Source organism: Roseateles sp., assembly GCF_965229315.1.
GTDB lineage: Bacteria > Pseudomonadota > Gammaproteobacteria > Burkholderiales > Burkholderiaceae_C > Pelomonas.
On sequence record NZ_CBDDJA010000002.1, the window covers coordinates 3,791,657 to 3,903,062 of the forward strand.

General features: G+C 70.8%; 102 protein-coding genes, 1 tRNA gene and 1 riboswitch (2 of these 104 cut by a window edge). Of the genes, 37 read left to right on the forward strand and 66 right to left on the reverse strand.

The genetic code is table 11. From position 1 onward, the window contains the following. The 10 genes from ACO07H_RS22305 to ACO07H_RS22350 all read right to left on the reverse strand — a co-directional run. Positions 1–299, reverse strand: partial view of a TolC family outer membrane protein gene (locus ACO07H_RS22305; RefSeq protein WP_422018276.1) — the beginning only. It extends 982 nt beyond the left edge of the window; only the first 299 of its 1,281 coding nucleotides appear in the window; it begins with the start codon at positions 297–299; its stop codon lies beyond the left edge, outside the window. Then, the gene (locus ACO07H_RS22310) at positions 296–979 is read right to left on the reverse strand and encodes an ABC transporter ATP-binding protein (RefSeq protein ID WP_422018278.1); all 684 of its coding nucleotides are present in this window, start codon (positions 977–979) and stop codon (positions 296–298) included. The genes ACO07H_RS22305 and ACO07H_RS22310 overlap by 4 nt, the downstream gene beginning before the upstream one ends. 15 nt (positions 980–994) lie before the next feature. Next, positions 995–2,272 carry an efflux RND transporter periplasmic adaptor subunit gene (locus tag ACO07H_RS22315; RefSeq protein ID WP_422018280.1) on the reverse strand — a complete coding sequence of 426 codons (1,278 nt, stop codon included), beginning with the start codon at positions 2,270–2,272 and terminating at the stop codon, positions 995–997. A gap of 161 nt (positions 2,273–2,433) precedes the next feature. Continuing rightward, positions 2,434–2,796 carry a tautomerase family protein gene (locus tag ACO07H_RS22320; RefSeq protein WP_422018282.1) on the reverse strand — a complete coding sequence of 121 codons (363 nt, stop codon included), beginning with the start codon at positions 2,794–2,796 and terminating at the stop codon, positions 2,434–2,436. Positions 2,797–2,982: 186 nt separating this feature from the next. Beyond that, positions 2,983–4,215: a DUF1501 domain-containing protein gene (locus tag ACO07H_RS22325; RefSeq protein WP_422018284.1), complete on the reverse strand. Its 1,233-nt coding sequence runs from the start codon at positions 4,213–4,215 to the stop codon at positions 2,983–2,985. Positions 4,216–4,225: 10 nt separating this feature from the next. Further along, on the reverse strand, positions 4,226–5,803 hold the full coding sequence (locus ACO07H_RS22330; protein ID WP_422018286.1) for a DUF1800 domain-containing protein: 1,578 nt from the start codon (positions 5,801–5,803) through the stop codon (positions 4,226–4,228). A 79-nt stretch (positions 5,804–5,882) separates the two neighbouring features. Next, positions 5,883–6,254 carry a response regulator gene (locus tag ACO07H_RS22335; protein WP_422018288.1) on the reverse strand — a complete coding sequence of 124 codons (372 nt, stop codon included), beginning with the start codon at positions 6,252–6,254 and terminating at the stop codon, positions 5,883–5,885. Between the two features lie 177 nt (positions 6,255–6,431). After that, complete coding sequence (locus ACO07H_RS22340) at positions 6,432–7,178, reverse strand: response regulator (protein ID WP_422018290.1); 747 nt, start codon at positions 7,176–7,178, stop codon at positions 6,432–6,434. A gap of 5 nt (positions 7,179–7,183) precedes the next feature. Then, entirely contained in the window at positions 7,184–7,807 is a 624-nt protein-coding gene (locus ACO07H_RS22345) for a helix-turn-helix domain-containing protein (RefSeq protein WP_422018292.1), read from the reverse strand. Positions 7,808–7,942: 135 nt separating this feature from the next. Beyond that, positions 7,943–9,484 carry a Do family serine endopeptidase gene (locus tag ACO07H_RS22350; protein WP_422018294.1) on the reverse strand — a complete coding sequence of 514 codons (1,542 nt, stop codon included), beginning with the start codon at positions 9,482–9,484 and terminating at the stop codon, positions 7,943–7,945. A 280-nt stretch (positions 9,485–9,764) separates the two neighbouring features. Between ACO07H_RS22350 and ACO07H_RS22355 the strand changes: the two genes are divergently transcribed. After that, entirely contained in the window at positions 9,765–11,135 is a 1,371-nt protein-coding gene (locus ACO07H_RS22355) for a cyanophycinase (RefSeq protein ID WP_422018296.1), read from the forward strand. Between the two features lie 94 nt (positions 11,136–11,229). Here ACO07H_RS22355 and ACO07H_RS22360 read toward each other — a convergent pair whose 3' ends face one another. From ACO07H_RS22360 to ACO07H_RS22385, 6 genes are read right to left on the reverse strand one after another with little or no spacing between them, the layout of a single operon-like run. Then, complete coding sequence (locus ACO07H_RS22360; protein ID WP_422018298.1) at positions 11,230–11,892, reverse strand: arginine N-succinyltransferase; 663 nt, start codon at positions 11,890–11,892, stop codon at positions 11,230–11,232. Then, positions 11,889–12,929, reverse strand: a complete 1,041-nt coding sequence (locus tag ACO07H_RS22365; RefSeq protein WP_422018300.1) for an arginine N-succinyltransferase — start codon at positions 12,927–12,929, stop codon at positions 11,889–11,891. Before ACO07H_RS22365 ends, ACO07H_RS22360 begins: the two co-directional genes overlap by 4 nt. Beyond that, positions 12,926–13,975, reverse strand: coding sequence for a GlxA family transcriptional regulator (locus ACO07H_RS22370; protein WP_422018302.1), 1,050 nt, complete (start codon positions 13,973–13,975; stop codon positions 12,926–12,928). Before ACO07H_RS22370 ends, ACO07H_RS22365 begins: the two co-directional genes overlap by 4 nt. Positions 13,976–14,002: 27 nt before the next feature. Then, positions 14,003–15,391: a YfcC family protein gene (locus ACO07H_RS22375; RefSeq protein WP_422018304.1), complete on the reverse strand. Its 1,389-nt coding sequence runs from the start codon at positions 15,389–15,391 to the stop codon at positions 14,003–14,005. Next, entirely contained in the window at positions 15,388–16,506 is a 1,119-nt protein-coding gene (locus ACO07H_RS22380) for a succinylglutamate desuccinylase/aspartoacylase family protein (RefSeq protein ID WP_422018306.1), read from the reverse strand. The genes ACO07H_RS22375 and ACO07H_RS22380 overlap by 4 nt, the downstream gene beginning before the upstream one ends. Position 16,507: 1 nt before the next feature. Next, complete coding sequence (locus tag ACO07H_RS22385; RefSeq protein ID WP_422018308.1) at positions 16,508–17,734, reverse strand: cyanophycinase; 1,227 nt, start codon at positions 17,732–17,734, stop codon at positions 16,508–16,510. Positions 17,735–17,985: 251 nt separating this feature from the next. On the opposite strand from ACO07H_RS22385, the gene ACO07H_RS22390 reads away from it, so the two are divergent. Beyond that, positions 17,986–20,670: a TonB-dependent receptor gene (locus ACO07H_RS22390; RefSeq protein WP_422018310.1), complete on the forward strand. Its 2,685-nt coding sequence runs from the start codon at positions 17,986–17,988 to the stop codon at positions 20,668–20,670. Positions 20,671–20,695: 25 nt separating this feature from the next. Here ACO07H_RS22390 and ACO07H_RS22395 read toward each other — a convergent pair whose 3' ends face one another. The 3 genes from ACO07H_RS22395 to ACO07H_RS22405 all read right to left on the reverse strand — a co-directional run bounded on the left by ACO07H_RS22395 (position 20,696) and on the right by ACO07H_RS22405 (position 25,744). Continuing rightward, positions 20,696–23,356 carry a sensor domain-containing protein gene (locus tag ACO07H_RS22395; RefSeq protein ID WP_422018312.1) on the reverse strand — a complete coding sequence of 887 codons (2,661 nt, stop codon included), beginning with the start codon at positions 23,354–23,356 and terminating at the stop codon, positions 20,696–20,698. A 340-nt stretch (positions 23,357–23,696) separates the two neighbouring features. Beyond that, on the reverse strand, positions 23,697–25,160 hold the full coding sequence (locus ACO07H_RS22400) for a PLP-dependent aminotransferase family protein (protein ID WP_422018314.1): 1,464 nt from the start codon (positions 25,158–25,160) through the stop codon (positions 23,697–23,699). After that, positions 25,160–25,744, reverse strand: coding sequence for a LysE family translocator (locus ACO07H_RS22405; RefSeq protein WP_422018316.1), 585 nt, complete (start codon positions 25,742–25,744; stop codon positions 25,160–25,162). The genes ACO07H_RS22400 and ACO07H_RS22405 overlap by 1 nt, the downstream gene beginning before the upstream one ends. 211 nt (positions 25,745–25,955) lie before the next feature. Between ACO07H_RS22405 and ACO07H_RS22410 the strand changes: the two genes are divergently transcribed. Beyond that, positions 25,956–26,138, forward strand: coding sequence for a hypothetical protein (locus ACO07H_RS22410; protein ID WP_422018318.1), 183 nt, complete (start codon positions 25,956–25,958; stop codon positions 26,136–26,138). 22 nt (positions 26,139–26,160) lie between these two features. Here the strand turns inward: ACO07H_RS22410 and ACO07H_RS22415 are convergent, their stop codons facing one another. From ACO07H_RS22415 to ACO07H_RS22440, 6 genes are all read right to left on the reverse strand, one after another. Beyond that, entirely contained in the window at positions 26,161–27,486 is a 1,326-nt protein-coding gene (locus ACO07H_RS22415; protein ID WP_422018320.1) for an ATP-binding protein, read from the reverse strand. Next, entirely contained in the window at positions 27,483–28,160 is a 678-nt protein-coding gene (locus ACO07H_RS22420) for a response regulator (RefSeq protein ID WP_422018322.1), read from the reverse strand. Before ACO07H_RS22420 ends, ACO07H_RS22415 begins: the two co-directional genes overlap by 4 nt. 57 nt (positions 28,161–28,217) lie before the next feature. After that, complete coding sequence (locus ACO07H_RS22425; RefSeq protein ID WP_422018324.1) at positions 28,218–30,431, reverse strand: putative bifunctional diguanylate cyclase/phosphodiesterase; 2,214 nt, start codon at positions 30,429–30,431, stop codon at positions 28,218–28,220. Positions 30,432–30,557: 126 nt separating this feature from the next. Beyond that, a complete protein-coding gene (locus ACO07H_RS22430) occupies positions 30,558–32,846 on the reverse strand; it encodes a YgiQ family radical SAM protein (RefSeq protein ID WP_422018326.1) in 2,289 nt (762 codons plus the stop codon). A gap of 84 nt (positions 32,847–32,930) precedes the next feature. Next, on the reverse strand, positions 32,931–33,137 hold the full coding sequence (locus ACO07H_RS22435) for a cold-shock protein (protein WP_056875433.1): 207 nt from the start codon (positions 33,135–33,137) through the stop codon (positions 32,931–32,933). 139 nt (positions 33,138–33,276) lie between these two features. Then, entirely contained in the window at positions 33,277–33,501 is a 225-nt protein-coding gene (locus ACO07H_RS22440) for a (2Fe-2S)-binding protein (RefSeq protein WP_422018328.1), read from the reverse strand. 112 nt (positions 33,502–33,613) lie between these two features. Here ACO07H_RS22440 and bfr point away from each other — a divergent pair, with 112 nt between their 5' ends. Further along, positions 33,614–34,090: a bacterioferritin gene (gene bfr / locus ACO07H_RS22445; RefSeq protein ID WP_422018330.1), complete on the forward strand. Its 477-nt coding sequence runs from the start codon at positions 33,614–33,616 to the stop codon at positions 34,088–34,090. A gap of 3 nt (positions 34,091–34,093) precedes the next feature. On the opposite strand, the gene ACO07H_RS22450 is transcribed toward bfr, so the two are convergent. From ACO07H_RS22450 to ACO07H_RS22460, 3 genes are read right to left on the reverse strand one after another with little or no spacing between them, the layout of a single operon-like run. Continuing rightward, the gene (locus ACO07H_RS22450) at positions 34,094–34,663 is read right to left on the reverse strand and encodes a flavin reductase family protein (protein WP_422018332.1); all 570 of its coding nucleotides are present in this window, start codon (positions 34,661–34,663) and stop codon (positions 34,094–34,096) included. Further along, entirely contained in the window at positions 34,663–35,136 is a 474-nt protein-coding gene (locus ACO07H_RS22455; protein ID WP_422018334.1) for a DUF1854 domain-containing protein, read from the reverse strand. The genes ACO07H_RS22450 and ACO07H_RS22455 overlap by 1 nt, the downstream gene beginning before the upstream one ends. Then, positions 35,133–37,397: an ABC transporter ATP-binding protein gene (locus ACO07H_RS22460; RefSeq protein ID WP_422018335.1), complete on the reverse strand. Its 2,265-nt coding sequence runs from the start codon at positions 37,395–37,397 to the stop codon at positions 35,133–35,135. Before ACO07H_RS22460 ends, ACO07H_RS22455 begins: the two co-directional genes overlap by 4 nt. Before the next feature lie 89 nt (positions 37,398–37,486). Here ACO07H_RS22460 and cphA (ACO07H_RS22465) point away from each other — a divergent pair, with 89 nt between their 5' ends. Together cphA (ACO07H_RS22465) and cphA (ACO07H_RS22470) are read left to right on the forward strand one after the other, a co-directional pair. Beyond that, positions 37,487–39,661 carry a cyanophycin synthetase gene (gene cphA, locus ACO07H_RS22465; protein WP_422018337.1) on the forward strand — a complete coding sequence of 725 codons (2,175 nt, stop codon included), beginning with the start codon at positions 37,487–37,489 and terminating at the stop codon, positions 39,659–39,661. Positions 39,662–39,683: 22 nt separating this feature from the next. Then, positions 39,684–42,266 carry a cyanophycin synthetase gene (cphA, locus tag ACO07H_RS22470; RefSeq protein WP_422018339.1) on the forward strand — a complete coding sequence of 861 codons (2,583 nt, stop codon included), beginning with the start codon at positions 39,684–39,686 and terminating at the stop codon, positions 42,264–42,266. Between the two features lie 2 nt (positions 42,267–42,268). Here cphA (ACO07H_RS22470) and ACO07H_RS22475 read toward each other — a convergent pair whose 3' ends face one another. Further along, entirely contained in the window at positions 42,269–42,997 is a 729-nt protein-coding gene (locus ACO07H_RS22475; protein WP_422018341.1) for a substrate-binding periplasmic protein, read from the reverse strand. Between the two features lie 220 nt (positions 42,998–43,217). Here ACO07H_RS22475 and ACO07H_RS22480 point away from each other — a divergent pair, with 220 nt between their 5' ends. From ACO07H_RS22480 to ACO07H_RS22490, 3 genes are all read left to right on the forward strand, one after another. Continuing rightward, the gene (locus ACO07H_RS22480; protein WP_422018343.1) at positions 43,218–43,694 is read left to right on the forward strand and encodes a group I truncated hemoglobin; all 477 of its coding nucleotides are present in this window, start codon (positions 43,218–43,220) and stop codon (positions 43,692–43,694) included. A 37-nt stretch (positions 43,695–43,731) separates the two neighbouring features. Beyond that, complete coding sequence (locus tag ACO07H_RS22485; protein WP_422018345.1) at positions 43,732–44,748, forward strand: MBL fold metallo-hydrolase; 1,017 nt, start codon at positions 43,732–43,734, stop codon at positions 44,746–44,748. Positions 44,749–44,829: 81 nt separating this feature from the next. Then, a complete protein-coding gene (locus ACO07H_RS22490) occupies positions 44,830–45,678 on the forward strand; it encodes an alpha/beta hydrolase (protein ID WP_422018347.1) in 849 nt (282 codons plus the stop codon). Here ACO07H_RS22490 and pyk read toward each other — a convergent pair. From pyk to def, 10 genes are all read right to left on the reverse strand, one after another. Continuing rightward, positions 45,633–47,063 (reverse strand): pyruvate kinase, encoded by a 1,431-nt coding sequence (pyk, locus tag ACO07H_RS22495; protein WP_422018349.1) that lies wholly within the window; start codon positions 47,061–47,063, stop codon positions 45,633–45,635. The genes ACO07H_RS22490 and pyk overlap by 46 nt on opposite strands. A gap of 86 nt (positions 47,064–47,149) precedes the next feature. Next, the gene (locus ACO07H_RS22500) at positions 47,150–49,492 is read right to left on the reverse strand and encodes an NADP-dependent malic enzyme (protein ID WP_422018351.1); all 2,343 of its coding nucleotides are present in this window, start codon (positions 49,490–49,492) and stop codon (positions 47,150–47,152) included. Between the two features lie 116 nt (positions 49,493–49,608). Continuing rightward, entirely contained in the window at positions 49,609–50,814 is a 1,206-nt protein-coding gene (locus tag ACO07H_RS22505; RefSeq protein ID WP_422018353.1) for a phosphoglycerate kinase, read from the reverse strand. 207 nt (positions 50,815–51,021) lie between these two features. After that, positions 51,022–51,339: an AzlD domain-containing protein gene (locus tag ACO07H_RS22510; protein WP_422018355.1), complete on the reverse strand. Its 318-nt coding sequence runs from the start codon at positions 51,337–51,339 to the stop codon at positions 51,022–51,024. Between the two features lie 8 nt (positions 51,340–51,347). Next, positions 51,348–52,064, reverse strand: coding sequence for an AzlC family ABC transporter permease (locus tag ACO07H_RS22515; RefSeq protein ID WP_422018357.1), 717 nt, complete (start codon positions 52,062–52,064; stop codon positions 51,348–51,350). A 24-nt stretch (positions 52,065–52,088) separates the two neighbouring features. After that, positions 52,089–52,847 carry a head GIN domain-containing protein gene (locus ACO07H_RS22520; RefSeq protein ID WP_422018359.1) on the reverse strand — a complete coding sequence of 253 codons (759 nt, stop codon included), beginning with the start codon at positions 52,845–52,847 and terminating at the stop codon, positions 52,089–52,091. Positions 52,848–52,975: 128 nt separating this feature from the next. After that, positions 52,976–53,356, reverse strand: a complete 381-nt coding sequence (locus ACO07H_RS22525) for a hypothetical protein (RefSeq protein WP_422018361.1) — start codon at positions 53,354–53,356, stop codon at positions 52,976–52,978. Positions 53,357–53,392: 36 nt separating this feature from the next. After that, positions 53,393–54,259, reverse strand: coding sequence for a zinc metalloprotease HtpX (htpX, locus tag ACO07H_RS22530; protein WP_422018363.1), 867 nt, complete (start codon positions 54,257–54,259; stop codon positions 53,393–53,395). 58 nt (positions 54,260–54,317) lie between these two features. Next, complete coding sequence (gene fmt / locus ACO07H_RS22535) at positions 54,318–55,253, reverse strand: methionyl-tRNA formyltransferase (protein WP_422018365.1); 936 nt, start codon at positions 55,251–55,253, stop codon at positions 54,318–54,320. 19 nt (positions 55,254–55,272) lie between these two features. Continuing rightward, positions 55,273–55,809, reverse strand: coding sequence for a peptide deformylase (def, locus tag ACO07H_RS22540; protein WP_422018367.1), 537 nt, complete (start codon positions 55,807–55,809; stop codon positions 55,273–55,275). A gap of 108 nt (positions 55,810–55,917) precedes the next feature. On the opposite strand from def, the gene ACO07H_RS22545 reads away from it, so the two are divergent. The 3 genes from ACO07H_RS22545 (at position 55,918) to ACO07H_RS22555 (ending at position 58,899) form a co-directional block, all read left to right on the forward strand. Continuing rightward, on the forward strand, positions 55,918–57,090 hold the full coding sequence (locus ACO07H_RS22545; RefSeq protein WP_422018369.1) for a LysM peptidoglycan-binding domain-containing protein: 1,173 nt from the start codon (positions 55,918–55,920) through the stop codon (positions 57,088–57,090). 169 nt (positions 57,091–57,259) lie between these two features. After that, positions 57,260–58,360, forward strand: a complete 1,101-nt coding sequence (gene dprA, locus ACO07H_RS22550; protein ID WP_422018371.1) for a DNA-processing protein DprA — start codon at positions 57,260–57,262, stop codon at positions 58,358–58,360. Positions 58,361–58,446: 86 nt separating this feature from the next. Next, positions 58,447–58,899 (forward strand): DUF494 family protein, encoded by a 453-nt coding sequence (locus tag ACO07H_RS22555; RefSeq protein WP_422018373.1) that lies wholly within the window; start codon positions 58,447–58,449, stop codon positions 58,897–58,899. A gap of 59 nt (positions 58,900–58,958) precedes the next feature. On the opposite strand, the gene ACO07H_RS22560 is transcribed toward ACO07H_RS22555, so the two are convergent. The 4 genes from ACO07H_RS22560 to yajC all read right to left on the reverse strand — a co-directional run bounded on the left by ACO07H_RS22560 (position 58,959) and on the right by yajC (position 64,759). Then, on the reverse strand, positions 58,959–61,406 hold the full coding sequence (locus tag ACO07H_RS22560; RefSeq protein WP_422018375.1) for a DUF1631 family protein: 2,448 nt from the start codon (positions 61,404–61,406) through the stop codon (positions 58,959–58,961). Between the two features lie 45 nt (positions 61,407–61,451). Then, a complete protein-coding gene (gene secF, locus ACO07H_RS22565; RefSeq protein ID WP_422018377.1) occupies positions 61,452–62,489 on the reverse strand; it encodes a protein translocase subunit SecF in 1,038 nt (345 codons plus the stop codon). 12 nt (positions 62,490–62,501) lie between these two features. Further along, entirely contained in the window at positions 62,502–64,373 is a 1,872-nt protein-coding gene (gene secD / locus ACO07H_RS22570; protein WP_422018379.1) for a protein translocase subunit SecD, read from the reverse strand. 65 nt (positions 64,374–64,438) lie between these two features. Beyond that, a complete protein-coding gene (gene yajC, locus ACO07H_RS22575) occupies positions 64,439–64,759 on the reverse strand; it encodes a preprotein translocase subunit YajC (protein WP_422018380.1) in 321 nt (106 codons plus the stop codon). A gap of 159 nt (positions 64,760–64,918) precedes the next feature. On the opposite strand from yajC, the gene ACO07H_RS22580 reads away from it, so the two are divergent. Both ACO07H_RS22580 and ACO07H_RS22585 read left to right on the forward strand, forming a co-directional pair. Continuing rightward, positions 64,919–66,679: a sensor domain-containing diguanylate cyclase gene (locus tag ACO07H_RS22580; protein ID WP_422018381.1), complete on the forward strand. Its 1,761-nt coding sequence runs from the start codon at positions 64,919–64,921 to the stop codon at positions 66,677–66,679. After that, entirely contained in the window at positions 66,654–67,766 is a 1,113-nt protein-coding gene (locus ACO07H_RS22585; protein ID WP_422018385.1) for a DNA glycosylase AlkZ-like family protein, read from the forward strand. Before ACO07H_RS22580 ends, ACO07H_RS22585 begins: the two co-directional genes overlap by 26 nt. A 102-nt stretch (positions 67,767–67,868) precedes the next feature. Here the strand turns inward: ACO07H_RS22585 and ACO07H_RS22590 are convergent, their stop codons facing one another. Further along, positions 67,869–68,489, reverse strand: coding sequence for a PEP-CTERM sorting domain-containing protein (locus tag ACO07H_RS22590; RefSeq protein WP_422018387.1), 621 nt, complete (start codon positions 68,487–68,489; stop codon positions 67,869–67,871). A 189-nt stretch (positions 68,490–68,678) separates the two neighbouring features. Between ACO07H_RS22590 and ACO07H_RS22595 the strand changes: the two genes are divergently transcribed. After that, positions 68,679–68,846: a hypothetical protein gene (locus ACO07H_RS22595; RefSeq protein WP_422018389.1), complete on the forward strand. Its 168-nt coding sequence runs from the start codon at positions 68,679–68,681 to the stop codon at positions 68,844–68,846. 149 nt (positions 68,847–68,995) lie between these two features. Here the strand turns inward: ACO07H_RS22595 and ACO07H_RS22600 are convergent, their stop codons facing one another. Next, positions 68,996–69,895 carry a hypothetical protein gene (locus ACO07H_RS22600; protein ID WP_422018391.1) on the reverse strand — a complete coding sequence of 300 codons (900 nt, stop codon included), beginning with the start codon at positions 69,893–69,895 and terminating at the stop codon, positions 68,996–68,998. A gap of 119 nt (positions 69,896–70,014) precedes the next feature. Next, the gene (locus tag ACO07H_RS22605; protein ID WP_422018393.1) at positions 70,015–71,025 is read right to left on the reverse strand and encodes an aldo/keto reductase; all 1,011 of its coding nucleotides are present in this window, start codon (positions 71,023–71,025) and stop codon (positions 70,015–70,017) included. A gap of 67 nt (positions 71,026–71,092) precedes the next feature. Continuing rightward, positions 71,093–71,168: riboswitch (S-adenosyl-L-homocysteine riboswitch) on the forward strand. A 78-nt stretch (positions 71,169–71,246) separates the two neighbouring features. On the opposite strand from ACO07H_RS22605, the gene ahcY reads away from it, so the two are divergent. The 5 genes from ahcY to ACO07H_RS22630 all read left to right on the forward strand — a co-directional run bounded on the left by ahcY (position 71,247) and on the right by ACO07H_RS22630 (position 75,541). Beyond that, the gene (ahcY, locus tag ACO07H_RS22610) at positions 71,247–72,659 is read left to right on the forward strand and encodes an adenosylhomocysteinase (protein ID WP_422018395.1); all 1,413 of its coding nucleotides are present in this window, start codon (positions 71,247–71,249) and stop codon (positions 72,657–72,659) included. Between the two features lie 17 nt (positions 72,660–72,676). Continuing rightward, positions 72,677–73,423, forward strand: a complete 747-nt coding sequence (locus ACO07H_RS22615) for a TlyA family RNA methyltransferase (protein WP_422018397.1) — start codon at positions 72,677–72,679, stop codon at positions 73,421–73,423. Next, positions 73,420–74,259: a methylenetetrahydrofolate reductase [NAD(P)H] gene (metF, locus tag ACO07H_RS22620; protein WP_422018399.1), complete on the forward strand. Its 840-nt coding sequence runs from the start codon at positions 73,420–73,422 to the stop codon at positions 74,257–74,259. The genes ACO07H_RS22615 and metF overlap by 4 nt, the downstream gene beginning before the upstream one ends. Before the next feature lie 127 nt (positions 74,260–74,386). After that, positions 74,387–74,998 (forward strand): OmpW/AlkL family protein, encoded by a 612-nt coding sequence (locus ACO07H_RS22625; protein ID WP_422018401.1) that lies wholly within the window; start codon positions 74,387–74,389, stop codon positions 74,996–74,998. A 72-nt stretch (positions 74,999–75,070) separates the two neighbouring features. Continuing rightward, on the forward strand, positions 75,071–75,541 hold the full coding sequence (locus ACO07H_RS22630) for a low molecular weight protein-tyrosine-phosphatase (RefSeq protein ID WP_422018403.1): 471 nt from the start codon (positions 75,071–75,073) through the stop codon (positions 75,539–75,541). Here the strand turns inward: ACO07H_RS22630 and ACO07H_RS22635 are convergent. The 4 genes from ACO07H_RS22635 to ACO07H_RS22650 form a co-directional block, all read right to left on the reverse strand. Then, positions 75,535–76,590, reverse strand: a complete 1,056-nt coding sequence (locus ACO07H_RS22635; protein WP_422018405.1) for a hypothetical protein — start codon at positions 76,588–76,590, stop codon at positions 75,535–75,537. The genes ACO07H_RS22630 and ACO07H_RS22635 overlap by 7 nt on opposite strands. Beyond that, positions 76,590–77,909: a Xaa-Pro dipeptidase gene (gene pepQ / locus ACO07H_RS22640; RefSeq protein ID WP_422018407.1), complete on the reverse strand. Its 1,320-nt coding sequence runs from the start codon at positions 77,907–77,909 to the stop codon at positions 76,590–76,592. Before pepQ ends, ACO07H_RS22635 begins: the two co-directional genes overlap by 1 nt. A 10-nt stretch (positions 77,910–77,919) precedes the next feature. After that, positions 77,920–78,144: a DUF1161 domain-containing protein gene (locus ACO07H_RS22645; protein ID WP_422018409.1), complete on the reverse strand. Its 225-nt coding sequence runs from the start codon at positions 78,142–78,144 to the stop codon at positions 77,920–77,922. A gap of 74 nt (positions 78,145–78,218) precedes the next feature. After that, a complete protein-coding gene (locus ACO07H_RS22650; RefSeq protein ID WP_422018410.1) occupies positions 78,219–78,797 on the reverse strand; it encodes a 5-formyltetrahydrofolate cyclo-ligase in 579 nt (192 codons plus the stop codon). 103 nt (positions 78,798–78,900) lie between these two features. On the opposite strand from ACO07H_RS22650, the gene ACO07H_RS22655 reads away from it, so the two are divergent. Further along, complete coding sequence (locus ACO07H_RS22655) at positions 78,901–79,305, forward strand: TfoX/Sxy family protein (protein ID WP_422018411.1); 405 nt, start codon at positions 78,901–78,903, stop codon at positions 79,303–79,305. Here ACO07H_RS22655 and ACO07H_RS22660 read toward each other — a convergent pair. Beyond that, the gene (locus tag ACO07H_RS22660) at positions 79,255–79,551 is read right to left on the reverse strand and encodes a DUF2917 domain-containing protein (RefSeq protein ID WP_422018412.1); all 297 of its coding nucleotides are present in this window, start codon (positions 79,549–79,551) and stop codon (positions 79,255–79,257) included. The genes ACO07H_RS22655 and ACO07H_RS22660 overlap by 51 nt on opposite strands. A 91-nt stretch (positions 79,552–79,642) precedes the next feature. Here ACO07H_RS22660 and ACO07H_RS22665 point away from each other — a divergent pair, with 91 nt between their 5' ends. Beyond that, positions 79,643–80,599 (forward strand): LysR substrate-binding domain-containing protein, encoded by a 957-nt coding sequence (locus ACO07H_RS22665; RefSeq protein WP_422018413.1) that lies wholly within the window; start codon positions 79,643–79,645, stop codon positions 80,597–80,599. A gap of 69 nt (positions 80,600–80,668) precedes the next feature. Here ACO07H_RS22665 and ACO07H_RS22670 read toward each other — a convergent pair whose 3' ends face one another. Both ACO07H_RS22670 and ACO07H_RS22675 read right to left on the reverse strand, forming a co-directional pair. Next, positions 80,669–82,363, reverse strand: coding sequence for a cation:proton antiporter (locus tag ACO07H_RS22670; RefSeq protein ID WP_422018414.1), 1,695 nt, complete (start codon positions 82,361–82,363; stop codon positions 80,669–80,671). Positions 82,364–82,385: 22 nt separating this feature from the next. After that, positions 82,386–82,928, reverse strand: a complete 543-nt coding sequence (locus ACO07H_RS22675) for a 5-formyltetrahydrofolate cyclo-ligase (protein ID WP_422018415.1) — start codon at positions 82,926–82,928, stop codon at positions 82,386–82,388. A 9-nt stretch (positions 82,929–82,937) separates the two neighbouring features. On the opposite strand from ACO07H_RS22675, the gene ACO07H_RS22680 reads away from it, so the two are divergent. From ACO07H_RS22680 to ACO07H_RS22730, 11 genes are all read left to right on the forward strand, one after another. Further along, entirely contained in the window at positions 82,938–84,962 is a 2,025-nt protein-coding gene (locus tag ACO07H_RS22680) for a transglycosylase SLT domain-containing protein (protein WP_422018416.1), read from the forward strand. Beyond that, a complete protein-coding gene (locus ACO07H_RS22685; protein ID WP_422018417.1) occupies positions 84,959–85,900 on the forward strand; it encodes a complex I NDUFA9 subunit family protein in 942 nt (313 codons plus the stop codon). The genes ACO07H_RS22680 and ACO07H_RS22685 overlap by 4 nt, the downstream gene beginning before the upstream one ends. A gap of 73 nt (positions 85,901–85,973) precedes the next feature. Further along, a complete protein-coding gene (locus ACO07H_RS22690) occupies positions 85,974–86,660 on the forward strand; it encodes a glutathione S-transferase family protein (RefSeq protein ID WP_422018418.1) in 687 nt (228 codons plus the stop codon). After that, positions 86,653–86,961, forward strand: coding sequence for a DUF1272 domain-containing protein (locus tag ACO07H_RS22695; RefSeq protein ID WP_422018419.1), 309 nt, complete (start codon positions 86,653–86,655; stop codon positions 86,959–86,961). Before ACO07H_RS22690 ends, ACO07H_RS22695 begins: the two co-directional genes overlap by 8 nt. Before the next feature lie 36 nt (positions 86,962–86,997). Next, positions 86,998–88,239 carry a multifunctional CCA addition/repair protein gene (locus tag ACO07H_RS22700; RefSeq protein ID WP_422018420.1) on the forward strand — a complete coding sequence of 414 codons (1,242 nt, stop codon included), beginning with the start codon at positions 86,998–87,000 and terminating at the stop codon, positions 88,237–88,239. A gap of 200 nt (positions 88,240–88,439) precedes the next feature. After that, positions 88,440–89,609: an efflux RND transporter periplasmic adaptor subunit gene (locus tag ACO07H_RS22705; protein ID WP_422018421.1), complete on the forward strand. Its 1,170-nt coding sequence runs from the start codon at positions 88,440–88,442 to the stop codon at positions 89,607–89,609. 94 nt (positions 89,610–89,703) lie between these two features. Continuing rightward, complete coding sequence (locus ACO07H_RS22710) at positions 89,704–92,844, forward strand: efflux RND transporter permease subunit (protein WP_422018422.1); 3,141 nt, start codon at positions 89,704–89,706, stop codon at positions 92,842–92,844. A gap of 2 nt (positions 92,845–92,846) precedes the next feature. Then, complete coding sequence (locus ACO07H_RS22715; RefSeq protein ID WP_422018423.1) at positions 92,847–94,223, forward strand: efflux transporter outer membrane subunit; 1,377 nt, start codon at positions 92,847–92,849, stop codon at positions 94,221–94,223. A gap of 2 nt (positions 94,224–94,225) precedes the next feature. Further along, positions 94,226–95,203: an alpha/beta hydrolase family esterase gene (locus tag ACO07H_RS22720; RefSeq protein WP_422018424.1), complete on the forward strand. Its 978-nt coding sequence runs from the start codon at positions 94,226–94,228 to the stop codon at positions 95,201–95,203. Positions 95,204–95,208: 5 nt separating this feature from the next. Further along, positions 95,209–95,673 carry a thioredoxin family protein gene (locus ACO07H_RS22725; protein WP_422018425.1) on the forward strand — a complete coding sequence of 155 codons (465 nt, stop codon included), beginning with the start codon at positions 95,209–95,211 and terminating at the stop codon, positions 95,671–95,673. Beyond that, a complete protein-coding gene (locus tag ACO07H_RS22730) occupies positions 95,670–96,815 on the forward strand; it encodes an MFS transporter (RefSeq protein WP_422018426.1) in 1,146 nt (381 codons plus the stop codon). The genes ACO07H_RS22725 and ACO07H_RS22730 overlap by 4 nt, the downstream gene beginning before the upstream one ends. 57 nt (positions 96,816–96,872) lie before the next feature. Here ACO07H_RS22730 and ACO07H_RS22735 read toward each other — a convergent pair whose 3' ends face one another. Both ACO07H_RS22735 and ACO07H_RS22740 read right to left on the reverse strand, forming a co-directional pair. Further along, the gene (locus ACO07H_RS22735; RefSeq protein WP_422018427.1) at positions 96,873–97,277 is read right to left on the reverse strand and encodes a hypothetical protein; all 405 of its coding nucleotides are present in this window, start codon (positions 97,275–97,277) and stop codon (positions 96,873–96,875) included. 222 nt (positions 97,278–97,499) lie between these two features. After that, on the reverse strand, positions 97,500–97,850 hold the full coding sequence (locus ACO07H_RS22740; protein ID WP_422018428.1) for an RNA recognition motif domain-containing protein: 351 nt from the start codon (positions 97,848–97,850) through the stop codon (positions 97,500–97,502). A 510-nt stretch (positions 97,851–98,360) separates the two neighbouring features. On the opposite strand from ACO07H_RS22740, the gene ACO07H_RS22745 reads away from it, so the two are divergent. After that, entirely contained in the window at positions 98,361–98,972 is a 612-nt protein-coding gene (locus tag ACO07H_RS22745) for an OmpA family protein (RefSeq protein WP_422018429.1), read from the forward strand. 179 nt (positions 98,973–99,151) lie between these two features. Here ACO07H_RS22745 and ACO07H_RS22750 read toward each other — a convergent pair whose 3' ends face one another. From ACO07H_RS22750 to rsmB, 6 genes are all read right to left on the reverse strand, one after another. After that, a complete protein-coding gene (locus ACO07H_RS22750) occupies positions 99,152–99,769 on the reverse strand; it encodes a hypothetical protein (protein WP_422018430.1) in 618 nt (205 codons plus the stop codon). Positions 99,770–99,901: 132 nt separating this feature from the next. Next, a tRNA-Phe gene (locus ACO07H_RS22755) sits at positions 99,902–99,977 on the reverse strand. Between the two features lie 90 nt (positions 99,978–100,067). Continuing rightward, the gene (locus ACO07H_RS22760; RefSeq protein ID WP_422018431.1) at positions 100,068–100,766 is read right to left on the reverse strand and encodes a response regulator; all 699 of its coding nucleotides are present in this window, start codon (positions 100,764–100,766) and stop codon (positions 100,068–100,070) included. A 6-nt stretch (positions 100,767–100,772) separates the two neighbouring features. Continuing rightward, the gene (locus ACO07H_RS22765; RefSeq protein ID WP_422018432.1) at positions 100,773–103,064 is read right to left on the reverse strand and encodes an ATP-binding protein; all 2,292 of its coding nucleotides are present in this window, start codon (positions 103,062–103,064) and stop codon (positions 100,773–100,775) included. Then, positions 103,061–103,624 carry a DUF4390 domain-containing protein gene (locus tag ACO07H_RS22770; RefSeq protein ID WP_422018433.1) on the reverse strand — a complete coding sequence of 188 codons (564 nt, stop codon included), beginning with the start codon at positions 103,622–103,624 and terminating at the stop codon, positions 103,061–103,063. The genes ACO07H_RS22765 and ACO07H_RS22770 overlap by 4 nt, the downstream gene beginning before the upstream one ends. Continuing rightward, entirely contained in the window at positions 103,625–104,965 is a 1,341-nt protein-coding gene (gene rsmB / locus ACO07H_RS22775) for a 16S rRNA (cytosine(967)-C(5))-methyltransferase RsmB (protein ID WP_422018434.1), read from the reverse strand. Positions 104,966–105,007: 42 nt separating this feature from the next. On the opposite strand from rsmB, the gene folE reads away from it, so the two are divergent. Continuing rightward, positions 105,008–105,700 carry a GTP cyclohydrolase I gene (folE, locus tag ACO07H_RS22780; RefSeq protein ID WP_422018435.1) on the forward strand — a complete coding sequence of 231 codons (693 nt, stop codon included), beginning with the start codon at positions 105,008–105,010 and terminating at the stop codon, positions 105,698–105,700. Between the two features lie 2 nt (positions 105,701–105,702). Then, positions 105,703–106,125, forward strand: coding sequence for a BLUF domain-containing protein (locus tag ACO07H_RS22785; protein ID WP_422018436.1), 423 nt, complete (start codon positions 105,703–105,705; stop codon positions 106,123–106,125). A gap of 15 nt (positions 106,126–106,140) precedes the next feature. On the opposite strand, the gene ACO07H_RS22790 is transcribed toward ACO07H_RS22785, so the two are convergent. Both ACO07H_RS22790 and queC read right to left on the reverse strand, forming a co-directional pair. Further along, entirely contained in the window at positions 106,141–106,686 is a 546-nt protein-coding gene (locus tag ACO07H_RS22790) for a LemA family protein (protein ID WP_422018437.1), read from the reverse strand. Continuing rightward, positions 106,683–107,387, reverse strand: a complete 705-nt coding sequence (queC, locus tag ACO07H_RS22795; protein WP_422018438.1) for a 7-cyano-7-deazaguanine synthase QueC — start codon at positions 107,385–107,387, stop codon at positions 106,683–106,685. Before queC ends, ACO07H_RS22790 begins: the two co-directional genes overlap by 4 nt. A 55-nt stretch (positions 107,388–107,442) precedes the next feature. Between queC and ACO07H_RS22800 the strand changes: the two genes are divergently transcribed. Then, complete coding sequence (locus ACO07H_RS22800; RefSeq protein WP_422018439.1) at positions 107,443–109,026, forward strand: DUF4139 domain-containing protein; 1,584 nt, start codon at positions 107,443–107,445, stop codon at positions 109,024–109,026. A gap of 126 nt (positions 109,027–109,152) precedes the next feature. Here the strand turns inward: ACO07H_RS22800 and ACO07H_RS22805 are convergent, their stop codons facing one another. From ACO07H_RS22805 to ACO07H_RS22815, 3 genes are all read right to left on the reverse strand, one after another. Continuing rightward, positions 109,153–109,620 carry a YybH family protein gene (locus ACO07H_RS22805; protein ID WP_422018440.1) on the reverse strand — a complete coding sequence of 156 codons (468 nt, stop codon included), beginning with the start codon at positions 109,618–109,620 and terminating at the stop codon, positions 109,153–109,155. A 114-nt stretch (positions 109,621–109,734) separates the two neighbouring features. After that, a complete protein-coding gene (locus ACO07H_RS22810) occupies positions 109,735–110,997 on the reverse strand; it encodes a glutamate-5-semialdehyde dehydrogenase (protein WP_422018441.1) in 1,263 nt (420 codons plus the stop codon). 92 nt (positions 110,998–111,089) lie between these two features. Continuing rightward, positions 111,090–111,406: the 3' end of a DUF6279 family lipoprotein gene (locus ACO07H_RS22815; protein ID WP_422018442.1), read on the reverse strand. It continues 511 nt past the right edge of the window; 317 of the gene's 828 nt are visible here — the last part of the coding sequence; its start codon lies beyond the right edge, outside the window; it ends in the stop codon at positions 111,090–111,092.

The window sequence follows — 111,406 nt, forward strand, 5'->3', positions numbered from 1 at the left end:
GCGTCCCACTCGCGCAGCGCGGCCAGGTCCACCAGCGTCTGCGAGAGGCTGCTGGTGGTGGTGTTCGAGCGCGCACCGCCGTTCTCGCGCTGCTCGGCGCGTTGCAGCGTCCATTGCGGCAGCAGCGCGGCGCGGGCCTCGCGGGCCGAGGCGTCCTGCGCACCCGCCAGCGCCGCGGCCTGGCGCAGCACCGGGTCGGCCGCGCGGGCCTGGGCCCAGACCTGCAGCAGGTCGTCGGCGCGGGCAGCCATGCCGGTGGCGGCCAGAGCGGCCAGCAGCAGGAATGGCAAGGTCTTCAAGCGGTCAACTCCGCGGCGAGATCGACGACCTGGCCGTCGATGACGTGCACGTTGCGCTGCGCACGTGCGGCGAGCTGCGGGTCGTGCGTGACCATGACGATGGTGGCGCCGTCGCGGTGCAGCTCTTCCAGCAGCTCCATGACGCTGCGCGCCATCGCGCTGTCGAGGTTGCCGGTGGGCTCGTCCGCCAGCAGCAGGCGCGGCTCGCCGGCCAGCGCGCGGGCGATGGCGACGCGCTGCTGCTGGCCGCCGGACAGCTCCGCCGGGTAGTGCTTGCCGCGGGCCGACAGGCCCACGCGGCTCAAGGCATCGGCCGCGCGCTTCTTGCGCTCGGCACTGCCGTAGCCGCGGTAGCGCAGCGGCACCTCGATGTTGTCCAGCACGTTCAGGTCGGGGATCAGGTTGAACGCCTGGAAGATGAAGCCGATCTTCTGGTTGCGGATGCGCGAGCGCTCGCCGTCGCCCATGCGGCTGACATCGATGCCGTCGAGCTTGTACGTGCCGCCGCTGAAGGCTTCCAGCAGGCCGGCGATGGTCAGGAAGGTCGTCTTGCCCGAGCCCGATGGGCCGGTCACGGCGACGAACTCGCCCTCGTTCACCGTGAGATTGAAGTCACGCAGCGCATAGGTCTCGACCATTTCGGTGCGGTAGACCTTCTGGAGTTTTTCCATTTGGAGCATCGTTCTTCCCTTTGCTTAGTCAGCGATGAGCACGCGGTCCGCGCCCTTGAAGTTGTCAGACCCCGAGATGACGACGCGGTCGCCGGCCGCGAGGCCCGACAGCACCTCGACGCGGTCCAGCGAGCGCGCGCCCAGCTTGACCGCGACCTTCTCGGCATAGCCATTGCGCACGACGTAGGCGTAGCTGCCGCCGCTCTCGTCGACGAAGCTGCCGCGCGCCACGCCCAGCACCTGGTCGCGGCGGTCCAGCAGCACGCGAACCGACAGGCGCTGGTTCTGGCGCAGCTGCTCGGGCTGCTGGCCGGCAAAGCGCAGCCGCGCCGCGACCTCGCCGTTGACGACCTCGGGCGACACGGAGCTGACCTGGCCCGCCCACTGCTGGCCGTTGCCGCTGATCTCGCCCGGCATGCCGGGCTGCAGCTCGCGGGCGAAGCTCTCGGCCACCTGCATCTGCACCTCCAGCGCCGACAGGTCGATGACGGACAGCAGCTTGGCGTCGCGGGCGACGTTGGTGCGGTCGGCGATGAAGAGCTGGCCCACCTGGCCGTCCACCGGCGAACGCACGGCCAGCTCGGCAACCTGGCGCTCCAGGTCGGCGGCCAGCAGCTGCTGGCGGGCCAGCGCGCTTTTCTTGGCCTGCACGTCCAGCGCCAGGCTGTCGGTCTTCAGGCCGCGCAGCGATTGCGCCTGGTCCAGCGCCAGCTTGGACTTGGCGAGCGCGTCCTGCGCACGCTCGACCTGCATGCGCGCCGTGGCACCGGCCTCGAAGGCCTGGGTCTGGCGGGCCAGGTCGTTCTGCGCGGTCTGCTGGTCGATGCGGGCGTTCTCGTAGGCGCTCTGCAGCGCGGCGGCCTGTTGGCGCGCCTCGACCTCGGCACGGGCCAGGTCGGCGCGCAGCGCATCGACGTTGCTGCGCTCCTGCGCCAGGCGGTTGGTCAGCTCGGGCGAGTCCACGCGGGCCAGCACCTGGCCGCGCTTGACCGGGTCGCCCGCCTGCACGGCCAGCGTGACGGTGCCGGCGCCTTGCGCATACAGCGTGGGGCTCTGCGCGGCGACGACGCGGCCCTCGCCGGCCACGTCGCGGATCAGCGGTGCCACGCCGACGGTCGCGACCGACAGCCGGGCCAGGCTCACGGCCGAGCCGGCCGACAGCATCTGCCGCATGCGCCCGCCGCCGGCCAGCGCCAGCACGGCCAGCAGGATGACGACGCCGCCGATCAGCAGCGGCCAGCGTCGGGGCTTGGTGGCGAGCAGCTTGTCCTGCTCGGAGGTGTCGCGAAAGCCAGTGTTCATGCCCTGGCTTGACGCAAGCGTTGTGCCAGCCCACCGCCCCTGAAGAATCAAGGACTTGGCACGGCCCGGCGTGTCCGCGGACAGTGGTCGGACAGTCCGGGCGGTCACTGCGAAGGCGTCTCCCTGCGCTCCACCGAGTGGACAGGAGGGCCTCAGCGGGGCTATTCGACCAACCGCCCGCCAAACACCATACGCCCAGCCCCCGCTGTCGCGTATTCAAGATGCACGCGGTCAACTGGCCGCCTGCTGGCCTGGGCCAACGCGGCGGTCAGCGCAGCGATTTCAGCCCGCAGTGCGGCGCCGGTCGGCGGGTGGGCATGCAGGATGCGCACGAACAGCGGTAGCGCGCCGACGACCGGACCGCCGTTCTCAGCGTAGTGATCGGCTGGCAATGAATGCAGTCGCATCCAGACCCGGCCGGGAGCGGCGTTGAGGGCGTCACCCGCGGCGTTGGCCAGACTCTGCACAAGCGCGTCAGCATCGGCCGGCAAGTCGCCGACCCAGTACACGTCAAGGATGGGCATGCGGATTCCTCCTCAGTCCGCACAGCTTAGGCCGAACGTACGCGCGACGCTCGGCGGTGGTCGTTCAAGCGCCGTTAGCGACCAGGAAACAGTAGGCCAGCACGGCCAGCGACAGGCACAGGCTGAACAGCGAGTTGGTACGCATCATGTCGTTCTCCCATCCGTTCGAACGTGGCGGCAGGCGCCTCAGGCGCGCAGCAGCCGGTTGGCATAACGCCAAGTTTGCGGGCTCTCGGGAAACACTGTCGCCAGCGCGGTCTCCGACAGGCCCAGGTGGCGCTGCAGCAGCGGCGCGAGCACCTGGCGGAAGTCGGTGCGCACGGCCAGGTCGCGGCCGTCGGCGAGCGCGCTGGCATCCAGCCCCGGCCATTCGCCCAGCACCTGCCCGCCGGCCACGGGGCCGCCCAGCAGCCAGATGACGTTGCCGCGGCCATGGTCGGTGCCGCCGTTGCCGTTCTGGCGCAGCGTGCGGCCGAACTCGCTGGCGACGACGATGACGGTGTCCTTGAAGGTGTCGCCCAGGCCCGCGGACAGCGCGTCCAGGCCCTCGCCCAGGCTGGCCAGCCGGTTGGCGAGCTGGCCGCGCGCGGCACCCTGGTTGACGTGCGTGTCCCAGCCGCCGACGGACGTGAACGCGAGCTGGGTGTGCGGGTCCTTGCGGATCAGCGTGCCCAGCCGGCGCGCATCGGCGGCGAAGCTGCGTGCGGACGGCGCGCCGGCGTCGGCGCTCGGGTCCATGGACCTGGGCTCGCCGGCGGCCATGCTGCGCGCCATCTCGCCACGGCCCTCGGTCGCGTCGCGCAGCGTGCCGCTGAGCTGGGCATCGTTCGCGTAGAGCTTGGCCAGGCCGGCCTGCATCTGCGGGTTGTCGATGGCGCGGCGCTGCATCGCGCCGGGCCCCAGGCCCAGGCTGGCGACGCTGGCCGTGCCGGCAAAGATGCGCGGCGGCGTTTGCCCCTGGCTGATGGCCCGCGTCGGGCTGGGTTCGCCGGGCAGCGCCGTCAGCAGCCGGTTCATCCAGCCGTCGGGCGTGGACTTGCGGCCCGGCGTGCCGGATTCGAAGTAGTCCTGCGCGTCGAAGTGCGAGCGCGTCGGGTCGGGCGAGCCGCTGGCGTGCACGAAGGCGAGCTGGCCGCCGTCCCAGTGGCGCTTCAGTGGCGACAGCGCAGGGTGCAGGCCGAACAGCGCGTCGAGCTTGAGCAAGCCGTCGTCGGTGCCGGGCGGCGGCAGCGCGATCTGCGGGCGGCTGGCGGCGTACTCGCGCTCGCCGTAGGGCGCAACGACCGAGAGGCCGTCCACCGCGCCGCGCAGCATGACGACGACGAGCTTCTTCTGCCCGCCGTTCTGGGCGTGCACCAGCGACACGGGCAGGCCGCCCAGCGTGAAGGCACCGAAGTGCAGCAGTTGGCGGCGCAGCATGGTCGGGTCCTCAGCGCTTCATGAAATCGGGGCTGGCCAGCAGCAGGGCGACCTGCTGGCCGACCGGCTCGTCGGCGAGCGTGCGGCGCGTGAGGTCGCTGAGCGAGGCGCCCAGCGTGACGCTCAGCCGCTCGGGGCTGATGCCGCTGGCCTGGCCCAGCGTCGTGGCGAGCTGCACGCGCTGCGTCAGCGCCTCGGGGTTGCGCCAGGCCGCGGCCGTGCTCTTGTAGCCGTCGGGGGTCTGGGCGCCGTACAGCGGCTGGCCGGCCTGGGCCAGCGCGGCGAGCAGCTTGCGCGGCTCGGCCAGCGGCAGGTCCAGCGCGCGCAGGCTGGACAGCAGGTACTGGTAGGGCGTCTTGAACTTGGCCTGGTAGGCGTCGCGCTGCCAGAACTCGTCGGCGCGGATCAGCGTGCGCGTGAACTCGCGCAGGTCGCCGCCGGTGGCCCTGAAGTTGTCGGCCAGCTTCTGCACCAGGCCGGGTGGCGGCTCGTCGGCCACGAAGGCCTGCGCGAACTTGTGCGCCAGATGCCGGGCCGTGGCCGGGTGGGCGGCCAGCACGTCCAGCGCGCGCTCACCCTCGGCGGGCCCTGCGCCGTTGATGTTCAGGCCCAGCCAGGTCTTGGCGCCGTTGTCGTGCTTGCGCGGGTCGAACACGAACAGGTCGCCCGTGCCACCGACCAGCGCCTTGCGCGAGTCCAGCCCCCAGCCCGTCAGCATGCGCGCCAGCTCGGTCACGTCGCGCTGCGAGTAGCCGCCGTCCACGCCCAGCGTGTGCAGCTCCATCAGCTCGCGGGCGTAGTTCTCGTTGAGGCCGGCGGGCACGCGGGCCTTCAGCGCGGGCCGCTCGGCCAGGAAGCGGCGCGCCCGCTGCGGCGGTTGGTAGCCGGCGACGACGCTCTGCGCGTTGTCCAGGTAGGTCAGCATCGCCGGGTGCCGTGCGGTGGCGCCCAGCATGTCGCGGAAGCGCCCCAGCACGTGCGGGCGGATGGCGCGCTGTTCGTAGTCGGCCACCAGCACGCCCACCGGGCCCTTGCCGGCGTAGACGTTGAAATGGTTGAACCAGAACTCCGTCAGCACCTCCTCCAGTTGCGCGGGGCTCTGCAGCGCACGGGCGAGCCGGGCGGTCGCGGCGTCGGCCACGAGCGGGCGGACCTGTTCGCGCACGGCGTTCAGCGCGTCGGCGCCGGGTGTCATGCCCCGGGACTGCTCGCGTTTGGCTTCGCGGGTCGCCTTGATGGCCTCGCGGTAGCGGCCCAGCAGCTCGGCCTGGCCGAGCCGGAGCACGTCCATGCCGGCCAGGCGCGCGGCCAGCGCCTCGGGTTGCGGCAGGCGGCGCGGTTCGAGCTGCTCGGTCAGGAAGCGCTCCAGCCAGGCATCAGCGCCCTGGGCCGCGATGGCCGTGGCATCGGCCGGCCGGGGGCCGTAGCCCAGCCGGTTCAGCGCATGCAGCGCACGCTCATCGGCGCTCAGCGGCGGGGTGGTCGTGGTGCTGGTGGCGAGACTGGCCGCCTGGCTGCGGCGCGCCGCCAGCATCACGCCACTGGCCAGGGCTGCGGCACTGCTGAGGATGAAGCGGCGGTTGCGCATCGGCGATCTCCGGGGTCGTCGTCACCCGAGCATCCCGCAGCGCGCGCAAGGCCATGTGGCCCATGCGCAAAGATTTGTGTCAGGCCAGCCAGCGCTCCAGGCTGCGCAGGGTGGCGGCCACGTCCAGCGGCTTGGTCCAGTGGCCGTCGAAGCCCCCGCTTTGCGACAGCTCCGCCGCGACGGCCTGGGACTCGGCCGTCACCAGCAGCGCCGGCACGTCGGCGGGCAGGCCGAGGGCACGCAGTTCGCCCAGCAACTCGTTGCCGGCGATGTCGGGCAGGCGCAGGTCGCACAACACCAGGTCGATGCCCCCCAGCGCGACCAGCCGCCTGGCTTCGGCACCGTTGCGTGCCACCACCACGCTGCAGCCCGGCCGCAACTCGACGATGCCCTGCATCAGCAGCGCGTTGACGGGGTCGTCCTCCACGTAGAGGATCTTGCGCGCCGTCATGCCTCCCCCCCGGGCAGGCAGTGGGCCGCGGCGGCGGCAGGGGGGCGAAGGCAGCAAGACATGACGGGGAAGATTCGCTGAGGGACGGCGATCATTATCAAATTTATCGATATGAATTCGCAATCCACACACCCCTGAACGGGTGGCGTCGGGCCCATTTGCCAAATTCTGCCGGGCTCAGTCCGCGCCCGGCGCACGCAAGGCCTGCAGCCCTTGGGCGAGGGCGTTCCAGCCCCCCGGCAGCGGCTGGCCCGGCGTCCAGTCGGCAGCGCCCTGCTCCAGCGCGCGGGCCTGTTCGGCGAGGTCGCCATGGCCGATCAGCACCAGCACCGCCTTCAGGCCGTGGGCCACGTGGCGAAGCGCGGCCACGTCGGCCGCCGCCCAGGCCGCATTGCCGGCATCGATGTCGGCGGCGAAGCGCTCGATGCAGCCGGCGCGGAAGCTGTCGAACAGCGCGCGGTCGCCGCCGAAATGCTGCTGCACCGGGTCCTGCACGACGACGGGCGCCGCAGGCACGGCGGCATCGGCCGCGCGGGCGGGGTCCAGCAGCTCGGCGATGGTGGTGAGCAACTGCGCCAGCGGCACCGGCTTGCGCAGCGTGCGCGCGACGCCGTGTGCGGCCAGCTCCCGCGCGCGGCCCTCGTGCAGGCCGGCGCTGAAGATGACCCACGGCGGCGCGCCGGTGCGCTGCGGCCAGCCCTCGGCGAGCAGCGCTTCGGCAGAGCCGTCGGGCAGCATGAAGTCGCTGATGACGAGCTGCCAGCCGCCGGCCGCGAGCGCGTCGCGCGCGAGGCTCAGCCGGCTCACGACGCTCAGCTCGACGGCGGGCGCCGCCGGTTCGAAGTCGGGCAGCTCCTCCAGCGCCAGCTGGACGTAGCGCGCAATCGAGGCGTCATCCTCGATCAGCAGCAGCCGTGCGCTCATGGGCGTCAGGCGGGCGCGACGGCGGCCTGGCTCAGCAGCGCCGGCAGCTCGGTGACGAGCGCCGTCTTGTGCACGACCGGCACGCCGTCCAGCGCGAAGGCGTAGGGCGCGCGCTGCGCCTCATCCAGCGCCGTGACGACGATGAGCCGGCTGCGCGCGAACTGCGGGTGCGAGCGCAGGCTGGTGATCAGCGCGGCCCCGTCGATGCCGGGCAGCAGCAGGTCGATGAGCAGCACGTCCGGCTCCAGCCGCCCGGCCATCGCGAGGCCGGCGATGCCGTCGGACGCGATGTGCAGCTCGGCCCCCGGCAGCTCGCGCTTCACGACCAGGCTGATGAGGTTCTGGAAATGCACCGAGTCCTCGATGAGCAGCAGCGTCATCGGCCGGCCCTCGGCCGCCTGCGGCGGCACGGCCGGCGCCGCCACGGGCACCGCACCGCCGCGCGACGCCAGCCAGGCGTCCAGCGACTCGCGCAGGATGCGGCGGTGGCCGCCCGGCGTCTTCCAGGCCTGCAACTCGCCGCGGTCCACCATCAACTGCACGGAACGCACGGCCATGCCCAGGCGCTGGGCGGCCTCGGTCGTCGAGCAGGAATCGGGGATGGAAGGGGTTGAGTTCACACGCGGCATTTTGCCGAATTCAACCGCCACGCCGGGGGCTTGACTTATTTGATAAAAGTGATTGCAAATCAAGCCCGGCGTAGCAGCCGGGCGGTCCGCCACGGCGGCTGCGGCGCGAGCGCGGGGCAGCCCGCGCCGCCCCCGTCAACCCAGGCGCACCGGCACGAAGATCTGCTGGCCGTCGCGCGCCACCAGCAGCGCCACCTGGCGCGGCTTGTCCTTCATGGCGGCGCGCACCTGCTCGACGCTCTGCACCGGCTGGCCGTTCATCGCCAGCAGCACGTCGCCGGGCTGCACGCCGGCCAGTTGCGCCGGGCCGGTGACGCGCTCGATCAGCAGGCCATGGTCCAGCCCCGAGCCGCGCAGCTCCTGGCGCTCCAGCGGGCGCAGCGCCAGGCCCAGCGAGCCGCGCTCGGGCGCCGCGCTGGCCTGCTGCGCATCGCGGTCCGCGCGGCCGAGGCTGACGGTTTCGCTGCGGCGGCCCTTGTCGCGCCAGATCTCCAGCTTGAGCTTGTCGCCCGGGCGCGCCAGGCCCACGCGGCTGGACACGTCGCCCGCCACGTGCACCGGCTCGCCGTCGACGGCGGTGATGACGTCGCCCGGCTTCAGCCCCGCCTGCGCTGCGGCGCTGTCGGGCGTGATGCTGGACACCAGCGCGCCGTCCGGCGATGGCAGGCCGAACGACGCGGCCAGCGGCGCCGACAGGTCCTGCAGCGTCACGCCCAGCCGCGCATGCTCGACCCTGCCGTGAGCGACGATCTGGTCCTTCACGCGCAGCGCCACGTCGATGGGGATGGAGAACGCCAGGCCCTGGAAGCCGCCGCTTTGCGAGTAGATCTGCGCGTTGACGCCGACGACGCGCCCGGCGGCGTCGAACAGCGGCCCGCCCGAATTGCCGGGGTTCACCGCGGCGTCGGTCTGGATGAAGGGCACGACGCTGTCGCCCGGCAGCGAGCGGCCCTTGGCGCTGACGATGCCCTGCGTGGCCGTCTGCTCGAAGCCGTAGGGCGCGCCGATGGCCAGCACGTAGTCGCCCACCTGCACCTGCCTGGGGTCGCCCAGCTGCACGGCCTGCAGCCCCTTGGCATCGACCTTGAGCACGGCGATGTCGGTGACGGGGTCGCTGCCCAGCACCTGCGCGGCGTACTCGCGGCGGTCGCTGAGCTTGACGGTGACCTGCTTGGCGTCGCGCACGACGTGGGCGTTGGTCAGCACCAGGCCGTCGGGGCTGATGACGAAGCCCGAACCCTGGCCGCGGAACGGCTGCGCGCCGGGGTTCATCTGCTGCGGCAGGCGCAGGCCCGGGATGCCGCGGAAGAAGCGGAAGAACGGGTCGTCGTCGCCACGCGCTGCGGCGCCCTCTTGCGCGTCTTCATTGCTGGCCTTGTGCAGGCCGGCCACCGTGATGCCGACGACGGCCGGGCCCTGCGTCTGCACGATGGCGCGGTAGTTGGGCACCTGGGCAGGTGGCAACGGCGCGGCGGGTGCCGCCACGAGGGCGGCGGCTGCTGCGGCGCCGGGCGTCAGTCGGGCCGGCGCGTCGCCGGTCGCGGGCGCCGTGCTGGCGGCCTTGTTCTGCAGCCAGGCCGGCAGCGTCCAGCCGGAGGCGCCGGCCGTGACGGTCACGCCGGCGGCCAGCAGGGCGGCGGCCGTGGCGGTCAGGGTGGTCTTGGCGTTGCGGGTCATCGCGTACTCCTCATGCAGGCTGCGGCGCAGCCGGTTGAGGGGACTCTAGGCATGCCGGGTGAAGGCACGGTGAGGCGAAGGTGAGGCCAGGATTAGGGCGGCTTCGCGACGGCCGCTCCGTGACAACCCGGCCGGGACATTCCCGAACGCGGCACTTCCACGCAAGTCCGCGTCGCAGCGCCGCAAGTCGCCGGCTATCGCGCGCAGGCCCGCGTCACTACCGTGCGCCCAGGGTTCAAGGCGGCCGCCCCGGCGCCACCCCCTCCTGGTTGGAGAGCACATGAAGAACGTCGTCGCCAAACTTCCCCTCTTTGCGCTGTGCATGACGCTGGCCGGCCTGGCGCCGCCCGCCGCGGCCGGCAAGCTGCTGCTGTCGGGCGGGGCCTATTCGGACACCAACACCGATCTCTTCGTCAACGGACTGCGCAAGGCCACCGGGCGCGACGCGAGCTTCACGCCCAACATCAACAGCACCAGCAACTGCGGCACCAACTGGGCCACGACGGCGTGCCCGCGCATCGCCGTCATCACCGCGGCCAAGGACAGCTACGCCACCGGGCTGGATGCGTTCAACAACGACATCCCGGCCAGCGGGTCGTCGCCCCTGAAGCGCGGCTACTACAACCTCTTCCAGACCCACGGCTTCGCGCCGAAGTTCATCACCGCCCACGTCGACAACTACGGCGTGCATTCGAGTGCCGGCACGACGCAGGGCCAGGCCAACATCGCCATCATCAACCAGGCCGACGCGGTCTGGTTCGTCGGCGGCGACCAGGCCAAGATCATCCGCACGCTGCTGACCGACAGCGGCGCCGACTCGGGCCTGGCCGCCGCGCTGCGCAGCCGCTGGAACAACGGCAGCGGCAGCCTCGTCATCGCCGGCGACTCGGCCGGCAACCATGCGCTGAACGTCAAGATGCATGCCGCGGGCGTGAGCTACGGCTATCTGTACTACGGCGCGGACCTGCCCGACACCGCCGTCACCGGCTATGCCACGCTGGGCGACACGCGCGACGGCACCAGCGCGCTGCGCTACCTGGAGAACGGCGCCACGATGACGGCCCTGGGCTTCCTGCCCGCCGGCATCCTCAGCGACACGCACTTCGACACCCGATCCGGGCGCCTGGGCCGCCTCGCCGCCGCGCTGCGCGACCTGGGCGTGGCCCAGGGCTTCGGCGTGGACGAGGACACCGGCGTGCTGGTGGACACCTCGGCGCAGACGGCCACGGTCTACGGCACGAACAAGCTGCTCATCGTGGACACCGCGTCCGCCAGCGTGCAGACCGGCACGTACTACAAGGTCAACGGCCTGCGCGTGAGCCTGCTGACCCCGGGCGACAAGTACAACTATTCGAGCAAGGTCGTCACCAGCAGCAAGAGCGCCATCGGCACGGCCTACTACTACAGCAGCGCCTACGACTCGGCGGACATCTTCGCCGCGCTGGAGACCTCCAAGTCGCTGACCCGCACGGTCGACCAGACGCCCACCGTCAACATCGGCACCGCGCCGGTGCCGGCCTACACCAGCGGCCCCACCTACCCCAGCGGCGCGCCCACCATCCGCCTGCGCTTCACGCGCGATGCGACGAGCAAGGGCTACTACGCCAGCGGCAAGTACACGGTGGACAAGGTGAAGGTGGACATCTATTGAGCCGAGCCGGCGGGCCGGTTTCAGCACAGGTCAACGAGCAGCCCGCGAACGGGCGGGGGCACGCAGTCATGGCGTGCCCCTAGCCTGCAAGCCGTCAGCGCGCGCTTGGCACCGGCCATGCCAGCACCGGCCCGCCGTCGTCGATGCGCGCATGCACCGGCGGCAGAAAACCCGCGGCCTGGAGCGCCGTCAATGCAGGCCGCGCCTGCTCGTTCACGTCCAGCACGCGGCGTTCGGCTTCTTCGCCGAGGAAGGACAGGTACAGCGTCTGCCGCGGCAGCAGCGCGGCGAGGTGGCTGCGCCAGTCGGCGCCGAAACGCCGCTCGGCTTCGGCCGGGTCTGCGGGGTAGAAGCGCGCGCCCAGCGCCTGCCAGAACGGCGAGCGCTGGGCGTCGTCCACCCAGCCGGGCAGCTCGGCCACCAGCCAGCTGCCGAAGTCCGCCGGCCGCTCGCTCAAGCGCGCCTGGGCGGCGACGATGAGCAGCGACAACGCCGCCCCCTGATCGGCCTCGCCCAGGCCCGCAGCGGTGCGCAGCTCGGCCAGCTCGGCGCTGCCGGTGTGGTCGTTGCCCAGCAGCAGCGTGGTCTGCACGCGGAACAGGTCCAGCTCGGCGGCCGCATGCACCACGCGGCCCAGGCGGAAGTGGTAGCGCGGCAGCGTCAGGCCCAGCCGCGGCACCAGCAGCAGCGAGGCGCGGCCGTCCGCCAGCGCCAGCCTCAGGCCGGCCGGCTCGGGGGTCGTGAGGACGCGGCTCATGCGGCCTCCTGCGTCTGCAACGGCGTCATGACCAGCCGCTCGCCCGGCTGCGCGCCCACCCGCGCGGCCGTCGCTGCGTCCACCGCCGGGCCCACCTCGGCCAGCACGGCGCGAAAGCGGGCGCGTTCGGTGCAGGCCAGCAGGGCGAGTTCCGAAGGACCGCGGACGAGCGCATCGGCCTCGCCCTGCACGACCACCTCGCGCGCCAGCCGCACGCTGCGCAGCGACGCCAGCGGCGCCTCCACCGTGGGCCCGCCGTCGAAGATGTCGACGTAGCTGTCGGCATCGAAGCCCTCGTCCTGCAGGATGGAAAACGGCAGCTCGCCCACCGGATGCAGCTGGCCCAGGGCCCACTGCGCGGCCTCCGGCAGCAGCGCCACATGGATGGGCGACGGCGGCATCAGGTCGGCGATGAAGGCCTTGCTGCGCCCGCCGACGATGACCTCGGCCTGCGGGTAGTCCATGCCGAAGAAGCGCCGCCCGACGGCGTCCCAGAAGGGGCTCTGGCCGGCGGCGTCGGTGATGCCGGGGCTCTCGGCGGCGATGCGCTCGGAGAAGCGCTCGGCATGGGCCCGGATGAACAGCAGCCGGGCGCGCGACAGCAACTGGGCGGCAGGGCCCTGCTCGTAGTCGGGGTCCAGGTAGAACGAGGTCAGCAGCGTCGCGCCGGTCAGGTCGTGGCACAGGTGCAGCGTGTGCATGCGCCGCGAGACGCCCAGCGCGGCGCTGGCGTGCACGACGAACTCGTTGCGGTAGCTGTAGAAGCGGTCGAAGAAGCCGGCGCTGGCGGCAATGCCGGAGCAGCCCACCACACGACCCGCGCGGCCGGCGGCCGTGTCTTCGAGCACGAACAGGTAGGTCTCCTCGCCGCTGGCGTCGTCCGGGCTGGCGAAGGACTGCAGCGACGCGCTGATGCGCGTGGCCAGCTTGGCCTCGTCGCTGGGCAGCGAGCTGATGCCATCGGCGCTCGCCGCGGCCATGCGCACGAGGGCGGGCAGGTCGGCCTCGGCCACGGGCCGCAGCAGCAGGTGATTCATGGGGTGTCTCCCGAGGTGGGGGTGCCGCGCCAGGCCAGCGCGCGCTGGCTGCGTTCGTCGCGCGGGGTGTGCCCGAAATGGCTCTTGTACGCGTTGGAGAAATGCGGGCCCGACGAGAAGCCGCTGGACAGGCCGATCTGCAGGATGGACTGCGAGCTCTGCTGCAGCAGGCGCTGCGCACGGCCCAGGCGCAGCGCCAGGTAGTGCCGCGACGGCAGCGTGTCCAGGTGCTGCTTGAACAGGCGCTCCAGCTGGCGGCGCGACACGCCCACCAGCTGCGCGACATCCTCCGTGGGCAGCGGCTCGGCGAGGTTGGCCTCCATCAGCGCCAGCGCCTCGGCCAGCTTGGGGCTGCCGGCGCCGCGGCGCTCGCTGTAGCCGGCGCGCTGGCGTTCGTCGCGCGGGCGCAGGCCCTTCAGGCCCAGCGCCTGCACCAGTTCCTGGCCGACGCGCTCGCCGTGCTGGGCCGCCAGCCAGGCGCAGCACAGGTCCACGCTGGCGGTGCTGCCGGCGCAGCTCAGCCGCTGGCCATCCGGCGCGATCTCCCACAGGCCGCTGGCCCAGGCGACCGCAGGGTAGGCCTCGGCCAGGCTGTCGAGTTGCGCCCAGTCCGCGCAGGCGCGCAGCGCGTCCAGCAGCCCGGCGGCGGCGAGGGCGGCGGCGCCGGCGTCCACACCGCCCAGCACCACCCCCTGCGCCGCCCAGGCGCTGAGCTGCGTGGACAGCAGCGCGTCCGTCGGCCCCGCCTCGGCGGCGAGGACGAAGACGGCGTGCCAGTCCGTCGCGAGCGTCCAGGCCTGCGTGAGCACCTGCAGGCCGGCGGACGAGGTGACCGGCCCGCCGGCCGCGCACAGACAGTCGCTGCGGTAGACGGCATCGTTCTGCAGCGCGTTGACGGCGGCCAGGCTGTCGAGCACGCCCGCCAGCGCGAGCGTGGAGAAGCCCGGCTGCAGCACCAGGCCGACGCGGCGCAGCGGCGCCGGTGTCATGGCGCCGCGGCCCCGCACGCCCGGCGGCCCGGCCGGCGTCGGGAAGGGCAGGAACACGGCGCGCCGCTCATGCCGGCATTGTGCTCACTGCCACTGCATCCAGGCCGGCACGGCGAGCAGCGCCAGGGCCATGACGAGGTAGACGGCCTGCAGGGGCAGCATCCACCGCACCCACTGCCCGAACGGCACGCCCGACAGCGCCAGCACGCCCACCGTGATGCCCGAGGTCGGGATGATGGGCGTCGTCAGCTCGCCGAGCTGGAAGGCCAGCACGGCCGTCTGGCGGGTCACGCCGACGAGATCGGCCAGCGGCGCCATGATGGGCATGGTCAGCGCCGCCTGGCCGGTGCCGGAGTGGATGAAGAAGTTGATGACCGACTGGATGGCGAACATCTTCTGCGCCGCCAGCACCGGCGTGCTGGACGCCACCAGCGGCGCCAGCGCATGGAGCAGCGTGTCGATGATCTGGCCCTCGCGCATCAGGATGACGGTGCCCTTGGCCAGCGCGATGACCAGCGCCGTGCCGACGAGGTCGCGCGCGCCCTGCAGGAAGGCGGCCATGAACTCGTCCGCCGCCAGCCGCGCCACCATGCCCACAGCGATCGCCATGACGAGGAACAGCGCCGCGATCTCCTCGATGTACCAGCCGAACCTGACGACGCCGCCGATCATGACGAGCAGCGTCGCGGCGAACAGCCACAGCACGGCGCGGTGCCGGCCGCTCATGCCGGCGAAGCGCTCGAAGCTGTCCATGTCCAGCGTCTTGCGGCGCTCCTGGTCCATCGCGAAGGTGGGGCTGAGCTCCGGCGTGCGGCGGATGCGCGCGGCCCACGCCATCAGGAAGGCGACGGTCACCGCCGTCGCGATGGCCCAGCAGACGGCGCGGTAGCCGATGCCGGAGAACAGCGGCACGCCCGCGATGCCCTGCGCCACGCCGACGTTGAACGGGTTCAGGAAGGCGGTGGCGAAGCCCACCTGCGAGCCGACGAAGGGGATGGCCACGCCGGTCAGCGTGTCCAGCCGCAGGGCCAGCGCCAGCGGGATGAAGATCAGCACGAAGGGGATGGCTTCCTCCGCCATGCCGAAGCTGGCGCCGCCCAGCGAGAACAGCGTGACGAACACCGGGATGACGGCCACGCGCACCAGCGCCGAACGGTGGTGCGCGCGGGCAACGGACTTGATCAGTGCGTCGATGGCCTCGGTGCGCTGCAGCACCGCGAACGCGCCGCCGACGATGAGCACGAAGCCGATGATCAGCGCCGCCTCGACGAAGCCCTTGATGGGCGCCGTCAGCAGCGCCGTGAGGCCTTGCGGCCTGGCGTCGATCAGGTGGAAGCTGCCGGCGACGATCAGCGTCTTGCCGTTGACGAGCGCCGTCTCGAACCTGCCGCCGGGCACGACCCAGGTGGCCGCCGCGATCAGCGCCAGCAGCGCGAACAGCAGCACGTAGGTGTTGGGCAGGCGCAGCGTCATGGCGACAGCAGGTTGCCGCTGCGGTAGGGCACGGCACCGGCGATCTTGGCCAGGCGCATGCCGCGGGTGGCGAAGCGGCGCGCGCTGCGGGCGAAGCAGCGGCCGCTGGTGCGGGCATGCAGCGGCGTGCGCTCGTCCGTCATCGGGTCGATGACCTCGGCCACCAGCTCGCCCGCCTCGACCCAGTCGCCCGGCGCCTTGGCGAACACGACGATGCCGCTGCAAGGTGCCGTCACCGGCTCCACGCCTTCCAGCGGCGTGGGCTCGCAGGCCGCGGGGGGCGCGGGCTGGCGGCCGCCAACATGGCCCAGGTGGCGCAGGAAAGCGACCAGCGCGTCGGCATCGCGCTCGGCGAGGTCATGCGTCACGTCGGTCTCGCCGCGCAGCTCGACGGTGGCGGCCAGGCAGGCGTCGGGCGCGATGGGAAAGCGGCCGTCGAAATGCGCGGCCAGCTCCCACCAGATGCGCGAGATGGACTCGTCGAAGGGGTCGTCGCCCGAGACCTCGCTGAACAGCAGCGCCTGGGCGCCGAGGTAGCCGGCCAGCGGACGCATCGCGTCGGTCTGCGGCGTGCCGGTGTAGACGTGCATGACGGCCTGGTTGTCGCAGTGCAGGTCCAGCACCAGGTCGGCGTCCATGGCCAGCGTCTGCAGCAGGCGCTTGAGGGCCTCGGCCTCGCTCGTCGGCTGCCAGGCCGCCAGCAGCTCGCGGCAGGCGGCGCGCACGGTGCGCGTGTTGGCCGTGGCATCGGCGCCGAGCCGGGGCTCGACGAGCGGGACCAGCGCGGCCGTCAGGTGCCTGAACTGGCGGTTGAAGTTGACGCCCGTGCCCAGGTCGAAGCGGCCGAAGGCCGAGCCCTGCACGTCCTGCGCGAGGCCGATGGGGTTGGCCATGGGCACCAGCACGATCTCGCCGGCGATCTGGCCCGCGGCGTCCAGCGCCGACAGCCGCTCGATGAGCGCCTGCGCGACCAGCAGCGGCGGCACCTCGTCGGCATGCAGGGCCGCCTGGAGGTAGGCCTTGCGGCCCGATTCGCCACGGCCGAAATGCAGGCTGCGCAGACGGCGCTGCGTGCCGGCGCTGGCGGCCGGCAGCTCATGCAGGAGGGTCCGCATGTCAGTGGGCAGCCAGGGGGGTGAAGAGCGGCTGCGCCACGCGCACGGGGATGACGTCCAGGCGCGCCTTCAGCACGGTGTAGTCCTCGCCACCCAGCGCGCCGCTGAACCAGCCGACCAGGCCCGGCCCCTTGTAGAGGCGGAACTCGAAACCCAGGTCGGGCTGCAGGTCACCGGGCCTGGGCTTGGCGCGGAAGGCCAGTCCGCGCACGTCCGGCGCGGGGCCGTCCAGCAGCTGGGCCATGGCGGTGACGATGGCGTTGTCGGCCAGGATGTCGAGGAAGTAGGGGTCGGTCTGCAGATAGGGCTTGTAGTCGCTCGCGGCCGGATCGATGCGGGGCTCGCGCAGCTTGTGGGCAGCGGGCGTCGTGACGCCGGTCTTGAGGTCGTGGCGGTCGCCGCGGTCCAGGTAGCTGAGCAGCGCGCCGCGCAGGTTGAAGGCGGGCAGCCTGGCGTCGCTGCCGGCCTGCGACAGGTCCACCAGCAGCGCGCCGCGCGCGCCGACGATCTCGACCTCGCTGCCCTTGATGACGGCCGCCGTGTTCTCTTCCACGCCCAGGCCCAGCGTGTAGCCGAAGGCGCGCATGGCGGGCAGCATGCGGCCGATGCGGCCGCGCTTGAGGAAGTGCTGGTCGACGAACAGGTACGGGCCGACGAACCCCAGGCCGCGGTCGTACTCGCGGCCTTCGCGCCACTGGCCCTTCAGGATCTGCAGGTTGTCCTGGGCGTCGCGGAACATCATGCGGCTCATGATGGCCGCGCCCGCGCTGGTGCCGGCGACGACGCCGCCGCCGTCGAACACCGCGCGGATGGCCTTGAGCATGGGCGTGACCTGGCCGCCGGGCAGCAGCGTGTCGACGATGTACTCCTGCGCGCCGCCCGAGAAGAACACGGCCTTGGACGCGGCGACCTTGTCGATCAGCGCCGGGTCGTTCAGGCTGGCCTGCAGGTCGACGTCCTTCAGGCGCGGCGCGACGGGAATGGCCTCGGCGCTGGCGCCGTGGCGGTTCAGCGCGGCGACGATGAGCCCGGCGCTGCGCTCGGGATTGGCGGCGGCCGTCGCGAACACGGCGATGCGCGCCCCGGCGCCGCCGGCCTCGTCGACGATGCGCTGCCAGACGGCGTCGTTGTCGTTCTTCAGCGCGCCGCCGATGACGATGGCCGTGCCGGCATGGGCCGTGGCGCTGCACCACAGGGCGAGCAGGGCAAGTCGGGTCAGGAATCTCATGCAGCCATCTTGGCAGCGCAGCGCGCGTGCGGCCACCGGGTTAGGCCTCAAGACGGTGCGCCATGCACCGCGGACGCAATTGCATGTCGCTTCTGGGCAAGCGCTGTTGCGGGCCCGCCGTGCGGGCTTGCCCAGAAGCGACGCGCAGTTGCGCGCAAGCGACCGGCGCGACCAAACCCCATAGGCAACTCACGGGCCGCCTCCCTAACCTGACCGGCATCCGTGAACCAACCGCCCAACCCGAGGCCTTCATGACTTCAGCCCGTTCCTTCGCCCTGCACACGCTGGCCCACGCCACGCTGCTCACCGTCACCGCGCTGTCTGCGCATGCCCAGGACCAGAAGCTCGAACGCGTCGAGATCACCGGCTCCAGCATCAAGCGCGTGGACGCCGAGACGGCGCTGCCGGTGCAGGTCATCAAGCGCGAGGACATCGCCAAGGCCGGCGTGACGACCGCGGCCGAGCTGCTGAAGAACATCAGCGCCGCCACCGCCAACCTGGGCGACGGCGCCTCCATCACCGACAACACCGGCGGCCAGCGCGGCTTCAACGGCGCCAACCTGCGCGGCATCGGCGTGTCCAGCACGCTGGTGCTGCTGAACGGCCGGCGGCTGGCCAACTTCGCCTCGCCCGGCGACGCGGCCGGCGTGGACCTGAACAGCATCCCGGCCGGTGCCATCCAGCGCGTGGAGGTGCTCAAGGACGGCGCCTCCGCCATCTACGGCACCGATGCCATCGGTGGCGTCATCAACTTCATCACGCGCCAGGACTACCAGGGGCTGGACGTGTCGGGCAGCTACTTCGGCACGCAGGAAGGCGGCGCCGGCAAGAAGACCTTCACCCTCAGCGGCGGCGTGGGCGAGGTGGCGCGCGACGGCTACAACGTCTTCGCGACGCTGGACGTGCAGCGCCTGGACGCGCTGCGCTCCACGCAGCGCAAGTTCATCCAGGAGCGCCCGCTGGCCCAGACGGTGCCCTACTACCTGTCCAGCCGCCCCTTCCCCGGCAACATCCGGCTGTCGGGCACGGCCGCCACCCGCACGGCGCAGCTCGCCGCCATCAACGCGGCCGGCTACACGATCAACGGCAAGGGCTACACGCAGCGCACGATCAACCTGTTCGCGCCGGGCTGCAACCCGCCCGCGTCCGTCTACGCGCCCACGCAGATCGGCGCCGAGGCCTGCGGCTACGACTACATGGCCGACACCGAGATCTACCCCGAAGCCGAGAAGACCTCGTTCCTGACCCGCGGCGTGCTCGACGTGGGCGGCGGCCACCAGCTGTTTGCCGAGGCGCTGCTGGCGCGCGCGCAGACCACCTACGTGCAGTCGCCCAACCCCACCACGCTCAGCGGCGTGACCTGGGCCGCGGTGAACCCCTTCCTGCCCAAGCCGGTCAACGACACGCGGACGTTCGAGGTGCGCTTTCGCGCCACCGAGCTGGGCAACCGCACGAACGAGGTGACCAGCGACGCCCGCCGCGTCGTCGTCGGCGCCAAGGGCACGCTGTTCGGTGACTGGGACTACACGGCCGGCGCCAGCTACGCGCAGAACCAGGTCAAGGACCGCTACACCGACGGCTACTTCAAGTTCAACGAACTGCTGCAGGCCGTGAAGGACGGCAAGGTCAACCCGTTCGGCGCGTCGCCCGCGGCCGGCCAGGCGCTGATCCAGTCGCTGCGCATCGACGACGTCGCGCGCAAGGGCGAGGGCGCCACCTCGGGCCTGGACTTCAAGATCACCGGCACGCTCGCCCAGCTCGACGGCGGCGACCTGGGCGTGGCGCTGGGCGCCGAGCTGCGGCGCGAGACGCAGAAGTTCACCCCGTCGGCGCTGCTGGTGGGCAACAACATCGGCGGCGACCGCGACAGCTCCGGCACCTCGCCGGCACTCGTGGCCACGAGCTACGGCCGCAACATCGCCTCCACCTACGCCGAGCTGAACGCGCCGGTGACCAAGACCCTGGAGATCCAGGCCGCGCTGCGCGCCGACCACTACGAGAAGGTCGGCAGCTCCGTGAACCCCAAGCTCGGCCTGCGCTACCAGCCCGCCAGGGACGTGGTGCTGCGCGCCTCCGCCGGCACGGGTTTCCGCGCGCCCAGCTTCAGCGAGCTGTACCGCCCGACCAGCTACGGCACCAGCCCCGCCTTCCTGTACGACAAGGTCTACGACGCGTTCGACCAGTACCCCACGCAGAAGGTCTCCAACCCCAACCTCAAGCCCGAGAAGAGCCGGCAGTTCTCGTCCGGCGTGGCGTTCGAGCCGGTGAAGGACAGCACGGTCAGCCTGGACTACTGGCGCATCAGCAAGACCAACGTCATCAGCGACCTGTCCGGCAAGATCATCCTGGAGAACGCGGCGCGCTACGCTGCCTACATCCAGCGCGACCCGGTGGACGGCTACCCGACGCTGATCCTGAAGAAGGAGAACCAGGGTGGCCTGAAGACCTCGGGCGTGGACGTGGACGCGCGCTGGCGCTCGGCGGCCAGCGAGGCCGGCCGCTTGGGCCTGAACTTCAGCGGCACCTACGTCATCGACTACAAGCGCCAGTTCGGCCCCGCCGAACCCTACCTGGAGACCGCCGGCCGCTTCCTGCAGGACCAGGTCATCCAGCGCTGGCGCCACCGCCTGTCGGCCGACTGGGACGTCGGCCCGCTGGCGCTGACGCTGGGCAACAGCTACTTCTCGCGGTACATCGATGACAGCTACCTGCCCGACACCGCGCCGCGCAAGGTCAAGGCCTATTCGCTGTGGGACACCAGCGGCAGCTACAAGTTCAGCAAGCAGTTCAGCGTGCGCGCCGGCGTGCAGAACCTGCTGAACACCGCCCCGCCGTTCTCCAACCAGTCCTACTACTTCCTGTCCACCTTCGACCCGACCTACACGGACCCGCGCGGCCGCAGCTACTACGTCAGCCTGAACTACCAGCTGCGCTGAGGCGGCTGCCGGCGGACGGCGGCGTTCAGCCGGCCAGCGCTTCGACCGCGACGGCGCGCTGGCCGCCGCCGCCTTCGCGATACCAGGCCTCGAAGGCGGCCGGCGCCATCGGGCGGGCGAAGAGATAGCCCTGCGCGACGTCGTAGCCCTGACGGGTCAGCACGGCGCGCTGCGCTTCGGTCTCGATGCCCTCGGCGACCACCGTCAGGCCCAACGCCGCGCCGATCTGCACGACCGAGCGGCTGAGCGCCTGCGCGCGGCGGTCGACTTCCAGGTCGTTGGTGAAGCTGCGGTCCAGCTTCAGCTCGGTGATGGGCAGGCGCCGCAGGTAGCTCAGCGAGGAATAGCCCGTGCCGAAGTCGTCCATCGAGAAGCGGATGCCGCGCTCGTGCAGCAGCGTGATGGACGCGGCGACGGCCGGGTGGTCGTTCATCAGCACGCCCTCGGTGATCTCCAGGATCAGGTCGGCCGGGCCCAGCGCATGGCGGGCCAGCGTGGCTTCGATGACGTCGGGCATGTTGAGGTCATGGAAGTTGGTGGCCGACAGGTTGACCGACACCGACGGCACCGCCATGCCGGCGGCGCGCCACTGCGCCAGTTGCCGGCACGCGCAGTCGAGCGCCCAGCGGCTGAGCTCGCGGATCAGGCCGCAATCCTCGGCCAGCGGCACGAAGCGCGCGGGCGACACGTGGCCCAGCTGCGGATGGTGCCAGCGAGCCAGCGCCTCGACGCCGTGCAGCGCGCCCGTCTTCAGCGACACCTGCGGCTGGAAGGCCATGGTGAGCTCGTCGCGCGCCAGCGACTCGCGCAGCGCGTCTTCGAGCGCCAGGCGTTCCTGCGCCTGCACGTTGAGGTCGTGGCTGAAGAAGGCGAAGCGGCCGCGCAGCTCGCTCTTGGCCTGGTACATGGCCATGTCGGCGCGTTGCAGCAGCGTTGCGATGTCCACGCCGTCGTGCGGGAACATCGCGATGCCCATGCTGGCGGAGGACTGCACCCGCGTGCCACCCAGCTCGAACGGCACGGCCAGCTGGGCCTGCAGCCGCTCCACGAGGTCGGTGGCATGCCGGGCATCGCAGTCCGGCAGCACCAGCACGAATTCATCGCCGGACAGGCGGCCCGCGATGTCGCTCTGGCGGCGCGTGCGGACGATGCGCTCCGAGACCTGGCGCAGCAGCTCGTCACCGGCGGCATGGCCGAGCGAGTCGTTGACGTGCTTGAAGCGGTCCAGGTCGATGAACACCACGGCCACCGGCGCCTGGCTGCGCCGGGCGGCAGCGAGCGCCTGGTCGGCGTTGGCGAGCAGCAGGCTGCGGTTGGGCAGCTTGGTCAGCGCGTCGTAGAAGGCCAGCTCACGGATCTGCTGCTTGGCGCGTTCGCGCGTGAGGGCCAGCGAACACAGGTGCACCGCCGCCTCCAGCAGCTGCCGCTGGAAGGAGTCCACGACATGCCCCTCGCGGCAATGCAGCACCATGCCGCCGATGAGCCGGCCCTCGGCGTCGCGCACCGGCAGGCCGATCACGCCGTCGTAGCCGAGACGGCGCAGGTCCGCGCGCAGCGGGCGCTCCGGCTCGGCGCTGAAGGTGAAGCGCGCCAGCGCATCGGGCGCCGCGTCGCCGGCCTCGGCGTGGGCGTCAGGCTCGGGCCAGCGGATCTTGCCGCTGTGGTGGCGCAAGGCCTGCGCGGGCAGGCGCGGCGCCACCAGCAGGTGCAGCGTGCCGTCGGGCGCCGCCTCGATGACGGCGCTGGCCAGGTCGGGCAGCATGCGGTCCACCTCCGCGCAGATGGTGGTCAGCACGTTCAGCAGCGGCTCTTCCTGGACGATGGCTTCGAGCACCGTGCGGTGCAGCACCTCATGGACCTTGGACTGCGTGATGTCCGTGATGACCGTGACGGTGTTGATCAACTGCCCGTTCTCGAACACGGGGCTGGTCGCCACGCTGCACCAGTAGCGCTCCTGCCCGCGGCCGCGCAGCACCTCCTCCCAGCGGATGTCGCGCCCGGCCTGCAGTTCCTGGCGCAGGCCCTGGGTGCGCGCCGCGCCCAGGTGAGGCGCCAGCATGTCCATGGCCCGCACGCCGGCCAGCTCGCCGCCGGTCCAGCGGAACTTGCGCTCGAACCCGGCATTGACGAACACCGTGTGCCAGCGCGCATCGGTGATGAACACCGCGTTGTCGGTGGCGTCCGCCACCAGCGACAGCCGCTTGACGCTCTGCCGGGCCAGCAGCTCACGCTGCACGCGCTCGGTGACGTCGCTGGCGATCTTGAGGATGCGTGCGACCCGGTCGTCCACGTAGACGGGCGCATAGGTGGCTTCGAGCCAGCACACGCTGCCGTCATGGCGCCGCCGCATGCACAGGTCGGTGTAGGCCTCGCCGGCGCGCAGGCGCTGCCAGAAGCGGTCGTAAGCCGGCGAGTCGACGAAGGCCGCATCGCAGAACCGCCGGTGGTGGGCGCCGAGCGCGTCGCTGCGCGCGTAGCCCAGCGTCGCCAGGAACTGGTGGTTGGCCGACAGCAGGATGCCGTCGAGCGAGAACTGGGCGATGGCCTTGGTGCTGTCCAGCGAGGCGACGAGGGCGCGCAGGCTCGACAGGTCGCCGCCGGCGTCATCGCCCACGAAAAGCGGCAGGAGGAAGGCGCTGTCGGACTCGGTCGGGTGCGAGAACTCACCGGGGGCATGCAGGGACATGCCGGAATTATTCAAGGTTGCGCCGTTTCTCACCTGTCCGCTCATATGTGAAAACGCCAACTGTCAATAAGCTCACACCCTTGGACGCGACAGCCCGCGCCGCAGGCCAATCACCCACCGCCATTGCCTGATTTCCCGGGGGCATGGATGCAACATCTCCCGCTTGCGCGTGCAGCCTTGGTCTGCTTGCACCGTGGCCGCCGCACTCAGCGGCTGTCAGGCCTCCCACGCGTGGCAGCCCGCTTCGAGGTGGCGCCCGTCGGGGCCGATGACGAACGCAGCGCGGTTGCCGAGACCGAACTTGACGGGTCGAACATGAAGTCTCCCGGCACGGCAGGCGTCAGCCCGTGGGTAGCCGCTGTGCGCTGGCCCGTGCCAGCGCCGCGCGCGTGCTGCTGGCCGCGCTCAGCTGCTCATGCAGGAACTGCGCGAGCCGCGGCTGCTGGCTGAAGGCGGCGTTGAAGCGGATGTGCGGGTCGGGCGCGCCGTCCGCCGCGAAGGTGGCGCCGCGCACCAGCAGGATGCCGCGGCGGAACGCCTCCTTGACGACGCCGTCCACATCGACGCCCGCCGGCAGCGCGCCCCACAGGAACAGCCCGCCTTCGCCGGGATGCTCCAGCAGCACGCCCGCCTCGCGCAGCTGCCGCGCGGCCGCCACGCGTGCCGCGCCCAGGCGCTGCTGCAGGCGGTCCAGGTGCTTGCGCCAGCGCCCGGCCGACAGCACCTCCAGCAGCACGAACTCGTTGAGCGCAGCGGTCGTCAGCACCGCGAGGATCTTCTCGCGCAGCAGCGCCTTGATGAGCGCCGGCTCGGCGGCCATGTAGCCCAGGCGCAGCGCGGGGCTCATGGCCTTGCAGAAGCTGGAGTAGTAGATGACGCCGTCCAGGCCCGACAGCTGCGCGAGCCGGGTCGCCGAGCCGGCGGTGCCGGGATGGAAGTGCCCCTGCACGTCGTCCTCGGCGATCAGCACGCCGTGGCGCTGCGCCAGCACCAGCACGCGGTGCAGGTTGGCGGCCGAGCTGCCCCAGCCGGTCGGGTTGTGCAGCACGCTCTGCATGAACAGCAGCCGCGGCCGGTGCCGCGTGCAGGCGGCGTCGAGCGCGTCGAGGTCGATGCCGTCGGGCCGGCGCGGCACGGGCACGATGTTGACGCCGGCCTGGCGCAAGCGGTCGAACAGCAGGAAGTAGCCCGGCGTCTCCACCGCCACCGCGTCACCGGGGCGCAGCAGCGCGCGGCAGATCAGGTCGATGGCCTGCGTGCCGCCGTAGGTCGTCAGCACGCGGCTGGCGTCGACCGCGATGCCCTGGCCGCGCAGCATCATGGCCAGGCGCTCGCGCAAGGCCGGCAACCCCTGCGGCGGGCAGCGCGTGGCCATGCCGGCGGTGGCGCGCGCCAGGCCGCGCTGCACGGCGGCGGCGGGCACGGCGTCTTCCAGCCAGGTGGCCGGCAGCGCCCCGCTGCTGGCCAGCAGCACGCCGGCACGCGGGTCGTTGGCCTGCTGGGCCAGCCAGACGGCCTCCTGCTCCTCGCCGGCCTCCACGCGCACCGCATCGGGCATCGCCTCGGCCGGGCCGTCGGCAATGAAGAAGCCCGCCGTGCCGCGCGACTCGACGAGGCCCGCGGCCACCAGCCGGTCGTAGGCCGTGACGACGGTGTTGGGGCTGACGCCGAGTTGCAGCGCCAGTTGGCGGATGGAGGTCAGCCGCGCGCCGGACGGCAGCTGCGCGCTGGCCATCAGCGCGCGCAGGCGCTGCTCGATCTGGTCGGCCAGCGGCGCGGGCGAGTCGCGGTCGAGTGAAAACATCAGCGCATCAACATCAAAGCCAGCACGGCCAGGGAGGCGGCCATGATGGCATTGAACACCCGCCGCCGCGTGGCGCTGGACAGGAAGCGGCCGATCCACGCGCCGAACAGCGCCCACATCGAGATGCACGGGAAGCCGACGGCTGCGCCGATGAGACTGACCCGCAGCGCGCCCTCCACCACGCCCAAGCCCGTGGGCATGAACACCGACGCGATGGTGATGGCCTTGACCCAGCTCTTGGGGTTCACGGCCTGGAACAGCGCGGCCTCCGCGAAGCCGACCTGCTCCGGCGGCCGGCCCTGCGCGGCCGGGCTGCCGGCCAGCCGCCATGCCAGCACCAGCATGTAGACCGTGCCGGCCAGCTTGAGCGCGGTGTGCAGCGCCGGCCAGGCGGTGAACAGCGCGCCCAGGCCCAGGCAGGTCACCCAGGTCTGCACCGCGCCGCCGACGTTGATGCCCAGGATGGCCGGCAGCGTGCGCCGGTAGCCGTGGTGGGCGCCGCTGGCCACCAGCATCATGTTGTTGGGCCCGGGTGTGCCGGACATCAGCGCGCAGTAGCTCAGCAGGGGCAGCAGTTCGTTCATGCGCCCATTGCAACGGCGGACGGCGGCGGCGTGAAGCCACAGCCGCGCGCGCACCGAAGCGTGCTGTATCAGTGCAGGGGCCCACACAGCCTGCGCGCCCGGACTCCCGAGTCTGGCGGCGGTCTCCGGTCAATTCATCCGGCGCGACGGCGTCGACCGGCTGTTCACGGTCTCATCGGCAGGTCTTTACTCCGTCGGTTCCGGCGCATACGTGGCGTTCAACTCCTACGGCACCGGGCCGACGATCAACGACCTGGAACCGACCCGCGTGGGCCTGGCCTTCATGGTCGGCACCAACCCGTTTGCCAGCACCGCTGACCGGGCCGATCTGATCCTGGCTTCATCCGTCGCGGGTTACCGCTTCGGCGCACAGCCCGCCGACAGCGGCGGCTGACACGACCTGACCGGCAGCGCCGTCAGGCCTGAGCCGACGGCTGAGCCCAGGCCAGTTCCGCACGCAGCCCGCCCAGCGGCGAGCCGGCGAGCCTGACGCCCGCGCCCTGCTGCCGCGCCGCCGCCTGCACGATGGCCAGGCCCAGACCGCTGCCCTCGGCGCCACCGCCTTCGCCGCGCTGGAAGCGGCCGAACACGCGCTCACGCTGCGCTGGCGGGATGCCCGGCCCGTCGTCATCCACGCGCAGCAGCGGCGCGCCGAACGCGTCCCGCAGCGCCTGCACCTGCACCTGCCGGGCGCCGTACTTCACCGCGTTGTCGACGAGGTTGCGCACGGCGCTGCGCAGCGCCTGCGGGTCGCCCGCCAGCGGCACGGGCTCGGGTGCCGTCAGCGCGAGCGAGACGCCGGCCTTGTCGGCCAGCGGCTGCACGTCGGCCAGGGCCTGGCGGGCGATCTCGACCAGGTCCAGCGCGACACGCGTGGTCGACGCCCCCGGCTCGGCGCGGGCCAGCGCCAGCAATTGCTCGACGAGGTGCACCGCGCGGTCGATGCCAGCGCGCAGGCGCTCGATGGCGGCATGCTGCTGCGCGCCCGGCGCCGAGTCGCGCAGCAGGCCCAGCTGCAGCTTCAACGCGGTCAGCGGCGTGCGCAGTTCGTGCGCGGCGTCGGCGACGAAATGGCGCTGCGCATCGAAGGCGGTGGCCAGCCGCGCGAGCAGGCCGTTGAAGGCGTCCACCAGCGGCGCCACCTCGCCGGGCAGGCCGGTGGTGGGCAGCGCGTCCAGCGCATTCGCACCGCGGTCCTGGGCGGCCTGCGCGGCACGCGCCAGGGGCACCAGCGACAGGCCGATCAGCCACCACACCGCCGCGGCCACCAGCGGCAGCGCCAGCCCCACCGGCGCGATGCTGCGCAGCGCGGCCAGCGCCGCCAGCCGCTGGCGCACGGCGAGCGGCTGGGCCACCTGCACCACGCGCTGCGGCGTGGCGGCGCTGAAGACGCGCCAGTCCTGCCCGCCCAGGCGCAGGTCCGAAAAGCCCAGCACGGCGCGCGCCGGCAGCGGCTCGGTCATGCCCTGCGGCCGGCTGGAGTAGATCTCCAGGCCTTGCACGGACCAGATCTGCACGAGGTAGTCCAGGCTGGGGTCGGCCAGCGCGTTGGCCTCGTCGCGGGCGATGCGGCCCTGGTCGCGCAGCGACAGTGCCGTCTGGCGCAACTGGTAGTCGAACAACGCATCGGCCTCGGCACGCACGCTGACGTAGGTGGCGCCGCCCACGGCCAGCGCCGTCACGGCACCGAGCGCGGCGAGCAGCACGAACAGCCGGCCGCGCAGCGTGTGCAGCAGCTTCACGGCGCGCCGCCCTTTTCCGGTCCTGCGTAGTACCCGACACCGCGCACCGTGTGCAGCAGGTCCGCGCCCAGCTTCTTGCGCAGCTGGTGCATGTAGACGCTGATCGCGTTGCTTTCCAGCTCCTCGCCCCAGCCGTAGAGCCGGTCTTCGAGCTGGGCGCGCGACACGATGGCGCCGGGCCGCTCCAGCAGCGCCTGCAGCAGCGCGAACTCGCGCGCCGACAGCAGCACGGGCCGGCCGGCGCGCGTGACCTCGCGCGTGGCCGGGTCCAGCCGCAGGTCGGCCACCTGCAGCCCCGTGTCCGCCCGCCCGCCCTGGCGGCGCGTGATGGCGCGCAGCCGCGCCAGCAGCTCGTCCAGCTCGAAGGGCTTGACGAGGTAGTCGTCTGCACCGGCATCCAGGCCCGCGACCTTGTCGGGCAGCGCGTCGCGCGCGGTCAGCACGATGACCGGCGTCGCGTCGCCGCGGGCACGCAGGCTCTTGAGAACGTCGAGGCCGCTGCGTCGGGGCAGGCCCAGGTCCAGCAGCACGGCATCGAAACGCTCGCCGCTGGCGAGCACCACATCGGCGGCGTCGCCGTCGCGCACCCAGTCGGCCGCGAAGCCCTGGCGGCGCAGCGCCTCGCGCAGGCTCTCACCGATCATGGCGTCGTCTTCAACGAGCAGCAGGCGCATCGGATGTCGTCAGGGGCATGGCGCCCCGATTCTGGCAGCGCGCGGGCGCGCGTCGGGTCAGCGGTTCATCCAGGCTTCGAGCTGGTCCGCCGGCATCGGCTTGGCGAACAGCCAGCCCTGGCCCTCGTGGCATCCCAGGCCGATGAGGTATTGCCGCTGCTCCTCGGTCTCGATGCCTTCGGCGATGACGGTCAGTCCCAGGCCACGGCCGAGGTTGATGACCATCTGCGCGATGGTGGAGCCGGCGGACGAGGCCTGCGCCTCCTGCACGAAGGCACGGTCGATCTTGAGACGGTCCACCTGCAGCTGGCGCAGCTGGCTCAGCGACGAGAAGCCGGTGCCGAAGTCGTCGATGGCGACGCTGAAGCCGAGCTGCTTGATGTCGGCCAGCACACGCAGCACGAGGTCCGAGTCCTCCATGGCCATGGACTCGGTGATCTCCAGCTCGATGTTGTGGCCCACGACGTGGCAGTCGTGCAGCGAGCGGGCCAGCATGTCGATGAAGCCGGGGTGGCGGAACTGCGCCATCGACACGTTGACGGCCATGCGGAAGTCGGCGTGGCCCAGCGCCTGCATGCGCTTGAGCTGCCCGCAGGCCGTGCGCATGACGAACTCGCCGATGGGAATGATGAGGCCGCTCTGCTCGGCCAGCGGGATGAACTGGTCGGGCGGGATGAAGCGGCCGTCGGGCGTGCGCCAGCGCAGCAGCGCCTCGGCGCCGATGACCCGGTTGGCCCCCAGGTCCATCTGCGGCTGGTAGACGACGAAGAGCTGGCTTTCCTCGAAACCGGTGCGCAGGCCCTTGAGCAGCTTGAAGCGCTCTCGTGCGTCGCTGCCCATGGCGGCCGAGAAGTACTGGGACGAGCCGCGCTGCTGCTGCTTGGCGCGCTTGAGCGCGATCTGGGCATCCAGCAGCAGCTCGGAGCCCACCGCCTTGGACTCGCCCAGGCGCACGAGGCCGGTGGTGGCCGACAGCTGCAGCCGCTCGCCGGCCACGACGAAGGGGTCGGCGAACACGCCGCTGACCGTCTCGGGGCAGACCTTGGCATGCTCGCCCAGCACGCCGAAGGTGTCGGCGCCGACGCGGGCCATCGCGGTGTTCAGGCCCAGCATCTCGCTGAGGCGGTGCACGACGGCCTGCAGCACCTGGTCGCCGAAATGGTGGCCGAAGGCGTCGTTGATGTCCGAGAAGTCGTCGATGTCGATCAGCGCGAGCGTGACGCCTTGCGGGTCCTTCAGGTTCTTGTCCAGCAGCTCGACGAAGCGGTTGCGGTTGGGCAGGCGCAGCAGCGGGTCGTTGTAGGCCTGGTCCAGCAACTGGCTGTACAGCACGACGTTCTCGAAGCCGACGGCGATGTTGGAGCAGAAGGCGCGCAGCAACTGCTGGTCCAGCTCGTCCAGCTCGCGGCCCACGTCCACCAGCGCCGCCATCGCGCGGCCGGAGCCCATGCCGAAGTAGAGGACCGTGCCGTCGTCGTAGATGTTGCGCTGCTCCTTCAGGCAGCGCTCCAGGCGCTCGCGGACGGCGGCAATCTTGACCTGCGCCAGCGGGCGGTCGATGAGGCCGCTGTACTGGCCGGCGGCCGCGACGATGCGCACCTCGTCGCCCGCCGCACCGTTGACCTGGGCGCAGACCAGCCCCTCGGGCAGGATGCCCAGCAGCGCGCACAGCTGTGTGACCACGCCTTCGGCGAAGCGCGACAGGCCGCGCATGCGCGACAGCGACGTGCTGCTCTCGACGATCATCTCCAGCCCGCGGCGGTTGGCCTCCAGCGCGCAGATCTGGCGGTAGGAGCGCACCGCGGCGGTCAGCACCGTGTACAACCGCGTGCGGGTCAGCTCGGACTTGGTCTTGTAGTCGTTGATGTCATAGGCCTGCACCGTCTCGATCTCGGGTGCATAGCCCGGCTGGCCCGTGCGCAGCACGATGCGCACGGCGTTCAGGCGGAGTTCGTCGCGGATGTGGCGCACGAGTTGCAGGCCGGCGTCCTCGCTCTCCATGACGACGTCCAGCAGCACGACGGCGAGGTCGTCCTCGCTGGCGAGCAACTGGCGGGCCTGGGCGGCGGAACTGGCGTGCAGGAAGACGAGCGGCTGGCCTTCGACCGTCAGCCCCTGCATGGCCAGCTCGGTGGCCTTGTGGACGTCGCCATCGTCATCGACGATGAGGATGCGCCAGGGCCGGTCGTTGTGGAGATGCTCGCCGTCCGCCTGCTCGGGCTCGTCGAGCAACTCGAGCAGGTCGTCGTCTGCAGCTGTGGCTTCTTGCATGGGGCGAGGGCTTGGGGGCTGGTAGGGCCGCGTGAGCACCGGCCTCTTCTCGTCAAGAGCCGCAAGGGTAGTGCATCCCGAAGCGGCGTGTCACGAAAAGCGGGGCAATACTGCGCGCTTGGCGCGTTATCGCTTTGCGGGTTTGCCCGGGCGGCCAGCGGGAGTGCGGGCCGAGCCGGTCACGCGCGGCGGCAGGCCGGTGTGCTGGGTCTGGATCTGGCCCCGGCGCGGTGCGGCAGGCTGCATCGGTGTCCGAACCGTCGGCTTGACTGCGGGCTTGACGGCCGTGGAGTTCTTGCGGCGCGCGCTCTCGTAGCTGCCGTCGGTGATCGGCTGGTAGCTGGGGATCAGGTGGTGCTTGCCGTTGCCGATCAGGTCGGCGCGGCCCATGGCCTTGAGCGCCTCGCGCAGCAGCGGCCAGTTGTTGGCGTCGTGGTAGCGCAGGAAGGCCTTGTGCAGCCGGCGGCGGCGCTCGCCGCGCACGATGTCCACCGTCTCGCCACGATCGGGGTCGCGGCTGATGCCCTTCAGCGGGTTCTTGCCCGAGTGGTACATCGCGGTCGCCGTGGCCATGGGGCTGGGGTAGAAGGTCTGCACCTGGTCGGCGCGGAAGCCGTTCTTCTTCAGCCAGATGGCGAGGTTCATCATGTCTTCGTCGCTGGTGCCCGGATGGGCGGCGATGAAGTAGGGAATCAGGTATTGCTTCTTGCCGGCGGCGGCGCTGGCCGCTTCGAACATCTGCTTGAAGCGGTCGTAGGTGCCGATGCCCGGCTTCATCATCTTGGACAGCGGGCCGCCCTCGGTGTGCTCGGGCGCGATCTTGAGATAGCCGCCGACGTGGTGCGTGACCAGCTCCTTCACGTACTCGGGCGACTGCACGGCCAGGTCGTAGCGCAGCCCGGAGCCGATGAGGATCTTCTTGACGCCCGGCAGCGCACGCGCACGGCGGTACATCTTGATGAGCGGGTCGTGGCTGGTGTTCAGGTTGGGGCAGATGCCCGGGTAGACGCAGCTGGGCTTGCGGCAGGCGGCCTCGATCTCGGGGCTCTTGCAGCCGATGCGGTACATGTTGGCCGTGGGGCCGCCCAGGTCCGAGACGATGCCGGTGAAGCCCTTGACCTTGTCGCGCATCTCCTCGATCTCGCGGATCACGGAGTCTTCCGAGCGGCTCTGGATGATGCGGCCCTCGTGCTCGGTGATGGAGCAGAAGGTGCACCCGCCGAAGCAGCCGCGCATGATGTTGACGCTGAAGCGGATCATTTCCCACGCGGGGATCTTGGTCGCGCCGTCATGGCTGCCGGCTTCGTCCGCATAGCTCGGGTGCGGGCTGCGCGCGTAGGGCAGATCGAACACGTGATCCATCTCCGCCGTCGTCAGCGGGATGGGCGGCGGGTTGATCCACAGGTCGCGCTCGCCGTGGCGCTGCACCAGCGCGCGGGCGTTGCCAGGGTTGGTCTCCAGGTGCAACACGCGGTTGGCGTGGGCGTACAGCACCGGGTCGCTCTTGACCGTCTCATAGGCGGGCAGGCGCACGACGGTGCGCTCGCGCGGCGGCATGGCGATGCGACCGGTCTTGTGGATCTTGATCGGCTTGGGCGCGTCCGGTTCGTCGTTGGACGCGCAGGTCGTGTTCTCTTCGATGATCTGGTACGGGCTGATCAGCTCGTCGATGCGGCCCGGGCGGTCCACCTCGGTCGAGTCCAGCTCGAACCAGCCGTCGGCCGTCGGATCGCCGTCGCGGCGCATGAAGGCGGTGCCGCGCACGTCGGTCAGCGTCTCGATGGGCTCGCGGCGCGCCAGGCGATGCGCGATCTCGATGATGGCGCGCTCGGCGTTGCCGTACACCAGCAGGTCGGCCTTGCTGTCCACCAGCACCGAGCGGCGGACCTTGTCCTGCCAGTAGTCGTAGTGGGCGATGCGGCGCAGCGAGGCCTCGATGCCGCCGATGACGACGGGCACGTCCTTGAAGGCTTCCTGGCAGCGCTGCGTGTAGACCAGCGTGGCGCGGTCCGGCCGCTTGCCGCCCTGCCCGCCCGGCGTGTAGGCGTCGTCGCTGCGGATCTTCCGGTCCGCCGTGTAGCGGTTGATCATCGAATCCATGTTCCCGGCCGCGACGCCGAAGAACAGGTTGGGCTTGCCCAGCGCCTTGAACGCATCGGCGCTCTGCCAGTCCGGCTGCGCAATGATGCCGACGCGAAAACCCTGAGCCTCCAGCGTGCGGCCGATGACGGCCATGCCGAAGCTGGCGTGGTCGACGTAGGCGTCGCCCGTGACGATGATGATGTCGCAGGAATCCCAGCCGAGCTGCTCCATCTCCGCCCGGGTCATCGGAAGGAAAGGGGCGGGGCCGAAGCGCTTGGCCCAGAACGGGCGGTAAGCGGTCAGGGCCTTCGGGACGATGGGCAAAGCAGACATGGGGCGATTGTCGTCGGGCGGACCCAGAAAGCACAAAGCCCGCGCGGGGCGCGGGCTTGGCTCAACGGCCGAAGCCGTGAGGGATTACAGCGAACGGATGTTCGAAGCTTGCAGACCCTTGGGGCCTTGCTTCACTTCGAATTCAACCTGGGCGCCTTCGGCCAACGTGCGGAAGCCGCCGTTGTTCTTGATTTCGCTGTGGTGGGCGAACAGATCCTTGCTGCCGTCGGCCGGCGTGATGAAGCCGAAGCCTTTGCCGTCGTCGAACCATTTGACGGTGCCGGTTTGCATGGTGCTCATGAGATTTCCTTGGTGTCGTTACTTGAATTCACCCGCAGCCCGAGCGGCTGCGGCAAAACACAACACTCAAGATCAGACGCGACGGGCGCCCGGTGGCTGTATGCCGACCGAAGCCGACCATTGTACGGTGTCAGGCGGCCAACTGCACGCGAACCGCAATTGCCACGCCACGGCCGCGCGGCGAAGCGCTGTCGACGCGGCTTTCCTCGAACACCGCGCAGGCACAGTCACGGCAGGCCCCGCACGCGGTCGCCACGCGCAGATCGTCCTGCAAGGCCTCGAAGTTCGGGCAGCCGCTGGAGGCGGCAATGGCGATGTCGCGATCAGAGACGCGGTGGCAGATGCAGACAATCATGGACACGAAGTCTAATGCGAATCGATCTCATTTGCAAAAAGAGCGGTTTTGCCCAGGGGCTTTCGCTGGGGATACTGCGGCCCAACTTCACATTGCGCTTCGGAGATTCCCCATGAAAGGCGACCCCCAGGTCATCGTCCACCTCAACACCCAGCTCAAGCTGGAGCTGACGGCCATCAACCAGTACTTCCTGCATGCCCGCATGCTGAAGAACTGGGGCCTGATGAAGATGGCCAAGCACGAGTACGAGGAGTCCATCGAGGAGATGAAGCACGCCGACAAGCTCATCGAGCGCGTGCTGACGCTGGACGGCCTGCCCAACCTGCAGGACCTCGGCAAGCTCTACATCGGCGAGAACGCCGTCGAGACCATGACCTGCGACCTGAAGATCGAGCGCACCGGCCACGCCCACCTCAAGGAAGCGGTCGCCTACTGCGAAAGCGTGCGCGACTACGTGTCCCGCGAGCTGTTTGTCGCCATCCTCGAGGACACCGAGGAGCACATCGACCACCTGGAAACCCAGCTGGATCTGGTCAGCAAGGTCGGTGAACAGAATTACTTGCAGTCCCAGATGGGCGACAACAGCTGACCGTCAGGTCAGCATGCGCGCCTGCACCGCCTCCGACGCCACGCCGAACAGGCCAGCGCCCAGGTGGTGCAGCGTGTGCAGGTCCGCGTTGTCGGCCGTCGGCACCAGCCAGTGGCCGTTGCCGAAGATGCGCTCGTCGGCCTGGGCCGACACCACCTCGCCGAAGAAGCAGTCGTAGGCCGCCTGCGCATGCGGCTCCTCGATGAGCCGGCATTCCAGGTGCGCGCCGCAGCCCTGCAGCAGCGGCAGACCCAGCACCGGGCCGGCGTCGGCCGCCAGGCCGTAGCGGGCGAACTTGTCGGCCGCCTCGCCACTCTCGCTGCCCAGCGTGTAGACCAGGTCGGCCTGATGCCGCCCCGGCACACTGAGCACGAACTGGCCCGACGCCGTCACCAGCCCGCGCGTGAAGGTGCTCTTGTCGATGACGACCACGATGCGCGGCGGCGTGAACTCCACCGGCATGGACCAGGCCGCCGCCATCAGGTTGCGCCGCCCGCCATGCGCGCTGCCCACGAGCACGGTCGGCCCGTGGTTGACGAGCCGGCTGGCATGGCGCAGCTCGACCGTCTGCATCACAGGAAACGTTCCAGCAGCTTCTTGGAGGCCTTGTCCAGCGCCCAGCGGTCCGGCACCTGCAGCTGCACACCGTGGCTGGACGTGATCAGCAGCCGGCCCTCCTCCAGGCGGCGGATGTCTTCCTCGCTCTTCAGCACGAAGTCCACCTCGCCGCGGTCGGTCTCGATGCGCCAGGTGCTGGGCGTCGAGAAGGTGTTCACCGAGATCAGCCGCTTGAGCGTCGGGTGGAACTCGCGCGCCGCCAGCTCGCTCACCAGCAACTGGCGCGGGCCGTCGGGCAACTCGGACAGGCGGGCAATCCACGCCAGCTCATGGCCGTGCGAGCCGAGCAGCGACACGCCCTCGTCGGGCGCCGAGATCGGGTGCGCACGCACCGGCGACACCGCCGTGTGGCGGTCGCCGTTCAGGTCGGTCAGCACCAGTTTGCCGAAGGCGTCCAGATGCAAGTCGCGAAAAGGCAGGGTGCTCATGCGTTCTCCGTGTGCGCACTCGGATTGGGCGCGACGACCATCAGGCCGGACGAGTCCTCGCCGTCGGCCTCGGCATCCACGCGGCGGGCCTGCGCCTCCCACAGGCGCCAGTAGTGGCCTTGCTTGGCGATCAGCTCGTCATGCGGCCCCAGCTCGACGATCTCGCCGCGGTCCATGACCACCAGGCGGTCGGCCTTGCGCAGCGTGGACAGGCGGTGGGCGATGGCAATCGTCGTGCGGCCCTTCACCAGGTTGTCCAGCGCGCGCTGGATTTCCTTCTCGGTCTCGGTGTCGACCGCGCTGGTCGCCTCGTCCAGGATCAGGATGGCCGGGTCGATCAGCAGCGCGCGGGCGATGGAGATGCGCTGGCGCTCGCCGCCCGACAAGCCCTGGCCGCGCTCGCCGACGAGGCTGTCGTAGCCGTGCGGCAGGCGCAGGATGAACTCGTGCGCGTGCGCCGCGCGGGCAGCGGCGACGATCTCGTCTCGAGTCGCGTCGGGTTTGCCGTAGGCGATGTTCTCGGCGATGGTGCCGAAGAACAGGAAGGGCTCCTGCAGCACCAGGCCGATGTGGCGCCGGTAATCGGACACCTTGATGCGGCGCAGGTCCACGCCGTCCACCTTGATCGCGCCCTCGGTCACGTCGTAGAAGCGGCAGATCAGGTTCACCAGCGTGCTCTTGCCCGAGCCGCTGTGGCCCACCAGGCCCACCATCTCGCCGGGGCGGATGTCCAGGTTCAGGTTGCGGATGACGGAGCGCGAGCCGTAGCGGAAGTCCAGCCCCTGCATGGAGATCGCGCCGGTCACGTTCTCGAACGGCTGCGGATTGACCGGGTCGGGCACGTTGGAGACGTGGTCCAGGATGTCGAAGATGCGCTTGGCCCCGGCCGCTGCCTTCTGCGTGACCGAGACGATGCGGCTCATCGAATCCAGCCGGCCGTAGAAGCGGCCGATGTAGGCCAGGAACGCCGTCAGCGTGCCGACCGTGATGCTCTGGTGCGAGATCAGCCAGATGCCCACGCCCCACACCACCAGCAGGCCCATCTCCGTCAGCAGCGCGACGCTGGGCGTGAACAGGCTCCAGGTCTTGTTGAGGCGGTCGTTGACCTGCAGGTTCTTCGCATTCGCCTCGCGAAAGCGCGCGGCCTCGCGCTTCTCCTGCGCGAACGCCTTCACGACCCGGATGCCGGGAATCGTGTCGGCCAGCACGTTGGTGATCTCGCCCCAGACGCGGTCGATCTTCTCGAAGCCGGTGCGCAGCTTGTCCCGCACCAGGTGGATCAACCAGGCGATGAAGGGCAGCGGCACCAGCGTGGCCAGCGCCAGGCCCGGATGGATGCTGAACAGGATGATGGTGGTCATCGCCAGCATCAGCACGTCCGTGATGAAGTCCAGCGCGTGCAGCGACAGGAACACCGAGATGCGGTCGGTCTCGGAGCCGATGCGCGACATCAGGTCGCCCGTGCGCTTGTTGCCGAAGTATTCGAGCGACAGCCCCAGCAGGTGTTCGAAAGTGGCCGTGCGCAGGTCCGCCGCGATGCGCTCGGACACCAGCGACAGCAGGTAGGTCTTGGCCCAGCCCAGCGCCCACGAGAACAGCGCCGCGCCCAGCAGGCCGGCCAGCAGCAGGCCCACATAGCCCGGGTCGATGCGCTGCCCGTTCTGGAACGGGATCAGCACCTTGTCCATCAGCGGCATGGTCAGGTAGGGCGATACCAGCGTCGCGCCGGTCGCCCCCAGCATCAGCGTGAACCCCAGCAGCAACTGGCCCTGATACGGCCGCGCGAACCGCCACAGGCGCAGCAGCACCCAGGTGCTGGGCGGTGCGCCGGCTTCGCCGAAGTCGAAGCCGGACTCCTCGCCGTCGTCCTCGTCGTCCCGCACCCCATGGCCTGCCAGGCGCTGCACCTCGCGGTCGAACAGGCCCACGAAACGCACCGCCAGCGGGTTGCAGGCGAGCGTGAAACGCCAGCGCGCCAGGCGGCGCTGGGTGTCGAACAGCTCCATGAAGGCCAGGCCGCCATGGTCGCTGAGCCTGAGGCTCTGGCCTGCCGACAGCGGGAACGCGGCCCAGCCGCCGCCACCCGGCTCGTACGCCAGCAAACGTGAATTCGTCAGCGCGATCAGCCCCTGGGCGAAGCGGCCCGTCGCGTCCAGGTCAACCTCCAGCGTGGCCAGCACGTTCTCGCCAGCCAGCAACTGCGACCGCAGGGCCGCCGTTTGTGGATGGGTCGCTTCGACGACGGGAGGATGGTCTTGCATTTTGTTGTTCAGTCGACAGGCAGCGACCCATTCTCCGCCATGACTGAGCGCACAATCTCCCGCGCTTCCCGGCGCCAACCCCGTACCCCATGACCCAGAAAGAAGACATCCGCCTGCTGCGCATCAACTACCTGCGCGGCCCCAACATGTGGACCTACAGGCCCGTGCTGGAAGTCTGGCTGGACCTGGGGGAGCTGGAAGACCATCCCAGCCACCTGCTGCCGGGTTTCAACGACCGGCTGACGACCGCGCTGCCCGCGCTGATCGAGCACCACTGCGGTGTCGGCGAGCGCGGCGGCTTTCTGGAACGGCTGCGCGAAGGCACCTGGATGGGCCATGTGCTGGAGCACATCGTCATCGAGCTGCTGAACCTGGCCGGCATGCCCACGGGCTTTGGCCAGACGCGCTCCACCTCGCAGCGGGGCGTCTACCGCATGGTGTTCCGGGCGCGTGACGAACAGGTGGCCCGCGCCGCGCTGGCCGAGGGGCACGCGCTCATCATGGCCATGATCAACGACAAGCCGGTCGACGTGCCCGCGGCGACGGCCCGCGTGCGCGACAAGCTGGACGACTGCTACCTGGGGCCCTCCACCGCGGCCATCGTCGCCGCGGCCACCGATCGCCGCATCCCGCACATCCGGCTGAACGACGGCAACCTCGTGCAGCTGGGCCACGGCCAGCGCCAGCGCCGTATCTGGACGGCCGAGACCGACATGACCAGCGCGATCGCCGAAGGCATCGCCGGCGACAAGGACCTGACCAAGACGCTGCTCAAGGCCGTCGGCGTGCCGGTGCCCGCAGGCCGGGAGGTCAGGACCGCCGCCGAGGCCTGGGACGCCGCGCAGGACATCGGCCTGCCCGTCGTCATCAAGCCCAGCGACGGCAACCACGGCCGCGGCGTGACACTGGACATCCAGGCGCCGGCCGACTGCGAGGCCGCCTTCAAGCTGGCAGACGCCGAAGGCTCGTCGGTGCTGGTGGAGCGCTACATCCGCGGCAACGAGCACCGCGTGCTGGTCGTCGGCGGCCAGGTCGTGGCCGCCGCGCGCGGCGAGGCGGCCTGGGTGCACGGCGACGGCACGCACACGGTGGCGGAGCTGGTGGACCTGCAGATCAACACCGACCCCCGCCGCGGCCTGACCGAGGACTTCCCGCTGAACCGCATCCAGCTGGGCGACGACGCCGTCGTGCTGCTGGACCTGCAGCGCCAGGGCTTCGCACCCGATGCCGTGCCGGCGGCGGGCAAGTCGGTGCTGATCCAGCGCAACGGCAACGTCGCCATCGACTGCACCGACGAAGTCCATCCCGAGGTCGCGCATGCCGTGTCGCTGGCCGCGCGCACCGTGGGCCTGGACATCGCCGGCGTGGACCTCGTCACCGAGGACATCGCCAGGCCGCTGAGCGAGACCGGCGGCGCCATCGTCGAGGTCAACGCCGGCCCGGGCCTGCTGATGCACCTCAAGCCCGCCGGCGGCGCGCCGCAGCCCGTGGGCCAGGCCATCATCGACCACCTGTTCGCCGAGGACGAGACCGGCCGCATCCCCATCGTCGGCGTGGCCGGCTCGCGCGGCGGGCGCCAGATCGCCCGCCTGGTCGCCTGGCTGCTGCACCTGAACGGCCGCCACGTGGGCCTGGCCTGCCGCGACGGCCTGTTCCTGGGCACGCGCCGCGTCGAGAAGAAGGACAGCGCCCGCTGGGACGCGGCGCACCGTCTGCTGATGAACCGCGGCGTCAACGCCGTCGTCGTCGAGAACGACGCCGCCTCCATCCTGCGCGACGGCCTGGCCTACGACCGCTGCCTGGTCGGCGTCGTCACCGACATGGACGGCATGGCCGGCCTGGCCGAGTTCGACGTGCAGGACAGCGACCAGCTCTACAAGGTGCTGCGCACGCAGATCGACGTGGTGCTCAGCGACGGCGCCAGCGTGCTCAATGCCGCCCACCCGCGCCTCGTCGACATGGCCGAACTGAGCGATGGCGAAGTCGTCTTCTACGCCGAGGACGGCCGCCTCGAAGCGCTGCAGCACCACCGCGACCGCGGCGGCCGCGCCGTGTTCCTGCGCGGTGGCGCCGCCGTGCTGGCGCAAGGCCCGGCCGAGACGCCCGGCGCCAACATCGAGGCGCTGCTGGGCCGTTTCGGCGCCACGCCCGTCGATGCCTCCACACTGCTGGCCGCTGTCGCCACCGCATGGGCGCTGGGCGTGTCGCCCGAGCTCATCGCCGCCGGCCTCGACACCTTCGTGCCCGAACTCCACCTCGCCTAACGTCAACGGACCCCCAACACTCATGGACGTTTCCCGCACCCGCGCGTTGCGCGGCCCGAACATGTGGAGCCGCCACACGGCCATCGAGGCCGTCGTGCACTGCAGCGACATCGAGCGCTCGCTCGAACGCCTGCCCGGCTTCGAGCCGCGGCTGCGCCAGCTCTTCCCCACCATCGGCGAGCTGCGCGCCGACGCGTCGCTGGCCCAGGTGCTGGAGCAGGCCACGCTGGCCTTGCAGGCCCAGGCCGGCTGCCCGGTCACGTTCAGCCAGACGCATGTGACGCCCGAGGCCGGCACCTACCAGATCGTCATCGAATACAGCGAGGAAGACGTCGGCCGGCTGGCCTTCGAGCAGGCGCAGCAGCTCATGCTCGCCGCGCTACACCCGCAAGGCGGCGGCGCGTTCGATGCCGACGCCGTCATCGCGCAATTGCGCGAGCTGGACGAGGACATCCGCCTGGGCCCGTCCACCGGCTCCATCGTCAACGCGGCCATCGCGCGCGGCATCCCGTTCCGCCGCCTGACGCAGGGCAGCCTGGTGCAGTTCGGCTGGGGCGCCAAGCAGCGCCGCATCTGGGCCGCCGAGGTGGACGCGACCAGCGCCGTCAGCGAGTCCATCGCGCAGGACAAGGACCTCTGCAAGCGCCTGCTGCAGGCCGCCGGCGTGCCGGTGCCCATCGGCCGCCCGGTGGACTCGGTGGACGACGCCTGGGCCGTGGCCGAGGAGATCGGCCTGCCGGTGGTCGTGAAGCCGCAGGACGGCAACCAGGGCAAGGGCGTCACCGTCAACGTGACGACGCGCGAGGGCATCGCCGCCGCGTACAAGGCCGCGGACGAGATCGGCCAGGTCATGGTCGAGAAGTTCCTGCCCGGCGGCGACTACCGGCTGCTGGTCATCGGCGACAAGCTCATCGCCGCCGCGCGCCGCGACCCGCCCCACGTCATCGGCGACGGCCAGCACACCGTCAAGGAGCTGGTCGACAAGGTCAACGCCGACCCGCGCCGCGGCGACGGCCACGCGACCTCGCTGACCAAGATCCGCTTCGACGACATCGCCGTCGCGCGCCTGACCCAGCAAGGCCTGGCCCCGGACTCCGTGCCCGAGAAGGGCCAGCGCGTCATCCTGCGCAACAACGCCAACCTGTCCACCGGCGGCACCGCCACCGACGTGACGGACGACGTGCACCCCGAGGTGGCCGCGCGCGCCATCGCCGCAGCGCAGGTCGTGGGCCTGCACGTGTGCGGCGTGGACGTGGTGGCCGAGAGCGTGCTGCGGCCGCTGGAGGAGATCAACGGCGGCATCGTCGAGGTCAACGCCGCGCCGGGCCTGCGCATGCACCTCTCCCCCAGCTTCGGCAAGGGCCGCAACGTGGGCGAAGGCATCGTCGGCCACCTGTTCGGCAGCGGCCCGAAATCGGGCGGCGCGGCGGAGGACGGCCGCATCCCGGTCGTCGCCGTCACCGGCACCAACGGCAAGACCACCGTCACGCGGCTGATCGCGCACCTGTTCGCCAGCTGCGGCCTGAAGGTCGGCATGACCAACACCGACGGCGTCTACGTCGACGGCCGCCAGATCGACAGCGGCGACTGCTCCGGCCCCAAGAGCGCCCGCAACGTGCTGATGCACCCGGACGTGGAGGCCGCCGTGCTGGAAACCGCCCGCGGCGGCATCCTGCGCGAGGGCCTGGGCTTCGACCGCTGCCAGGTGGCCGTGGTCACCAACGTCGGCGCGGGCGACCACCTGGGCATGAACTTCCTGCACACCGCCGAGGACCTGGTGCTGGTCAAGCGCGTCATCGTGCAGAACGTGGCGCCCAGCGGCTACGCGGTGCTCAACGCGACCGACCCGCTGACCGCCGGCATGGCCGCCGTGTGCCCCGGCCAGGTCATCTACTTCGCGGCCGACCGCCATCACCCGGTGATGGCCACGCACCGCGCCCAGGGCAAGCGCTGCGTCTACGTGGACGGCGACCAGCTCGTCGCCGCGCAGGGCGTGTGGCGCGAGAGCATCCCGCTGCGCGATGTGCCGATCACGCGCGGCGGCCTCATCGGCTTCCAGGTCGAGAACGCGATGGCCTCGGTCGCCGCCGCCTGGGCCGTGGGCCTGGACTGGGACACCATCCGCCGCGGCGTCGCCAGCTTCGCCAACGACGCCGACAACGCGCCCGGCCGCTTCAATGTGATGGACTACCGCGGCGCGACCGTCATCGCCGACTACGGCCACAACGGCGACGCGATGAAGGCCCTCGTCGGCGCGGTGGCGGCGCTGCCGGCCAAGACCCGCAGCGTCGTCATCAGCGGCGCCGGTGACCGTCGCGACGAGGACATCCGCGTGCAGACCGAGATCCTGGGCGCCGCCTTCGACGAGGTCATCCTCTACGAAGACGCCTGCCAGCGCGGCCGCGCGGCGGGCGAGGTCGTCGCGCTGCTGCGCGCCGGGCTGGAAGGTGCGTCGCGCACCCGGCACATCGAGGAGATCGTCGGCGAGTTCACGGCCATCGACCGTGCGCTCGAACGCCTGCAGCCGGGCGACCTGTGCCTGGTGCTGGTGGACCAGGTCGAGGAAGCACTGGCCCACCTGGCCAGGCGCATCGCGCAAGGCTGAGGTCAGCGGTACTTGCCGAGGATGCGGGTCAGTTCGCCCTCGGCCACCAGGCCGTTGATCGCGCCGTTCAGCGCGGGCAAGGTCACTGACGCCTGCGGCGCCAGCGCGCACTGCGCCAGCACCTCGGACACGACCAGCGGCGGGTGCAGCGCCAGCCGGAAGCCGCCGATGTGCTGCTGGTACTCCAGCACCCGCCGGCCGGTCAGCACATGCTGGATGCGGCCGATGGCCAGCTTGCGCAGGTTGGCCACGGCGTCGGGCGCGTCGTCGCGGATGAAACCCGTGCGCAGGATGTCGGCCACCTCCGGGTAGACGTAGCCCAGCACCGTGCCCACCGGCTGGCCGGCCAGGCCCGCAAGACCGGCCGGAGCCGGTGCGCCGGCGGCCGTCACGAGCAGCGCCTGGTCGGGGATGAAGGGCCGGCTCCAGCCGAACGGGCCGGGCAGCCAGTCGCTCTGGTAATCGCACAGCAGGTCGCCTTCGCCGCGCTCCAGCGCCTGGGCCAGGCGCTTGCGCGGCACGGGGCGCAGGACCAGCTCGCGGCCGAGACGGCGCGCCAGCGCCGCGCCGAGGTCGGCATGCAGACCCTCGACGACGCGGCCAGCCTCGATGCGCGCCTGCGGCATCAGCGCGCTCGTCTCGACGAGCAGCACCAGCGGCGCGGCCGGCACGGACGCACTCGCCGCCCCGGCCACGATCGCAATCCATGCCCACCCGCCACCTGTGTTCATGGCGCGGATGATGCCCGGTGGCAACGCGCGCGTCCCCGGTGCTTGCCCTCGCCTTTGCCTCAACCATGAACTTGGCGACAGCTGATCGCTGACCGCCGCCCTGATGCGCGGCAGCGCCCGCTGCGCCAGCCGGAAGGCCGGCTTTCGTCACGAAAGTCGGCGCACCGGCCCGGGCCACGGCAGATAGACTGAAAAGCCTCCAACGCCGGAGCCCGACGCGATGAAGTCCCGCCTGCTGTCCCCTGCCCTCGCTGCCGCCCTGCTGGCCTGCGCCGCCGCCCTGCCAGCCCGGGCCCAGTCGGCACCCGGCCAGGGCCAGCCCACCGTCATCCGCGCCAGCGACGACAGCCTCTACCGTGAGCTGGGCGGCCGGGAGGCCATCCAGGCCTTCACGAACGACTTCTACGACCGCATGCTGCACGACCCGCGCATCGCCCACTTCTTCGACGGCATCAACGTCGTCTACCTGAAGCGCGCGCTGGCCGACTACTTCTGCGTGACTGCAGGCGGCCCCTGCGACTACGACGGCGTCAGCATGACCAACGCCCATGCCCACCTGGGCATCGGCAAGGGCGACTTCAACGCGCTGGTCGAGAACCTGCAGAACGCGATGGACGCGGCCCATGTGCCGTTCGCGACGCAGAACAAGCTGCTGTCCCGGCTGGCCTTCTATCACCGGGACGTCGTCACGAAATGACGGTCCTGCGAACGGGCTGCACCCTGCCCGCGCTCTCGTGACGCGTCCGTCCCACCACCGCGACGGCAGCTTCCGCAACACCGACGGGGAATTCACGCCGCGCTCGCTGGCCGAGTTGCTGCGCTGGCGGTGGGACGCCTCGCGCCGGGGTCTGCCGCCGCGCCCCGCCGAGCCCATCCCCACGCAGGCGCCCGACGTCGGCTTCATCCACGCCAACGCCGGCGCGGCCCAAGTCCCGGCCGTGACGTGGATCGGCCACGCCACCGTGCTCGCGCAGTTCGGCGGCATCAGCCTGCTGACCGACCCCATCTTCTCCGAGCGAGCCTCACCGCTGTCCTTTGCCGGCCCGAAGCGCGAGCAGCCGCCCGGCGTGGCGCTGCATGCGCTGCCGGCCATCGACGTGGTGCTCGTCTCGCACAACCACTACGACCACCTGGACCTGCCGTCCTGCCGCGCGCTGGCCGCGCAGCCCGGCGGCGGGCCGCTGTTCGTCGTGCCGCTGGGCCTGAAGGCCTGGTTCGAGGCGCGCGGCATCGCCCGGGTCGTGGAGCTGGACTGGTGGCAAGGCCACGCCGTTCACGGCCTGGAGATCGTGCTGGTGCCGGCGCGGCACTGGTCGGCGCGCGGGCTGACCGACCGCATGAAGACGCTGTGGGGCGGTTTCGCCGTGTTCGCGCCGGACTGCCAGCTCTTCTTTGCCGGCGACACCGCGTATTCGCGCGACTTCGCGGACATCCGCGAGCGCTTTGCCGAACGCCAGCGGCCTCACCAGGGCGGCGGGTTCGACCTCGCGCTGATCCCCATCGGCGCCTACGAGCCGCGCTGGTTCATGCGCAACCAGCATGTCAACGTCGAGGAGGCGCTGAAGATCCATGCCGACCTCGGCGCCAAACGCTCCCTGGGCGTGCACTGGGGCACCTTCGAGCTGACCGACGAGGCGCTGGACGAGCCGCCGCGCCAGCTGGCCCGCCAGCGTGCCGCGCAGGGGCTGGGCGAGGACGACTTCTTCGCGCTGGCCATCGGCGAGACCCGCCGCATCCCGCCGCGCAGCTAGGCGCCGCTGCAGCCGCCGGCGACAAGCGCCCGGCGCGCGGTCCTACGCGGCGCAGCCGCCTTCGCGCTCACCATGCGGCGCATGCTGCTGACCCTGATCGGCGTCGTCGCCACGGCCTACCTCGCACTGCTGGGCGCGCTGTGGTGGGGGCAGGAGCGACTGCTGTTCGAGCCCGAGCCGCTGCCGGCGGATCACGTCTTCGCCTTCGGTGCCGACGTGCACGAGCTCAGCATCGACCGCCCCGGCGGCACGCGGCTGAACGCGCTGCACCTGCGCCTGCCCGACCCGCACGGCATCGTCTTCTACCTGCACGGCAATGCCGGCAACCTGCAGGCGTGGTTCGCCCACGCGGACTTCTACCGCCAGGCCGGCTACGACCTCTTCATGCTGGACTACCGCGGCTTCGGCAAGAGCGGCGGGCGCATCGGCAGCGAGGCGGAGTTGCGTGACGACGCGCGCGCCGCCTGGCAGCAGATCGCGCCGCTGTACCCGCCCGGCAAGGTGCGCGTCATCGCCGGCCGCTCGCTGGGCAGCGGCCTGGCCGCAGGCCTGGCGGCCGAACTCCAGCCCGACCTGACGGTGCTGATCTCGCCCTACCGCAGCATGGCGGCGCTGGCGGCGCAGCACTACCCCTGGGTGCCCGGCGCGCTGCTGCGCTATCCGCTGGACACCGAGGCGCTGGCCCCGCGCATCGGCGGCCCCTGCCTGCTGGTGCACGGCGACCAGGACTCGCTGATCCCGCCGGCGCACAGCGCGGCACTGGCGGCGCGGCTGCCGCAGGCGCGGCATGTGCGCATCCCGGGCGCCGCCCATGGCGACGTGCAGGACTTCCCCACCTTTCGGGCCACGGTCAGGTCGGCGCTCGACGCCGCAGCCGCCGGCCTTCAGCCGACGCGGCAGACCTTGAGCATGTTGGTGCCGCCCGGGTAGCCCATGGGCTCGCCGCAGGTGATGGCGTAGGTGTCGCCCGGCATCAGCACGCCCTGGTCGACGAGGATCTTCTCGGCCGCCGCCAGCGCCGTGTCGCGGTCGTCGAACTTGGGCATCAGCAGCGGCCGCACGTTGCGGTACAGCGCCATCTTGCGCTGGCTGACGGGCTGCGTCGTCAACGCGTAGATGGGCACCTGGATGCCGTGGCGGCTCATCCACAGCGCGGTGGAGCCCGACTCCGTCAACGCCAGGATGGCCTTGCAGCCCAGGTGGTGGGCCGTGAACAGCGCGCCCATCGCGATGGACTGGTCGATGCGGCCGAACTGGCGGTCGGTGAAGTTGGTGTCCAGCGTGACGAACTCGGCGCGTTCCGCCTCCAGCGCGATCGCGGCCATCTGCTCGATGGTCTCGATGGGGTACTTGCCGGCGGCCGTCTCGGCGGACAGCATGACGGCGTCGGTGCCGTCCAGCACCGCGTTGGCCACGTCGGACACCTCGGCGCGCGTGGGCACCGGGTTGACGATCATGGACTCCATCATCTGCGTGGCCGTGATGGCCACCTTGTCGAGCTGGCGGGCCAGCTTGATCATGCGCTTTTGCAGCGCCGGCACGGCCGCGTTGCCCACCTCCACGGCCAGGTCGCCGCGCGCCACCATGATGCCGTCGCTGGCCTTCAGGATGGCCTCCAGGTGCGGGATGGCCTCGTAGCGCTCGATCTTGGCGATCATGGACGGCTTGTGCCGCCACGGCTCGCCGGCCACGTTGGCGAGCTGGCGCGCCATCTCCATGTCGGTCGCGTTCTTGGGGAAGCTCACGGCCAGGTATTCGCACTGGAAGGACATCGCGGTCTTGATGTCGTCCATGTCCTTGGCGGTGAGCGCCGGCGCGGTCAGGCCGCCGCCCTGCTTGTTGATGCCCTTGTTGTTGGACAGCTCGCCGCCGAGCTTGACGGTCGTGTGCACCTGCGCGCCGCGCACCAGGTCCACCGTCAGCACCAGCAGGCCGTCGTTGAGCAGCAGCGTGTCGCCGGGCTTCACGTCGCGCGGCAGCTCCTTGTAGTCCAGGCTGGCGATGTCGGGGGTGCCCAGTTCGGTGCGGTCGGCGTCGAGGATGAACTTGGCGCCGGGGATCAGCTCGATCTTGTTGTTCTCGAACTTGCCGACGCGGATCTTGGGGCCTTGCAGGTCGGCCATGATGGCCACCGACTTGCCGACCCTGTCTGCAGCGGCACGCACCATCTGCGCGCGGTCGATGTGGTCCTGCGCCTTGCCGTGCGAGAAGTTCAGCCGCACCACGTCGACGCCGGCGCGGATCATCTTCTCCAGGATCTCCGGCGTGTTCGAGGCAGGGCCGAGGGTGGCGACGATCTTGGTGGCGCGGGTCATGGACGTCTCGTTCTTCAAATAGGCCGCAGATTATGGTCCTGCGCCCTGCGCCAAAGTTTCGCCGTGTTACGTCGCCACGGCCGGGCTCAACCCCGGGCGACCCGCGCCTCCCGCGCGTCCGACGCCGCCAGCGCCGTCATGTTGATGATGCGGCGCACGGTGGCCGAAGGCGTCAGGATGTGCACCGGCCGGGCCGCGCCCAGCAGGATGGGCCCGACCGTCACGCCCTGGCCGGCACTGATCTTGAGCACGTTGAACAGGATGTTGGCGGCATCCAGCGTCGGCAGCACGAGCAGGTTGGCCGCGCCCTTGAGCTTGCTGTCGGGCAGGAAGGCCTGGCGCACGCTCTCCGACAGCGCGGCGTCGCCGTGCATCTCGCCGTCGCACTCGACCTGCGGGTGACGCGCCGAGAACAGCTCGTGTGCGCGGCGCATCTTGACGGCCGACGGCCGCGTGGACGAGCCGAACATCGAGTGGCTCACGAAGGCCAGCTTGGGCGGCAGGCCGAAGCGGCTGACCTCCTCCGCGGCCATCGCGGCGATGTCGGCCAGCGTTTCGGCGTCCGGGTCGTCGTTGACGAAGGTGTCGGCGATGAACAGCGTCATCTTCTCCAGCATCAGCGCGTTCATCGCGGCGAACTGGCGCACACCCGCGCGCAGGCCGATGAGGTCGCTGACCTGCTCCAGGTGGCGGTCGAAGCGGCCCACCAGGCCGCAGATCATCGCGTCCGCGTCGCCCAGCTCGATGGCCAGCGCGCCGATGGCCGTGTTGGAGCGGCGCACGGCGGACTTGGCCATCTCCGGCGTGAAGCCATTGCGCTTCATGCGGGCGTAGTAGGCCTCCCAGTACTGGCGAAAGCGCGGGTCGTCCTCGGGGTCGATGACGGCCACGTCCTCGCCCAGCTTCAGGCGCAGGCAGGCGCGCTGGATGCGCGACGCGAGCACCGCGGGGCGGCCGATCAGCGTCGGGCGGCACAGGCCTTCGTCCAGCGCCACCTGCACCGCGCGCAGCACGCGTTCGTCCTCGCCCTCGGCGTAGATGACGCGCGCCGCCGAGCCCGTCGCGCTCATGGCCTTGGCGGCGGCGAACACCGGGCGCATGAACATGCCGGTCTGGTAGACGAAGCGCTCCAGCGACTGCCGGTACGCGTCGAGATCGGCGATGGGCCGCGTGGCGACGCCGTCCGCCGCCGCTGCCGCCGCCACGGCCGGCGCGATGCGCAGGATCAGCCGCGCGTCGAAAGGCTTGGGGATCAGGTAGTCCGGCCCGAACGCCAGCTCCTGGCCGGCGTAGGCCGCGGCCACCTCGTCCGAGGTCTCGGCCTTGGCCAGCGCCGCAATCTCGCGCACGCAGGCCAGCTTCATGCCCTCGGTGATCTTGGTGGCGCCGCAGTCCAGCGCGCCGCGGAAGATGTAGGGGAAGCACAGGACGTTGTTGACCTGGTTCGGGTAGTCCGAACGCCCGGTGGCGACGATGCAGTCCGGCCGCACCGCCTTCGCCAGCTCGGGGCGGATCTCCGGCTCGGGGTTGGCCAGCGCCAGGATGATGGGCTGCGTGCCCATGGTCTTGACCATCTCGGCGCTCAGCACGCCGGCGGCGGAACAACCGAGGAACACGTCGGCGCCCACGCAGACGTCGGCCAGCGTGCGCGCGGCCGTCACCTGGCAGTAGCGCTGCTTGGATTCGTCCAGCTTGCCCGCCTTGGCGTCCTCTCGCTCGCTGTGGATGACGCCGCGCGAATCGCAGACGAACACATGCTCGCGCCGCACGCCCAGCCCCACCATGACATCCAGGCAGGCGATGGCCGCAGCCCCCGCGCCGGACACGGCGACTTTGACCTTGGCGATGTCCTTGCCCACCAGCTCCAGGCCGTTCAGCAGCGCGGCCGACGAGATGATGGCGGTGCCATGCTGGTCGTCGTGGAACACCGGGATGTTCATCCGCTTGGACAGCTCGCGCTCGATGTAGAAGCACTCGGGCGCCTTGATGTCTTCGAGGTTGACGCCGCCCAGCGTCGGCTCCATGGCCGAGATGATGGCGATGAGCTTGTCCGGGTCGCGCTCGGCCAGCTCGATGTCGAACACGTCGATGCCGGCGAACTTCTTGAAGAGGCAGCCCTTGCCTTCCATCACCGGCTTGGCCGCGAGCGGCCCGATGTCGCCCAGGCCCAGCACGGCCGTGCCGTTGGTGATGACGCCCACCAGGTTGCCGCGCGACGTGTACTCGGCCGCCAGCGACGGATCGCGCTCGATGTCCAGGCACGGGTAGGCCACGCCCGGCGAGTAGGCCAGCGACAGGTCGCGCTGGTTGGAGAGCGCCTTGGTCGGTGTGACGGAAATCTTGCCGCGCGTCGGGGCGCGGTGATAGTCCAGCGCGGCGTCGCGCAGTGCGGCTTCGGCGGCGGAAAGCGGGGCGTTGTTCTTGTCCATGCGGGTCTCCGGAAGGGACAAGAAGGTTACGCCGCGTTTCTCCGGGGCGCACCTGTGGCGCGATGCCGGATTGCTACCGGGTCATGCCGAAGCGGCAGCCCGGCGACATCGGTCGCTCAGCCCGCGGCGCGCTGGCTGAGGATCTCGAACGCGGGCAGCGTCTTGCCTTCGAGAATTTCCAGGAAGGCACCGCCGCCGGTGGAGATGTAGCCGACGTCAGCCTCGATGCCGTACTTGGCAATCGCGGCGAGCGTGTCGCCGCCGCCGGCGATGCTGAAGGCGCTGCTGTCGGCGATCGCGCGGGCTATTGCCTCGGTGCCATGGGAGAAGGCGTCGAACTCGAACACGCCCACCGGGCCGTTCCAGACGATGGTGCCGGCGGCCTTCAACTGCTGGGCCAGCAGCGCGGCAGTCTTGGGGCCGATGTCCAGGATCAGGTCGTCATCGGCCACGTCGGTGGCGGCCTTCACGGTGGCCTCGGCGTCGGCGGCAAAGCGCTTGGCGCAGACGACGTCCACGGGGATGGGCACCGCCGCGCCGCGCGCCTTCATCGACTCGATGACGGACTTGGCCTGGTCGACCAGATCGGGCTCGGCCAGCGACTTGCCGATCTTCAGCCCCGCGGCCAGCATGAAGGTGTTGGCGATGCCACCGCCGACGATGAGGCCGTCCACCTTGGCTGAAAGCGCCTGCAGGATGGTCAGCTTGGTCGACACCTTGGAGCCGGCCACGATGGCCACCAGCGGTCGCTTCGGGTGCGCCAGCGCCTTCGTGATCGCGTCGATCTCCGCCGCCAGCAGCGGGCCGGCGCAGGCGATCCTGGCAAACTTGGCGATGCCGTAGGTGGTGGCCTCGGCGCGGTGGGCGGTGCCGAAGGCGTCGTTCACGAAGATGTCGCACAGCGCCGCGAGCTTCCTGGACAAGCCCTCGTCGCACTTCTTCTCGCCCTTGTTGACGCGGCAGTTCTCCAGCAGCACCAGCTCGCCGGGCTTGACGTCCACGCCGTCGACCCAGTCGCGTTGAAGCGGCACCGGGCGGCCCAGCAGTTCGGCCATGCGCGCAGCGACGGGCGCGAGCGAATCCTCGGGCTTGAATTCACCCTCGGTCGGGCGGCCCAGGTGGGACGTGACCATGACGGCCGCGCCGGCGTCCAGCGCCATGCGGATGGCCGGCAGCGACGCGCGGATGCGCGTGTCTTCGGTGATCTTGCCGCCACCTTCAGGTGAATGGTCCTGCGGCACGTTGAGGTCGGCGCGGATGAAGACGCGCTGGCCGGCCACCTGGCCGGCGGCGATCAGGTCGGAGAAGCGGATGACGTTCATGGTCGGGCGGAGCAGTTGAGAAAACTGCGGCGATTCTCGCCGCTGCTCCGCACGCTGCCGCGTTGCAACCGCGGACCGGTGACGGGCCGCGCGAAGCCGGCCCGCAGGCGATGGGCTTGCGGCTCAAGCCGCAAGCATCGCCGTCCCCTCGGGGGACCGACCGGGCTCACCCGCGTTCAGCGGGTCGAGACCGGGCGAGGGGCCGTTTCACCAGCCGAAGCCCAGCTTGAGCGTCAGCAGCACGGCCATGCCCACGACGATGGTGCCCAGGATGCCCTGGCGCCAGAAGTAGTAGGCCGCACCGGCCACGGCCGCGGGCCAGCGCGCGTCCTGCCAGGTCGCGATGACCTCGCCCTGCGTCATGAACACCTCGGGCGCGACGACCGCCACCAGCGCGGCCAGCGGTGCCATCTTCAGCAGCTCGCGCAGCCAGCCGGGGATGGGCAGCGGCTTGTCGCCGATCAGAAAGAAGCCGCGCGTCAGCACGGTGACGGCGCCCAGGCCCACCAGGGCCAGCCAGGTCATGGCCTCGCTCATGCCTTGCCCCTGCGCGTGTCCAGCCACCAGCCCACGGCGCCCGCCGCGACGATGGCGCACAGGATGTTGAGCTTGAGCGGCAGCGAGTAGGTCGCGATGGACACGATGGCGGCGGTGAGCGCCACCCACCACAGCATGCGCTCCGCCAGCAGCGAGCACGACAGGCCCAGCAGCGCCAGCACGCCGGCGAAGCCGATGCCCCAGTGCGTGGGGATGCGGTCGGCCAGCAGGATGCCGGTGAAGGAGGTGAGCTGCCAGGCCGGCCAGTTCACGGCCACGCCGCCCCAGAAGTAGCGCCGCTGGCCCGCTGCCGGCACCGGGTCGGGGTAGCGGCGCACGAAGTAGACGAAGTTCAGGTCGGCCGAGAAGTAGCCGTGGAGGAGCCGCTCGCGCAGCCGCAGGTGGCCGATGTAGTGGCGCCACTGCGCGCTGAAGATGACGAAGCGCAGGTTGACGCAGAAGGCCGTGGCCAGCAGCACCCACAGCGGCGCGCCGGATGCGATCAGCGGCAGCGCCGTGAGCTGCGCGCTGCCGGCGAACACCAGCAGCGACATGCCCATGGCCAGCGGGAGGCTGAGGCCGCTCTTGACCATGGTGACGCCGGTCACCAGGCCCCAGGCCGCCAGGCCCAGGGAGGGCGAGGCCATGTCGCGCGCGCCGGCTCGGAAATCAGGGTCGGCCGCGAGCGCGCGCAGCCTGATCGACAAACTCATGCCGCCATTGTGGCGGCTCGGGCTTTACTGGCCGAGGCGACGGACCTTGCCGCTGCCGGCGATGGACGAGCTGATCTCCGGCGAGCCGACGTACTTCACGTCGCCCGAGCCGGCGATGGACACGTTCAGCCGGCGGGTGGCCTGCACCTGCGCGTCGCCGCTGCCGGCAATGCTGACCTTGACCTCCTCGGCCGCCAGCTCCGCGGCCTTCACGTCACCGCTGCCTGCGATGCTGACCGTGACGCTGCCCGCGCGGCCGGCCGCGACGATGTCGCCGCTGCCGCTGACCTTCAGGCCCAGGCGCTCGGCGTCCAGGCCGGCGAAGCGGATGTCGCCCGAACCGGCGATGGACGCATCCACGCCGCCGGTCTTCATCGCCTCGACCTTGACGGTGCCCGAGCCGGCCACGGCCACCGCGCGCAGCGCCGGCATCTCGATGGTGAAGACGGGCGTGGTGGACGTGCTGATGTTGTAGCCCTTCCTGGGCTCGATCTGCAGCGTGCGGCCCTTGGAACCGTCGACGACGCGGGTCTCGATGTAGGGCAGCAGGTTGCGGTCGGCCTTGACCTCGACCTTGGTGCCGGCGCCCTGGCGGATGACCACGTTGAAGCCGCCGGCCATGGACACACCGTCGAACGCGCCGGTGTCGCGGGCTTCCGTGGCGATGTCGCCGTTGCCGGTGACCCGCTCGTTGTTGTTCCAGCTCCAGGCGCCGGCGGGGGCGCTGAGGGCGACAGCAGCGGTGACGAGGCCGAGGGCGAAGAGGCGGCGGGAGAGGGTCATGGCGGGCTCCGACGGGATTGCGATGGACCGCATGTTGCCCATCACCACGCCGGCTGCCGAGTGCAGCGCGACGATGCGCAGGAACGGGGGGCCGAAATGCGGCTGGGCGTGCCAGCCCGGCGGGCGAGTCAGTGGCCCTTGGCCTTGTCGGGTACCTTCTCGGCCGCCTTCGCGGCGGTTTTCTCGGCCGGCTTGTCCTCGGCATCGTCGGCGGGCGGCTTCACGGCGCCCGGGCGCGGCACGACGGGCGCGATGCCTTCGAGCTTGTTCTCGCGCATGTACTCGTCCATCTCGCGCCAGCCGGTGTAGATGGCCGCCTTCTGCGCCTTGGGGTTCAGCACGTAGCAGTCCTCGATGGCGCGCATGGCGTGCCGGCAGGCGCTGCCGATGGCCTTGCCCTCGGCTTCCTTGGCGGCGGCCACCTTGACGGGGTCGTCGATGCCCAACTGCTCGCAGGCACTGAGGGCGGCGAGCAGCGGCAGGGCGAGGGCAACGAGGAGGCGCTTCATCCTGAGACCTATCGGCGCTTGGCGGGCCAACTTGAGTCAGCGCCGCACGGCGCCCGGTGCGGCCTGCGCCATCGCCAGCAGGCGCGCGACGCGCTCCTCGGTGGCCGGGTGGGTGGAGAACAGCCCGCGCAGGCCACCGGCGGACAGCGGGTTCATGATCATCATCTGCGCCGTCTCCGGGTGCGCCTCGGCGGGGCCGAGCGGGATGCCTTGCGCGTAGCGGTGGATCTTGTCCAGCGCCGAAGCCAGCGCCGCCGGGTCGCCGGAGATTTCGGCGCCGCCGCGGTCGGCCTCGAACTCGCGGGCGCGGCTGATGGCCATCTGAATCAGGCTGGCGGCCAGCGGCGCCAGGATCGCCACGGCGATGCCGGCCAGCGGGTTGGCCGGCCGGCCGTTCGCGTCGCGTCCGCCGAAGAAGGCCGCGAAGTTGGCCAGCATGGAGATCGCGCCGGCCATGGTCGCGCTGATGGTGCTGATGAGGATGTCGCGGTGCCCCACGTGGGCCAGCTCGTGCGCCATCACGCCGCGCAGTTCGCGCTCGGACAGCACGCGCAGGATGCCGGTCGTCGCCGCCACGGCGGCATGCTCGGGGTCGCGGCCGGTCGCGAAGGCGTTGGGCGCGTCCTCGTTGATGAGGTAGACCTTGGGCATGGGCAGGCCGGCGCGCTGCGACAGCTCCTGCACCATGCGGTACAGCTGCGGCGCCGAACTCTCGTCCACGGCTTGCGCGTTGTACATCTTCAACACCATGTCCGCGGAGAACCAGTAGCTGAAGAAATTCATGCCGACGGCCACGGCCAGCGCGATCAGCATGCCGGTCTGGCCGCCGATCATGGCGCCGACGGCCATGAACAGCGCCGTGATGGCGGCCATCAGGATGGCGGTCTTCACGAGGTTGAACATTTCAGGTCGCTTTCAGGAGTGGCGGGTGACGTGGCAGATGGTGCCACGCCGCACCGGTTCAAGACGCGTCGAAGCGTTCGCCGACCGCGATGGGGCGCGCCTGCAGGAAGGCCGCCGCCGGGCCGCGCTTGCCGCCGGCGCGTTGCAGTTCGGTCAGCTTCAGCGCGCCGGTGCCGCAGGCGACGACCGGGCCCGGGGCCATCACCACGCCCGGCTCGCCTTGGCCGTCGGCCAGTTCGGCGCGCCAGATCTTGACCGCCTCGCCGGCCAGCGTCGCGACGCCGCCCGGGAACGGGTCGAAGGCGCGCAGCCGCCGCTCGATCTCGGCGGCAGGCTGCGTCCAGTCGATGACGCTCTCGGCCTTCTCGATCTTGTGCGCGTAGGTGACGCCCTCGGCCGGCTGCGGCGTGCGCGGCAGCGCGGCGGCCTGCAGCGCCTGGACGATCAGCCGGCCGCCCATGTCAGCCAGCCGGTCGTGCAGCGCCGCCGTCGTGTCGTCGGCGCGAATGGCCTCGCGGCCGATCAGCAGCATGTCGCCGGTGTCCAGGCCGGCATCCATCTGCATGAGGGTGATGCCGGTCTCGGCGTCGCCGGCCTCGATGGCGCGATGGATGGGCGCCGCGCCGCGCCAGCGCGGCAGCAGCGATGCGTGGATGTTCAGGCAGCCGCGGCGTGGCGTGTCGAGCACCCACTGCGGCAGGATCAGGCCGTAGGCGGCCACGACCATCACGTCGGCATCCGCCGCCCGCAGCGCCTCGCATGCCGCCGCGGCGTCCACGGCATATTTGCCGTCCAGCTTCAGCCCCTGCGGCTGCGCGACCGGGATACCTGCGGCGACGGCGCGCTGCTTGACCGCGGAGGCCTGCAGCTTCATGCCGCGCCCGGCCGGCCGGTCCGGCTGGGTCAGCACCAGCGGCACGGTGAAGCCGGCGGCCAGCAGGGCGTCCAGCGCGACGGCGGCGAATTCCGGCGTGCCGGCAAAGACGACTCTCATGACGTGACGCGCATGCCGGTCACAGGCGCTGGTTGCGCTTCTTGGCCTCGGCCTCTTCCTCGCGCGCCTTCTTGACCATCTTGTTCTTGATGCGGTCGCGCTTGAGCGCGCTCAGGTACTCGACGAACACCTTGCCCATCAGGTGATCCATCTCGTGCTGCACGCACACGGCCAGCAGGCCGTCTGCGGAGAACTCGTAGACCTCGCCGTCGCGGTTGGTGGCGCGCACGGTCACCTCGGCATGGCGCGGCACCTTGTCGTAGGTCTGCGGCACGGACAGGCAGCCCTCCTCGCCGTCCACCATGCGCTCACTCTTGCTGAGCAGTTCAGGGTTGATCAGCACGCGTGGCGTGTCGCGGTCCTGCGACGTGTCGATGACGATGACGCGCTCATGCACGTCCACCTGTGTCGCGGCCAGGCCCACGCCGTCGGCCGCATACATGGTTTCGAGCATGTCGTCGACGAGCTGGCGGATGCGCTCGTCCACGGCCGCGACGGGCTTGGCGACGGTGTGCAGCCGCGGGTCGGGATAACGGAGGATGTCGAGTTGGGCCATGGCGCCTTGTAAGCGCTCGCAAACGAGCGCTAGAGGTTGTTGGTTGCCCCTGGGGAATGCGGGCAGAATCACCCGGATTTTCGCCGATCCGGCAACCCCCTTCGGAGAATGCGCCCGATGCCCGATGCACGCCCTGCCCGATTTGCCGTCCTCGCAGCCTGCCTCGCTGCCGCGACGGCCCCTGTGTGGGCCCAGACCGGCACCCCGCCCGTCACGCCCGAGCAGCGCCGCGTGACCGATGACGTGGCCTCCGCCGGCGTGCCGCTGTCGGAGCTGGCGCCCAACGCCCCTGACCAGCACACCGTGAAGGCGGGCGACACGCTGTGGGACATCTCCGGCCTGTTCCTGAAGAGCCCCTGGCGGTGGCCCGAGCTGTGGGGCATGAACCGCGACCAGATCCGCAACCCGCACCTGATCTACCCCGGCCAGGTGTTGATGCTCGTCAAGGTGGACGGCCGCGCGCGGCTGCAGCTGGCGCAGGGCGTGGGCGACAGCGCGGGGGGCGACGCGGTCAAGCTGAGCCCGCGCATGCGCATCGCGGCCCTCGATGGCAGTGGCATCGCGGCCATCCCGCTGCGCCTGATCCAGCCCTTCCTCACCGACGCGGTCATCTTCGAGAACGACGCGCTGGCCACCGCGCCGCGCATCGTCGCCGCGCAGGAGGGCCATGTCGTGCTGGGCAGCGGCGACCTGGCCTATGCGCGCGGCGAGTTCGGCGGCACGACGGACTTCCGCATCTTCCGTACCGCTCGCCCGCTGATCGACCCGGCGACGAAGGAGGTGCTCGGCTACGAGGCGCCCTACGTCGGCACGGCCGACCTGATCCGCCCCGGCGAGGACCGGCCGCTGGCCAACGGCAAGACCGAGATCGTGCCGGCCACGCTGCGCATCAAGCAGGTCAGGCAGGAAGTCGGCATCGGCGACCGGCTCGCCCCCGCGCCTCAACGCAACCTGCAGCGCTACATCCCGCATGCGCCGCAGACGCCGCTGGCCGGCCAGATCGCCTCCGTCTACGGCGACGCGCTCAATGCCGGCCAGAACCAGATCGTCGCGCTGAACCGCGGCACGCGTGACGGCGTCGAGCGCGGCCACGTGTTCGCGCTGTGGCGCGATGGCGACTACGTGACCGACAAGACCGGCGGCAAGGCCGAGACCCTCAAGCTGCCCGACGAGCGCCATGGCGTGCTGTTCGTGTTCGAGGTCTACGAGCGCGTGTCGTACGCGCTGATCATCTCGGTCAAGGAACCCGTCAAGCCGGGTGACCGCTTCACGCAGCCCTAGACCATGGCGCCCCTCGCCCAGCCGCGCCGCGCTGAACGCGGGCGCACCGGGTCGGTCCCCCTGGGGGACGGCGATGCGCGCGGGGCAGCCCCCGCGAGCACATCGCCAGACGGGCCGGCTTGGGCGTGGCCCGGCGCTCGGCCCGGCGCTCGGCCCGGGTTGTGCTGACATGCTCGATTCGACCGAGCTGGCCGCGTGGCTGCAGCTGACCGAGAGCGTCGGCCCCGGCGCCGCGCGGCGGCTGCTGGCGATGGCCGGCAGCCCCGAGGCGGTCTTCGAACTGCCCGCCGCCGCGCTGGACCAGGCGTTGCCGCCCAGGCAGCGCGATGCGTTCAACCACCCGCCCGAACACCTGGCCGAATTGATCGCCAAGGCCCAGGCCTGGCTGGCCGAACCGGGCCATGACCTGCTGGTGCTGGGTGACGCGGACTACCCGCCGCGCCTGCTGGCCACCGCCGACCCGCCCCTGCTGCTGTGGCTGCAGGGCCGGCGCGAGCTGCTCGCGTCACCCGCGCTCGCCATCGTCGGCAGCCGCAACCCGACGGCGCAGGGCGGCGACAACGCCCGCGCCTTCGCCCGCGCGCTGGCGCAGGCCGGCTACGCCATCGTCTCGGGCCTGGCGCTGGGCGTGGACGCCGCCGCGCACGAAGGCGCGCTGGATGCCGGCGGCGGCGCCACCATCGCCGTCGTGGGCACCGGGCTGGACCAGGTCTACCCGCGCCGCAATGCGGGCCTCGCGGCGCGGCTGCTGGCGGCAGGTGGCCTCATCGTCAGCGAGTACTCGCTGGGCACGCCGGTCATGCAGGCCAACTTCCCGAAGCGCAACCGCATCATCGCGGGGTTGAGCGAGGGCTGCCTGGTCGTGGAGGCGGCGGTGCAGTCGGGCTCGCTGATCACGGCGCGGCAGGCGGCCGAGGCCGGCCGCGAGGTCTTCGCGATCCCCGGCTCCATCCACTCGCCGCAGGCCCGCGGCTGCCATGCGCTGATCCGCCAGGGCGCCAAGCTCGTGGAGTCCGCGCAGGACGTGCTGGAGGAACTGCTGCCGCTCGGTGCAACCCGCACTGCCGAACCGCAAGCCACGCCCGAGCCGACGCACGAACACCAGGCTTTACTGGAGGCGATGGGCTTCGATCCGGTCAGCCTGGATGCGCTGATGGCGCGCTGCGGCTGGCCGGCAGCCGAGCTGAACGCCGCGTTGCTGGAGCTGGAGCTGGACGGCCAGGTCGCCCGGCTGGCGGGGCAGCTGTTCCAGCGCAGAGGTCAGGGCTGACGAGCTTAACCCCGGATATGAGAGCCTGATCCAAGGGGTTATTCGCGTCCGGGTGCCTCGGAACGCTGGGCTATCATCGCCTCACGATGCTCGATGTCCTGGTTTATCTCTACGAGACCTACTGGCGCCCGGACGCTTGTCCCGACCATGCGCAGCTGGCCCGCAAGCTGACGGCGGTCGGCTTCGAGAACGACGAGATCCAGGAAGCGCTGAGCTGGCTGGAAGGCCTGGCCGCCGCTGGCGAGGCCTTTCACGGCGAGCAGAGCGCCGACGCGTTGCGGGTCTACTCGCCTGCCGAGGTGGACCACCTGGGCGAAGCGTCCATCGGCTTCATCAGTTTCCTGGAATCGGCGGGCGTGCTGCCCGGCGCGATGCGCGAGATGGTCATCGACCGCTCGATGGCGGTCGGCGGCAGCCCGATGGACCTGGAAGACCTGAAGATCATCGTGCTGATGGTGTTCTGGAGCCTGGGCGAGGAGCCCGACGCGCTGATCCTGGACGAACTGTTCGTCGCGCCCGAAGACCGGTTGATCCACTGACTCCGCCACCCCAAGCAGACGGCGCCTCAGGCGCCGTTCTTGTTTGGTCGGAGCAGGCCCTAATTCAGCAGGCTGCTCGGGTCGGCGTCCAGCTTGGCCAGCGCCTTGCGCGTGGCCTGCACGGTCAGTGACTCGTCCTGGGCCGGCAGCAACAGCCCGGCCTGCAGGAAGGCCGCCATGCGGTTCAGCGAGAACAGCACGCCCCGGCCCTTGGGCGTGACGAACAGCGCCAGCTGCTTGCGCAGGCCACGCCAGGCGAGCTGCACCTGCTCGTTGCGGCCGCGGTAGTCCAGCATGAACCAGCCCCCCACCTGCAGCTCGCGCGCCCAGGCCACCATGGCCGGCGTGGGCGCCGAGCCGCCCTCGGCGACGACCTCCATGCCGTCGGACTCGTGGCCGGACAGGTCGCGCACCAGCATCTCGTCGACATGGGTGTCGCCCTCGCCGCCCTCCGGCAGCATGGCCTCCAGCGTCTCGAGCTGGTCCATCAGCTCGTCCAGGCGCTCGCGCGGGATCGCCGCCGTCTTCGCCGTGAAGGCCGCGGCCAGCGCGTTGTTGAGCTGGCGGATGTGCTCGTCCTGCTTGTCGACCGCGAGGCCGGCATGGCCCATGCCGTCGCGCAGCGTCTTCAGCAGCGGCGGCAGGTGGCGGATGACGTCGGTGCGCTCCTCGCGCGAGGCCTTGGCACTGGCGCTCCAGATCAGGTCGGCCGCCGCGCGCTTCATCGCCTTGGTCACCTCGGACTGCGCGCCGGAACGCACCGCCGTCACGGCCAGCACGTCAGCCCAGACATGGAACAGGAAGTCGCGCACGCCTTCCTGCACCGGCACCTCGGACAGCATCTTGCGCAGCTCGATGGTGTACTGGATGGCCAGCGTCTCACGCTGCTCGACCTGCTGGGCGAGCGACACGCCGCGCCGGGAGGCCTGGTTCTCGTTCTCGAAGTAATGGTCGAGGAACTTCTCGAACTCGGTCAGCACCGTCGCGAACACACGCCGGCCGGTGTCCGGGTAGGCCTCGACGACCTGCACCACCCGCTTGATCTCGCGCTCCAGCGCATCGTTGCTGGCGCGCTCGGCACCGGGGCCACTGCCCTGGGCCGTGTTGAAGCCCATCACGCAGGCGCCCATGCGGTCGATGAGGCGGCGCGCCGGGTGGTCCGCGGCGGCGAAGAAGTCGGGCTCGCCCACCGCCACGCGCAGCACCGGCATCTGCAGCCGCGCGAACCAGACCCGCACCGACGCCGGGATGCGCTCCTCGGTCAGGATGCTCTGGAACATCATCGCGACGATCTCGATGGTCGCGCGCTCGGCCGGCGTGCTCGCGGCCTGCTTGAGGACCTGCTTGAAGGCCTGGTTGCGGGCACCGATCTCTTCCAGCGCCCGCGGCGCACTCTGCGCGCCGCTGCCGGTATCGGCAGCACCAGCGGCCATGGCCGCCCCCGACCGGCGCTGCAGCGATTCCTGCGCATGCTTGATCGCGCCGAGCAGGCGCGGCGAAGCCGGCGCCACGGGCGATGCATCCGCCGACGCGATCGGCGCCGCATCGGCCAGCAAAGGCCTGGCAGCACCGCTGTCCCCACCGACAGGACCGCCGCCGTGGCCCATGTCGGCCAGGCTGGGCTTGCCCCCCCCGGGCCGGGCCGGCACCTGGCTCTTCGTGACAGGGAAACCCGGCACGTGGCGGGCCAGCACGCGCTGCAGCTGGGCCATGACCTCGTCGGCCTGTGCGCTGGCGCGGCTGGACACGGGCATCCCGGCGGCACCGCCGGGCACTGCCGCCGCGCCGGATGCACCCTGCGGCACAGGCACGGGCAGGCCGGTGGCCGCGGCCGTCGCGGCGACGGCCGCCTGGGCCGTGCGGCGGATGAAGGGCCGCAGGTCGACCTCGGGCATGACCTTCTGCGCGATCAACCAGCGGTTGGTCTCGTGGTAGGCCTCGCTGACGAGTTGCGCGAACTCCTCGTGCAGTTCGTGGTGCAGCAGCTGCCACACGGTGTCATCCAGGCCGACACGGCTCCAGGCATCCAGCGCCAGGCGGGCCACCACATGGGCGCGCAACAGGTCCAGGGGCTCCAGGTCGTCGTGGGCCTCGAGCGCCTGCATGCGCGTGCGCAGGTCGGTGAACTCCCAGGTCGCGCGGTCCATCATGACCAGCGCGAGGCGCGAACTCGTGATCTCGCGCTCGATGGTCGAGTCGTCGACCAGGCTCATCTTCAGCGAAGAGGGCGCCATGGCGTCCGGCTCGCGCACGGTGTCGGACACACCGTGCTTGGCCGCGTCGCGCAGCGCGTCCACAACGGCCAGCTGCCAGCTCGGCCCCAGCTTCTGCCAGGCCTGCACGGCGTCGCGCCGCGCCATCATGACGGCGTGTGGCGCACCCTGGTTCAGCAATTGCCCCGCACCCTGACCGACCGCCGCGAACAGCGGCGTCATGCCTCGCACCAGGGCTTCGAGGTAGACGCGCCGTGCCTGCGTGGCCAGGGCCTGGTTGCGGGCGGCGGTCATGGACGGTGGCGGGCGGCTCGGCGGGGTGTCAGGGATCGCTTCACTCTACACGACGGCCCCGGAGTTCGGGTCGCTGGGATCGTCGCGGTTGACGGCCACCGACTTCACCAGATCCTCGCGCTTGACGCCCAGCCACATCGCCAGCGCGGCCGCCACGAACACCGAGGAGTAGATGCCGAACAGGATGCCGATGGTCAGCGCCACGGCGAAGTAGTGCAGCGTCGGGCCGCCGAACAGCAGCATGGACAGCACCACCAGCTGCGTGGAGCCGTGGGTGATGATGGTGCGGCTCATCGTCGACGTGATGGCGTGGTCGATCACCTCGCGGGTGTCGAGCTTGCGGTACTTGCGGAACGCTTCCCGCACCCGGTCGAAGATGACGACGGATTCGTTCACCGAGTAGCCCAGCACCGCCAGGATGGCCGCCAGCACCGCCAGCGAGAACTCCCACTGGAAGAAGGCGAAGAAGCCCAGGATGATGACCACGTCGTGCAGGTTGGCGATGACGCCGGCCACGCCGTACTTCCACTCGAAGCGGATGGCCAGGTAGATGACGATGCCCAGCACCGTGAAGATCAGCGCCTTGGCGGCGTCCCAGGCCAGCTCCTCGCCGACGGCGGGGCCGACGACCTCGGAGCGAGACAGCGTGATCGGCTCGGCCTGCGCCGCGTTCGTGCAGATCTGCTTGCTGACCGACTCGCCCTTGTCCGTGATGGACTGGTGCTGGGTGACGGTACCGGTCTCGGCGGTGCACAGCGCGGTGAAGACCTTGTCGACGACCTCGGTCTGCTTCTCGCCGGGCCGCACGGGCAGGCGGATCATCACGTCGCGCGACGAGCCGAAATTCTGCACCTGCACCTCGCCGTAGCCCATCTGCTCGACGGTGTGGCGGGTCTTGCCGATGTCGGCCGTCTGCGCGTAGGCGACCTCGATGACCGTGCCGCCGGTGAACTCGATGGAGAAGTGCAGGCCGCGCGTGATCAGGAAGAACACGGCCACGGCGAAGGTGATGAAGGAGATCGCGTTGAAGATCAACGCGTGCTTCATGAACGGGATGTCCCGTTTGATGCGGAAGAGTTCCATGACGGGAGTTCCTTAGGCCGCGGTCGACTCGGGGGCGTCCGGCGTGGGTTTCCACACCTGGCCGATGGACAGGGACTTGAGCTTCTTCTGGCGGCCGTACCAGAGGTTGACGAGGCCGCGCGAGAACACGACGGACGAGAACATCGAGGTCAGGATGCCCAGGCAGTGCACGACGGCGAAACCCTTGATGGGGCCGGAGCCGAACACCAGCAGCGCCAGGCCGGCGATCAGCGTCGTCACGTTGGAGTCCAGGATGGTCGCGAAGGCGCGCTCGTAGCCCGCATGGATGGCCGCCTGCGGCGAGGCGCCGCCGCGCAGTTCCTCGCGGATGCGCTCGTTGATCAGCACGTTGGCGTCGATGGCCATGCCCAGCGCCAGCGCCAGCGCGGCAATGCCGGGCAGGCTCAGCGTGGCCTGCATCATCGACAGCACCGCCAGCAGCAGCAGCAGGTTGAAGCCCAGCGCCAGCGACGAGAACACGCCGAACAGCATGTAGTAGATGCACATGAAGACGGCCACCGCCACGAAACCCCAGGTGACGCTGGCGATGCCCTTCTCGATGTTGTCCTTGCCCAGGCTCGGGCCGATGGTGCGCTCCTCGATGATCTCCATCGGTGCGGCCAGGCTGCCGGCGCGCAGCAGCAGCGCGGTGTCGCTGGCTTCCTGCGTGGACGTGGAGCCGGTGATCTGGAAGCGGTTGCCCAGCTCCGAATTGATGCGCGGCGCGGTGACGACCTCGCCCTTGCCCTTCTCGAACAGCAGGATGGCCATGCGCTTGCCGACGTTCTCGCGCGAGGTGTCCTTCATGACCCGGGCACCCTTGGCGTCCACGGTCAGGTGCACGGCCGGGTTGTGGTTCTCGTCGAAGCCGGACTGGGCGTCGGTCAGGTTGTCACCGGTCAGGATGACCTGGCGCTTGACGATGATGGGGCCGAAGCTGCGGTCGATGAAGCGCTCGGTGCCGAACGGCACGGGACCGTTGCCCTTGAGCGCCTCCTGCGCCTCGGCGCTGTCGTCCACCATGCGCAGTTCCAGCGTCGCGGTGCGGCCGATGATGTCCTTGGCCTTGGCGGTGTCCTGCACGCCGGGCAACTGCACGACCACACGGTCCAGGCCCTGCTGCTGGATGACGGGCTCGGCCACGCCCAGCTCGTTGACGCGGTTGTGCAGCGTCGTGATGTTCTGCTTGAGCGCCGCCTCCTGCGCCGCCACCTGGGCCTTGGGCGACAGGTTGCCGGCCAGCTGCAGGTCACTGCCCTGGGAGGTCCAGACGACCTCGGGGATCTGCGCCTGCAGCAGGCTCAGCGCCGCGGTGCGCTGCTCGGCGTCGCGGAAGGCGATCAGGACGGTGTTGCCGTCGCGGCTGATGCCGGCGTGGCGGATGTTCTTCTCGCGCAGCATCGAGCGCACGTCGCCGGTCAGTGCCTCGGCCTTCTTGGTGAGGGCCGCCTTCATGTCGACCTGCATCAGAAAGTGCACGCCGCCGCGCAGGTCCAGCCCGAGGTACATCGGGTTGGCGTGCAGCGCGGTCAGCCAGGCCGGCGAACGCGACAGCAGGTTCAGCGCGACGATGTAGGTCGGGTCGGCCGCATCGGCGTTCAGCGCCTTGTTGATGGCGTCCTTGGCCTTGAGCTGGGTGTCGGTGTCGGAGAAGCGCGCCTTGATCGAGTTGCCGTCGAAATGCACGTAGTCCGCCGTGACGCCGGCCTCCTTCAACGTGGACTCGATGCGGGCCTGCAGCGCCGGGTCGACCTTGACGGTGACCTTGGCGCTGGACACCTGCACGGCCGGCGCTTCACCGAACAGGTTGGGCAGCGTGTAGAGGGTGCCGATCAGCAGCGCGACGAGCAGGATCGCGTACTTCCAGAGCGGATAGCGGTTCATGGGGAGACTTCCTTGTCGGCGCCGCGGCGGGTACCGGATGTGGCCGGATGTGACGCTGGGCCGGCTTACTTCAAGCTGCCCTTAGGGAGAACCTGGGTGACGGCACCGCGCTGGATCTGGAGCTCGACGCCGCTGGCCACTTCGATGTGGATGAAGCTGTCGCCCATCTTGCTGATCTTGCCGATGACGCCGCCGGCCGTGACGACCTCGTCGCCCTTGGACAGCGCCTCGATCATGGCCTTCGCCTCCTTCTGGCGCTTCATCTGCGGCCGGATCATGACGAAATACAGCACCACGAACATCAGCACCAGCGGCAGCATGCCAAGGAGACCGGACTCGGGACTGGCGGCCGGGGCGGCCTGGGCGTAGGCGTTGGAGATGAACACGTTGATTTCCTCGGGGTGACGCGGCTGCGGGAACCGCAGGGCAACCTTGAATTCTAGTGCCGCCGGCCAGCTGACCCGGCGCCAGCGCAGCGCCAGGGCGCAGGCACCCCGCGCTGCCTGCTAACCTGCACCCGACCGGAACCGCCCGCGAGAGTCCCCTTGCCGATCAGGACCCTGACCGACCGCCTGAGCCTGCGCCGACTGCTGACGCTGCCCTACGTCGTGCTCATGCTGGGCCTGGTGCTGCTGATGGGCACGCTGTTCTGGCGCGCCGGGCGCGACACGGTGGACACGCTGTCCGGCCAGCTCGTCGCCGAGGCGGTGAACCGCATCGCCGCGTCGCTGGAGCGGCACGTGGGCGGTGCAGACGCCGTGCTGGAGGCGGCCTTCCCGACCGGCCTGCCGGCACCCGAGGACATCGGCCGCGAGCTCGGCGCGCTGCGCACCCGCTTCTGGCTGGCCACCGCGGTGCACCGCGACCCCAACAACTACGTCTACTACGGCGACCGCCACGGCCATTTCCTGGGCCTGTGGCGCTTCTCCGAGCAGGAGGCCGAGCTGCGCCTGCGCGCGAGCAGCGAGGGCCCGCGCACGCTCTACCGGCTCAGCGGCATTGCCGGCGAACTGCGCTCGCCGGTGACCGAGGACAGGGTCTTCGAGCCGCGCGAGCGCCCCTGGTACCTGGCCGCGCTGGCCCACCCGGCGCCGCTGGGCTGGACGCCGGTCTACATCGACTTCAAGACGCTGGACCTCGTCACCACGCGCACCAAGCGCATCGGCAACGAGGTCGGCGAGCCCGCAGGCGTCGCGGCGACGGACCTGCCGCTCAAGCAGGTCCATGCGCTGCTCTCGCGGCTGCAGCTGAGCGAGAACGCGGTGGCGATGGTCGTCGAGGCGAACGGCGAACTCATCGGCGTGTCGCGTGGCGCGCACATGAAGACCACGGCGGCCGGCGAACACCGGCGGCTGAACGCACGGGAAAGCCCGGACGACCTCGTCGCCGCCGCCTTCGCGGCGGTGACTGCACGCAGTGCCGCGCCGCCCGGTACCGTGCCGCTCACGACCGTCTTCAACGGCCCGGGCGACCAGGCCGTGCAGCTGGGCTACGCGCGCGTCGACCCGGCGCTGGGGCTGGACTGGCTCATCGTCGTCGCCGTGCCGCGCGCCGACTTCCTCGCCGGCGTGCAGCGCAGCTTCGTGCAGGCTGGCGTGCTGGCGGGCCTGGCGACCCTGGTGGCGCTGGGGCTGGGCTGGGCGGTGCTGGGCATCGTCACGCGCGAGCTGCGCGAGCTGGCCGATGCCGCGCGCCGCGTGGGCGACGGCGTGCTGGACAAGCCGCTGAACGTGCACCGCGACGACGAACTGGGCGAGCTGGCGCGCAGCTTCGCCGACATGCAGCAGCGCCTGTTGACGGACCAGCTCACGGGGCTGTGCAACCGCAGCGCCATGCTGCGCCGCATCGAGGACCGCATCCTGCAGCAGCGCCGACGCGGCGACCACTGGCCCTTCGCCGTCATGTTCGTCGGCTTCACCCGCTTCAAGGACATCAACCAGCGCTTCGGCCACGGCGCGGGCGACGCGGTGCTCAAGGAGGCCAGCCAGCGGCTGCGCGCGGGCCTGCGCATCGGCGACATCATGGCGCGCTACGCGGGCGACGAGTTCGTCATGCTGCTGGAGTCGGTCGAGAACCGCGCCGACGCCGAGGCCGCGCGTGCGCACCTCGAAGCCGCGCTGCGCGAGCCGCTGCAGAGCCTGGCAGGCGTTGCGCCGGCCGGTTTCAGCGCCACCGCGAGCTTCGGCATCGCCCTCTACCCCGACGACGGCCAGGACACCGAAAGCCTGCTCAAGCACGCCGACGCCGACATGTATGCCCGCAAGCAGGCCCTGCACACCGATGCCAGCAACCAGCCCCAGCCCTGATCTCGCCGCCCTGCGCCGACACGCGGTGGCGCGCAGCCTCTTCCCGCCGACGACGCTGATGGCCGCCGTCGAGCGCCTCGGCGGCTTCGTCCAGGCCGACCCGCTGCGCGCGCCTGCCCGCGCGCAAGACCTGACGCTGCGCCACCGCGTCAAGGGCTACCGGGCCGGCGACCTGGAGCGCCGCTACCCGCGCCTGCCGCTGCGCGAGGACTTCTTCATCAACTACGGCTTCGTCACGCCCGAACTGCGCGCGCTGATGCACCCGCGCGGCACACGCCGCGTGTGGGACCCCGCGCGCTGGCAGCTGGCCCACGCGGTGCTGGCCGAGGTCGAGCGCCTGGGCGAGGCCCACCCGGCCGACGTGGACGCCGCGCTGGGCCATGGCGCGGTGAAGAACTGGTTCGGCGGCAACAGCCGGCTGTCCACCGAGTTGCTGGACGGCTTGCACTACCGTGGCCACCTCGATGTCGTGCGGCGCGACAGCGGCACGCGCGTCTACCGGCTGGCGCCGCCGACCCTGGCACAGCAAGCCCACGTCGACCCGCAGGCGGCGATGGACACGATGGCCGACGCGCTGGTGCGCAAGTACGCACCGCTGCCGGCCGGCAGCCTGTCGCAGCTCATCAACATGCTGTTCAACGCGGCACACCAGTGGCAGGACTTGCGCAAACCGACCATCGCCCGCGCCAAGGAGCGCCTGGCCCATGCGCGCGTGGATGGCATCGACTGGTACTGGCCGGCTTGCGAAGACCCGACGCGCGGCTGGCGCATCCCGTCTCAGGTGCGTCTGCTGGCGCCGTTCGACCCCGTCGTCTGGGACCGCCGCCGCTTCGAGCTGCTGTGGGGCTGGGCCTACCGTTTCGAGGCCTACACGCCGGCGGCCAAGCGGGTCCGGGGCCACTACGCGCTGCCGCTGCTGTGGCGCGACCAGGTCATCGGCTGGGCCAATGCCAGCGTGAGGAGCGGCCGGCTCCAGCTCGACTGCGGCTACGTGGCCAGCCGTGCGCCGCGCGATGCGGGGTTCAAGGCGGCGTTGGCGGCGGAGCGAGCGCGGCTGGCGGAATTTCTGGGAGTGGCTGCAGAGTGAGGTCGGCGCACGCCGCGAACGGCAGTTGCCCTTACGTGGTGCGTGCTCGCGGACCCGGTCCAGCCGATACGGCGGTATGGGAACTGCCCATGCCGTGGTGGCTCAGCGGCGTGCGGCCCGCACGCGCACCGCGACGATGCCCGCCACCCCTGCCAGCATCAGCAGCAGCGATGCAGGCTCCGGCACGGGTGCCGAGGTGTACTCGATCACGTAGCCCTGCGGCAGCGTGAATCCTGCCAGGCCTGCCTGCGGCTGGTCACCCCAGGTCGAGCCGCGGTTGATGCCGGCGTAATACGTGACACCCTGAGCACCGCCGCCGAAGGCGTCCGGCTGCCCGGGCCCCCAGGGCGCGTAACTGCCCAGCGCGCCACCCGTCACGTAGTTGAAGCTGCCGACGGAGGAAGCGTCGGAGTAGATGCCGAGCCAGGGCCCGACGATGTCCCCGTTGACGCTGACCCCAGTGAAGAAGCTGGCGCTGTCCACCAACGCGAAGATGAAGGCGTTCTCGCCGGCGTTCAGCGGCGTCGCCAGGTATCCGCCTGCCGCGGTGGCCGCGAGGTTGGCATCCCCCCAGGTGAGCCCGGCGGGGACCAGGATGGCGTCGTAATAGTGGCCGTTGGCGGGGTTCAATACCGGCGTGGCATGCGCGGCCCCGGTACCGAGCGCGCCGACGGCGAGCAGGCCGGCGCCCAGCAGTCGCTTGAGCAGGATTGATGCAGTCATCCGGAGAACTCCTTGTGTGCGCCCGCGTGGCGCGCGGCTGGTGCGGTGGATCTTGAGCCCGCGCTGCAATCTAAGGCGGCACGCCACCCCTGTCTGTCCCTGGGTCCGGGGGCGAAACTCCTGAAACGGAATGTCCGCTTTTCTGCGGCGCATCCGCATCCTTCACCGACGCCCTGAATATTCCTCGGCATGGGCCCGTTGATCGGCAACGCGTGCGCCGGTTTCATGGCCGATGCCTGGGGCGTCTCGGCGTCGATCTGGATCGGCGGCCTGGTGCGCCTGGCGGGCGTTGTCGCGACGGGCTTCTTGCTGCCGCGCTTCTGGGCCTACCGCAGCAGCGGCTTAGGGAAACGCTGAACAAGTCCCTCGCGCGAAGCGCATCCCTGCTTTGGGCGGTCTGAGGCGTTGCAAATGCTCGCCATAGCAAAGGCTATGGCGAGCATTTGCGCTTGGCAGCCAGCCCAAACCAGGGCGCACTGCATCGCGTTGGCTTGTTCAACGTCTCCTTAGGCGCCGCGCCGGCGGCGCAGCCAGGGCAGTGCCAGCAGGCCCAAGGCCAGCAGGCCGGCCGCACCAGGCTCGGGCACCGCGCTGGCCGTGTAGTCGAAGCCGGTGTCGGCGCTCAGGGCCGAGAAACCGGCCACTTGCACGCCGTCGATAGTGACGCTCTGGATGCCGCCCCATGCGAAGGTATTGCCCAGGTCCATGGTGCCCGAGGCGAACCCGGGCTCGCCGTTGGTCATGAAGATGTTGTTCTCGATGCTCAGACTCATGGAGACGGTGTTGGCCGCGCCGACAACGGCATAGAAACCTATCGTCTTCCCGCCCAGCGTGCTGTGGTTGGAGCAGGCGTCGCAGGAGGCGTAATTCGATTCGAAGCCCGACCAGGCGTAGGTGCTGAGGCTGCTGCCTGCCGTGACGACGGCCTCCCAACGCTGGGCGTAGCGAAAATCGCCCGTGCCATCGTGCTGCATGACGGTGCCGTCTATCCACACCGTGGCCGTGACCCATGCCAGCGTGCCCTGGCCGTAGCCGGCGGCCTGCAGCACGAAGCTGTCGTCCAGCGACGCATTCGCCGGACTCGAGGTGTTGGCCCCACCGCTGTAGGGCAGGGTCGTCGTCGCGAATGCCGTCCCATAGGTGTGCAGGGCAGCCACCGAGGCGGCGGCCCAGGCGTGGGCCATGCCGCCCATGCCTGGGCCTTCGAGCGCGGCTCGCGAATCCACCGACACGGGCATGGGGCCGCCGGCGTCGCGCGGATCGCTCATGCGGGTATTGGTGACGCTCAGCTCCACCGACGCGTTGCTGGCCGCGTGGAAACTGGCTGCCTGCACCGCAGGCACGCCCAAGCTCCCGACCGCGAGAGCCAGCAGCCCCCGTACCGTGTTCACCATGAATGCGCGCATGTCCTACCCCTTCGGAAAGTCGTTAGGGGTGGCATGGTGTCAGCGCTGCCGCGCCCGCGTCATCCCATGGGTGGATGTCCGGTTTTGCGAAAACCACCCGCCAACCGGGCTGCAGCTCCTCAGGCGTTCAATGCACCCATCTGCGCCACGGGGTACCGTGTGCCGGAGATGTCGTGTTCGCGCAGCAGTGCCTCGATGCCGGCGCGCTGCTCGGCGCTGAGCGTGATCCGGGCCGCGGCGGCGTTCTCGTCCAGCCGCGCGGTGCTGCGCGTGCCGGGAATGGGCACGATGTCCGGCCCCTGGGCGAGCAGCCAAGCCAGCGCGAGTTGTGCCGGCGTGTGGCCCCATCCCCGCGCCAGTGCTGATAGCGCGTCGGCCAGCGCGAGGTTGTGGTCCAGGTTCTCGCCCTGGAAGCGAGGGTGGATGCGGCGGCGGTCGTCCGGGGCCAGTTGCTCGGCCGCGCGGATGGCGCCGGTCAGGAAGCCGCGGCCCAGCGGGCTGTAGGGCACCAGCGTGATGCCCAGTTCGCGGCAGGCCGGCAGGATCTCGGCTTCGACGTCCCGGCTCCACAGCGAGTACTCGGTCTGCACCGCTGCGATGGGATGCACGGCGTGCGCACGGCGGATGGTGGCGGCCGAGGCCTCGGACAAACCCAGGTGGCGCACCTTGCCGGCCTTCACCAGCTCGGCCATCGCGCCCACGGTGTCCTCGATGGGCACCGTCTTGTCGACGCGGTGCTGGTAGTACAGGTCGATGTGCTCCACACCCAGGCGCTGCAGGCTCGCGTCGCAGGCCTCGCGCACGTACGCCGGGCTGCCGTCGATGCGCAGCATCGCGCCGTCGGGGGCACGCACGTTGCCGAACTTGGTCGCCAGCACGACCTCGCTGCGGCGCGTGGCGAGCACCTGGCACAGCAGACGCTCGTTGCTGCCCACGCCGTACATGTCGGCCGTGTCGAGGAAGTTGATGCCGATGTCCAGCGCGTGGTGCAGCACGGCCAGCGACTGCGCGTCGTCGGCCGGCCCGTAGAACTCGGACATGCCCATGCAACCCAGGCCGAGGGCCGACACCTGGGGGCCGGATGCGCCGAGGCGGCGCCGCGGGATGTGTGCAGAAACGGGATTTGTCATCGCGGAACTCCTTGCGGCCATCATCACCCCAACGGCAAAGCCCCGGTCGCTCGCCTAGAATGCGGCCTCTTCCGAGGAGCGTTGCAACCTCAGCACCCCTTGAGGCCAGGCTCGGAGATCTTCTGCAACCGCGCTCACCTGCTGGCCCGCCGTGGTCGGGGTGAGTCTTCAATCCCCGGCAGCGTGCGTCCAGCGGCTTCAATCGCTTGAAGGAGCACCGCATGTCCGCCACCGATTCCATCGTCAAAGACCTCAGCCTGGCCGAATGGGGCCGCAAGGAAATCCTCATCGCCGAGGGCGAGATGCCCGCGCTGATGGCCATCCGCAAGGAGCTCAGCGCCAGCCAGCCCCTGAAGGGCGCCCGCGTCGCCGGCTCGCTGCACATGACCATCCAGACCGCCGTGCTGGTCGAGACGCTGCAGGCGCTGGGCGCCGACGTGCGCTGGGCGTCGTGCAACATCTACTCCACGCAGGACCATGCCGCCGCCGCGCTGGTCGCCAAGGGCACGCCGGTGTTCGCCTACAAGGGCGAGACGCTGGAGGACTACTGGGACTACACCCACCGCATCTTCGACTTCGGCGCCGCCAACACGGCCGGTGAAGGCCCGAACATGATCCTGGACGACGGCGGCGACGCCACGCTGCTGATGCACCTGGGCCAGAAGGCCGAGACCGACCTGTCGGTGCTGGCCAACCCGGGCAGCGAGGAAGAGCGCATCCTGTTCGCCGCCATCAAGGCCAAGCTGGCCGTGGACCCGACCTGGTACACCCGCAAGAGCGCCGAGATCATCGGCGTGACCGAGGAAACCACGACCGGCGTGCACCGCCTGAACGAGATGGCCGCCAAGGGCACGCTGAAGTTCCGCGCCATCAACGTCAACGACTCGGTCACCAAGAGCAAGTTCGACAACCTGTACGGCTGCCGCGAGAGCCTGGTGGATGCCATCAAGCGCGCCACCGACGTGATGGTCGCCGGCAAGATCGCCGTCGTGGCCGGCTATGGCGACGTGGGCAAGGGCTCGGCCCAGGCGCTGCGGGCCCTCTCGGCGCAGGTCTGGGTGACCGAGATCGACCCCATCTGCGCGCTGCAGGCGGCGATGGAAGGCTACCGCGTCGTGACGATGGAATACGCCGTCGACAAGGCCGACATCTTCGTCACTGCCACCGGCAACCGCGACGTCATCACCCGCGCCCACATGGAGCAGATGAAGGCCAACGCCATCGTCTGCAACATCGGTCACTTCGACAACGAGATCGACGTGGCAGGCCTGGAAGGCTGCCAGTGGGACGAGATCAAGCCGCAGGTGGACCACGTCATCTTCCCGGACGGCAAGCGCATCATCCTGCTGGCCAAGGGCCGCCTGGTGAACCTGGGCTGCGGCACCGGCCACCCCAGCTACGTGATGAGCTCCAGCTTCGCCAACCAGACGCTGGCTCAGGTGGAGCTGTTCGCCCACCAGGACAAATACGCGGTCGGCCAGGTCTATGTGCTGCCCAAGCACCTGGACGAGAAGGTCGCGCGCCTGCAGCTCACCACGCTGAACGCCCAGCTCTCCACGCTGAGCCCGGCGCAGGCGGCCTACATCGGCGTCAGCAGCGAAGGCCCGTTCAAGGCCGACACCTACCGCTACTGAAGCCAGCGAGAGGTTCGATGCGCGCCGACCAACTCCTCGTCGCCCAGGGCCATGCGCCGACCCGTTCGGTCGCGCAGCGGCTGATCAGCAACAGCGCTGCCGAATGGGCCTCGCCCACCGGCTGGGCCGTGCTGAAGAAGGCCGGCGAGGAGCTGCCCGAGACGGCGCAGCTGCGCGTCACCGATGACGCGGAACTGCGCTACGTGTCGCGCGGCGGGCTGAAGCTGGAAGGCGCGCTGGCGCGCACGGGCTTCGACGTGAAGGCGCACACGGTGCTGGAGATCGGCCAGAGCACCGGCGGCTTCACGGACTGCCTGCTCGCGCGCGGTGCCCGCCACGTGGTGGGCATCGACGTGGGCCACGGCCAGCTGCACCCGCAGCTGCGGGTGGACTCCCGCGTGACGGCGCTGGAAGGCGTGCACGTGCGCGACCTGGGCGTGCTGCGCGCGCACGCGCCCACCGGCGGCTTCACGCTCATCGTCGGCGACCTGAGCTTCATCTCCATGATCGGCAGCCTGCCCGAGCTGCTGCCGTGGCTGGAGGTGCACGGCCACCTGCTCGTTCTGGTCAAGCCGCAGTTCGAGCTGGGCCCGCAGGCGCTGGACAAGCGCGGCGTCGTCAAGGACGCCGCCGACTACCCGCGCCTGGAAGCCCGCGCGCGCCTGGCCTGCACGGCCCTGGGCCTGAAGGTGCTCGACTACTTCGACAGCCCCATCACCGGCGGTGACGGCAACCGCGAATTCTTCCTGTGGGCCACACGATGACCACGTCTGTCAGTTTCGAATTCTTTCCTCCCAACACGCCGGTCGGTGTCGAAAAACTCAAGACCGTCGTGCAGGAGCTGGGGGCGCTCGCGCCCCAGTACTTCAGCGTCACCTACGGCGCCGGCGGCGCCACGCGCGACAAGACGCTCTCCGCCGTGATGGACATCGCCGCGGCCGGCTTCGAGGCCGCGCCGCACCTGTCCTGCGTGGGCTCCACGCGCGAAGGCATCGCCGGGATCCTGTCCGCCTACCGCGCGCAGCACATCCGCCGCGTCGTCGCGCTGCGCGGCGACCTGCCCAGCGGCACGGCCACGGCGGGCGAGTTCCGCTATGCATCCGAGCTGGTGAGCTTCATCCGTGAGACGCAAGGGCCGGACTGGCACATCGAAGTCGCCGCCTACCCCGAGGTGCATCCGCAGCAGCGCTACGCCGCCCAGGACATGCGGCACTTCGCCGACAAGATGAAGGCGGGTGCCGACGGCGCCATCACGCAGTTCTTCTTCAACGCCGACGCCTACTTCCACTTCGTGGACGAGGCCCGCAAGCTGGGCGTCACGCAGCCCATCGTGCCGGGCATCATGCCCTTCCACAACTACGGCCGCATCGCGCAGTTCGCGCAGCGCGACGGCATCGACATCCCGCGCTGGGTGCAGATGAAGATGGAAGGCTTCATGGACGACGCCGCCAGCATCCGCGCCTTCGGTCTGGACGTGATCACGCGGCTGTGCGAGCGCCTCATCGACGGCGGCGCGCCGGGCATCCACTTCTACACGCTGAACCAGAGCGCGCTGACGCTGGAGCTGTGCAAGCGGCTGGGAATCGGCGCCAAGGTTTGACCCAGCGCAAAGGGGTGTGCTGACGCACCCCGGGCCAGGCGCGAGCTTGCGCCTCGTCAAAACCGGCAGCGGGCGGCCGGCGTGCAATGCCTGCATCGGGACACGTCCCATGTTTGGAGCCACTGCCATGAAGAAGATCCTGCTTGCCGCCACGCTGACCGCGCTCAGCACCCTGGCGCTGCAGCCCGCCCGTGCCGATGAAGGCCCGCTGCTGGTGCGCGTGCGCGCGCTGCACCTGAACTCGGCGAACAAGGACAGCACGGGCCTGGGCCTGTCGATCAACAACAAGACCTTCCCCGAGGTCGACTTCAGCTATTTCTTCGCGCCCAACATCGCGGCCGAGCTGATCCTGACCTACCCGCAGAAGCAGACCCTCTACTCGAACGGCAGCGAGATCGGCTCGCTCAAGCACCTGCCGCCCACGCTGACGCTGCAGTACCACTTCAACCCGACCGGCACCTGGCGCCCCTACGTCGGCGCCGGCGTCAACTACACGAACTTCTCCAGCGTGAATTTCGCCCCCGCCGTGCAGACCGCGCTGCATCCCGGCATCAAGCACAACAGCTGGGGCCCGGCGCTGCAGATCGGTGCGGACGTGGAGATCATCAAGGGCACCTACCTGAATTTCGACCTGAAGAAGGTCGACCTGCAGACCACCATCTACTCCAACGGCGCCTCCGTCGGCAAGCTCAAGGTCAACCCGACGCTGGCCAGCGTGGGCCTGGGCTGGCGGTTCTGACCGGCACCTCGCCCGCAACGCAACGCGGCTGACGGACAGACAATGGTGCCGCGCGAATTCAAGCGCCCCGCCATGTCCGTCCGCCGCATCCTCTTCTTCTGCATGGGCAACATCTGCCGCAGCCCGACGGCGGAGGGCGTCATGCGCGCCAAGCTGGCCGCGGCCGGGCTGTCGATCGACGTGGATTCGGCCGGCACGCACGGCTACCACGTGGGCGACGCACCCGACGAGCGCAGCCAGATGCATGCACGCCGGCGCGGCTACGACCTGTCGGCCCTGCGCGCGCGGCAGCTCACCGCCGACGACTTCCAGCACTTCGACCTCGTGCTGGCCATGGACGCCGACAACCTCGCCCGTGCGCGCGCGCTGTGCCCGCCCGAGCAGCGCCACCGCCTGAAGCGGCTGCTGGACTACGCGCCCAGCTCCCGCGGCCGCGATGTGCCCGATCCCTACCACGGCGGCGCGGACGGTTTCGAGCGCGTGCTCGACCTGGTGGAAGCGGGTTGCGACGGCCTGCTGTCGTCGCTGAAGCGCACTCAGTAGCGCTGCGTCGGGCCCAGCCGCCGCAACGCGGACTTCAGCAGCCGGCCGTCGGTGCCGAACACCGTCACCAGCTCCAGCCGCTGCGGGCCCGCGGGCGTCGCGATGACGCGCAGGTGGCGCAGCAGCCGGCGGCCCGACTCGAAGTGCGTGTCGTCGTCGGCCTTGCCCAAGCGGCTCACGGCCTCCGCCACCGAGAGGCCCGGCACGAGCTGGCGCGCCGCCTTCACCCAGGCGTCGTCCAGTGCCTCCAGGCCCGGCTCCGGCGCGGCGGCCGGGTCGTCCATGCCCTCGATGACCACGCGCGTGTCGTCCGGCCAGCTCGCATCGCCCAGCGGCACGCGGAACATGCGCTCGCGCAGCGAGTAGCCCCAGTCGTACGCGCTGCCGCTGCCGTCGCGCAGGCCGTGCAGGAATCCCTCGCTGAGCGTCAACCAGCGCTCGCCGTGCACCAGCGTCACGGCGAACACCGGCCGGTCCGCGAAGTTGCTGGGGCTCCACTCGGGGTCGGCGCACTCGTCGACGGCAAAGGACACCAGCAGGGCCAGCCCCGTGAGCCCGCGCGCCACGCCACTGTCGAAACCCACGCGGCACTGCAGCCGCAGGTCGCCCAGCCGCCGCTCGCCTTCCGGCACCCCCGGCGTGCGGATGTCCGGCCGCCAGGTCACGCGGCCGTCCGCCAGCCGGCTGCGCACCTCGGTCGCCGGGGGCAGGTCGCGCCAGGCCGGATCGATGGCGAATCGGTCTTGCGCATCGAGCCGCACAGGCTGCCGGCCGGCGGGCGCCATCAGACCCAGCGCCAGCGCCTGCGTGGACTCGGCCTGCGTGCGCGCGTAGACCTTGAACCGCAGTTCGGCGGCCGGCGCCAGCGCGTGGAACTTGTCGAACAGCGCCTGCGCCTTGAAGAGCTGGGCCAGCGTCTTCTTCTCGCGCAGCGCGGCAGACTCGCCCTGCACCTGCACGAGCCCCAACCGGGCGTCCGGTGCCGAGGCGGGCTGCGCACCCGCCGACAGCGCCAGGGCGCCCGCCAGCAGCGCACAGCCCCGCTTCATCAGCCCGCCGCGGCGAACGCGTCCCGCGTCAGGTTCTCGGGCGCCTCGCCGGCCGCGCGGCAGGCCACGTCGTCCTCGATGCGGATGCCGCCGTAGCGCTGCAGCCGGTCCACGGCGTCCCAGTCCACCTGCGCGGCCTGTGGCGACGCGCGCAGCTGGCGCAGCAGCGTCGGGATGAAGTACAGCCCCGGCTCGATGGTGACCACCATGCCGGCCTGCAGCGGACGCGTCAGGCGCAGGTAGCGGTGGCCCTCGGGCTTGTCGGCCGTGCCGCCGTCCTCACTGGCCATGAAGCCGCCCACGTCGTGCACCTGCAGGCCCAGCAGGTGGCCGATGCCGTGCGGGAAGAAGGTCTTGGTGACGCCCTCCGCCACCATGGCCTCGTCGCCCATGTGGACGATGCCGGCATTGCGCAGCACCCGCGCGATGCGGCGGTGCGTGCTGAGGTGGATGTCGCGGTAGTCCACGCCCTCGCGCACCTCGTCCACCAGCCCGAGCTGCTCCACCTCCATGGCCGCCACCAGCGCCGCGAACTCGTCGTGGCTGGGCGCCACCCAGGTGCGAGTGATGTCGCTCGCATAGCCGTTGACCTGCGCGCCCGCGTCGATCAGGAAGCTGCGCGACTGCGGCGGCGGGCTCTCGTCCTGGTACTGGTAGTGCAGCACCGCGGCATGCTCGTTGAGGCCGATGATGTTGGTGTACGGCAAGTCGCGGTCGGTGTGGCCGGTGGCGACGAGGTAGGCACGGTGGATGGCGGCTTCGCTCTCGCCGCGCTGGAACGCCGCGCGCGCGGCGTTGTGGCCCGGCACCGCGCGGCGCTGGGCGGCACGCATCTGATCCAGCTCGTAAGGCGACTTCACGCCGCGGGCCCAGTGCAGCAGGTTCAGCAGCGGCTCCGGGTTGTTGGGCTCCAGCCCCGGCAGCGCCGCATCGGCCTCGCCCAGGATGGCGGTGCGCTCGCCCGTCAGGTCGGCCAGCGCCTGCGCGGCCGCCTCGGGCTCGCGGATGACGACCAGCTCCACGGCGTCCACCCACTCGCCGCTCGGCGCTGCGGGCGGCACATGCCAGTAGTCGTCGGGCTGGTAGTAGACGACGCGCGGCTTCCTGCCCGGCCGCACGGCCAGCCACGAATGCGGGTGATTCGTCAGCGGCAGCCAGTGCTTGAAATGCGGGTTGGCCTGGAACAGATAGGGCCGGTCGTCGAGGAAGGCGTATTTCTCGATGCCGGAAGCGATCAGCAGCGTGTCGAAGCCCGTGCGTTCCAGCGCGGCTTCGGCCTGGCGCTGCAGACCGGCGAGGTGGTCGAGGTAGAGGCTCATCGCGCCCGCCTCACTTGCGCACGTAGGTCAGCTTCTTCGTACCGCCATCGCAACTGCCGATGACTTTCGCATCACCCACCTGGTCGTTCTCGACGGCCGTGATCTCATAACCCTTGACGCCCTTCTCGTCCAGCCTGGCGGCGATCTCCGCCTTCAGTTCGTCACAGGGCTTGGACGCCGCGAAGGCGGCACAGCAGGACAGGGACAGCAGGGCCACGAGCAGGGACTTGGACATGGGAAGGCTCACGATGGGGATGAAGACCGGGCATTGTGGTGCAGGCAATCCGCTTGCCCGCCCACCGCCAACGCTCAGCCGTCCACGTCCCAGACCACGCCCTCTTCCGTCAGCATCGCATCCAGCGCCACGTCCAGCGGGCTGGGCTTGAGCAGCGGGAGGAAACCGTGCGCGTAGCCGATGCCCACCGCCGCCGGGCGGGGCTGCAGTTGCGCCAGCGTCTTGTCCATGAAGCCGCCGCCGTAGCCCAGCCGCAGGCCGCAGGGGCCGAAGCCCAGGCAGGGCACCAGCATCAGCTGCGGCTCGAATTCCTCCGTGCCCTTGGGCTTGGGAATGTGGAAGGCGTCGTCCTCCATCGGGCAGCCGGGGTACCAGACATGAAAGCGCAGCGTGCGGTGCACCTTGTCGACCACCGGCAGGCCTATTCGACGTTGCTGGCGTTCCGGGGCGTCTTCAGCCCAGCGGTACAGCGCCGGCAGCGGGTCGAACTCGCCCTTGATGGGCCAGTAGGCGCCGATGGTGGTTTCCTTGCGGCGCAGCAGCCACACGCGCAGCACCTCCTGCAGGTCGGCGGCCAGTTCCTGCCGTTTCGGCAGGCCCAGGCGTTGCTCGATCAGCTTGTGCCGTATCGCGGCGCGGTCGTTCGCATCCATGGCAGCGGAGCTTACAGTGACTGACATGACGCCCCCACGCTCACGCCGTTCGCTGCCCCCCGGGGGGCGCGTCAGCGCCTTCGGGCGGCCGGGCGGCGTTGACATGGACGCCTTCACCGAACTCTGCGTCGAGCTGCTGTCGCCGCTGGGCCGCGTGCGCACCCGGCGCATGTTCGGCGGCCAGGGCGTCTACGTGGACGACCTGTTCGTGGCCATCATCGACGACGGCCAGTTGTTCCTGAAGGCGGACGACATCACGCGCGAGCGGTTCGATGCGGCCGGCTGCGCGCCGTTCACCTTCGCGGACAAGGACGGCGAGCCCGTCATCACCCGCTACCGCCGCCCGCCCGAGGACGCGCTGGAGTCGCCGCCGCTGATGCTGCCCTGGGCGCGGTTGGCGCTGGAGGCGGCCTTGCGCGCGGCGAACGCGAAGAAGCCGAAGGCCGTCAAACCCACCTCAGCGGCCAAAAAACCGGCGGCCAAGAAAGCTGCGGCGGGCCGGCGCTGACGTCGGCGGCACCAGCAGCTCGAAATCGGCTGCGGGCCAGCCCTCCAGCACGGCGCTCTGCCCCGGCGCCAGCGCCAGTGCCTCACCGGCTTGCAGCCACTGGTCCTTGGCCGGCTCGTCGGCGGTGCCGGACAGCGTCAGCCACACGCGGCCCTGGGCCACGGCAAGGCGGCGGGCTTCCGGCCCACCGGCCAGGGTCAGCGCCCGGCCACCGTCGAGATGCCATACAGATTGCGCATCAGTCATGAAATTGCTCCTGGGTTGCTGTCAGCGATTCTGCGGAGATCACCCCAAGCGGTCCAATGATTCCCAAGGCGGCGATTGATACCATCTGCGCATGAATCAGCCCGGCCCTTCGACACGTCAACGCCCGCTGTCCGTCGGCCCGCTGCGCGCCTTCGAGGCCGTCGCCCGGCTGCTGTCCTTCCGTGCCGCGGCCGAGGAGCTGAGCCTCACGCAGTCGGCCATCAGCCGGCAGATCCAGTCGCTGGAAGAAGAAATCGGCTGCACGCTGTTCCTGCGCGGCACGCGCAAGGTGGAGCTGTCGGGCGACGGCGCGACGCTGCTGCCCACCGCCGTGGCCGTGCTGTCCAAGCTGGACCAGGCGGTGCGCCAGATCCGCCGCACGCGCGGGCGGCGCGTCGTCAACGTCAGCACCTTCGCGTCGTTCGCGTCGCTGTGGCTGATCCCGCGCATGGAGGCCTTCCAGCGCGAGCATGCCGACATCGACATCCGAGTATCCGCCTACGACCGCAAGGTGGACCTGGAGGACGGCGAGAGCGACCTGGCGCTGCGCTACGACGACCGAGCCTCGGTGCCGGCCGACGCGGAGCAGCTGTTCGAGGAACTGCTGTCACCCGCCGTCAGCCCCTGGTACCTGCAGAACCCCCCGGCACCGCTGAAGCAGCCGGCCGACCTCGCCCGCCATGCGCTGGCCGAGGAGGACGACCCCCGCCCCAGCGCCGAATACCTGAGCTGGCGCCGCTGGCTGACCGTGCACGGCGAGCCCGACCTGCAGCCGCGCCGCTGGCTGTACCTGAACTTCACCTACCAGCAGGTGCAGGCCGCGCTGACCGGCCAGGGCGTCGTGCTGGCCCGGCTGCCGCTGGTGCACGAGCACCTGCAGCGCAGCGAACTGGTAGAGCCGTTCGGCAAGGCCAGCCGGCTGGGCAGCCCGTTCGGCTACTGGCTCATCGTCGGCCCCAACGCGGCGCGGCGGCCCGAGGTGCAGCAGTTCGCCGACTGGGTGCGCGAGCAGGCCGCCCTCACCCGCGCGCAGCTCGCCGGCGTCTGAACGCCGCTGCCCTCGCGGGCCTGCAGGGGCCGGGTGGTGCGACAGGCCCGGCGGTTCAGGCCGCTGGCGTCAATGCCCGGGCGCAACGCCTGGCACCGGCTCGCTGACCACCCGCGCCAGCGCCTGCGCCAGCACCTGCTGCGCGCGCAGCACGTGGGTGACGCCGGCATCGCGCAGCCACTGCGTCTCCTCCTCGGTGTGCGCCAGCACGGCGCAGCGCACCTCGGGGTTGAGCTGGCGCGCCAGCGCCAGCAGCGCCGGCACGCCGAGGATGTCGGGCACCGCGACGACCAGCCAGGACGCGTGCGCGATGTGCGCCTGCACCAGCGTCATCGCCTCACCCGCGTCGCCCAGCACGGCCGCCTGGCCGGCGGCGCGCAGCTTCTCCACGACGTCGCGGTCGCGGTCGATGACCACCAGGGGCCGGTTGCCCAACTGCTCATGCAGCGCCGTGCCCAACGTGCCATGGCCCACCAGCACGATCTGCCCGGCCAGCGACGTGTGCGGCGTGTCGGCCGGCAGCTCGGCCAGCGGATCGTCGCGCGCCTCCAGCCGGCGCGCCCAGCGCGAGCGCGCCAGCACCCAGCGCCGCAGCGGCTCCACGCACGAGAACAGCAGCGGGTTCAGCGCGATGGAGACGATGGCGCCGGCGACGACCAGGCTGGCGGCCTCGGGCGGCACGAGGTTGAGCGACTGCCCCAGGCCCAGCAGGATGAAGCTGAACTCGCCGATCTGCGCCAGGCTCACGGCGACCGTCAGCGCCGTGCTCAGCGGGTACTTCAGCAGCAGCACGAGGGCGCCGGCGGCGATGGTCTTGCCCACCAGGATGACCGCCACCGTGCCCAGCACCGCCATGGGCTGCTCGACGAGGATGCGCGGGTCGAACAGCATGCCCACCGCGACGAAGAACAGCACCGCGAAGGCGTCGCGCAGCGGCAGGCTCTCGTGCGCCGCGCGCTCGCTGAAGGCCGACTCGCGCAGCACCAGGCCGGCGAAGAACGCGCCCAGCGCCACGCTCACGCCGAACAGCGCCGCCGCACCCACGGCCAGGCCCACCGCCGCGGCGATGGTCGCCAGCGTGAACAGCTCGCGCGAGCCGGTGCGGTTGACCTGCCACAGCATCCACGGCAGCAGGCGCCGGCCCACCACCAGCATCACGGCCACGAAGGCGGCCACGGCCAGCAGCGTCATGAGCACCGTCACGACGAGGCCGCCGCCCGACGCGCCGCCCTCGCCCTGGCGCCCGCCCAGCACGGGCATCAGCACCAGCGCCATCACCATGGCCAGGTCTTCCACGATCAGCCAGCCGACCGCGATGCGGCCGTTGCCGGTGTGCAGCAGCTCGCGCGACTCCAGCGCGCGCAGCAGCACCACCGTGCTGGCCACCGACAGCGCCAGGCCGAACACCAGCGAGGCCGCCAGGTCCCAGCCCCACAGGCCGTGCGCCAGGCCCACGCCCATTGCCGTGGCCGCCGCCATCTGCACCAGCGCGCCGGGCAGCGCGATGCTTTTGACCGACATCAGGTCGCGGATCGAAAAGTGCAGGCCCACGCCGAACATCAGCAGCATGACGCCCACCTCGGACAGCTGCTGCGCCAGGTGCACGTCGCCGACGAAGCCCGGCGTGTGCGGCCCGATCAGCACGCCGGCCAGCAGGTAGCCCACCAGCGCCGGCAGCCTGGCCCATTGCGCCAGCAGGCCCAGCACCAGGGCCAGGCCGAAGGCGGCGGCCAGCGTCGAGATCAGGGTCATGCCATCGTGCATCTTGCGTGGGGGCCTTCCGGGGTCAGTCCAGGGCGATGAGCTCGCGCTCGGTGAGGATCAGCGTCAGCGCGCGGTCATGCGCCTCGACGGGGAATTGAGTTTCGGCGGCGGACCACGCCAGGCCGATCGCCGTCACGCCGGGATGCGCGGCCAGCCAGCGGTCGAAGTAGCCGCCGCCGTAGCCCAGGCGGAAGCCCTCGCGCGTGAAACCCACGCAGGGCACCAGCACCACGTCGGGCACGGCCACCGCGCCGCTGGACGTGGCGATGCCGCAGTCATCCTGCACCGTCGGCTCGGCACCGTCCCAGCGGCGGTAGACCATGTCGGCCGGATCGCGGCGCGCGAAAGGCAGTGCCCGCGGGAAGGGCAGCGCCCCTGGGGTAAATTCCCCCGCCATGGGCCAGTAGACCCCGAGCAGTTCCGGCTCCAGCTGGTCCAGCAGATCGCGCAGCGGCCCGTCGAGCGCGGCCTGCGCCGTCTGGAACGCCAGCGTGGCCGCGAAGGCACGGCGGGCGGCGATCAGCTCGCGGCGCAGGGCGGAACGGTCGGGGCTGGCACGGGACATGGCGGGATGATGAATCGGATCGGTGGGGCGGTATTGGAACGCAAGGGTCGCAGCATCGCGCTGACGGTGCTGGGCCTGATCATGACAGCCGCCCCTGCGCTCGCGCAGACGCCCGCCGCCACAACGCCCGACCTCGCCGTGCAGGCCCGCGAGGCCTGGGCCAAGCGCGACCGCAAGCGGCTGTCCGCCCTCGTCGACGCAGCCCGCGTGCAGAACCACCCGCTGGCCGGCTGGGTCGAGTATTTCGACCTCAACGCACGCATGAGCGAGCTGCGCCAGCCTGACATGGACGGGTTCTACGCCCGCTACGGCGGCAGCTATGTGGAAGACCGGCTGCGCAACGACTGGCTGCTGGAGCTGGGCCGGCGCCGCGACTGGAGCAACTTCCGCCGCGACTATGCCAGCTACCAGATGCGCGACGACCGCGAGGTCGCCTGCTATGCGCTGGTCGCCGAGCACCTGGGCGGCGCCCGCATCGCCACCGACACCGCGCGCGCCGCCTGGCTGGCGCAGAAGGACGGTGACGACGGCTGCCAGCTGCTGGCCAGCACCATGGTGGACGCAGGGCAGTTCAAGCCCGACACGCTGTGGGCCAAGGCGCGCCTGGCCACCGAGCAGGGCCGCCCGCGCGCCGCGCGCCAGGCCGTCGCGCTGCTGGCGAGCCCGGCGCTGGACCAGAAGCTCGCCGAACTGCAGGACAACGCCGGCCGCTACCTGACGCGCAAGGGCCGCACGTCGCCGCGCAACGACGCCGAGCTGACCGCGCTGGCGCTGGCCCGCGTGGCCGCCGCCGACCCTGATCAGGCGGGCGACCTGCTGACCGACAAGTGGGCCCGGCTGCCCGCCGAGCTGCGCGCCTGGCTGTGGGCGCAGGTGGGCCGCCAGTCGGGGCTGCGGCTGCAGGACGACGCGCTGGCCGCCTTCGAGCGGGCCGACAAGCTCGCGCCCGAGCTGGCCTGGAGCGACGACACGCTGGCCTGGCAGGCCCGCGCCGCACTGCGCGGCAAGCAGCCCGCCGTGGCGCTGCGCGCCATCGACCGCATGAGCGCGGCCGAGCAGCGCGACCCGGCCTGGGCCTACTGGAAGGCGCGCGCCACGCGCCAGCAGGGCGACGTGCCCGGCGCCCGCGCGCAGCTCGCGCTGCTGGCGGCCACGCCGCTGAACTACTTCGGCCGCCTGGCCGCCGAAGACCTCGGCCTGGCCACGCCGCTGCCGCCCGCGCCTGCGCCGCTCACCGCGGACGAGCGCCGCAGCGCGCGCCAGCACGCCGGCCTCACGCGCGCGCTGCAGCTGATCGCGCTGAACCTGCGCAGCGAGGGCGTGCGCGAATGGAACTTCTCGCTGCGCGGCATGAACGACCGCGCGCTGCTGGCCGCCGCGCAGGAGGCCTGCGACCGCGAGGTGTGGGACCGCTGCATCAACACCAGCGAGCGCACCAAGACCGAGATCGACATCGCCCAGCGCTACCCGACGCCGCACCGCCCCGAGCTGATGCGCGAGGCGCAGTCCGCGGGGCTGGACCCGGCCTATGTCTACGGGCTGATCCGCCAGGAGTCGCGCTTCGTGCTGGATGCGCGCTCGCACGTCGGCGCCTCGGGGCTGATGCAGGTGATGCCGGCCACCGCGAAGTGGACGGCGAAGAAGGTCGGCATGACCTACAGCCCCGACCTGATGCACGACCGCGACTTCAACCTGCGCATCGGCACCAATTACCTCAAGCTCGTGCTGGACCGCTTCGAAGGCGCGCAGGCGCTGGCCGCCGCGGCCTACAACGCCGGCCCCGGCCGACCCGCGCGCTGGCGCGACGGCCCCGTGATCGACGCGGCCATCTGGGCCGAGAACATCCCCTTCGGCGAGACGCGCGACTACGTGCGCAAGGTGCTGCTCGGCGGCGCCGTGTACGCGCAGGTGCTGGGCCTGCCGGCCACGTCGCTGCGCGCTCGCCTGGGCACCAGCGTCGGCCCGGCAGGCGCACGTGCGGCCGATGTCAGCGACGTGCCACCGCCCGACGCCGGGGAGGCGCCCAAGTCATGACCCTGAACGTGCTCATCCTCGGCGGCGGCGGCTTCGTCGGCCGCGCGCTGTGCGAGCAGCTGGTGCGGCGACTGGGCGGCGCGGCGCGCATCACGGTGCCGACGCGGCGGCTCCGCCATGCCCAGGGCGTGCAGGGGCTGCCCGGCGTCACGGTGGTGCAGGCCGACGTGTTCCGCGACCTGCCGGCCCTGGTGCCCGGCCACGATGCCGTCGTCAACCTCGTGGCCATCCTGCAGGGCAGCGCGGCGGCCTTCGAGCATGTGCATGTGGGGTTGCCGCAGCGCATCGTCGCCTCGGGCGCCCGGCGCGTCGTGCACGTCAGCGCCCTCGGCGTGTCCGAGCAGGCGCCGTCGCGCTACCTGCGCAGCAAGGCCGCCGGCGAGGCCGTGCTGCAGGCGGCCGCCCAGGCCGGCGCGCTGTCGCTGACCATGCTGCGTCCGTCGCTGATCGTTGGCGCGGGGGACCGCAGCGTCAACCTGTTCGCCAGGCTGCAGCGCTTTGCACCCGTCATGCCGCTGGCCGGCGCCGATGCGCAGTTGCAGCCCGTCTGGGTCGGTGACGTTGCCGGCGCGCTGGTCGAGGCCCTGCTGCGCCACGAAGCCCAGGGCCAGACCTACGACATCGCCGGCCCGCGCGTGCTGACGCTGGCGGACCTTGTGCGCCTGGCCGGCCGCGTCGCCGGCTGCGAGCGGCCCGTGCTGCCGCTGCCCCACGCGCTGGCGACGCTGCAGGCGCTGGCCATGGCCTGCCTGCCGGGCGAGCCGCTGCTGTCGCGCGACAACCTGGCGTCCCTCACGGTGCCCAACGTCGCCGGCGGCCGCCTGCCGGGCCTGGCCGCGCTGGGCATCACGCCCGCCGCGTTGGAAGGTGTGCTGCCAGGCTATCTCGCGCCCGGCGCGGGCGTCGCGCGGCTCGATGCCTGGCGCGCGCGGCACTGACCCCGCCCGCGCGCATCAATCCCTTGCAGATTGCTCATCACCGCGCCGCCGGACTGCCATTAGGCTGTGGGCCATGAAGCTCTACATCGGCAACAAGAACTACTCCTCCTGGTCCATGCGCAGCGGCGTGCTGCTGGCCGCGTTCGACATCCCGTTCGAGGAGGTGCGGCTGCGCTTCGACTTCAGCGCCGGCTCCGAATGGACGCGCACCATCGGCGACATCAGCCCCACCCGGCGCGTGCCGGTGCTGGTGGAGGACGACGGCTTCGCCGTGTGGGAGACGCTGGCCATCGCCGAGTACGTGGCCGACCGCCACCCCGAACTGCCGATCTGGCCGCGCAACCCGCAGGACCGCGCCCGCGCGCGCAGCCTGTGCGCCGAGATGCACGGCGGCTTCTCGCGGCTGCGCACGGTCTGCCCGATGAACATCGAGGCCTTCTTCCCCGACGTGGGCGAGACACTGTGGCAAGAGGACGCCGCGCTGCGCGCCGACGTCGCCCGCATGGACGCGGCCTGGTGCGACGCGCTGGCCGCCAGCGGCGGGCCGTTCCTGTTCGGCGGCTTCAGCGCGGCGGACGCCTACTTCGCGCCCGTGGCCGTGCGGCTGAGCCGCTTCGGGCTGCCGGTGTCCGAGGCCGCAGCCGCCTACCGCGACGCGCTGCTGGCGCACCCGGCCGTGGAAGACTGGATCGCCGATGCGATGCGCGAGCAGGACTTCGTGCCCGAGGACGAACCCTACCGGCAGGCGCGACATGCTTGAGTTGCGCCCGATCTGCGAACACTGCGCCGTCGCGCTGCCGCCGGAGTCCACGGCCGCCCGCATCTGCAGCTTCGAATGCACGTTCTGCGCCGACTGCGTGGACGGCCTGCTGGGCAACGTCTGCCCCAACTGCGGCGGCGGCTTCGCGCCGCGGCCGGTGCGGCCGGCGCGGGACTGGAAGGGTGGCAACTTCCTCGCGCACTACCCGGCACGGACGGAACCCAGGCTCAGGCCGGTGGACCCCGAAGCCCATGCCCGGCTCGTCGCGGCCCTGCAAGGCCTGCCCCCCGAACGCCGCTAGCGCGGGCGGCTGGGCGGGGCCGCAGAATCCACGGCCATGAACGCCCCGCCCCGCTTCCAGACCTACCTCGTCGGCGGCGCCGTGCGCGACCGCCTGCTGGGCCTGCCGGTGCAGGACCGCGACTGGGTCGTCGTCGGCGCGTCGCCGCAGGATTTGGCTGCAGCCGGCTACCAGCCGGTGGGCAAGGATTTCCCCGTCTTCCTGCACCCGCAGACGCACGAGGAAGTGGCCCTGGCCCGCACCGAGCGCAAGACCGCCGCCGGCTACCACGGCTTCGCCTTCCATGCCGCGCCGGACGTCACGCTGGCGCAGGACCTGGCCCGCCGCGACCTGACGATCAACGCGATGGCCGAGGATGCGGACGGCCTCGTCATCGACCCGCACGGCGGCCAGCGCGACATCCGCGACCGGGTGCTGCGCCACGTGTCGCCCGCGTTCGCGGAGGACCCCGTGCGCATCCTGCGCCTGGCCCGCTTCGCGGCGCGCTTCGCGGACTTCAGCGTCGCGCCCGAGACCCTGGCGCTGATGCGCGGCATGGTGGCCGCCGGCGAGGTGGACGCGCTGGTGGCCGAGCGCGTCTGGCAGGAGTTGTCGCGCGGGCTGATGGAGCACCAGCCCTCGCGCATGCTGGAGGTGCTGCGCGAGGCCGGCGCGCTCGCGAAGCTGCTGCCCGAGGTGGACGCGCTGTTCGGCGTGCCGCAGCCCGAGGCGCACCACCCCGAGATCGACACCGGCCTGCACGTGCTGATGGTGCTGGACCAGTGCGCTCGCCAAGGCGCGCCGCTGACGGTGCGCTACGCCTGCCTGTGCCACGACCTCGGCAAGGGCACCACCCGCCCCGAGGAACTGCCGCGCCACATCGCCCACGAGGCGCGCAGCGAGAAGCTGGCGCGCGTCGTCAGCGACCGCTGGAAGGTGCCCACCGACTGCCGCGAACTGGCCGAGCTGGTGGCGCGCGAGCACACGCACGTGCACCAGAGCGCCGGGTTCAGCGCCGAGGCGCGGCTGCGCCTGCTGCAGCGCTGCGACGCCTGGCGCCGGCCGCAGCGCTTCGCCGAGCTGCTGTGGGCCTGCGAATGCGATGCCCGCGGCCGCCTGGGCCTGGAGAACCGTCCCTACCCGCAGCGCGAGCGCCTGGCCGCCGACCTGGCCGCCACGCTGACCGTGGACCTGGCCGCCGTCAGCGCCGCCGCGATGGCCCGCGGCGCCCAGGGGCCGGACATCGGCCGCGCCGTGCAGCGTGCGCGCCTGGAAGCGCTCCACGCGGCGTCGACCTGACGCGCCACAGGGCGCCGGCCGGCCGCCCCGCGGGCTTTGCGTTGCTTCACCGACAGGTTTTTGTCAGGCTCGCTACAGTTGCGCGTTTTTGCGCCCGGGGCCGATGGCGGCCCGCTGCGGCGGCGGTGCCATCCACAAGCAAGTCAGGCAGGGTCACGAAGATGAATTTGGCATGGGATAAGGGCGCCCGACTGGGCGCGATGGTCGTCCTGGGTGCGAGCTTGGCGTCACTGCTGGCGGGCTGCGGGCAGTCGAGCAGCCCGGCGGCGCCCGCCTCGCCGCCACCGCCCGAAGTGGGCGTCATCACCGTGACCCCGGAGCGCGCCGACCTGGCCGCCGAACTGCCAGGCCGCCTGGAGGCCTACCGCGTCGCCCAGGTGCGCGCGCGCGCCGCCGGCATCCTGCAGAAGCGCCTGTTCACCGAAGGCTCGGACGTGAAGGCCGGCCAGCCGCTGTTCGAGATCGACGCCGCGCCCTACCGCGCCACGCTCGCCAGCGCGCAGGCCCAGCTGGCCCGCGCCGAAGCCAACCTCACGCAGGCCCAGGCGCTGGCCGACCGCTACGCGCCGCTGGCCAAGACGCAGGCCGTCAGCGCCCAGGAGGCGCTGAACGCGCTGGCGTCGGCCCAGCAGGCCAAGGCCGACGTGGCCGTGGGCAAGGCAGCCGTGCAGACGGCGCAGATCAACCTCGGCTACGCCACCGTCACCGCGCCCATCGCCGGCCGCATCGGCCGCGCGCTGGTCACCGAGGGCGCACTGGTGGGCCAGGGCGAGGCGACGCAGCTGGCCGTGGTGCAGCAGATCGACAAGCTCTACGTGAACTTCACGCAGTCCGCCGCGGAAGTGATGCGGCTGCGCCAGGCGCTGGCCGCCGGCAAGCTGCAGCGCGCCGGCAAGGACGCCGCCCAGGTGCAGGTGCTGATGGAGGACGGCAGCGTCTACCCGCAGACCGGCAAGCTGCTGTTCTCCGACCTGAGCGTGGACGCCGCCACCGGCCAGATCACGCTGCGCGCCGAGCTGCCCAACCCGGCCGGCGCGCTGCTGCCCGGCCTGTACGTGCGCGTGCGCCTGGCGCAGGCCGAGGTGAGCAGCGCCGTCTGGCTGCCGCAGCAGGCCGTCAGCCGTGGCGTGAGCGGCGACACGGTGCTGGTGGTGGCCGATGACGGCAGCGTCAGCGCCCGGCCCGTCAAGCTCGGCCCGGCGCAGGGCGGACGTGCCCTCGTGCTGGAGGGCCTGAAGACCGGCGAGAAGGTCGTCGTGGACGGCCTGCAGAAGACGCGGGCCGGCGGCAAGGCCCGCCCGGTGCCGTGGGCGCCGGCCGGGTCGGCGTCCGCGCCCGCCGCCGCGCCCGCCTCGGCAGCGTCGCGCTGAGGCACTGAAAAGATGATGCCCCCACGCTCACTTCGTTCACTGCCCCCCGAGGGGGCGCAGGCTTCCCTTGGGGCGGCCCGGCGGAAATCCTGACATGGCCCAGTTCTTCATCAACCGACCCATCTTCGCGTGGGTCATCGCGCTGTTCATCCTCGTCATCGGCGGCGTGGCGGTCACGCAGCTGCCGATCTCGCAGTACCCGCCCGTGGCGCCGCCGTCCATCGTGCTGTCGGTGACCTACCCCGGCGCCTCGGCGCAGACGCTGGAGGACTCGGTCATCAGCGTCATCGAGCGCGAGATGAACGGCTCGCCGGGCCTCATCTACATGGAAGCCGTGTCGCAGGCCGACGGCACCGGGTCGCTGACGATGAGCTTCGACCCGGCCACCAACCCCGACCTGGCGCAGGTGGACGTGCAGAACCGCCTGGCCCGCGCCACGCCGCGGCTGCCGTCCGCCGTCATCCAGCAGGGCGTGCGGGTGGACAAGGCCAACCCGAACTTCCTGCTCTTCATCATCATGTCGAGCAGCAACCCGGCGTTCGACCCCATCGCGCTGGGCGACTACGCGTCGCGCACCGTGCTGCCCGAGATCCAGCGCGTGCCGGGCGTGGGCCAGGGCCTGCTGTTCGGCACCGAGCGCGCGATGCGCATCTGGCTGGACCCGGCCAAGCTGGTGGGCTACCGCCTGGCGCCGGCCGACGTGAACGCGGCCATCCAGGCGCAGAACGCGCAGGTCAGCTCCGGCTCCATCGGTGACCTGCCCAACGTGCCCGGCCAGCCGGTCGCGGCCACGGTCGTCGTGCGCGGACAGCTCACCAGCGTCGAGCAGTTCGGCAACATCGTGCTGCGCGCCAACCCGGACGGGTCTTCCGTGCGGCTCAAGGACGTGGCCCGCATCGAACTGGGCGCCGACAGCTACACCGGCCGCTCCACGCGCCTGAACGGCACGCCGTCGGTGGGCGTGGGCGTGCAGCTCGCGCCGTCGGCCAATGCGCTGCAGACGGCCAAGCTCATCAAGCAGCGCCTGAAGGAGCTGCAGCCCTACTTCCCCGCCGGCGTGAAGGCCGACATCCCGTTCGACAGCTCGCTGTTCATCGACATCTCCATCTCGCAGGTCGTCGAGACGCTGCTGGAGGCGGTGTTCCTGGTGTTCCTGGTGATGTTCCTGTTCCTGCAGAACATCCGCTACACGCTGATCCCGACGCTGGTGGTGCCCATCGCGCTGCTGGGCAGCTTCGCCACGCTGCTGGCGCTGGGCTTCTCCATCAACGTGCTGACCATGTTCGGCATGGTGCTGGTGATCGGCATCGTCGTGGACGACGCCATCGTCGTGGTGGAGAACGTCGAGCGCATCATGAGCGAGGAGGGGCTGTCGCCCTTCAAGGCCACGCAGAAGGCGATGCGCCAGATCTCGGGCGCCATCATCGGCGTGACCGTGGTGCTGATCTCGGTGTTCGTGCCGCTGGCCTTCTTCAGCGGCTCCATCGGCAACATCTACCGCCAGTTCTCGGCGGTGATGGTCAGCTCCATCGCGTTCTCGGCCTTCATGGCGCTGTCGTTCACGCCGGCGCTGTGCGCCACGCTGCTCAAGCCCGTCGAGGCCGGCCACCACCTGGAGAAGCGCGGCTTCTTCGGCTGGTTCAACCGCGGCTTCAACCGCACCGCCAAGCGCTACGAAAGCACCGTCGCCAAGCTCATCCGCCGCACGGGCCGCTCGTTCGTCATCTACGGCGTCGTCATCGCCGTGGCGGTGCTGATGTTCCAGCGGCTGCCGACGTCCTTCGTGCCCAACGAGGACCAGGGCAACATCCTGGTCAACGTGCAGCTGCCGCCGGGCGCCACGCAGGCGCGCACGCTGGAGGTCATGAAGCAGGTCGAGACCTACATGCTGGCCCAGCCCGAGGTGGAGAGCATGGTGGGCGTGGTGGGCTTCAGCTTCGCGGGCTCCGGCCAGAACGCGGGCCTGGCCTTCGTCACGCTCAAGCCCTGGGACGAACGCCACGGCGCCGAGCACTCCGCCCAAGGCCTGGTGGCGCGCGCCTTCCCGGCGCTGGGCAAGATCCGCGACGCGGTCATCTTCCCCACCAGCCCGCCGCCCATCCGCGACCTGGGCCGGGCCAACGGCTTCGCGCTGCGCCTGCAGGACCGCGGTGGCCACACGCGCGCCGAACTGCTGGCCGCGCGCAACCAACTGCTGGCCGCGGCCGCCAAGAGCCCGCTGCTGACCGCCGTGCGCCCCGACGGCCTGGAAGACGCCGCGCAGCTCGAACTGAGCCTGGACCGCGAACGCGCGATGGCGCTGGGCGTGAACATCGGCGCCATCAACGCGGTGCTGGGCACGTCGCTCGGGTCCAGCTACGTCAACGACTTCCCCAACGCCGGCCGCCTGCAGCGCGTCATCGTGCAGGCCGACGCGCCGGCACGCATGGCGCCCGAGGACCTGCTCAAGCTCAACGTGCTGAACGCCGCCGGCCAGCCCGTGCCGCTGAGCGCGTTCGCGAGCAGCCAGTGGATCAGCGGCGCCATGCAAACGGTGCGCTACAACGGCTACCCGACCATGCGCATCGCCGGCGAACCGGCCAAGGGCGTGTCCAACGGCACGGCCATCGCCGAGATGGAAAAGCTCGCGGCCGAGCTGCCGCCGGGCTTCGGCTACGAATGGACCGGCCAGTCGCGCGAGGAAAAGCTCTCGGGCTCCACCGCCTTCATCCTGTTCGGCTTCTCGCTGCTGGCCGTGTTCCTGTGCCTGGCCGCGCTGTACGAGAGCTGGAGCATCCCGCTGTCGGTGCTGCTCGTCGTGCCGCTGGGCATCCTGGGCGTCGTGCTGGGCGCGAGCTTGCGCGGGCTGGAGAACGACGTCTACTTCAAGGTCGGCATGATCACCATCATCGGCCTGTCGGCGAAGAACGCGGTGCTGATCATCGAGTTCGCCAAGGACCTGCACGCGCAGGGCCGCGACCTGTACGAGGCCGTCGTGGAAGCGGCGCACCTGCGCTTTCGCCCCATCCTGATGACCTCGCTGGCCTTCATCCTCGGCGTGCTGCCGCTGGTGCTCGCCAGCGGCGCCGGCTCCGCCAGCCAGCGCGCCATCGGCACCGGCGTGATGGGCGGCATGATCACCGCGGTGGTCCTCGCCGTGTTCCTCGTGCCGGTGTTCTTCGTCGTCGTGCGCAAGCGTTTCCCCGGCAGCGAGCGGCAACACCGCCACGATGCCCACCTGCCCCAGGAAGACTGAGCATGAAAGCCACTTTCAGCCTCATCACGCTGGCCGCCCTGCTCACCGCCTGCGCCGGCCCCGAACCCAGGCGCCCGGTGGCCGCTGACGCGGCTGCCGCCGCCGTGCCCGCCGCCTTCCCGCAGGCCGGCGGCCCCAGCGCCACGGCCGCCACCGAGCTGCCCTGGGCGCAGGCCTTCAAGGGCGAGCGGCTGCAGAAGCTGATCCCGCTGGCGCTGACCAACAACCGCGACCTGCGCATCGCGGTGCTCAACATCGAGACGGCGCGCGCCACCGCCGCAGCGCGCGACGCCGACCTGTGGCCCACCGTCGGCGCGGGCATCAGCGGCTCGCGCACGCCGCTGGCGTCCGGCGGCATCAACAGCCTCTACCAGGCCGGCCTGCAGGTCTCGGCCTACGAGCTGGACGTGTTCGGCCGCCTGCGCGGCCTGAGCAGCGCCGCGGCGGCCCAGGTGCTGGCCGCGCAGTCCAGCCAGCAGGCGGTGCGCACCGCGCTGGTCGCCAGCGTCGCCAATGCCGAGATCGCGCTGCAGGCCGATGCCGCGCTGCTGAAGATCACGCGCGACACGCTGGACACGCGCGAGCAGTCGCTGTCGCTGACCCGCCATCGCTTCGAGGGCGGCGTGTCCGCCGAGCTGGACCTGCGCACGGCCGAGTCGTCGCTGCAGGCGGCCCGCGCCGTCTACGCGCAGGCCCAGCGCCAGCGCCAGCTCGACGAGAACGCGCTGGCGCTGCTGATCGGCGGCCCGCTGCCGGCCGACCTGCCCGCCCCCACCGGCGACCTGGCCGACTTCGAGCCGCTGGCCGAGCTGCCCGCCGGCCTGCCCAGCGACGTGCTGACACGCCGGCCCGACATCCGCCAGGCCGAGTTCCAGCTCGGCGCGGCCGACGCCAACATCGATGCCGCCCGCGCCGCCTTCTGGCCCCGCATCACGCTGACCGGCAGCGTCGGCACGGCCAGCGGCCACTTGTCGGACCTGTTCAAGAACTCGGCGTGGAGCTTCGCGCCGCAGCTGGTGCAGCCGATCTTCGACGCCGGCCGCAACCGCGCCAACCTGGCCAGCGCCCGCGCGTCCCGCGACATCGCACTGGCCCAGTACGAGAAGGCCATCCAGACGGCCTTCCGCGAGGTGGCCGACGGGCTGAGCAGCCGCGCCACGCTGGCCGAGCAGCGCGCCGCCCTGGCCGCGCAGGTGGACGCCGAGACGCGCCGCCTGAACGCGGCCGAGCAGCGCTACACGGCCGGCGTCTCCAACGCGCTGGACCGGCTGGATGCACAGCGCTCGCTGTTCCTGGCCCAGCAGACGCTGGTGCAGGTGCAGAGCCAGCGCGCGCAGAACCTGGTGACGCTGTACCGCGCGCTGGGCGGCGGGGAGTGAGCATGCGCGGCCTGCTGATCGCGCTCTCCCTGCTCACGTTGCTGCCTGCGGCGCAGGCGCAGGAGTCGATCCGCGAGCGCATCAAGGCCCGCATGGAACAGCGCCGCGCCGACAAAGGCGACGCGCCCGCCACGGCCGGCCTGCAAGAGCTGGAGGTGCAGGGCCGCAAGGTGCTGGTGCACCTGCCCACCCGCTACGACGAGGCGAAACCGGCGCCGCTGGTGCTGGCCTTCCACGGCGGCGGCGGGCATGCCGGCTACATGGCCGACGACGAGAAGTACGGCCTGCAGAAGAAGGCCGACGAGGCCGGCTTCGTCGTCGCCTTCCCCAATGGCTACAGCAAGTTCCCCGGCGGCCGCCTCGCCACCTGGAACGCCGGCGGCTGCTGCGGCGACGCGCGCGACCGCAATGTCGACGACGTGGCTTTCGCCCGCGCCGTCGTCGCCGCCATCCAGGCGAAATACGCCATCGACGCCACGCGCGTGTTCGCCACCGGCATGTCCAACGGCGGCATGCTCGTGCACCGGCTGGCCTGCGAGGCGCCGGACGTGTTCCGCGCCGTCGCATCCGTGGCAGGCACCGATGCGACCACGAGCTGCGCGCCGTCCCGGCCCATCTCCGTGCTGCACATCCACGCCAGGGACGACGACCACGTGCTGTTCAACGGCGGCGCCGGCCCGAACGCCTTCCGCGACGAGCGCAAGGTCATGGCCTTCGTCTCCGTGCCCGAGACGATCTCGCGCTGGGTGCAGCGCGACCACTGCGCCACACCCGCGCAACGCACGCTCGACACGCCCGGCGCCTTCTGCGAAACCCACACCGGCTGTGCGGGCGGCACGTCCGTGCAGCTCTGCGTCACCGACACTGGCGGCCATTCCTGGCCCGGCGCAACCACGGTGCGCCGCGGCAAGGCCCCCGCCTCCACGGCGCTCGATGCCAACGACGTCATCTGGCGCTTCTTCGAAACTTCTTCGAGTTGAACCTCATGCGCTACCTCCTCGCCTCCCTTGCGCTCGCCGCCTCCTTCGTCGCCCAGGCGGCCGGCGGCCCGCCGCCCATCTATGACGAAGGCGTGGATGCCAAGGCCGCCATCAAGGCGACGCTGGCCGAGGCCGAGCAGGCCAAGCTGCCGGTGCTGGTGGTCTTCGGCGCCAACTGGTGCGGCGACTGCCGCATGCTGGACACCACGTTCAAGCACGGCCCGAGCGCGCCGCTGATCGCGCAGCACTTCAAGGTCGTGAAGGTGGACGTGGGCCGCTTCGACCGCAACGTGGACATCGCCGAGGGCTACCGCGTGCCGCTGAAGAAGGGCATCCCGGCCGTGGCCGTGCTGTCGCCGCAGGGCAAGCTGCTGTACGCCACCGAAGGCGGCGAGCTGGCCGACGCGCGCAAGATGGGCGACCAGGGCGTGTACGACTTCTTCACCCGCATCGCGACCACGGCGAAGTGACGGCGCCGTCGCTGGCCGCCGCGTCGCGCGCGCTGCGCACGCAGTTCTTCGTCACCGGTGCGCTGTTCGCCACCTGGGGCGTGCACGTGCCCACCGTCAAGACCCACTACGGCCTGGGTGAACAGTCGCTGGCGATCGCGATGCTCGCCAGCGGCGTGGGGGCGTTGATCGCGCTGGCGCAGGCCGGCCGCGTGGTGGGCCGCTACGGGCCGCGCGCGGTGTCCGCCGTCATGGGCCTGCTGTGCAGTGCGGCGGTGGCCAGCCTCATCGCCCTGCCGCAGTACGCGGCGCTGCTGGTCGTCATGGGCGTGTTCGGCATCAGCGCCAGCCTGTTCGACGTGGCCATCAACGCCGAAGCCAGCGAGATCGAGCGCCAGGCGGCCAAGCCGTTGATGAGCGGCTTCCACGGCATGTTCAGCCTGGGCGGCATGTGCGGCGCAGGCCTGGGCAGCGTGGCGCCCGCGCTGGGCCTCAGCGCCCAAGGCCACCTGCTGCTGGCCACTGGTGCCGCCCTCGCCGCGCTGCTGCTCGCCTGCCGGGCGATGCTGCCGCCGCCCGAACCTCACGAGGCCGGCGGCAAGCAACCGCTGAGCATCCCGCGCGGCCCCCTGCTGCTGCTGGGCGTGCTGGCGTCCATGGGCTTGATCGCCGAGGGCGCGATGTACGACTGGAGCGTGCTCTTCATGAAGCAGGAGCGCGGCAGCCAGGCCAGCACTGCGGCGTTGGCCTATGCCAGCTTCAGCGGCGCGATGGCGGCCGGTCGCTTCGGCGGCGACTGGGTGCGCGGGCGCGTGCCTGCACCACGGCTGATGCGCGCGAGCGGCGTGCTGGCCGCGGCCGGCATGGCGCTGGCGCTCGCGGTGCCCGTGCCCGGCGTCGCGTTGGGCGGGTTCGCGCTGGTGGGCCTGGGCCTGTCCAACGTCGTGCCGGTGCTGTTCAGCGCGGCCTCGCAAGTGCCCGGCGTGAGCCCGGCGCACGGCATCGCCGCCGTGTCGGGCATGGGCTACCTGGGCATGATGGCCGGGCCGCCGCTGATCGGCCTCGTGGCGGAGCATTCGTCGCTGACGACAGGGTTGCTGGTGGTCGTGGTGTTCGCGGTATTCATGGCGCTGTCGGCGAAGCGGGCGCTGCGCGCTGCCTGAGCGACGCGTGAACGTCGCTTCGACAAGCAGCTTCGCCCAGGTCTTGCCGTCGCGCGTTCAGCGCCCCACGGGCCGCGATGCCGCAGCCGCGCGCTCGCACGCCGCCTTCTCGCTCGCGCTGCCGAGGGCCATGCACCGTGCGACGCGGTCGTTGACGGTGCCGGGCACGCTGCCCGCGGGCGCCGACGTGGACAGCGCGGCCGTGGCGGCGCTGTTGCGCCGCTTGAGCGGCACGGAAATCTGCGGGATCACCCGCTCCTCGGACTGCATCGTGGCCGACTCCTTGTCGTTTTCCGCGGCGGTGACGGCGGCGCTGCGCGTCGGCATGACCCTGGAGGCCGCCGTCATGGGCGCAGGCGCCGAAGCCGGCGGCGCGGGGGACTTGACCTGCTGAGCGACTGCCGCGCCCGCGAGGGCCGCCGACAGGATGCCGCCGAGGATGGCGTCGAAGGCAAGTCTCATGGGGCACCTCTCTGGTCAGTTCTGGTGCCACGAGTGTCAAGCCGCGCGCGGTGGCGGCATGTAGGAGGCTGGCTCGCATGGGGTGGCATTGATACTGGTATCAGCGAGGCGGCCTCTCAACGTCATCGGCCGCGTCGGCATCCGGTGCCGGCACCAGGCCAAGCCTAGCCAGGCGAAAAAAAACCGGCTCAGGAGAGCCGGTCTTCAGGGAGCCCGCTGGGCTCAGTAGCGACCGCCGCCGAAGCCACCCGTGCCGTAGCCGACATCCGCACGCTTGGCGGCGGTGTACCCACCTGCGCCGTAGCCGCTGGAATCCTTGGCTGCTTCGCGGGGACGGGCCAGGCTCACGACGATCGAGCGGCCGTCGACGGACATGCCGTGCAGCGCGGAGATGGCGGCCTGGGCGACTTCCGCGGAAGCCATTTCCACGAACCCAAAACCCTTGGAGGTGCCGGTTTCACGGTCCATCATGACCTTGGCGGAAGAGACGCTGCCGAACTCGGCAAAGTTGCTCTTCAGGCTGGAATCGGTCACGGAATAGGGCAGGTTGCCCACGTAAATCTTGCTGCTCATGCGAGCCTTTCTGAGTATTTCCGCACCGTCAGGATGCGGATCTGCGAATCGGGAGTCCGCAGCGGGTGGGGCGTGTGGGCAGGGTCTGGAGGGACCCTGTCGTCCTCACACCAGGGGTGCGGCATGCACAAGTGCAGCCAGCCCGCAGTGGCAGCGAACCGCCGAACAGCTTCGCGTGAGGCAGAGGCGGGTCGGAAGGCATTGGCACAGCGAGTGTGGATTATATCTTTTCCCGCATGCTTTGGCGAAATGATATTTCTCCAAGTATTGAGACAGCGCACTGGGGCAGAGCCCCGGCGAGCGGCGAGAGACCGTTGCTGAGCCCATCGGTTCAACCCGATGGAACGCGTGTCGGCATTCACGGCATCGCTCAGGCGGAACCGCAGTGGCGCACAACGGTAAGGCTTTGTTCGCCCCGGTTAACGGCGCAAGCATTGCTCACAGCTCGCTACGTTTGTCCGGGTGGGCCTGCCTAAAGTCGCGCCTCTTTCATCTTCCACGAGACCACCGATGTCGAGACTTTCGCCCCTGATCGTCGCCAGCAGCGCCCTGTTGCTGAGCGCTTGCGCCACCAAGGATTTCGTCAGAGAGACCGTCGCACCGGTGCAGACCCGCGTGGACAGCCTGGACACCCGCGTGCAGGCACATGACGACGGCCTCAAGGCCCTGGACGGCCGCATGCAGGGCAGCGAGGCGCGCATCGTGGCCCTGCAGGAGGAGGCTGCGGCGCGAGCCCAGGCCTTCAACAACCTGCCCAAGCCACCCACCCTGCTGATGAGCACCGTGCTGACCGACGACAAGATCAAGTTCAGTTCGGGCCGCGCCGAGCTCACGGCGCAGGCCGGCCAGGAACTCGACCAACTTGTCGCCAGGCTCAAGGCCGACAACCAGCCGGTGTTCGTCGAGATCCAGGGGCACACCGACGCCACCGGCAGCGACGCGCTCAACCAGCAACTGGGACTCAAGCGGGCCGAAGCCGTGCGCCTGCACCTGGCCCGCGCCGGCCTGCCGCTGGCGCGCATGGCGACGATCAGCTACGGCAAATCCGCGCCCCTGGCCGACAACAGCACCCGCGAAGGCCGCAGCACGAACCGGCGGGTTCAGCTGATGGTGATGCGCTGAGCGGGGGCGAGCTTGCAGCTTGACGAGCTCAGTGTGGGCGTTCAACGACTTGGCCAGCGCGTGCTTCAGTCGCTCTCGGAATATGAATCCAAGCAGCCCCAGCAGTGCAGCAGGAGCAAGCCCGATGGCAAGCATCGTGGCCTGCAATGCACCCGACAACGCGAAGAACTCAGCCATAGCTACCAATGCGCGGCGACGAAACAAACATTCTGGGCGAGTAGCAGCGCAAATCCGATGAAGCCAGACATGTAAAGCAGCGAGGCAATCCAACGCATGGCAGGATGAGTTTGGTCGAGATATTGGCGCGCATATTCGTAGATGGTTGGCAACGCATCGTCATCGGCCGCCACCTGCTCGCGGCGCACGGTGTCACGCCTCAGCCGATGGTTCGTGGTGGCTCTCAAAAGGTTTGAGAGCTGTTGGTTCACGTCAAAGCGCTGCTGTGCAGAAGCCGGCATGGCTTCAAAGACCTGAAGCAGCTCATAGGCAGTGCGCTGCTGCTGACTGAATTCCCGATAGCTTTTCGTCTCACCGAGCAACTTGGGGCATCTGGCAGCGACGACCAGGTTTGCCAGCATGAACACCACGGCGACCACGAAGAGCACCTTCCAGCTGAAAGGCAGGGCCAGATGCAACGGCAGTCGATGGCCTAGAACCTCAACCGTAACGACGTCCTGAGCGTGCTCCATCAGCTTGGCCGTCACTGGGACGACGAGTGCCCACACGCTGGCCGAATGGATTGCGCGATTCACGCTGAGCGCCCTGAGGGTTGACCAGCTCATTGCTTGCATCGTCATCAGCTACCTCCCCGCGCAACCTGAGCACAGACGCGTCTAGCTTTTGTAGAAGTCTGAGCCGATTGTAGAAAAGCCCCGGATAGCAAGCTATGCGGGGCTTTCGTCTCAGTGCTTGTCGCACTTGATAATTCTTGGTGGCCTGGGGCGGAATCGAACCACCGACACGCGGATTTTCAATCCGCTGCTCTACCAACTGAGCTACCAGGCCTTGGTCTGTTGCCGATCGGCTTGGAGCCGTTCAGCGAGTCCGCGACTATAGCACAGGCAAATGCGCCGCCGATGCGATCAGTGCCGCGCGTCAGCCGCCGCCGCGCTTGTTGCGGGTCAGGTCGACGCCGAGCTGCTTGAGCTTGCGGTAGAGGTGGGTGCGCTCCAGGCCGGTCTTCTCGGCGACACGGGTCATGGAGCCGTTTTCCTTGGCGAGGTGGAACTCGAAGTAGCTCTTCTCGAAGGCGTCGCGGGCCTCGCGCAGCGGCCGGTCGAGCTCGAAGCTCTGCTCGGACGCCAGCGAGTTGCCGCTCGGCATGTGGCTGCTCAGCGCCACGCTGTGGCTGGGCACGGACTGCGTCAGGCCGGGCTCGGGGCGGCTGTAGCTGGGCAGGCCCGGAACGGCCGGCGCCGGGCGCGGCGGCGCGGTCTTGACGAGGGCCTGCTCGACGGCGCGCAGCAGCTTCTGCAGCGTGATGGGCTTTTCGAGGAAGGCGATGGCGCCGAACTTGGTCGCCTCGACAGCCGTGTCGATGGTGCCGTGGCCGCTCATCATGATGACGGGCATGGTGAGCAGGCCGGCGCTGCCCCACTCCTTGAGGAGCGTGACGCCGTCGACATCGGGCATCCAGATGTCGAGAAGCACGAGGTCGGGGCGCATGCGCTCGCGCGCCGCCCGGGCCTGGGTGGCGTTCTCGGCAAGCTCGATGGTGTGCCCCTCGTCGCTGAGGATTTCTGACAGCAGGGCGCGGATGCCCAGCTCGTCGTCGACAACAAGAATGGTGGCCATGAATCCTTAGGTCTTGGCGCCTGGTGCACCGGGCTCGGTGGCGGGCGTCAGATTCGAAAATGATAGCGAAACTTGCGCGCCAATCACGGGCGGCTCCAACTCCTCGTCGGAGGGAGAACCCGCATCGGCAATGGGATGCAGGTTGCGCAAGGAGATGCGGGCGCCGTGTTCGTCGGCGATTTTCTTGACGACGGCCAGGCCCAGGCCGGTGCCCTTGGCCTTGGTGGTGACGTAGGGCTCGAAGGCGCGCTTGAGCACTTTTTCGGCAAAGCCGGGGCCGTTGTCGATGATCTGCAGGCGCACCGCACGCGGCGTGCCGGCCTCGGTGAGCGCCAGCGCCGAGCGCACCAGCACGCGGCCGTCAGGGCGCTCGTGCACGGCGTCCAGCGCGTTCTGCACGAGGTTGTGGATGACCTGGCGGAGCTGGCTGGCGTCGCCCTTGATGTGCGGCAGCCCGGGCGCGAGCTCGGCGAACAGGTGTTCACGCTCCTGCGCCTCGGCATAGAGGCTGAGCACCTCCTGGATCAACGCGTTGAGGTCCAGCGGGTGCAGCTGCGCGGACGGCAGCCGGGCGTAGTCGCGGAACTCGTTGACGAGCTGCTTCATCGCCTGCACCTGATTGACGATGGTGGCCACGGAGCGCACGAGCATGGCCTGGTCGGCGCCCTCGAGCTTGGCTTCGAGCTTGTGCTGCATGCGCTCGGCCGAGAGCTGGATGGGCGTGAGCGGGTTCTTGATCTCGTGGGCCAGCCGGCGCGCGACTTCGCTCCACGCCGCCGAGCGCTGGGCGGACACGACCTCCGAGATGTCGTCGAACACCACCAGGCGCGCCCCCTGCGGCAGCGGCGCGCCGCGCACCAGCAGCGTCAGCGGGTCCTGCTTGGGGTCGAGCTGCAGTTCGAACGACTCCTGCCACAGCTCGCGCTCCATGCCGCGCTCGCCGGGGTCGGTGGCGCCCAGGGCCTGGTCGAAGCGCTGGTCCAGCGACACGGCAAAGCCCGCGAGCTGCGGCAGCTCGGCCAGCGGCCGGCCGATGCAGGCCGACAGCGGCAACCGCAAGATGCGCGTGGCGCCGGGGTTGACGGTTTCCAGGTGTCCGTCGGCGTCGAAGACCAGCACGCCGGCGGTCAGGTTGTCCAGGATGGTCTGCAAATGGGTGCGGGCGCTCTCCAGCTCGGCCACGCTGCGCTGCACCTGCGCACGCGCGTCGGCGAGCTGGCCGGTCATGTCGGCGAACGAGCGCGTCAGGCCGCCCAGTTCATCGCGCGTGGCGAGCACGGGGCGCGCGGAGAGGTCGCCCTGCGCCACCCGGCGCACGCCGTCGGCCAGCATCAGCAGCGGCCGCGCGAGCTGGTTGCCGAGTGTGACGGCCAGCAGCAGCGCGGCGAAGGTGGCGAGGATGAGCACCAGCGTCAGCGTGCCCAGGTACATGCGGCGCAGGCCCACGCGCTCGAGAGACCGCTGCTGGTACTCGCTGTTGGCGGTCTGCACGGCCAGCGCGTTGGCGAGCATGCTGGCCGGGATGCGCTGCACCACCATCAGGTAGCGTTCGCCCAGGCCCAGGCGCAGCTCGCTGTTGGGCAGCAGCGCCAGCGCGCGGATCTGCGCGCCGCCCTGCAGCGCCATGGCCTCGTCTTCCAGGCCCTCGAGCTGGCTGACCGCGCTGCCGCCGCGGGCGCGGCTCAGCATGCTGTCGCTGGGGCGGTCGGGGGTGAGCTGGCGGGTGTCGCCGCCGCTCTCGAACAGGATCTGGCCCTTGCCGCCCACGACGGCGACGGTGCGCGCGCCCAGCTTGTCGCGCAGGCGCTCCATGGCGAGCAGTTGCGGCCCGCTGGCGTCGGCGAGCTGGTCGGCGGCGTCGCGTGTCTTGTTGCCCAAGTCGGACACCATCGCGTCCAGCGTGCCGCGGCCCAGGTTCAGGCCGGCCTCCAGCGCGCTGGCCAGCTTCACGTCGAACCAGGTCTCGATGCTGCGGTTCACGAACTGGTAGGAGACAGCGTAGATCATCACGCCGGGCACCACGCCCACCAGCGCGAAGATGCTGGCGAGCTTGAGCAGCAGCCGGCTGCCGAAGCGGCCGCGGCGCACGCGCACGACCAGCCGCACCGCGGCCGTCAGGATCACCAGCGTCAGCACCGCCGCGACGGCCACGTTGACCCAGTACAGCCAGTGGTAGTGCCGCTCGAAGAAGCCGCGCTCGTTGGTCGAGCCGATGGACAGCAGGAACGCCAGCACACCGGAAACGCCCATGAGGGTCACCCCCGTGATGACCCAGCCCCAGCGCGCGGCTCTGCTCATTTGAGTGTGAAGTCGGGCGCGAAGTAGTGCTTCTGCTCGACGCTGAGCGCGAAGCCGGACTGCAGCCCGCCGATCTGCATGAGGCGCGGCAGCTGGGTGGCGTCCAGCTTGTAGCTGAACTCCAGGTAGTAGCCGCCGCTGTCGTCCAGGTCCTTGGGCTCGGCGATGCGCCAGGCGCTCTGCCCGCGCAGCACGGTCAGCGCCTCGTCCAGCGTGGCGAAGCTCTGGTGCAGGCCGCCGGTGGAGACGCGGTACTGCCGCGTCAGCGAATCCCACTTCAGCCGCCAGGTGCGCTCGGCGCGCGCGACGCGGGCGTCGCGCCAGTACCAGCGGCTGCGCAGCACGGTGGCCTCGGCGACGAAGTACAGCGGCACGTCCTTGTGCAGCGCGTCCACGGCGGCGCGGCCCAGCTCGAACCGGGTAGCGAAGCTCAGCTCCAGCCCGTCTTCGGCCTTGCGTGCGGAAATCTGCGCCAGCTCGACGCCGTCGGCCCGCGCCGACCCGGGGAGCAGGGCGAGCAGCGCGGCGAAGCAGGCGGCAATGACGATCCGGGCGAGCAACTAGGGTTTGACCAGCAAGGCGTAGAAGAAGCCGTCCAGGGGCGGCTGGGCTTGCGGGGCATTGTCAGCCAGGGGCAGCAGGTGCCCGGTGATCCCTGGCACGGGGTGCGACTTCGCGTCAGGCTGGCGTTGCAAAAACGCGTCGAGCTGGGCCTGGCCCTCGGCACGGAAGACGGAACAGGTGGCGTACACGAGCCGGCCGCCCGGCGCCAGCAGCGGCCACAGCGCATCCAGCAACCCGGCCTGGACCTGCGCCAGCGCCGTGATGTCGTCGGGCCGGCGCAGCCAGCGCACGTCCGGGTGGCGGCGCACGATGCCGGAGGCGCTGCACGGCGCGTCCAGCAGGATGGCGTCGAAGGGCTGGCCGTCCCACCAAGTGGCCGTCTGGCGGGCGTCGGCGGCCTTCAGCGTTGCCTGCTGGCCGAGACGGTTGAGGGTGTCCTGCACGCGCGTCAGGCGCAGCGCGTCGGCATCCAGCGCGGTGAGCTGCAGGTCGGGCTGCAACTCCAGCAGGTGGGCGGTCTTGCCGCCGGGGGCCGCGCAGGCATCGAGCACGCGGGCGCCGGGCCTGAGGCCACCGCCCAGCACCAGCGGCGCGGCGAGCTGCGCGGCCGCGTCCTGCACCGACACCAGGCCTTCGGCAAAGCCCGGCAGCGCGGACACGGGCACGGGCTTGTCCAGCACGACGGCCTGCGGCGCGGACGCCCCCAGCACGCGTGCGGCGATGCCCTGGCCGGCCAGCCGCTCGACATAGGCCGCGGCGCTGCTGCGCTGCGCGTGCACGCGCAGCGTCATGGGCGGCGGGCGGTTGTTGGCGGCCAGGATGGCCGGCCACTGCGCCGGCCAGTCCTGGCGCAGCTTCTCTATCCACCACGCCGGGTGGTTGAACGCGCCCTGCGGCGTGTGCTCGGCCGCGGCCACCAGGGCGTCGCGCTCGCGCAGGAAGCGGCGCAGCACGGCGTTGACGAAGGCCGCGCTGGCCGGCGCGCGGGTCTTCATGGCGTGCACGGCCTGGTCGACGAGGGTGTGGTCCGCGTACATCGGCGTGGCCGCGGGTTCGGGGTCGGGCCACAGCAGCGCGAGCGCGACGAGCAGCAGGCCGTCCACGCGCGCGGGTGGCGCCTTGGGCGCGAGCTGGCGGCGCACCGCCTCGGCACCACCCAGGCGGCGCAGTGCGGCGAAGGCCAGCGCTTGCGTGCCGGGGCGCAGGTCGGCAGGCACCTTGGCCAGCAGGTCGGTCAGCGAGCGCCCGTCGCGCACGCCCTGCACGGCATCGGCCGCCTGCGACAGCAGCCGGTGCAGCGGCGCGCTCAAGCCGGCTGATTGGGGGCTTTGGGACATCACGCCAGTGTAGGAGCGGCCTTGGCGACACAATCCCTCGCCATGAACGCCCCCGCCCAAGACGCCCCCGTTTCCGAGCGCATCCGCTACCGCCTGGTGTCGGCCGGCTGCCGCCACCACGCCAACGACAACATCGCCGACTTCATCGAACCCGGCGAGCTGGACGCGCTGCAGGCCGAGGTGCAGGCCAAGATGCAGGCCGTGCTGCAGAGCCTGGTGATCGACACCGACAGCGACCACAACACGCAGGACACCGCCAGGCGCGTGGCCAAGATGTTCCTGCGCGAGGTGTTCGCGGGCCGGTACGTGGCGCCGCCCACGGTGACCGAGTTCCCCAACGCCAGCCGCCTCAACGAGCTGATGATCGTCGGCCCCATCACCGTGCGCAGCGCCTGCTCCCACCACCTGTGCCCCATCATGGGCAAGGTCTGGATCGGGCTGCTGCCCAACGAGCACTCCAACCTCATCGGCCTGTCCAAGTACGCACGGCTGTGCGACTGGATCATGAGCCGCCCGCAGATCCAGGAAGAGGCCGTCACCATGCTGGCCAACGAGCTGCAGGAACGCGTGCAGCCCGACGGCCTGGCGCTGGTGATGGAGGCCGACCACTTCTGCATGCACTGGCGCGGCGTCAAGGACAGCGAGTCCAAGATGACCAACAGCGTCATGCGCGGTGCCTTCCTCAAGGACGCCAACCTGCGCCGCGAGTTCCTCTCTCTCATCTCCAAGGGCTGACCATGCTGGTTCGACTCATGTATGCCAGCCGCGCCACCGCGGCGCCCGCCGACGGCGACCTCGCCGCCATCCTCAAGGCCTCGCGCGAGCACAACCCGGCCGAGGGCATCACGGGCCTGCTGTGCTTCACCGACGGCGTGTTCGTGCAGGTGCTCGAAGGCGGCCGCAACGCGGTCAACGCGCGCTACAAGCGCATCGTCGAAGACCCGCGCCACCGCGACGTCATCCTGCTGGCCTACGAGGAAATCACCGAGCGCGGCTTCGCCGGCTGGACCATGGGCCAGGTCAACCTGCAGCGCCTGAACCCGGCCCTGCTGCTGAAGTACTCCGAAACCGGCAAGCTGGACCCCTACGCGATGAGCGGCACGGCCATGAGCGCGCTGTTCCGCGAGATGTGCGCCTCGGGCGCGATCGCGGTCAGCTGAGCCGCCGCCCCCGCTTCACAGCGAGCGCGCCTCGCTGAACCCGTAAAGATTCGCCAGCACCCGCGTCGGGAACTGGTGCAGCGCCTCGTTGTACTGGCCCACGGCCTGGTTGAAGACCTGCCGGGCGAAGGCGCGCTGGCGTTCGATGAGCTTGAGCTCGCTGACCAGCCCGTCGATGGCGGTCTCGCTGCGCAGCTCGGCCTGGTGGTCCAGCAGCGACAGCAGCCGCGTCAGCGCGGCCGCGTGCAGTGCGCTGGCGACCGCCAGCGTGCCGACCGGGTCGGGCGCCCAGGGTTTGGCGCGCGAGGCCTGCGTCGCTGCCTGGGACTCGGCCTGCGCACTGGCCAGCGCGTCGAAGGTGGCCTGCTCGCTGGGCAGGCGCGGCGACACGGCGGCCAGCAGCTTGTCGCAGACCTCGGCGCGGTCCTTCAGGTGCGCATCGAGCTGCACGAAGGCCTCGCCGATGGCGTTGCGCAGCGACATGAGGCGGTTGTAGGCGCCCACGCCCCAGAAGAACAGCAGCGCCGCACCGACGACGCCCAGCCAGCCCCACGGCGTCATGCGCCGGCCCGGTACTGCGTGAACCCCCGCGCCCGCAGCTCGCACGCCGGGCAGTGGCCGCAGCCATGGCCCCAGGCGTGCAACTCGCCGCGCTCGCCGAGGTAGCAGGTGTGCGTGTCCTCGACGATCAGCTTCACCAGCGCCTCCCCGCCCAGCCCCTCAGCCAGGCGCCAGGTGGCCGCCTTGTCGATGAACATCAGCGGCGTCTCCAGCGTCATGGGCGTGTCCAGGCCCAGGCTGAGCGCGACCTGCATGGCCTTCATGGTGTTGTCGCGGCAGTCCGGGTAGCCGGAGAAATCGGTCTCGCACATGCCGCCCACCAGCACCGACGCGCCGCGCCGGTAGGCCAGCGTCGCGGCGAAAGTCAGGAACAGCAGGTTGCGGCCCGGCACGAAGGTGTTGGGCAGGCCGTTGGCCTGCATCTCGATGGCGCGCTCGTCCGTCAACGCGGTGTCGCTGATCTGGCCCAGCACCGACAGGTCCAGCAGGTGGTCCGCGCCCAGCCTGCCGGCCCACTGCGGGAACTGCGCAGCAATGGCGGCGCGCACGGTGTTGCGGCAGTCCAGCTCGATGCGGTGGCGCTGACCGTAGTCGAACGCCAGCGTCTCCACCTCGGCGTAGCGGTCCAGCGCCCAGGCCAGGCAGGTCGTGGAGTCCTGGCCGCCGGAAAACAGCACCAGGGCTTTGCGGGAGTCGTTCATGGGCGGGATGCTACCTTTGCCTCTCGTCCACAGCGGCCCGCCGGCCCTCTCCGCCATGAACAGAACGCCCCTGCTGATCGTCGCGCTGTCGCCCGCACTGGCGCTGGCCCAGTCGCCCAGCCGCATCGACGAGGTGCTTGTCTACCCCGGCGGCGCCCAGGTCACGCGGCTGGCCACGGTGGCGGCCGGCGCGCGCGAGCTGGTGCTGAACTGCCTGTCGGCCCGCTTCGATGCGGACTCGCTGCAGATCGACGCGCCGGCCGGCGTCAACCTCGGCCCGGTGCAGTTGGAGACGCTGCCGCGCGAGCGCGTGCCCGAGTGCGCGCACAGCCCGCTGGACGACAACCTGCGCAAGCTGGAGGGCCAGCGCGACGGGCTGGTCGCCGAGTCGAGCGCGCTGGACACCAGCCTGGGCTACCTCAAGGCGCTGGGCTCGGGCGAGGCGAGGTCGACGCCGGCCAACGGCATCGCCGCCACGGCCGACAGCATCCGCAAGACGGCGCAGGACGCCCTGCTGCGGCAGGCCGCCATCCGCCGCCAGCTGGAGGAGCTGGACAAGCAGATCGCCCCGCTGCAGGGCGAACGCGAGCGGCTGACGCAGGCCAACCCGCAATGGCGCAGCCTGCGCCTGCGGCTGTCCACGGCGCGCGAGGCCGAACTGAAGCTGAGCTACCGCGTGACGCAGGCCGGCTGGGCGCCGAGCTACCGCGCGCTGCTGGACACGGCCACCGGCGCGCTGGCGCTGGAGCGCCTGGCCCAGGTGTCGCAGCAGAGCGGCGAGGACTGGAAGAACGTCAAGCTGCGCCTGTCCACCGCGCAGGTGGCGCAGAAGGTCGGGCAGACACTGCCGTGGCCGTGGCAGCTGAACATCCAGCCGCCGACACCGCCCGCCGTGGCCGACGCGCGCAGGCTCTATGCGCCGGCACCGGCGCCGGCGGCCATGGCCGTGATGGCAGAAGGCTCGCGAGTGCGCGAACCCGAACAGGAGCGCTTCGACCTCAGCGTCTTCCAGGGCAGCTACGCCACCGAGTTCGTGCTGCCGCTGCGCGTCACCATCGACAGCGGCACGCAGCGCGCCAGCCTGGCGCTGGGCGGCGAGAAGCTGCAGGCCAGGGTGATTGCCCGCGTGCAGCCGCAAAGCGAGGCGGCGGCCTATGTCGTCGCCGACTTGGCGCGACCCGCTGGGGCCTGGCCACGCGGCGCCGTGCAACTGGTGCGCGACGGCGCGCTGGTCGGCAGCAGCACGCTCAACGTCGCCACCGGCGACGAGCGGCTGGAACTCCCCTTCGGCCGCGACGACGCCGTGCGCGTACAGATCGAACCCGAGCAGCGCAACGCCGGCAACACCGGCTTCATCGGCGCGCGGGCCGAGCACAAGTACGGCCGCGCGTGGGTCGTCGAGAACCGGCACACGACCGGGTCGTTGACGCTGCAACTCGTCGAAGCCGCGCCGGTGTCGCAGCATGAGGACATCAAGGTGCAGGCCCAGTTCAGCCCCACGCCGACGACCCAGGCCTGGCGCAAGCAGCCGGGGCTGGTGCTGTGGGAGCTGCCGCTGGCAGCAGGGCAGAGCCAGCGGTTCACGGCCGACTATGTGATCAGCGCGCCGAAGGAGGCGCAGGTGACGGGGTTGAGGTGAGGTTGCGCTGGTCTGCCGCCAAGGCCCATGCCGGGATTTCTCCCCGGCGGGGCCTCACGCGGACGGCAAGTGCCCGATCAGCAGGATGCGTTGGGGTTCACTGAGTTCACCCCAAGCTGCCGAGCTTCAGCCACCTGCCGGGCGCAGCGGCGGCGACGGCGGCGTGTTGGCGTTGTCCATGTCCGACACGATCAACCAGCGCCCGTCCGCGCCGCGCCGCAGCACCAGCGTGAACTTGCCGAAATCCGGGCGGTCGGCCGATGGCCCCCAGTTGCCGATGACGTAGGCCAGTTCGCCCGACGCGCCGTAGGCAATGGGCCGCAGGCTCAACGGTGAACCGGCGCCTTGCGAATAGGCCTTGCGGATGCTTTGTGCGCCCTGCGCCGCCGGTTGCCCGCTGGGCAGGGCCATGCCGTCTGCCGTGAACAGCTGCGACAGTGCCACCGGATCATTGGCCTGCCAGGCGCGGGCATAGTCCTGCAGCACTCGCGCGATGTCTGGCGGCAGCGCCACGGTGGGCAGGGGCTGGGCCCAGGTGCTGGCGCCGAGTGCGGCACAGAGGACGACGACTGCAGCGAGACGGTGCTTGTTCATGAGGGGCGGGCGTTATGGGACGCGTGCGTACCGCGAAGGCTGCGCGCCGGCCGACGCGCGGCCTCGATCATCTCCGCTGCACACCAGGCGGGCATGTGCCGCCGGTCACGCCGTTCAGCCCCTCACCTCACCCTGCCCCAGCACCACCCACTTCATCGACGTGAGCCCCTCCAGGCCCACCGGTCCGCGGGCGTGGAACTTGTCGGTGGAGATGCCGATCTCGGCGCCCAGGCCGTACTCGAAGCCGTCGGCGAACCGGGTGCTGGCGTTGACCATCACGCTGGCGGAGTCGACCTCGCGCAGGAAGCGCATCGCGTTCGGGTGATGGGTCGTCAGGATCGCGTCGGTGTGGTGCGAGCCGTAGCGGTTGATGTGGGCGATGGCTTCGTCCAGCGAGTCCACGACCTTGATGCTGATGACGGGCGCGAGGTACTCGGTGGACCAGTCCTCTTGCGTCGCCGCCACGGCCTGCGGGACCAGCGCGCGCGTGCGGCCGCAGCCGCGCATCTCCACGCCCTTGGCCGCGAACACCTCGGCGATGCGCGGCAGGAAGCCCCGCGCCTGCGCCGCATGCACCAGCAGCGACTCGGTCGCGTTGCAGGGGCTGTACTTCTGCGTCTTGGCGTTGTCGACGACCTTGACCGCGAGGTCCAGGTCCACCTCGGCATCCACATAGCTGTGGCAGTTGCCGTCCAGGTGCTTGATGACGGGCACTTTGGCCTCAGCCGAGATGCGCTCGATCAGCCCCTTGCCGCCGCGCGGGATGATGACGTCCACCCACTGCGGCTGGCTGATCAGCAGGCCTACGGCGGCGCGGTCGGTCGTGTTGACGAGTTGCACCGCCGTGCGCGGCAGGCCGGCTTCCTCCAGTGCCGCGCCAACGATCTCGGACAACGCGAGGTTGGAGTGGATGGCCTCGGAGCCACCGCGCAGGATGCAGGCGTTGCCGCTCTTGATGGCCAGCGACGCGGCCTCGATGGTCACGTTGGGGCGGCTCTCGTAGATCATGCCGAACACGCCCAGCGGCACGCGCATCTGCCCCACGCTGATGCCGCTGGGGCGGCGCTTCACGCCGGTGATCTCGCCGATGGGGTCGGGCATGGCGGCGATCTGCTCGCAACCCTCGGCCACGGTGGCCAGCGTCTTGGCGTCGAGCTTGAGGCGGTCGCGCAGCGGGCCGCTGAGCTCGCGGGCGCCGGCCAGGTCGCGCGCGTTGGCCTCGGCGAGCGCCGGGCCGGCGTCGCGCAGGCGGCGCGCCAGCGCCAGCAGCGCGGCGTTCTTGGCGGCAGTCGGCGCGGCGGCCATCTGCGTGGCGGCGGCGCGGGCGGCGCGGCCGAGGTCGTCCATGTAACTGGCGAGAGCGGTGGTCGGCGACATGGCCGGATTTTCGCCGACGCCGTCACCCGCGCCTGCGGGCCAGCCATCGCCGCTCGACGCGCCCGGTTCGCGCGCCCCGAAAGCGCGGCGGCTCAGCCGGCCTGCAGCTTGTGCAGCTCGGCGGCCCAGTCCACCCAATGCGCCCGCACGGCCTGGCGCTCGGCCGCGCTCAGGCCGTTCAGCGTCTTCAGCAGCGTGGCGACGATCTGGTCGTGGTACGCCTGCTCGGCCGGCATGGGCTGCGTGTTGCGCATCAGCAGCGCCGTGCCGGTGGCGTAGTCCTGCCGTGCCCAGGCCTGCAGGGCGTTGATGGTCTGAGCCTGGCGCGCCACGCGGGCCTGCGCCAGCGCGGGGATGTCCGTCTTCCACGCCACCGCATCGGCGCGCGCCTGGCGCTTGGTGCCGCGCG

Coding starts and splice junctions, on each gene's coding strand:
- ACO07H_RS22450 (WP_422018332.1), bottom strand. CDS start 34,663: ATGCAGACGGTCGAGCTGCGCCATGCCAGCCGGCTCGTCAACCACGGG.
- fmt (WP_422018365.1), bottom strand. CDS start 55,253: ATGAGAGTCGTCTTTGCCGGCACGCCGGAATTCGCCGCCGTCGCGCTG.
- ACO07H_RS22665 (WP_422018413.1), top strand. CDS start 79,643: ATGAATCAGCCCGGCCCTTCGACACGTCAACGCCCGCTGTCCGTCGGC.
- ACO07H_RS22435 (WP_056875433.1), bottom strand. CDS start 33,137: ATGCAAACCGGCACCGTCAAATGGTTCGACGACGGCAAAGGCTTCGGC.
- ACO07H_RS22395 (WP_422018312.1), bottom strand. CDS start 23,356: ATGTCCCTGCATGCCCCCGGTGAGTTCTCGCACCCGACCGAGTCCGAC.
- ACO07H_RS22680 (WP_422018416.1), top strand. CDS start 82,938: ATGAATCGGATCGGTGGGGCGGTATTGGAACGCAAGGGTCGCAGCATC.
- ACO07H_RS22785 (WP_422018436.1), top strand. CDS start 105,703: ATGCTGGTTCGACTCATGTATGCCAGCCGCGCCACCGCGGCGCCCGCC.
- queC (WP_422018438.1), bottom strand. CDS start 107,387: ATGAACGACTCCCGCAAAGCCCTGGTGCTGTTTTCCGGCGGCCAGGAC.
- ACO07H_RS22590 (WP_422018387.1), bottom strand. CDS start 68,489: ATGACTGCATCAATCCTGCTCAAGCGACTGCTGGGCGCCGGCCTGCTC.
- ACO07H_RS22330 (WP_422018286.1), bottom strand. CDS start 5,803: ATGCGCAACCGCCGCTTCATCCTCAGCAGTGCCGCAGCCCTGGCCAGT.
- ACO07H_RS22335 (WP_422018288.1), bottom strand. CDS start 6,254: ATGACGGCGCGCAAGATCCTCTACGTGGAGGACGACCCCGTCAACGCG.
- ACO07H_RS22405 (WP_422018316.1), bottom strand. CDS start 25,744: ATGAACGAACTGCTGCCCCTGCTGAGCTACTGCGCGCTGATGTCCGGC.
- ACO07H_RS22595 (WP_422018389.1), top strand. CDS start 68,679: ATGGGCCCGTTGATCGGCAACGCGTGCGCCGGTTTCATGGCCGATGCC.
- ACO07H_RS22715 (WP_422018423.1), top strand. CDS start 92,847: ATGAAAGCCACTTTCAGCCTCATCACGCTGGCCGCCCTGCTCACCGCC.
- ACO07H_RS22645 (WP_422018409.1), bottom strand. CDS start 78,144: ATGTCCAAGTCCCTGCTCGTGGCCCTGCTGTCCCTGTCCTGCTGTGCC.
- ACO07H_RS22380 (WP_422018306.1), bottom strand. CDS start 16,506: ATGCGGACCCTCCTGCATGAGCTGCCGGCCGCCAGCGCCGGCACGCAG.
- metF (WP_422018399.1), top strand. CDS start 73,420: ATGACCACGTCTGTCAGTTTCGAATTCTTTCCTCCCAACACGCCGGTC.
- ACO07H_RS22440 (WP_422018328.1), bottom strand. CDS start 33,501: ATGATTGTCTGCATCTGCCACCGCGTCTCTGATCGCGACATCGCCATT.
- ACO07H_RS22375 (WP_422018304.1), bottom strand. CDS start 15,391: ATGACGCTGCGCCTGCCCAACACCTACGTGCTGCTGTTCGCGCTGCTG.
- ACO07H_RS22790 (WP_422018437.1), bottom strand. CDS start 106,686: ATGACGCCGTGGGGCTGGCTGGGCGTCGTCGGTGCGGCGCTGCTGTTC.
- ACO07H_RS22810 (WP_422018441.1), bottom strand. CDS start 110,997: ATGTCGCCGACCACCGCTCTCGCCAGTTACATGGACGACCTCGGCCGC.
- ACO07H_RS22400 (WP_422018314.1), bottom strand. CDS start 25,160: ATGTTTTCACTCGACCGCGACTCGCCCGCGCCGCTGGCCGACCAGATC.
- pepQ (WP_422018407.1), bottom strand. CDS start 77,909: ATGAGCCTCTACCTCGACCACCTCGCCGGTCTGCAGCGCCAGGCCGAA.
- ACO07H_RS22515 (WP_422018357.1), bottom strand. CDS start 52,064: ATGAGTTTGTCGATCAGGCTGCGCGCGCTCGCGGCCGACCCTGATTTC.
- ACO07H_RS22360 (WP_422018298.1), bottom strand. CDS start 11,892: ATGAGCCGCGTCCTCACGACCCCCGAGCCGGCCGGCCTGAGGCTGGCG.
- def (WP_422018367.1), bottom strand. CDS start 55,809: ATGGCCCAACTCGACATCCTCCGTTATCCCGACCCGCGGCTGCACACC.
- ACO07H_RS22660 (WP_422018412.1), bottom strand. CDS start 79,551: ATGACTGATGCGCAATCTGTATGGCATCTCGACGGTGGCCGGGCGCTG.
- ACO07H_RS22685 (WP_422018417.1), top strand. CDS start 84,959: ATGACCCTGAACGTGCTCATCCTCGGCGGCGGCGGCTTCGTCGGCCGC.
- ahcY (WP_422018395.1), top strand. CDS start 71,247: ATGTCCGCCACCGATTCCATCGTCAAAGACCTCAGCCTGGCCGAATGG.
- rsmB (WP_422018434.1), bottom strand. CDS start 104,965: ATGTCCCAAAGCCCCCAATCAGCCGGCTTGAGCGCGCCGCTGCACCGG.
- ACO07H_RS22425 (WP_422018324.1), bottom strand. CDS start 30,431: ATGCAAGAAGCCACAGCTGCAGACGACGACCTGCTCGAGTTGCTCGAC.
- ACO07H_RS22630 (WP_422018403.1), top strand. CDS start 75,071: ATGTCCGTCCGCCGCATCCTCTTCTTCTGCATGGGCAACATCTGCCGC.
- ACO07H_RS22725 (WP_422018425.1), top strand. CDS start 95,209: ATGCGCTACCTCCTCGCCTCCCTTGCGCTCGCCGCCTCCTTCGTCGCC.
- ACO07H_RS22310 (WP_422018278.1), bottom strand. CDS start 979: ATGCTCCAAATGGAAAAACTCCAGAAGGTCTACCGCACCGAAATGGTC.
- ACO07H_RS22510 (WP_422018355.1), bottom strand. CDS start 51,339: ATGACCTGGCTGGCCCTGGTGGGCCTGGGCGCCGTCACCGTGCTGACG.
- ACO07H_RS22655 (WP_422018411.1), top strand. CDS start 78,901: ATGGACGCCTTCACCGAACTCTGCGTCGAGCTGCTGTCGCCGCTGGGC.
- ACO07H_RS22720 (WP_422018424.1), top strand. CDS start 94,226: ATGCGCGGCCTGCTGATCGCGCTCTCCCTGCTCACGTTGCTGCCTGCG.
- ACO07H_RS22750 (WP_422018430.1), bottom strand. CDS start 99,769: ATGACGATGCAAGCAATGAGCTGGTCAACCCTCAGGGCGCTCAGCGTG.
- ACO07H_RS22760 (WP_422018431.1), bottom strand. CDS start 100,766: ATGGCCACCATTCTTGTTGTCGACGACGAGCTGGGCATCCGCGCCCTG.
- ACO07H_RS22460 (WP_422018335.1), bottom strand. CDS start 37,397: ATGCAAGACCATCCTCCCGTCGTCGAAGCGACCCATCCACAAACGGCG.
- folE (WP_422018435.1), top strand. CDS start 105,008: ATGAACGCCCCCGCCCAAGACGCCCCCGTTTCCGAGCGCATCCGCTAC.
- secD (WP_422018379.1), bottom strand. CDS start 64,373: ATGAACCGCTATCCGCTCTGGAAGTACGCGATCCTGCTCGTCGCGCTG.
- ACO07H_RS22520 (WP_422018359.1), bottom strand. CDS start 52,847: ATGACCCTCTCCCGCCGCCTCTTCGCCCTCGGCCTCGTCACCGCTGCT.
- htpX (WP_422018363.1), bottom strand. CDS start 54,259: ATGTTCAACCTCGTGAAGACCGCCATCCTGATGGCCGCCATCACGGCG.
- ACO07H_RS22585 (WP_422018385.1), top strand. CDS start 66,654: ATGCCAGCAACCAGCCCCAGCCCTGATCTCGCCGCCCTGCGCCGACAC.
- ACO07H_RS22675 (WP_422018415.1), bottom strand. CDS start 82,928: ATGTCCCGTGCCAGCCCCGACCGTTCCGCCCTGCGCCGCGAGCTGATC.
- ACO07H_RS22345 (WP_422018292.1), bottom strand. CDS start 7,807: ATGCCGCGTGTGAACTCAACCCCTTCCATCCCCGATTCCTGCTCGACG.
- ACO07H_RS22480 (WP_422018343.1), top strand. CDS start 43,218: ATGAAGTCCCGCCTGCTGTCCCCTGCCCTCGCTGCCGCCCTGCTGGCC.
- ACO07H_RS22695 (WP_422018419.1), top strand. CDS start 86,653: ATGCTTGAGTTGCGCCCGATCTGCGAACACTGCGCCGTCGCGCTGCCG.
- ACO07H_RS22390 (WP_422018310.1), top strand. CDS start 17,986: ATGACTTCAGCCCGTTCCTTCGCCCTGCACACGCTGGCCCACGCCACG.
- ACO07H_RS22625 (WP_422018401.1), top strand. CDS start 74,387: ATGAAGAAGATCCTGCTTGCCGCCACGCTGACCGCGCTCAGCACCCTG.
- ACO07H_RS22600 (WP_422018391.1), bottom strand. CDS start 69,895: ATGCGCGCATTCATGGTGAACACGGTACGGGGGCTGCTGGCTCTCGCG.
- ACO07H_RS22490 (WP_422018347.1), top strand. CDS start 44,830: ATGCTGCTGACCCTGATCGGCGTCGTCGCCACGGCCTACCTCGCACTG.
- ACO07H_RS22355 (WP_422018296.1), top strand. CDS start 9,765: ATGAAGAACGTCGTCGCCAAACTTCCCCTCTTTGCGCTGTGCATGACG.
- secF (WP_422018377.1), bottom strand. CDS start 62,489: ATGGAACTCTTCCGCATCAAACGGGACATCCCGTTCATGAAGCACGCG.
- cphA (WP_422018337.1), top strand. CDS start 37,487: ATGACCCAGAAAGAAGACATCCGCCTGCTGCGCATCAACTACCTGCGC.
- ACO07H_RS22765 (WP_422018432.1), bottom strand. CDS start 103,064: ATGAGCAGAGCCGCGCGCTGGGGCTGGGTCATCACGGGGGTGACCCTC.
- ACO07H_RS22805 (WP_422018440.1), bottom strand. CDS start 109,620: ATGAACAAGCACCGTCTCGCTGCAGTCGTCGTCCTCTGTGCCGCACTC.
- ACO07H_RS22365 (WP_422018300.1), bottom strand. CDS start 12,929: ATGAATCACCTGCTGCTGCGGCCCGTGGCCGAGGCCGACCTGCCCGCC.
- ACO07H_RS22385 (WP_422018308.1), bottom strand. CDS start 17,734: ATGAGATTCCTGACCCGACTTGCCCTGCTCGCCCTGTGGTGCAGCGCC.
- ACO07H_RS22710 (WP_422018422.1), top strand. CDS start 89,704: ATGGCCCAGTTCTTCATCAACCGACCCATCTTCGCGTGGGTCATCGCG.
- ACO07H_RS22615 (WP_422018397.1), top strand. CDS start 72,677: ATGCGCGCCGACCAACTCCTCGTCGCCCAGGGCCATGCGCCGACCCGT.
- ACO07H_RS22420 (WP_422018322.1), bottom strand. CDS start 28,160: ATGCGCCTGCTGCTCGTTGAAGACGACGCCATGATCGGTGAGAGCCTG.
- ACO07H_RS22505 (WP_422018353.1), bottom strand. CDS start 50,814: ATGAACGTCATCCGCTTCTCCGACCTGATCGCCGCCGGCCAGGTGGCC.
- ACO07H_RS22740 (WP_422018428.1), bottom strand. CDS start 97,850: ATGAGCAGCAAGATTTACGTGGGCAACCTGCCCTATTCCGTGACCGAT.
- ACO07H_RS22455 (WP_422018334.1), bottom strand. CDS start 35,136: ATGAGCACCCTGCCTTTTCGCGACTTGCATCTGGACGCCTTCGGCAAA.
- ACO07H_RS22315 (WP_422018280.1), bottom strand. CDS start 2,272: ATGAACACTGGCTTTCGCGACACCTCCGAGCAGGACAAGCTGCTCGCC.
- ACO07H_RS22650 (WP_422018410.1), bottom strand. CDS start 78,797: ATGGATGCGAACGACCGCGCCGCGATACGGCACAAGCTGATCGAGCAA.
- ACO07H_RS22430 (WP_422018326.1), bottom strand. CDS start 32,846: ATGTCTGCTTTGCCCATCGTCCCGAAGGCCCTGACCGCTTACCGCCCG.
- ACO07H_RS22555 (WP_422018373.1), top strand. CDS start 58,447: ATGCTCGATGTCCTGGTTTATCTCTACGAGACCTACTGGCGCCCGGAC.
- ACO07H_RS22670 (WP_422018414.1), bottom strand. CDS start 82,363: ATGCACGATGGCATGACCCTGATCTCGACGCTGGCCGCCGCCTTCGGC.
- ACO07H_RS22350 (WP_422018294.1), bottom strand. CDS start 9,484: ATGACCCGCAACGCCAAGACCACCCTGACCGCCACGGCCGCCGCCCTG.
- ACO07H_RS22525 (WP_422018361.1), bottom strand. CDS start 53,356: ATGAAGCGCCTCCTCGTTGCCCTCGCCCTGCCGCTGCTCGCCGCCCTC.
- cphA (WP_422018339.1), top strand. CDS start 39,684: ATGGACGTTTCCCGCACCCGCGCGTTGCGCGGCCCGAACATGTGGAGC.
- ACO07H_RS22745 (WP_422018429.1), top strand. CDS start 98,361: ATGTCGAGACTTTCGCCCCTGATCGTCGCCAGCAGCGCCCTGTTGCTG.
- ACO07H_RS22545 (WP_422018369.1), top strand. CDS start 55,918: ATGCGCCCGATGCCCGATGCACGCCCTGCCCGATTTGCCGTCCTCGCA.
- ACO07H_RS22320 (WP_422018282.1), bottom strand. CDS start 2,796: ATGCCCATCCTTGACGTGTACTGGGTCGGCGACTTGCCGGCCGATGCT.
- ACO07H_RS22325 (WP_422018284.1), bottom strand. CDS start 4,215: ATGCTGCGCCGCCAACTGCTGCACTTCGGTGCCTTCACGCTGGGCGGC.
- bfr (WP_422018330.1), top strand. CDS start 33,614: ATGAAAGGCGACCCCCAGGTCATCGTCCACCTCAACACCCAGCTCAAG.
- ACO07H_RS22700 (WP_422018420.1), top strand. CDS start 86,998: ATGAACGCCCCGCCCCGCTTCCAGACCTACCTCGTCGGCGGCGCCGTG.
- pyk (WP_422018349.1), bottom strand. CDS start 47,063: ATGACCCGCGCCACCAAGATCGTCGCCACCCTCGGCCCTGCCTCGAAC.
- ACO07H_RS22735 (WP_422018427.1), bottom strand. CDS start 97,277: ATGAGACTTGCCTTCGACGCCATCCTCGGCGGCATCCTGTCGGCGGCC.
- dprA (WP_422018371.1), top strand. CDS start 57,260: ATGCTCGATTCGACCGAGCTGGCCGCGTGGCTGCAGCTGACCGAGAGC.
- ACO07H_RS22690 (WP_422018418.1), top strand. CDS start 85,974: ATGAAGCTCTACATCGGCAACAAGAACTACTCCTCCTGGTCCATGCGC.
- ACO07H_RS22800 (WP_422018439.1), top strand. CDS start 107,443: ATGAACAGAACGCCCCTGCTGATCGTCGCGCTGTCGCCCGCACTGGCG.
- ACO07H_RS22340 (WP_422018290.1), bottom strand. CDS start 7,178: ATGAGCGCACGGCTGCTGCTGATCGAGGATGACGCCTCGATTGCGCGC.
- ACO07H_RS22605 (WP_422018393.1), bottom strand. CDS start 71,025: ATGACAAATCCCGTTTCTGCACACATCCCGCGGCGCCGCCTCGGCGCA.
- ACO07H_RS22705 (WP_422018421.1), top strand. CDS start 88,440: ATGGTCGTCCTGGGTGCGAGCTTGGCGTCACTGCTGGCGGGCTGCGGG.
- ACO07H_RS22475 (WP_422018341.1), bottom strand. CDS start 42,997: ATGAACACAGGTGGCGGGTGGGCATGGATTGCGATCGTGGCCGGGGCG.
- ACO07H_RS22635 (WP_422018405.1), bottom strand. CDS start 76,590: ATGAAGCGGGGCTGTGCGCTGCTGGCGGGCGCCCTGGCGCTGTCGGCG.
- ACO07H_RS22500 (WP_422018351.1), bottom strand. CDS start 49,492: ATGGACAAGAACAACGCCCCGCTTTCCGCCGCCGAAGCCGCACTGCGC.
- ACO07H_RS22560 (WP_422018375.1), bottom strand. CDS start 61,406: ATGACCGCCGCCCGCAACCAGGCCCTGGCCACGCAGGCACGGCGCGTC.